73 protein-coding genes, 2 tRNA genes, 2 rRNA genes and 1 other RNA gene are annotated in these 95,548 nt (G+C 64.7%); 29 read left to right on the top strand and 49 right to left on the bottom strand.

All coding sequences use genetic code 11. The features are described 5' to 3' along the window. Positions 1 to 203 precede the first annotated feature (203 nt). A complete protein-coding gene (locus AC6LJY_RS17405; protein WP_498136432.1) occupies positions 204 to 2,219 on the top strand; it encodes a type IV secretion protein Rhs in 2,016 nt (671 codons plus the stop codon). A gap of 39 nt (positions 2,220 to 2,258) precedes the next feature. Continuing rightward, on the top strand, positions 2,259 to 2,759 hold the full coding sequence (locus AC6LJY_RS17410; protein WP_104143428.1) for a hypothetical protein: 501 nt from the start codon (positions 2,259 to 2,261) through the stop codon (positions 2,757 to 2,759). A gap of 40 nt (positions 2,760 to 2,799) precedes the next feature. Here the strand turns inward: AC6LJY_RS17410 and AC6LJY_RS17415 are convergent, their stop codons facing one another. Genes AC6LJY_RS17415 through AC6LJY_RS17435 form a run of 5 tightly spaced genes read right to left on the bottom strand, consistent with a single transcriptional unit; the run spans position 2,800 to position 10,755 of the window. After that, positions 2,800 to 5,118: a T6SS phospholipase effector Tle1-like catalytic domain-containing protein gene (locus tag AC6LJY_RS17415; protein ID WP_498136433.1), complete on the bottom strand. Its 2,319-nt coding sequence runs from the start codon at positions 5,116 to 5,118 to the stop codon at positions 2,800 to 2,802. Next, entirely contained in the window at positions 5,111 to 5,890 is a 780-nt protein-coding gene (locus AC6LJY_RS17420; protein ID WP_498136434.1) for a DUF3304 domain-containing protein, read from the bottom strand. Before AC6LJY_RS17420 ends, AC6LJY_RS17415 begins: the two co-directional genes overlap by 8 nt. Next, positions 5,883 to 6,875, bottom strand: a complete 993-nt coding sequence (locus AC6LJY_RS17425; RefSeq protein WP_485799198.1) for a DUF4123 domain-containing protein — start codon at positions 6,873 to 6,875, stop codon at positions 5,883 to 5,885. The genes AC6LJY_RS17420 and AC6LJY_RS17425 overlap by 8 nt, the downstream gene beginning before the upstream one ends. A gap of 5 nt (positions 6,876 to 6,880) precedes the next feature. Then, positions 6,881 to 9,814 (bottom strand): type VI secretion system Vgr family protein, encoded by a 2,934-nt coding sequence (locus AC6LJY_RS17430; RefSeq protein WP_498136435.1) that lies wholly within the window; start codon positions 9,812 to 9,814, stop codon positions 6,881 to 6,883. 59 nt (positions 9,815 to 9,873) lie between these two features. Beyond that, a complete protein-coding gene (locus AC6LJY_RS17435; RefSeq protein ID WP_498136436.1) occupies positions 9,874 to 10,755 on the bottom strand; it encodes a hypothetical protein in 882 nt (293 codons plus the stop codon). 226 nt (positions 10,756 to 10,981) lie between these two features. Here AC6LJY_RS17435 and AC6LJY_RS17440 point away from each other — a divergent pair, with 226 nt between their 5' ends. From AC6LJY_RS17440 to AC6LJY_RS17460, 5 genes are all read left to right on the top strand, one after another. Then, complete coding sequence (locus tag AC6LJY_RS17440) at positions 10,982 to 11,833, top strand: M15 family metallopeptidase (RefSeq protein ID WP_370512753.1); 852 nt, start codon at positions 10,982 to 10,984, stop codon at positions 11,831 to 11,833. A gap of 69 nt (positions 11,834 to 11,902) precedes the next feature. Then, entirely contained in the window at positions 11,903 to 13,327 is a 1,425-nt protein-coding gene (locus AC6LJY_RS17445) for a hypothetical protein (protein ID WP_498136437.1), read from the top strand. Between the two features lie 65 nt (positions 13,328 to 13,392). Next, positions 13,393 to 17,184: a type VI secretion system membrane subunit TssM gene (gene tssM / locus AC6LJY_RS17450; protein WP_498136438.1), complete on the top strand. Its 3,792-nt coding sequence runs from the start codon at positions 13,393 to 13,395 to the stop codon at positions 17,182 to 17,184. Continuing rightward, positions 17,181 to 18,164 carry a type VI secretion system-associated protein TagF gene (tagF, locus tag AC6LJY_RS17455; protein ID WP_104143416.1) on the top strand — a complete coding sequence of 328 codons (984 nt, stop codon included), beginning with the start codon at positions 17,181 to 17,183 and terminating at the stop codon, positions 18,162 to 18,164. Before tssM ends, tagF begins: the two co-directional genes overlap by 4 nt. A gap of 3 nt (positions 18,165 to 18,167) precedes the next feature. Next, on the top strand, positions 18,168 to 18,962 hold the full coding sequence (locus AC6LJY_RS17460) for an OmpA family protein (protein WP_046804221.1): 795 nt from the start codon (positions 18,168 to 18,170) through the stop codon (positions 18,960 to 18,962). 118 nt (positions 18,963 to 19,080) lie between these two features. Here the strand turns inward: AC6LJY_RS17460 and tssA are convergent, their stop codons facing one another. Then, positions 19,081 to 20,208 (bottom strand): type VI secretion system protein TssA, encoded by a 1,128-nt coding sequence (gene tssA / locus AC6LJY_RS17465; protein WP_498136439.1) that lies wholly within the window; start codon positions 20,206 to 20,208, stop codon positions 19,081 to 19,083. Positions 20,209 to 20,393: 185 nt separating this feature from the next. On the opposite strand from tssA, the gene AC6LJY_RS17470 reads away from it, so the two are divergent. Then, the gene (locus AC6LJY_RS17470) at positions 20,394 to 20,648 is read left to right on the top strand and encodes a hypothetical protein (protein WP_498136440.1); all 255 of its coding nucleotides are present in this window, start codon (positions 20,394 to 20,396) and stop codon (positions 20,646 to 20,648) included. A 16-nt stretch (positions 20,649 to 20,664) separates the two neighbouring features. Further along, positions 20,665 to 20,934 carry a PAAR domain-containing protein gene (locus AC6LJY_RS17475; RefSeq protein WP_046804224.1) on the top strand — a complete coding sequence of 90 codons (270 nt, stop codon included), beginning with the start codon at positions 20,665 to 20,667 and terminating at the stop codon, positions 20,932 to 20,934. A gap of 148 nt (positions 20,935 to 21,082) precedes the next feature. On the opposite strand, the gene AC6LJY_RS17480 is transcribed toward AC6LJY_RS17475, so the two are convergent. Together AC6LJY_RS17480 and AC6LJY_RS17485 are read right to left on the bottom strand one after the other, a co-directional pair. Further along, positions 21,083 to 21,158 (bottom strand) — tRNA-Lys (locus tag AC6LJY_RS17480). Between the two features lie 162 nt (positions 21,159 to 21,320). Further along, positions 21,321 to 22,067: an SDR family NAD(P)-dependent oxidoreductase gene (locus AC6LJY_RS17485; protein ID WP_498136441.1), complete on the bottom strand. Its 747-nt coding sequence runs from the start codon at positions 22,065 to 22,067 to the stop codon at positions 21,321 to 21,323. A 114-nt stretch (positions 22,068 to 22,181) separates the two neighbouring features. Between AC6LJY_RS17485 and AC6LJY_RS17490 the strand changes: the two genes are divergently transcribed. After that, entirely contained in the window at positions 22,182 to 22,826 is a 645-nt protein-coding gene (locus AC6LJY_RS17490; RefSeq protein WP_046804226.1) for a TetR/AcrR family transcriptional regulator, read from the top strand. A gap of 11 nt (positions 22,827 to 22,837) precedes the next feature. Continuing rightward, the gene (locus tag AC6LJY_RS17495; protein ID WP_219991708.1) at positions 22,838 to 24,433 is read left to right on the top strand and encodes a sensor domain-containing diguanylate cyclase; all 1,596 of its coding nucleotides are present in this window, start codon (positions 22,838 to 22,840) and stop codon (positions 24,431 to 24,433) included. A 77-nt stretch (positions 24,434 to 24,510) separates the two neighbouring features. Here AC6LJY_RS17495 and AC6LJY_RS17500 read toward each other — a convergent pair whose 3' ends face one another. Next, positions 24,511 to 26,586: an AsmA family protein gene (locus AC6LJY_RS17500; protein WP_498136442.1), complete on the bottom strand. Its 2,076-nt coding sequence runs from the start codon at positions 26,584 to 26,586 to the stop codon at positions 24,511 to 24,513. Positions 26,587 to 26,941: 355 nt separating this feature from the next. On the opposite strand from AC6LJY_RS17500, the gene AC6LJY_RS17505 reads away from it, so the two are divergent. Next, positions 26,942 to 28,867, top strand: coding sequence for an LTA synthase family protein (locus tag AC6LJY_RS17505; protein ID WP_120153853.1), 1,926 nt, complete (start codon positions 26,942 to 26,944; stop codon positions 28,865 to 28,867). A 19-nt stretch (positions 28,868 to 28,886) separates the two neighbouring features. On the opposite strand, the gene AC6LJY_RS17510 is transcribed toward AC6LJY_RS17505, so the two are convergent. After that, the gene (locus tag AC6LJY_RS17510) at positions 28,887 to 29,492 is read right to left on the bottom strand and encodes a DNA-3-methyladenine glycosylase I (RefSeq protein WP_046804229.1); all 606 of its coding nucleotides are present in this window, start codon (positions 29,490 to 29,492) and stop codon (positions 28,887 to 28,889) included. A gap of 223 nt (positions 29,493 to 29,715) precedes the next feature. Here AC6LJY_RS17510 and AC6LJY_RS17515 point away from each other — a divergent pair, with 223 nt between their 5' ends. After that, positions 29,716 to 30,177 (top strand): YkgJ family cysteine cluster protein, encoded by a 462-nt coding sequence (locus AC6LJY_RS17515; RefSeq protein ID WP_314365517.1) that lies wholly within the window; start codon positions 29,716 to 29,718, stop codon positions 30,175 to 30,177. A gap of 19 nt (positions 30,178 to 30,196) precedes the next feature. Here AC6LJY_RS17515 and AC6LJY_RS17520 read toward each other — a convergent pair whose 3' ends face one another. Continuing rightward, complete coding sequence (locus tag AC6LJY_RS17520) at positions 30,197 to 30,982, bottom strand: helix-turn-helix domain-containing protein (protein WP_082134428.1); 786 nt, start codon at positions 30,980 to 30,982, stop codon at positions 30,197 to 30,199. A gap of 106 nt (positions 30,983 to 31,088) precedes the next feature. Between AC6LJY_RS17520 and AC6LJY_RS17525 the strand changes: the two genes are divergently transcribed. The 7 genes from AC6LJY_RS17525 to AC6LJY_RS17555 all read left to right on the top strand — a co-directional run bounded on the left by AC6LJY_RS17525 (position 31,089) and on the right by AC6LJY_RS17555 (position 42,103). After that, positions 31,089 to 31,526, top strand: coding sequence for a Fur family transcriptional regulator (locus AC6LJY_RS17525; RefSeq protein ID WP_104143402.1), 438 nt, complete (start codon positions 31,089 to 31,091; stop codon positions 31,524 to 31,526). Beyond that, the gene (locus AC6LJY_RS17530; protein WP_498136443.1) at positions 31,523 to 31,942 is read left to right on the top strand and encodes a hypothetical protein; all 420 of its coding nucleotides are present in this window, start codon (positions 31,523 to 31,525) and stop codon (positions 31,940 to 31,942) included. The genes AC6LJY_RS17525 and AC6LJY_RS17530 overlap by 4 nt, the downstream gene beginning before the upstream one ends. A 283-nt stretch (positions 31,943 to 32,225) precedes the next feature. Then, the gene (locus AC6LJY_RS17535) at positions 32,226 to 33,137 is read left to right on the top strand and encodes a LysR family transcriptional regulator (RefSeq protein ID WP_120153849.1); all 912 of its coding nucleotides are present in this window, start codon (positions 32,226 to 32,228) and stop codon (positions 33,135 to 33,137) included. 159 nt (positions 33,138 to 33,296) lie between these two features. Then, positions 33,297 to 34,907, top strand: coding sequence for a methyl-accepting chemotaxis protein (locus AC6LJY_RS17540; protein WP_498136444.1), 1,611 nt, complete (start codon positions 33,297 to 33,299; stop codon positions 34,905 to 34,907). A 184-nt stretch (positions 34,908 to 35,091) separates the two neighbouring features. Then, a complete protein-coding gene (locus AC6LJY_RS17545) occupies positions 35,092 to 35,379 on the top strand; it encodes a ClpX C4-type zinc finger protein (RefSeq protein ID WP_046804235.1) in 288 nt (95 codons plus the stop codon). 295 nt (positions 35,380 to 35,674) lie between these two features. Beyond that, positions 35,675 to 38,704 (top strand): autotransporter family protein, encoded by a 3,030-nt coding sequence (locus tag AC6LJY_RS17550; RefSeq protein ID WP_498136445.1) that lies wholly within the window; start codon positions 35,675 to 35,677, stop codon positions 38,702 to 38,704. A 303-nt stretch (positions 38,705 to 39,007) separates the two neighbouring features. Further along, positions 39,008 to 42,103, top strand: coding sequence for an autotransporter outer membrane beta-barrel domain-containing protein (locus tag AC6LJY_RS17555; RefSeq protein WP_498136446.1), 3,096 nt, complete (start codon positions 39,008 to 39,010; stop codon positions 42,101 to 42,103). Between the two features lie 348 nt (positions 42,104 to 42,451). On the opposite strand, the gene AC6LJY_RS17560 is transcribed toward AC6LJY_RS17555, so the two are convergent. The 6 genes from AC6LJY_RS17560 to mnmC form a co-directional block, all read right to left on the bottom strand. Further along, a tRNA-Lys gene (locus AC6LJY_RS17560) sits at positions 42,452 to 42,527 on the bottom strand. 135 nt (positions 42,528 to 42,662) lie between these two features. Next, positions 42,663 to 43,460 carry a MetQ/NlpA family ABC transporter substrate-binding protein gene (locus AC6LJY_RS17565; RefSeq protein ID WP_046804290.1) on the bottom strand — a complete coding sequence of 266 codons (798 nt, stop codon included), beginning with the start codon at positions 43,458 to 43,460 and terminating at the stop codon, positions 42,663 to 42,665. Positions 43,461 to 43,524: 64 nt separating this feature from the next. Then, the gene (locus AC6LJY_RS17570; RefSeq protein ID WP_006226291.1) at positions 43,525 to 44,178 is read right to left on the bottom strand and encodes a methionine ABC transporter permease; all 654 of its coding nucleotides are present in this window, start codon (positions 44,176 to 44,178) and stop codon (positions 43,525 to 43,527) included. Then, complete coding sequence (locus tag AC6LJY_RS17575) at positions 44,135 to 45,223, bottom strand: methionine ABC transporter ATP-binding protein (RefSeq protein WP_046804292.1); 1,089 nt, start codon at positions 45,221 to 45,223, stop codon at positions 44,135 to 44,137. Before AC6LJY_RS17575 ends, AC6LJY_RS17570 begins: the two co-directional genes overlap by 44 nt. A gap of 229 nt (positions 45,224 to 45,452) precedes the next feature. Then, entirely contained in the window at positions 45,453 to 47,678 is a 2,226-nt protein-coding gene (locus AC6LJY_RS17580) for a glycoside hydrolase family 31 protein (protein ID WP_046804293.1), read from the bottom strand. 269 nt (positions 47,679 to 47,947) lie between these two features. Beyond that, positions 47,948 to 49,822, bottom strand: coding sequence for a bifunctional tRNA (5-methylaminomethyl-2-thiouridine)(34)-methyltransferase MnmC2/FAD-dependent 5-carboxymethylaminomethyl-2-thiouridine(34) oxidoreductase MnmC1 (gene mnmC / locus AC6LJY_RS17585; RefSeq protein ID WP_498136447.1), 1,875 nt, complete (start codon positions 49,820 to 49,822; stop codon positions 47,948 to 47,950). 146 nt (positions 49,823 to 49,968) lie between these two features. Here mnmC and AC6LJY_RS17590 point away from each other — a divergent pair, with 146 nt between their 5' ends. Then, on the top strand, positions 49,969 to 50,853 hold the full coding sequence (locus AC6LJY_RS17590; RefSeq protein ID WP_319305562.1) for an inositol monophosphatase family protein: 885 nt from the start codon (positions 49,969 to 49,971) through the stop codon (positions 50,851 to 50,853). Here the strand turns inward: AC6LJY_RS17590 and AC6LJY_RS17595 are convergent. Further along, a complete protein-coding gene (locus AC6LJY_RS17595; RefSeq protein WP_498136448.1) occupies positions 50,850 to 52,589 on the bottom strand; it encodes an AMP-binding protein in 1,740 nt (579 codons plus the stop codon). The two genes, AC6LJY_RS17590 and AC6LJY_RS17595, sit on opposite strands and share 4 nt — an antisense overlap. Positions 52,590 to 52,666: 77 nt before the next feature. On the opposite strand from AC6LJY_RS17595, the gene AC6LJY_RS17600 reads away from it, so the two are divergent. After that, positions 52,667 to 53,863: a M20 aminoacylase family protein gene (locus AC6LJY_RS17600; protein ID WP_104143391.1), complete on the top strand. Its 1,197-nt coding sequence runs from the start codon at positions 52,667 to 52,669 to the stop codon at positions 53,861 to 53,863. A 3-nt stretch (positions 53,864 to 53,866) separates the two neighbouring features. Here AC6LJY_RS17600 and AC6LJY_RS17605 read toward each other — a convergent pair whose 3' ends face one another. Beyond that, complete coding sequence (locus AC6LJY_RS17605; RefSeq protein WP_046804298.1) at positions 53,867 to 54,760, bottom strand: LysR family transcriptional regulator; 894 nt, start codon at positions 54,758 to 54,760, stop codon at positions 53,867 to 53,869. Positions 54,761 to 54,880: 120 nt separating this feature from the next. Here AC6LJY_RS17605 and AC6LJY_RS17610 point away from each other — a divergent pair, with 120 nt between their 5' ends. The 4 genes from AC6LJY_RS17610 to pagP all read left to right on the top strand — a co-directional run bounded on the left by AC6LJY_RS17610 (position 54,881) and on the right by pagP (position 58,688). Next, positions 54,881 to 55,975, top strand: coding sequence for a YeiH family protein (locus tag AC6LJY_RS17610; RefSeq protein ID WP_219991700.1), 1,095 nt, complete (start codon positions 54,881 to 54,883; stop codon positions 55,973 to 55,975). Positions 55,976 to 56,080: 105 nt separating this feature from the next. Further along, positions 56,081 to 56,491 (top strand): acyl-CoA thioesterase, encoded by a 411-nt coding sequence (locus AC6LJY_RS17615; RefSeq protein ID WP_046804300.1) that lies wholly within the window; start codon positions 56,081 to 56,083, stop codon positions 56,489 to 56,491. A 10-nt stretch (positions 56,492 to 56,501) separates the two neighbouring features. Continuing rightward, entirely contained in the window at positions 56,502 to 57,974 is a 1,473-nt protein-coding gene (gene mgtE, locus AC6LJY_RS17620; RefSeq protein WP_046804301.1) for a magnesium transporter, read from the top strand. Positions 57,975 to 58,133: 159 nt separating this feature from the next. Next, positions 58,134 to 58,688: a lipid IV(A) palmitoyltransferase PagP gene (gene pagP / locus AC6LJY_RS17625; RefSeq protein WP_046804302.1), complete on the top strand. Its 555-nt coding sequence runs from the start codon at positions 58,134 to 58,136 to the stop codon at positions 58,686 to 58,688. 16 nt (positions 58,689 to 58,704) lie between these two features. On the opposite strand, the gene AC6LJY_RS17630 is transcribed toward pagP, so the two are convergent. The 9 genes from AC6LJY_RS17630 to AC6LJY_RS17670 form a co-directional block, all read right to left on the bottom strand. Continuing rightward, positions 58,705 to 59,316, bottom strand: coding sequence for a gamma-glutamylcyclotransferase (locus tag AC6LJY_RS17630; protein WP_046804303.1), 612 nt, complete (start codon positions 59,314 to 59,316; stop codon positions 58,705 to 58,707). Between the two features lie 162 nt (positions 59,317 to 59,478). Beyond that, positions 59,479 to 59,937, bottom strand: a complete 459-nt coding sequence (locus AC6LJY_RS17635; RefSeq protein ID WP_046804345.1) for an Lrp/AsnC family transcriptional regulator — start codon at positions 59,935 to 59,937, stop codon at positions 59,479 to 59,481. Between the two features lie 78 nt (positions 59,938 to 60,015). Further along, on the bottom strand, positions 60,016 to 60,798 hold the full coding sequence (locus AC6LJY_RS17640; protein WP_046804304.1) for an SDR family oxidoreductase: 783 nt from the start codon (positions 60,796 to 60,798) through the stop codon (positions 60,016 to 60,018). 140 nt (positions 60,799 to 60,938) lie between these two features. Continuing rightward, on the bottom strand, positions 60,939 to 62,633 hold the full coding sequence (locus AC6LJY_RS17645; RefSeq protein WP_332612998.1) for a thiamine pyrophosphate-binding protein: 1,695 nt from the start codon (positions 62,631 to 62,633) through the stop codon (positions 60,939 to 60,941). Positions 62,634 to 62,692: 59 nt separating this feature from the next. Further along, on the bottom strand, positions 62,693 to 63,679 hold the full coding sequence (locus AC6LJY_RS17650) for a tripartite tricarboxylate transporter substrate binding protein (RefSeq protein ID WP_104143384.1): 987 nt from the start codon (positions 63,677 to 63,679) through the stop codon (positions 62,693 to 62,695). After that, complete coding sequence (locus AC6LJY_RS17655; RefSeq protein ID WP_498136449.1) at positions 63,679 to 64,431, bottom strand: GntR family transcriptional regulator; 753 nt, start codon at positions 64,429 to 64,431, stop codon at positions 63,679 to 63,681. Before AC6LJY_RS17655 ends, AC6LJY_RS17650 begins: the two co-directional genes overlap by 1 nt. Before the next feature lie 239 nt (positions 64,432 to 64,670). Next, complete coding sequence (locus AC6LJY_RS17660) at positions 64,671 to 65,390, bottom strand: VOC family protein (RefSeq protein WP_046804308.1); 720 nt, start codon at positions 65,388 to 65,390, stop codon at positions 64,671 to 64,673. A gap of 15 nt (positions 65,391 to 65,405) precedes the next feature. Continuing rightward, the gene (gene secA / locus AC6LJY_RS17665; RefSeq protein WP_046804309.1) at positions 65,406 to 68,141 is read right to left on the bottom strand and encodes a preprotein translocase subunit SecA; all 2,736 of its coding nucleotides are present in this window, start codon (positions 68,139 to 68,141) and stop codon (positions 65,406 to 65,408) included. Positions 68,142 to 68,316: 175 nt separating this feature from the next. Further along, positions 68,317 to 69,303: a M23 family metallopeptidase gene (locus tag AC6LJY_RS17670; RefSeq protein ID WP_046804346.1), complete on the bottom strand. Its 987-nt coding sequence runs from the start codon at positions 69,301 to 69,303 to the stop codon at positions 68,317 to 68,319. 127 nt (positions 69,304 to 69,430) lie between these two features. On the opposite strand from AC6LJY_RS17670, the gene AC6LJY_RS17675 reads away from it, so the two are divergent. Continuing rightward, positions 69,431 to 69,838: a DciA family protein gene (locus AC6LJY_RS17675; RefSeq protein ID WP_006217476.1), complete on the top strand. Its 408-nt coding sequence runs from the start codon at positions 69,431 to 69,433 to the stop codon at positions 69,836 to 69,838. Between the two features lie 204 nt (positions 69,839 to 70,042). Here the strand turns inward: AC6LJY_RS17675 and lpxC are convergent, their stop codons facing one another. The 16 genes from lpxC to rnpB form a co-directional block, all read right to left on the bottom strand. After that, positions 70,043 to 70,966: a UDP-3-O-acyl-N-acetylglucosamine deacetylase gene (gene lpxC, locus AC6LJY_RS17680; RefSeq protein WP_046804311.1), complete on the bottom strand. Its 924-nt coding sequence runs from the start codon at positions 70,964 to 70,966 to the stop codon at positions 70,043 to 70,045. Between the two features lie 241 nt (positions 70,967 to 71,207). Further along, positions 71,208 to 72,392, bottom strand: coding sequence for a cell division protein FtsZ (gene ftsZ, locus AC6LJY_RS17685; RefSeq protein ID WP_046804312.1), 1,185 nt, complete (start codon positions 72,390 to 72,392; stop codon positions 71,208 to 71,210). 192 nt (positions 72,393 to 72,584) lie between these two features. Then, the gene (gene ftsA / locus AC6LJY_RS17690; protein WP_006217473.1) at positions 72,585 to 73,811 is read right to left on the bottom strand and encodes a cell division protein FtsA; all 1,227 of its coding nucleotides are present in this window, start codon (positions 73,809 to 73,811) and stop codon (positions 72,585 to 72,587) included. Between the two features lie 4 nt (positions 73,812 to 73,815). Beyond that, entirely contained in the window at positions 73,816 to 74,640 is an 825-nt protein-coding gene (locus tag AC6LJY_RS17695) for a cell division protein FtsQ/DivIB (protein ID WP_046804314.1), read from the bottom strand. 12 nt (positions 74,641 to 74,652) lie between these two features. Next, positions 74,653 to 75,603 carry a D-alanine--D-alanine ligase gene (locus AC6LJY_RS17700; RefSeq protein WP_498136450.1) on the bottom strand — a complete coding sequence of 317 codons (951 nt, stop codon included), beginning with the start codon at positions 75,601 to 75,603 and terminating at the stop codon, positions 74,653 to 74,655. Continuing rightward, on the bottom strand, positions 75,600 to 77,006 hold the full coding sequence (gene murC / locus AC6LJY_RS17705; RefSeq protein WP_046804316.1) for a UDP-N-acetylmuramate--L-alanine ligase: 1,407 nt from the start codon (positions 77,004 to 77,006) through the stop codon (positions 75,600 to 75,602). The genes AC6LJY_RS17700 and murC overlap by 4 nt, the downstream gene beginning before the upstream one ends. Beyond that, complete coding sequence (gene murG / locus AC6LJY_RS17710; RefSeq protein ID WP_046804317.1) at positions 77,003 to 78,079, bottom strand: undecaprenyldiphospho-muramoylpentapeptide beta-N-acetylglucosaminyltransferase; 1,077 nt, start codon at positions 78,077 to 78,079, stop codon at positions 77,003 to 77,005. The genes murC and murG overlap by 4 nt, the downstream gene beginning before the upstream one ends. Then, positions 78,076 to 79,269: a putative lipid II flippase FtsW gene (gene ftsW, locus AC6LJY_RS17715; RefSeq protein ID WP_046804318.1), complete on the bottom strand. Its 1,194-nt coding sequence runs from the start codon at positions 79,267 to 79,269 to the stop codon at positions 78,076 to 78,078. Before ftsW ends, murG begins: the two co-directional genes overlap by 4 nt. Continuing rightward, complete coding sequence (murD, locus tag AC6LJY_RS17720; protein ID WP_498136451.1) at positions 79,266 to 80,798, bottom strand: UDP-N-acetylmuramoyl-L-alanine--D-glutamate ligase; 1,533 nt, start codon at positions 80,796 to 80,798, stop codon at positions 79,266 to 79,268. The genes ftsW and murD overlap by 4 nt, the downstream gene beginning before the upstream one ends. Further along, positions 80,795 to 81,964: a phospho-N-acetylmuramoyl-pentapeptide-transferase gene (gene mraY / locus AC6LJY_RS17725; RefSeq protein ID WP_046804320.1), complete on the bottom strand. Its 1,170-nt coding sequence runs from the start codon at positions 81,962 to 81,964 to the stop codon at positions 80,795 to 80,797. Before mraY ends, murD begins: the two co-directional genes overlap by 4 nt. Further along, positions 81,954 to 84,812, bottom strand: a complete 2,859-nt coding sequence (gene murF, locus AC6LJY_RS17730) for a bifunctional UDP-N-acetylmuramoyl-L-alanyl-D-glutamate--2,6-diaminopimelate ligase MurE/UDP-N-acetylmuramoyl-tripeptide--D-alanyl-D-alanine ligase MurF (RefSeq protein WP_498136452.1) — start codon at positions 84,810 to 84,812, stop codon at positions 81,954 to 81,956. Before murF ends, mraY begins: the two co-directional genes overlap by 11 nt. After that, entirely contained in the window at positions 84,809 to 86,539 is a 1,731-nt protein-coding gene (locus tag AC6LJY_RS17735) for a peptidoglycan D,D-transpeptidase FtsI family protein (protein ID WP_314365082.1), read from the bottom strand. The genes murF and AC6LJY_RS17735 overlap by 4 nt, the downstream gene beginning before the upstream one ends. Beyond that, positions 86,536 to 86,826, bottom strand: coding sequence for a cell division protein FtsL (gene ftsL / locus AC6LJY_RS17740; protein ID WP_046804323.1), 291 nt, complete (start codon positions 86,824 to 86,826; stop codon positions 86,536 to 86,538). Before ftsL ends, AC6LJY_RS17735 begins: the two co-directional genes overlap by 4 nt. Then, positions 86,826 to 87,923 (bottom strand): 16S rRNA (cytosine(1402)-N(4))-methyltransferase RsmH, encoded by a 1,098-nt coding sequence (gene rsmH, locus AC6LJY_RS17745; RefSeq protein WP_120153818.1) that lies wholly within the window; start codon positions 87,921 to 87,923, stop codon positions 86,826 to 86,828. The genes ftsL and rsmH overlap by 1 nt, the downstream gene beginning before the upstream one ends. Before the next feature lie 8 nt (positions 87,924 to 87,931). After that, positions 87,932 to 88,360, bottom strand: coding sequence for a division/cell wall cluster transcriptional repressor MraZ (gene mraZ / locus AC6LJY_RS17750; protein ID WP_006226256.1), 429 nt, complete (start codon positions 88,358 to 88,360; stop codon positions 87,932 to 87,934). A gap of 353 nt (positions 88,361 to 88,713) precedes the next feature. After that, positions 88,714 to 89,119: RNase P RNA component class A (gene rnpB, locus AC6LJY_RS17755), an RNA gene on the bottom strand. Positions 89,120 to 89,251: 132 nt separating this feature from the next. Between rnpB and AC6LJY_RS17760 the strand changes: the two genes are divergently transcribed. Continuing rightward, positions 89,252 to 91,078, top strand: a complete 1,827-nt coding sequence (locus AC6LJY_RS17760) for an ATP-binding cassette domain-containing protein (protein ID WP_498136453.1) — start codon at positions 89,252 to 89,254, stop codon at positions 91,076 to 91,078. Between the two features lie 166 nt (positions 91,079 to 91,244). On the opposite strand, the gene pyrC is transcribed toward AC6LJY_RS17760, so the two are convergent. Continuing rightward, positions 91,245 to 92,309, bottom strand: a complete 1,065-nt coding sequence (gene pyrC, locus AC6LJY_RS17765; protein ID WP_104143376.1) for a dihydroorotase — start codon at positions 92,307 to 92,309, stop codon at positions 91,245 to 91,247. A 12-nt stretch (positions 92,310 to 92,321) separates the two neighbouring features. Next, complete coding sequence (locus AC6LJY_RS17770; RefSeq protein WP_104143374.1) at positions 92,322 to 93,515, bottom strand: M20 aminoacylase family protein; 1,194 nt, start codon at positions 93,513 to 93,515, stop codon at positions 92,322 to 92,324. 147 nt (positions 93,516 to 93,662) lie between these two features. Between AC6LJY_RS17770 and AC6LJY_RS17775 the strand changes: the two genes are divergently transcribed. Continuing rightward, a complete protein-coding gene (locus tag AC6LJY_RS17775; RefSeq protein WP_006217453.1) occupies positions 93,663 to 93,941 on the top strand; it encodes an SWIB/MDM2 domain-containing protein in 279 nt (92 codons plus the stop codon). 374 nt (positions 93,942 to 94,315) lie between these two features. On the opposite strand, the gene AC6LJY_RS17780 is transcribed toward AC6LJY_RS17775, so the two are convergent. The 3 genes from AC6LJY_RS17780 to rrf (AC6LJY_RS17790) all read right to left on the bottom strand — a co-directional run bounded on the left by AC6LJY_RS17780 (position 94,316) and on the right by rrf (AC6LJY_RS17790) (position 95,322). Then, positions 94,316 to 94,735 carry a DUF4870 family protein gene (locus AC6LJY_RS17780; protein ID WP_046804327.1) on the bottom strand — a complete coding sequence of 140 codons (420 nt, stop codon included), beginning with the start codon at positions 94,733 to 94,735 and terminating at the stop codon, positions 94,316 to 94,318. Between the two features lie 175 nt (positions 94,736 to 94,910). Beyond that, positions 94,911 to 95,023 (bottom strand): 5S ribosomal RNA (gene rrf / locus AC6LJY_RS17785). Positions 95,024 to 95,209: 186 nt separating this feature from the next. Beyond that, positions 95,210 to 95,322, bottom strand: a 5S ribosomal RNA gene (gene rrf / locus AC6LJY_RS17790). Positions 95,323 to 95,548: the final 226 nt, after the last annotated feature.

The following is a 95,548-nucleotide window of genomic DNA, read 5'->3' on the forward strand; positions in this document are numbered from 1 at the left end:
GGGGGAATGTAAGAAAAGGACAGCCCCCCCCCCCCCCCCCCACCGGCCGCCCCCCCCCCCCCCCCCCGCCCCCCCCCCCGGCCCGCCCCCCCTGGGAAAACCCCCCCGCCGCAACGCCCCCCGCCCCAGCCAGCACGGCGGCCACCGCTGCGCCAGCCACGCCGGATGCAAACCTGGGTAGCGCCACCGCGCGCGCGGCGGGCATGTCCGACAGCACGCCGGCCACCCGCGCCACCGATCTGTCTGCCACAGCCGGCGCGGGTGCGGGCGCGTCCGCCGCTGCTTCCAGCGCCGGCAGTTCCGGCGCTGTGGGCATCGGCGCCGTTGCGGCCGGCGGCGGGCTGGCGACCTTTGCGCAACAGGCCAGCGCCGCGTCCACCGCGCTGTCCAGCGCATCCACCTTCGCGGCGGGCGGCGTCAGCGCCAACGTGGGCGCGGCCATTGTGCCGGTCATGACGCAGGCGCTGAACGCTGGCGGCGACCGCATGGCGGCCTTGAGTTCCGCCGTTGACACGCTGTTTACGTTGCCCGACGTCAAGCAAGCCAACATCCCGTCGGTGGCAGGCGCCATCCTCAGCATGCCGGGCCTGTCATCGTCGTCGGTGCCCAGCGTGATCGGCGCCATCCTGCAATCGCCCACCTTGGCCACCGAGACGCTGCCCAAGGTGGCCGAGGTGCTGATGAAGATACCCGGCGTGGCCGAGTCCCCGCTGCCGCAGATCGCGCGCGACGTGCTGGACTCGGTCGGCCTGGGACCCGTGGCGCGCACCCAGGGCACCAACCTGCCTGGCGGCACGCCGCCCGCCGGCGGCTCCGGCCGCGCGGTGCCCGGCGTGTCCACCTACCGCGCCCGCCAGGACGGCGCGCGCCTGCAATACGTGAACCTGGAACAGGTGGCCGAACGCTGGAACGACGGCAGCGCGCTGACCACCACCGAACGGCAATCGAACCGCCCGCGCATCCACGTGGAATTCAATCGCCCCGGCCAGCACCGCTTCACCATCACCGTGAAGGCCGACCCCGCCAACATTCCGTACTCCGCGCGCGAACGTGGCCGCCGCGCCAGCTATCAGGAACCGCACAGCAACCCGCGCAGCTATGTCACCAACGCCGACGGCACCCGCATCGTCGACGACATCACGCTGCCGGCTGCCGGCCTGAACCTGTACCTGTTCGAAGTGCGCGACGAACGCGGGCAATTGATCAAAACCGAACGCGTTGAAACCGTGCGCCGCCTGTACATCCAGGAGGTCATGTGCATGAGCGCGCATCCGGCCGGCCACCTGGCCGACGTCACGCCCGTCACCGCGGAATTCGCGCTGCATGGCATCGACATGATCCAGCTTCCGCGCCTGCAATTCCGGGGCCGCTCGGCGGTTGACGCCGCCGACACCGTCGAGTCGCAGCAAGCCATCATGAATGCCGTGCGCGCGGTCTATGCCCCTTCCCCTGGCAAGCAGCGCGAACCCTATACGCTGGTCGTTTGCCACGTTGACCGACTGGCCGCGCCGGGCGTCAGCGGCGACATGCGGCTGCCGGTGCCCGCCGGCCCCGGTGGACGCGTCATGACGGTACCCATCGTCAACGACGACCGCAGCCGCTCCAGCCTCTGGTACGAATTCGATGCCAGCGACGACTGGCTGGTGCACGCGCGCTACATCCACACGGACGCCTCCGGCGCCGAACGGTCGATTCCGATTCCGCGCCACCTGATCACCCCCATCCGCGAAAGCAATGGGTCGGTCTGGTCGGTGTCCGTGGACCTGACCCGCATATCGCCCACGCCGCTGACCGGCATGCTGAACATCCAGTTCAACACCGTGGCAGCCAGCTACGCCGGCCTTGCCATCACGGGCACCAACCTGCTGTTCGTCTCGACGCTGGACCCCTACGAACCCAACTCGCAGGCCTACCTGACCGAAACCCTGGCCCACGAAATGGGCCACTTGCTGGGCATGGTGCCCAGCGGCCCCGACTGGCCCGGCCTGCGCAACCAGGACGAGTCCGCCGACGATTCAAAGCTGGACCCGCCGCCGCACTTCTACTACAACGCGGGGGGGCACTGCTATTACGGCCTGCCCGACCAGAATGGCGAGTACAACGAGGAAATCGGGCAGTGCGTGATGTACGGCATCACCTGCGCGAACATTCATTTCTGCCCCAGTTGCAGCAAGGCCGTGCGCAAGGTCGACTGCTCCGAAGGCTGGACGGCATTCTGACGCCGGCCTTTTCCAGATAACCGACATGCCCGAACCGACATGCCCATCATGACGACCGATTGGATTGAACCCGCCACCTTTGCCTCGGTGCCCTCGCACTCGCAAAAAGAACACGCCTGCATGCCGCCGCTGCAAGGCTACGACGCGCAGATGCGCATCGCCGCGCCCACCCGCGTGACGATCCGCGACGGCAGCACGCTGACCATTCCCATCTGCGCGCGCGGCATCCTGCCCGTGGTAGACGAGCCGCAGCTACCGCGTTTCGTAGCGGTGGACACGCGCACCGGCAAGGTCTATCGCGGCATCGCGTTCAACTACGTGCGGCCCAAGCTGCCCAATGTGTCGGTGGACCCCAGCGAAGGCGCGGCTCCGCCCAAGATTCCGCTGCCGCCCGGCATGACCGTGGAAACCCGCTTCACCACGGATATGGCGGGCGTCCTGCATCTGCCCGCCACGCCCGCGACCTACGAGGTGTATATCGAGGCAGAGAACGTGAAGTCGAATACGGTGACGATAGCGGTCGAAGCGGGCAAGACGTAAGCGGCATCGAAGGCGCCACGCACGTCCTTCATTCGTCGCGTCACGGCCGCGCCGGTGTCATCTGTTGAATGTTCTGCTCTGCCCGGGCAGCCTGGGCCTCGACCTTTTCCGCGTTGCGCATGTCCTTGGCGCGCTGCGCCATTTCGGCCTTGGCGTCGGTCTTGGCGAATACATCCTTGTCGCGGACGCGGAAGTACATCGTGGTGCTGGCCAACAGGTGATCGGGCCAACTGCTCAACATGGCGTCGTGCACCAGCCAGTCGAACAAGGTCATGACCTTCGGGGGCAACTGCGTTTTGCCGTCGCGCGCCTCGCGCCAGGCGGTCAGCAGGCGTTGCTGAACCGCGCGCTCGGCCTTGATGTCGGCCAGGGGGTCGGCTGCCTTTTCCGGCGTGCCGCCGCCGCGCTTGATCAGTTCATTGCGCATGTTCTCGCGGTCGCGCATGTCCTTGTCCATCAACTCCATCGTGCGCAACACCTGCGGGCTATTACGCTCCAGGTCCGCGCGGCGCTGCGCGGTATCGGCATCCTGCTGTTCCGCGTGCTCCAGGCTCTTGTATTCCTCTTCCAGGCGTTCCCACAGCGGCTTGAAACGTTGCGGAGGCAATTCGCCACGGCTTGCCGAGGCGCGTGCCCAACGCTCATTCTTAAGCGCCTCCAGCTCGCGCAGGCGGGCCGTATTCTCGGGCTTGTTGCGTTCCTCGGCGGGCAATGCCGACACGCGCCGCAGTTCTTGGTTGTATTCCTGTTCCGGCGTGAAGTAGTCCCGGTCCTTGATCCACGCCTCGGCCGGGTCCGACAGTTCGGCGCGGAACGTCGGGTCTTGGTAACGCACGGCCAGCCAGCGCAGGAATGCCTCCATATGCGGCATGAAGTCGATGCCCGGCTCGTACTTGACGACCTCGCGATACGCTTTGACCAGATCCAGAATCTGGTTCTTCGTACTGCCATCCACAATCGGTTCGGACAGCGAAAACTGCAAATAGGTATCGGGCTTCAGGTCGGCCAGCCTTTCCATGCTGTGAAAGGCCGCGCCGTGCGACAGGGCCTGGTTCATCATGTCGCGCAGCGCCACGCGCGACAGCTCGACCCGCGCATTCAGCGACCCGGGCGGACTGACGCCCGTCACGTCGCCGCTGGACCCGGGATACAGATACTGCAGGCCGCGCGTCTTTTCCAGGCTGTCCATGCGCTGATTGCGGCGCAGCTCATGCGCGGCCGCGAAATGCACGCACGTCTGCACGGCGGCCGGCACCGTCAACGTCCTGTCCTTGTGCGTCTGCTTGATAAGGTCAGTGACGGGCAAAAAGCCCAGGAACGTGTTTTCGTCCATGATGGACGCGACCGAATCCAGCAAGCCCATGAAACGGATCTGGATATCGGCATCTGACTTGTTCTTCGTTCGGTCGCCAATCACCGCCAGGTCGGCATCGTGACGGCGGCGGTACTTCTTGACCAGGTCATTGACGAACTGGCGCGCGACCACACCGCCCCGGTCCGCGCCGAACACGGTGATTTCAATGCGGCGCACATTCTGCCCTTCGCTCACGGCGTCATAGGCCGCCTTGAACTGGCGCAATGCCGAGTCCACGCGCACGTCTACGCCCGTGCCCATCAGGTAGGCCACCGTTTCCTGATCGCGGATGATCGGCACCGTTTCCATCATGGTTGACTTGGCGGCTTCCTTGCCGGCCGTCCACGCGACCTTCAGGGGATTTTTCTTGAAGCCGGCCCAGAAGCCTCGAATGGTGGCGCGCGCACGGTTCACCACGCGCTCGGGGTCCCACGCATTCCAGATCCGGACCGCCTTTTCGGGCAACGTCCGCACGTCTTTCACGACGTCCTTATATGCCTTGACCATCGGCTGATACGAGGACTCACGCAGCGACTTCTTCACCGCCGCCGTCAGGCGCCCGGTGAGCTTATGGTTCGGAATCTCGTCCGTGCGCAAGACATTGCCGACGTTGGCCGATATCGCCTTTTGCGCGTTGCTCGCCGCTTTCATGCCCGCCTTCGCGGCGGCATAAATCATGTCGTCGTTTTCCGCATCGGCATTCAGATCCGTGCCCAGGCCCGAGTAATAAAACCGAAACCAGTGGTGCTTTTCAGGGCGGCCGGGATCGCTCTGGACATAGTGCGCTTCCCACAAGCGGCAGATGTTCGAATAGTACGTGGGGTGCTTCGCATCTTCGTCGCGGCTACGGCCGAAGCCGTCAAAAAAGAACCCCATCCGCAGGACCGCACCGCATTCATTGCAGTCGTCCTTGGGGTACGCCGCCTCGTTCTGGGCCATTGCCTTCAGCACCGATGCCGGCGTACGGTTCTCCGGCGGCAAGTCACTGGATTGCGCGTCAGACATGCTTATCTCCCGGCGGGGTGCCCATGGCTTTGATCTGCTCCAGCTTTGCCGGCGGCAACGCCGCGACGTCCCGGGCGAAATCGCCCGGCGCGCGCCCCGGCTTGTCCAGGATCGCCTTCACCTGTGGATCCGAATCGAAGTTCGACGCCACCGTGAAGTACAGCAGCATGTACTGGCGCAGGTCTTGCTTGTCTTCGATACGGTATTTTTTCCATGCCGGCTGCAACGCCTTCGCGGTCGCGCGCAGCAGTTCGGCGTCACTGCGGTAAGCGGCAAGCGATGCGCGATGCTCGCGCCATAGCCAGTCCACGGTATCGACAATGGGAATCCGCGTCTGGCCCAGGAGCTTGCGGCTTAGCGCCAGCTCCATGTGTTCGTCGGGATAGATGTGCAGCTCCAGATACAGCGGACCCTCGCCCGCCGGGATCTCGGCGGCCGGAAATTTGATGGCGCCCTGCCGATCGAAATAGAGCGAGTCGGCCTTGCCATCGTGCAAATGCTTGCGCAGCAGCTCGGCGTCGACGCCGCGCCAGTCCACGGTGAAATCGGTGCCCTTGAGCGTGAAGCAGCAGGTAACCGAGCCCTCGCCGCCGCCCGGGCTGACCTGCATCGTCGACGCCACGCCTTCGCCCTTGTCCTTGACGCTGATGCTGCGGATATTCCACGGCGTGTAGTTATAGGCGATGAAACTGACGCCTTGGTAGACCGGCTCGCTATTGCAACCCGCCAGCATGCCCAGCCACAACAGCGCGGCGATCAATCCCTTACGCATTCATCTCTCCTGAAGGCCCATCCTGACCAGCCCAATGCAAGGCCTGCACCTCGTCCCACACCGCGTCCGGCACGCCCGCCAGCGCCTTTGCCAGCGCGCCGTCGTCACCGGGCTGATACTCCTGCAAGCCCGCACGAATCAGCGGATGCTCATCAAAGCGCGGGGATATCGATACGCCCCACGCCACATAGTCGAACATGTCCTTGTCGCCCGCCACGCCGTGTGCGCGCGCGCGTTCCAACTGCACTTGCACTTGCGGCACCAGCGCGTCCTGATCCGGGTCGCCCGGCAGCAGACCGGGATACAAGCGGCGTAGTTGCACCGCGAGTTTGTCGGGGTAGTCCAGGTCGAACAGCATCTGGTGCTGCTCGGGCGTAAAGCGTTGGATGCCGTCGGGCGCGTCTGTGGGCAGCCTGCCGGTGCCCGACAGCTCGGCCTGCGAGCCATCGCGCAACGCGTAGCGCAAGGTGATCAGCGGCGAGGCGAAGCGGGTGCGTTGTTCGGCGGTCCAGACTTGCAGGGCGCGCGCCAGGATGCGCGTGTCGTACCAGTGCAGGAAGAACTCGGTATCGTCGGGCAAGGCGTAGTCGCAAAACCGTCCGAAATGCGCGATCAGCTTTTCCAGGGGCACAGCGGAGGCGAAGCTCATCATTGCGTAGCGGCCGCCGCTGCGTTCGTGCAGGGCGTTCAACACGCGCACGAGCGGCGTACTGAAATCAGGCCGGCGTGGCCCGCGCAGCACGCCTTGCGATGCGCCGTCCACTTCGATCAGCAGTGGCGCCACGTCGCCATAAATATCCAGCCCGGTTTGCGCCCAGATCGAGCCAAAACTCAGGTCTTCGGTGGCACTGATGCGTGCCAGCAGATCGGGGTGGCCCCGAAAATCCACGATCACATACGCGCGCGCGGCTTCGCCATACGGCCCGCGGTGGTGCGGCAATTGCGCAAAGGTGGAAAGCAGCGCCTGCTGCCAGGAATAAGCCATCGCCGTCACGCCTTTTCGGTAATGGATTGCACGCTGTCCTGGGCGTCCAGCACGCAGCTTTTGCATACCGTGAACTGCGGAAAGGGATACGGCATCTGCGTGGGGCCGGCGAACTGTTTGTTGCCGGTCTTGACGTCGATACGGCCGGGCGCGGTGACGGTGATGTTGCCGCCTTCGATGACGATGCTGGCACCCGCCGCGTTGGCAATGCGGATGCGCTTGGGCGATGCATATTCGATGCCGGCGTTGGCGCTGACCATGCGCAGGTCCTGCTGCGCCTGCACGGTCAGCACGTCATGCTGCGACATCACGTCGACTTCGCCCGTGCCCGCGATCAGATCCAGGCCGGATTCGGCGCCGCCCTTCTGCACGCCGGCCACGATGCCCAGCGCCTGGCCGGTATGCACGCGCAGCGAGCCGATGACGGCCAGGTTGTGGTCCAGCCCCGATGACCAGTGCACCAGTTCGCCGGCCGATATCTGCACGTTGCGTCCGGCCGCTTGCGTCAGCCCCGCGCGGCCCGCCATCAGCACCAGCGGGTCGGTCAGGTGCGGGACCTTGCCGTCGACCACTTCCGTGTGCTTGGCAGAGGCATCGCCCGCCGCGCCGCTGATCGCCTGGCCGTCCACCGTGCCGGAGACGGCACGCGTCATCGCGGCCAGGGGCGCGCGTTCGCCGTCCAGTCGGCTGGCGCCTGCTGACGTGGTGCCGCGTGCCGAAGCCAGGCGCACGCCCTGATGCGCGCCGATCACGCCGTCAAACGACTGCGCCATGATGTCGGCCTGCCCGGCCAGCGCCAGGGGCGCCGCCGCGTCGCCCGCGGGTTCGCCGCCGCCGGCCGTGTAGGTGGTCAGCAACACGCCCGCGCCGCCCCGCAGCGCACCAAACGCATCGGTGCGCAATTCCGCGCCCACGCCGCGCACGTTGCCGCGATAGTTGCCAGCCTGGTGGATCAGATGGCCCAGGTTCAGTTCGCTAGCCGACTGCGTGGACTTGATCTGCATGCGCAGCTGGCCGTCGCTGTCGTCGAAGACGATCTGGTTGTAGCCGTCGCCGCCAAATTCCTTGCTCTTGAAGCCGCTTAACGCGGCCGCGTTGCGATGCTGTTCGTCGCCTGCCGCCGCGCCGTGCCAGGCGGGTGCGTTGCCGCTGGCCAGGTTGGCCTGCGCGCTGGGCTTGCCGTCGAGGGCGGCCGCGTACACCTCGGTGTTCATGGGTTCGCCGGCCTTGCCGCCTGGTGTAGCCGGTATGCCGCCTTCGCCGCGCCCGTTGTAAAGCGCACCGACGACCAGTGGCTGGTCGATGTCTTCATCCAGGAAGCGCACCAGCACTTCCTGCCCGATACGCGGCACGAAGCTCATGCCCATGCCCGCGCCCGCCTGGCGCTGCGCCACGCGTGCCCAACGGCTTTTCGCCAGGCCCTGGCCGTCGGCCTGCCAGTGAAAGCGCACGCGCACGTCGCCCCGCGCGTTGCGGTGAATTTCGTCTTCGCCGCTGGCCTCGGTGGCCCCTTCGGCGTTAGTGACAATCGCCGTGTGCACGCCCACGGCCGACGGCGCGCCGGCCAATCGGGCACCGCGCGCGGCGGCCGGCAAGGCGCGCCAGGGGCGGTCGCAACGCACGGCGCAAAAGCGGTTGGCGTAGCCCACTTCATGCGCCCGCGCCAGCACGGCGGGGTCAGGCCGGCCGACGCCGATCAATGCGTCGTCTGGGGGGTAGGCGGAATCGTCGCCGGCCGGGTCGTCGTGATTGGCACGCTGAATGTCTGCGTCGCTATTCAACGCGGCGTCTTCGTCGTCGTCAAAGCACAGGAAGTCGTCCAGCGCACCCATCTGGCCGGACAAGTTGGCGTCGGCCTGGCCCGGCAGGTTGTTGACGCCGACGTGTTCAATACGGTCCAACGCGAACACGGGTTCGAAGCCGGCCTCGCCCTTGGGTCCTAACGGCGACATGTCTTGCAGCGTGAAGCGTGTGCCCGACCGGAACGTGCGCACGTTGCCACGCCCGATGAACGTTTCGGCGCGGGCCTGCGCGGCCTGCATCAACAGCGTGGCCTGAAACTGCGCGTGCGCCTGGGTCAACAGGCCGCCGTGGCCCAGGGGTTCAAACCATTCCAGCCCGGCGGTTTCGTCGTCGGACCCGCTGGCTGGGCCGGCCAGCGCCTGGCCCGTGATGGCGTGCTTGCCGCTGTCGTGCCAGCCTAGAACGGTGACGCGTTCCACCGCGCGCCGCTGCCTGCGCGCCAGGGCCTGCACGCCGTCGCGCGTCTCGGTGGCATGCGCGCGTTGAAAGCGCACGCCGCCGCCCGAGGACTCTTCGTCTTCGGGCAACGTGCGGCTGTCGGCAAAGATCAGCACGGCATGGCGCGAAGGCGCCGCCTTGTCCTCGACGGTGGTCCAGCCCAGGCCGGATTCCGCCAGCAGGCGCGACAGAAACGCGTAGTCGGTTTCGCGATACTGCGTGGTGTAAGGCCGCGTGGGCAGGTCGGCAAGGTGGCGCTCGACGTCGTCGGCAAGCTTGTAGGTGTAGCCCTCGTAGCTGTCCAGCACATGCCGCACGATTTCCAGCACGGGCTGGTTTTCATAGATGCGGCTGGCGCGCCGCTGCGTGGCCAGCCATAGCCAGGGCGCCAGCGTGATGCGATAGCGCGCCTTGCCCGCGTTGCCACCCAGCATCTCGGCGGCACGCACGACGCCGCTGCGGCCAATCTCGCTGCCGTCGGCGCGCGTGGCCCACAGCGTGGCGGGCCGCGACACCATGTCGTTAAGATCCAGCGAAGCGTCGTCGGCCAGCGCGACGATGCGCGCTTCGCTCAAGTCCGACAGGCCTTCACGCGCCACCCAGCCTTCCACTTGCAGGGACGCGATCGCGCCCTCGCCATCCAGGCGATACAGCCGGGATGGGGCGCTGGCACCGCCGTTGCTTGCGTTCACAGCCATGGAGCAAAAACCTCGCGGGGGGACAGGGGCGATAAAAGCCGGAGTGGGGCGTTGCGCATTCAGGGTTCGACGTTGGCTTGCGGCGTGGGGCATTCAGCGGCCGTGCCCCATTGGCCGGCGCACACGCGCAGGCGGCATTGTTCGCCTTCAAAGAAACTGAGTTTGCGGCATTCCTTCAAGCGTTCGGACAACGGCGAGCCCGGCATCTCGCGCATGAAAATGCCATCGGATTTATAGACGCGCGTGCCGGGCGGAGACGCGGGCGGCAGGCCGTAATTCATCAGTGCGGACAACAGCGCCGCGTCGGTGTCGGAGGGCTGTGCAGCCTTGCGCGGCGTGGCGGCGGGCTTAACGGCGCGCGGCGCATTGCCATGCGGGACCACGGCTTCGCGCGCGCGTTGTTCCGCCGCCTGGCGCGTGGGACCGGGCGCGGCAGGGGCGGCGGTGGCCGGCGGCGTCATCGCCAGCACCGACAGCGGGTTGGTCGGTTCGCGCGATGGTTCCGGTTCACCACGACCCACATCCGCATCGCGCGCGGGCGGCGATTCATCGATGATGGCGGCTACCGCGGGCGGCTTGTCGGACGCCTCTTGCGTCGCGTTGGCCTGCGGCGCGGGCGTGGCGGCGGGCGGGGCGCCCGATGCCGCAGGCGACGCGGGCCGATTCGCCTGCGAAGCATCCGCGGTCAATCCCGCGGCACCCGGCGCCTGGGCCTGCATCGCGCCCGTGGGGTCCTCGTGGATGAACCACGTGATGCCACCCGCCAACAACGCCAGCAACAACGCCAGCGCCAGCCAGCGCCGCGCGCGCGGGTCGCGCCGCGCGGCCAGGTGTTTGACCTCGGCTTCAGGCGCGCGCCCTTCCAGCGCCGCCAGTATTCGTGTGGACTCGGCCTCGCCTCGCGCGGCTGTGGAACCGCGGAGCAGACTCGGCGCGGTCATCGTAGGGCGAGCTTCTTTTTCGTCTTCTGCCATGCGGGTTCCCGTGTCAGCAGGAGGCGTGTGCAGCCCCCCTGTAACCAAGCCCGTCGAGAATACCCGAACACCTCATTTGGAACATCGATTCTTGTTACGATTTCTAAGGGTCCGACGCGGTTTGCAACGCCGGATCGCTTGCCTCCCACGCGAATAGAACAAAAGATGACGCCTTCCGCATGAGGGACCGATCTTGTTACTGCTACTGCCCCTGTATTTTTTGCTGGCGGTGGGCGTTTCCGCTCTCCTGTTTTTCCCTGCACTGCGCCAAGGCGCGGTGCGGGGTTTGCGCGCGTGCGCACAGGGCGTGGCGCGCGGCGCAACGCGCGGCGCAAGCCAGGCGGGCGGTGCGGTGGGTGGCACGGCCGGGGCCTTGCACAGCGGCGTGAAAACGTCGGCGGGATGGGTTGCGCGGCATCGCTGGCAAGTGGCAATCGGCCTTGCAATTGTGTTGCTGCCGTCACTTTTTGCTTTCGTCATGCGACACAATCACACATTCATTTACAGCCCTCAGATGACGGGCCCGGACCGCCGGATTCAGGCCTTGCTGGAAGGCGAAAGGCTGGCCCCCCCGGCCCCCTTGCCGCCCGACGCGTTCACCACGCGCGAGGTGGAATTGGTGCGGCCGAAGCTGGGTGGCGCAAGCCGCAATTGGGACCTGCTGGATGCGGATTTCCGCCAGCGTCTGCTGTTGGCTTATCGCATCATGCGCGAGCAGCACGGCTACGAAATGGCGCTGATCGAGGGCTATCGCAGCCCGCAGCGCCAGGAAGAATTGGCGGGCATGGGCACGCACGTGACCAACGCGGGCGCGTTCCAGAGCTATCACCAATATGGCCTGGCCGCCGACAGCGCGTTCTATCGCGACGGCAAGATCGTCATTTCGGAAAAAGACCCGTGGGCCATGCGTGGCTACGAGCTGTTCGGCCAGACCGCCGAGCTGGTCGGCCTGACCTGGGGCGGCCGCTGGAAGATGATGGACTTCGGTCACGTAGAGCTGCGTCGGCCCGGCGCCATGCAGCGCGCGGGAGACACGGCGAAATGAACGCGACGCATTGCAACGCGCGCGCCGGCGCCCCGATAACAACAACTTCATTCCTCTGACCGGGCGCACATGGCACGTTTGCTGAAAAAAGGCTTGCTGGTTCTGGCGCTGTTCGCGGTGGTGTGGCTGGCCGTCATCATCTGGTGGCAAGAGTCGCGCACGCTGCCGACCGGCGTGGACATCGGGCTGTATTTGTTTGCGCTGCCGCTGGCGCTGTTGGGCGCGCTGTGGCTGGGCGCGCGCATCGTGCGCGCGGCGCGTGCGCCCAAGCCGCAACCGGTGGCGTCAACGCCCGCTGCCGAGGCGGCGCCGGCGGCTCGGGCCGAACTGCGCGTCGTTGCGGTCGCCGCGCGCGCGGGGGCCGGGCCGGACGCAGCATCGATTGCCGAGGCGTTGATTGAACAACAGCGCCCCGAGCTGGATCCTGAACTAAAGACCTTGCAGGGCTTTCCCGTTTTCGCGGCGCGCGTGCCGCAGCTGGACGACGTTGAGCTGTACGCCGCCGCACGCGAGCGCGGCGCGCCCGCCGACGCGTTGGCCACGGCGGGTCTGCGCGCAACGGCCTTGCTGGTCGATGTCGCGGCCACATTGACCGACCAAGCGCATCGCCGCGTCACCGAACTGGATGTGCCGGCGCGCGACGAAGACTGGCCGTTGCTGCGCTTTGACCTCCTGCTGCCCGCAAGCTGGTCGCAGCCCGCGCGTGATCGGGCGCGTGCCGAAGTGCTGGCGGCAGCGGGCGTCTGGCCCGATAGCCGCGTCAGCGTCACGGAACACATCGCGCATGACGTGATGGCCACCGAGACACTGCTGCGTGAATTGGCGTCGCTGCCCGTCGACACCAAGGCCGCGCCAACGTGGCGCATCGTGCTGGCCGGTGACGGCTACATCGATCAGGATCAGGTAGCGCAATGGGACGCGGACGCCACGCTGCTGACGCACGCCAATCCGCACGGCCGCGTGCCGGGCGAGGCCGCTGCCGGCTTGCTATTGAATCTGGTGGATACCCAGGCGGGTGTGGCCCACGCAGGGCCGACCGCATCGAACGCGGCTGCGACGGCCCCCTCCGTTGCATCCACCGACCTGCGCGTCGCCCTGTCACCCATGGTCCAACGCCAGAAGCCCGCGGATGCACGGGGCGCGTTGCCTGAGCCCGCGCTGGCCGAACTGGCGCGCGACCTGTTGCAGCGCGCGGCCGTTGCGCCAGACACCGTCGTGCAGGTGGTCAGCGACGCCGATCATCGCGGCAGCCGTCCGTTGGAAGCCCTGGGCGTGACGTCGCAATTGTTTGAACACCTGGATGCCAGCAAGGACTGCCACGCGGTGGGCGTGGCCTGTGGCCACACCGGCGTGGCCGCCTCGTTGCTGACCTTGGCCATCGCCGGTGAAGCCTGTATGCAGGCCGAACACCCGGTGCTGACCCTTACCCTGCAAGACCCCGCATTGCGCTGCGCGTCCCTGGTCTATCGACCGGCCGCCGGCACTACCGCCTGACTCGGAAAATAACAGCGAAAACCATGCGTAGCCCCTCAGGATTCCTATCTTCTCTTTCCAGTTCCATGAGCGATATTCGCTACTGGGGCGCGCGCGTGTTCGCCAACCCGCGCACCTTCATGGTGATCGGGTTGATCGCGCTGATCGTCTTCCTGTTCCTGTTCGCCGACACCATGCAGATCGGGCTGATATGGGCCGGCACCGCGCTGGGCGTACTGCTGTTGCTTTGGCTGTGCGTGCAGCTGTGGCGGCGCCGCCGCACGCGGCGCGCCAACCAGCAGCTGGGCGACATGCTGGAGCAACAGGTGCAAACGGGCGCCGTGTCCAGCCCCGCCGCCAACCGCAACGACATCGACGCCTTGCGCCAACGGCTGACGCAGGCGGTGCGCACGATCAAGACGTCAAAGATCGGCCAGACGTCGGGTAACGAAGCCCTGTACGAACTGCCCTGGTACATCGTCATCGGCAACCCGGCGGCCGGCAAGAGCAGCGCGGTCATCAACTCGGGCCTGCAATTTCCGTTTGCGGACAAGAACGGCGCGGCCGTGCGCGGCGTGGGCGGCACGCGCAACTGCGATTGGTTCTTCACCACGGAAGGCATCCTGCTGGACACGGCGGGCCGCTATTCGGTGCACGAGGAAGACCGCAACGAATGGATGAGTTTTCTGGACCTGCTCAAGCGCCATCGCCCGAAGGCGCCGATCAACGGCATCATCGTGGCGGCCAGCATCAGCGAGCTGACCGATTCCGGCCCGGAATTTGCCATCAACCTGGCCAAGAACCTGCGCCAGCGCGTGCAGGAACTGACCGACCGGCTGGAAGTGTTTGCGCCGGTGTATGTGATTTTCACGAAGGCGGATCTGATCGCCGGCTTCTCGGAGTTTTTTGCGGATGCCGACCCGCGTGAGCGCGATCGCGTGTGGGGCGCCACGCTGCCGTATGGCGCGGACGAAAGCCGCGACGTGCTGACGCAATTCGACGAGCGTTTTGACGAGCTGTATGAAGGCCTGAAGGAGATGGGCACAGCGCAGATTTCGCTGCGACGCAGCGGCGCCCTGCCCCCGGGCCTGCTGACTTTTCCGCCGGAATTCGCGGCGATCAAACCCGCGCTGCGCACGTTTCTGTCGACCTTGTTCGAGACCAATCCGTTCCAGTACAAGCCGGTGTTTCGCGGCTTTTACTTCACCAGCGCCTTGCAGGAAGGCGCCTCGCGCAGCACCTCGACAGAGAAGCTGGCCGAGCGCTTCAGCCTGCGCCCATCCACGCGCGGCGCGGCGCCCAACACGGCATCGCACAACGGCCTGTTCCTGCGCGACCTGTTTTCCAACGTGATCTTTGCCGACAAGAAGCTGGTGCGCCAACACGCCAGCCCGAACAAAGTCCGCATGCGTTACCTGACCTTCTTCGGCCTGGTGCTGGCGCTGGGCCTGGTGCTGGGCGGCTGGAGTTGGTCGTACCTGGGCAACCGCCAGCTGGCCACCAACGTGCAGGCGGATCTGGACAAGGTGGTGCGCCTGCAAAGCGAACGCACCGATCTGCAAAGCCGTCTGGAAGCGATGGAGATCCTGCAAGACCGCATCGAACAGCTGGACCGCTATTCGTCCAGCCGCCCCCTGTCGTTGGGCCTGGGGCTGTACCAGGGCGATGTGCTGCGCGAACGCCTGCTGGCCGAGTACTACAACGGCCTGCGCCAGTTCATGCTGGTGCCGGTGAAGGCCAGCCTGGAAGAGTATCTGGGCCGCGTGGATACGTCGAAGGCCGCGGCATCCGGCGCGACGGCCACGCCGGTATCCACCCAGGCGTCTGCCCAGGCACCGGGACAGCCGGCGCGCGCCAATGCCGGCGACACCTTGTTCCAGGACGCCTCGCCCACCAACGTGGACGACGCGTACAACGCGCTCAAGACGTACCTGATGATGGCCAACCGCGAGCACGTGGACCCGACCCACCTGTCGGATCAGATCACGCGCTTTTGGCGCGGCTGGCTGGAAACCAATCGCGGCGCCATGCCGCGCGACCAGTTGATCCGCAGCGCGGAGCGGCTGATTTCGTTTTACGTGGCGCGCGCCGCCGATGCCGATTGGCCGCAGATCGAGACCAATCTGGCGTTGGTGGAACGCACGCGCGGCAATCTGCGCAGCGTGATGCAGGGCATGCCGGCGCGCGAACGCGCCTATTCCACGCTGAAGGCGCGTGCCGCCACGCGCTTCCCGGCAATGACCGTGGCGCGCATCATGGGCGAAGCCGACGCCGCCGTGGTGGCGGGCAGCTACGCCGTGCCCGGCACCTTCACCCGCGAAGCCTGGGAGCAATACATCGAGCCCGCCATCGGCGAGGCCGCGCGGCGCGAAGTGCAGACCAGCGACTGGGTGCTGGGCGTGAACGCGCGCGACGATCTCACGCTGGAAGGCAGCCCGGAACAAATCCAGAAAAGCCTGGCCACGATGTACAAGACCGAGTACGCGCAGGAATGGCAGAAGATGCTGCGCGGGGTCACGATCAAGCCGTTCAACAGCTTTGAGCAAGCAGTGCACGGCATGAACCGCCTGGGCGATCCGCAGAATTCGCCGCTGGTCAAACTGGTCAACACCACCTACGAGCAAACGTCGTGGGACAACCCGTCGCTGATCAACACGGGCATTTCGCAGGCGCAGACGGGTGTGGTGGCGTGGTTCAAGCGCGTGATCCTGCGCCAGGGCCAGCCCAAGCCCGCGCAGGCGCAGACGGCGGCCAACGGCGAACAGATTCCAATGGGGCCGGTGGGCCGCGAGTTCTCGGACGTAGCCCGATTGGTGGTCACGCGCGACAACCAGTCGCTGATGGGCAACTACATGACGGCGCTGTCGAAGATCCGCACGCGCTTTAACCTGATCAACAACCAGGGCGACCCGGGTCCCGGCGCCTTGCTGCTGATGCGCCAGACGCTGGAAGGCAAGGACTCGGAGCTTGCCGATGCGCTGAAGCTGGTTGATGAGCAGATGCTGGCCGGCCTGACGCCCGCGCAACGCGAGACGCTGCGCCCGCTGCTGGTGCGCCCGCTGATCCAGGGCTATGCCGTGGCCATGCAACCGGCCCAGACCGAGCTGAACAAGGTGTGGAACGCGCAGGTCTATCAGCCCTTCAGCCAGGGCCTGGCCGACAAGTATCCGTTCTCGACCAAGGCAGGCATCGAGGCCAGCGGCGAAGAAATCGGCCAGGTGTTCGGCCCGCAAGGCAGCATCGCCAAGTACGTGAACGACACGCTGGGGCCGCTGACCGTGCGGCGCGGCGACATCCTGACGGCGCGCACCTGGGGCGACATGGGCATAGATTTGCAGCCCTCGTTCACTGCCAACTTTGCACAGTGGGTGGCCCCGCTGGCGGGCGGGGCGGCAGGCTCGGGCGCGGCGTCGCAGCCGCAGACGCTGTTCCAGATCCAACCCAAGCCGGCGGGCGGCGTCACGGAATACACCATCGAGATCGACGGCCAGCAACTGCGCTATCGCAATACGCCGCCGCAGTGGGTCAACTTCGTGTGGCCCAATGCGCAGGGCGCACCGGGCGCGCGCATCACGGCCACCGCGTTTGACGGCACCGTGGTCGAGGTCATCAACGAGCCCGGCCGCTTCGGCCTGGAACGCCTGATCTCCGGATCGCAGCGCAAGCCCAACCCCGACGGCAGCTTCGACATGAGCTGGACCAAGTCGAACATCACCGTGCCGGTCAAGCTGCGCATCATCAGCAACGCGCAAGCCGCCAGCGCGGGCGGCACCGAACCCGGCAGCCAAGGGCTGCGCAACCTGCGCCTTCCCGCCTCGGTGGTGGGCGCGTCCTCTCAACCCCCCGTCGCCCCGACGCCTGCCGGAGCGCAGCAATGAGCCATCCGCAGTCCCCCATGTTCCGTACGGCCTACTTCGGCAAAATCCCGTCTCGCGGTGATTTCGTGAAGAACACCTCGCACCCCCAGCTGATGTCGACGCTGGATGCGTGGGTGGCGAACACCATGGAGATCCTGGCGCAAGACCCGCACTGGAAGACGCTGTACGACGAGGCGCAGCCCGTGCCCTTCGCGGTCTTGGGCTCGCGCGGCAAGCTGGCCATCGCCGGCCACCTGCAACCCAGCCGCGACCAGTCAGGGCGGCGCTTTCCGTTCATCAGCGCGACGTCGGTAGAGGTAGCGCGTCCGCTGGATTTCATCGCGCGCAGCCCGCTGGCGTTCAGCCGCATGTGGAATCGCATGGGCGCGGCCGCCGCCCAGCTGATGCAGGACGGCGACCCCGCCCCCGCGCTGCAAACGCTGAACGACCTGGAAGGCGAGATCCGCACGGCGGCCGACGACGGCTTCGATGCGTTCATCGACCTGCAAACAATCGAACGCGTAGAGGCCATGCTGCGCAACAACGGCCACGCGGCCAGCATGCACGACATCGTGCTGGCGCTGGGCATCCTGCTTGCACCCGTGATGTCCAGCGGCTCGTCGCAACTGGACACGGGGCTGGCGTTGCCGCTGCCGGACGACCCGCTCTACATCAACCTGGTGGCCACGTATTGGATGACGCTGATCGCGCCCTTCCTGACGCGCGCCGACTTTGAAATCGCCATGTTCATCGGCAGGGTGGCGGGCAAGCATCGGCTGGTGGTGGGCTTTCGGGGCGCATCGCCGCAGACGCTGGCCAGCCTGTTGTCCACACCGCAGACCTTGTCGCAGCACTACATCGTGCTGGAGGGCGCGCCGTGGGTGCGCGACCATGTCAGCGCCAGCCACGGGCTGGCCAAGCTGTCGAGCTATCTGGATCAACCGCGGCTTTCCTTGCGCCAGGCGCTGGAAACGTTCCGCGAAGTTTTCATCGGAGCCTAGCGCATGCGCACGCTTATTCTTGCCCTGGCCGCCACGCTGTCGTGCGCGGCCCATGCCCAGGATGCCGCAACGGTGGTGCCGGCCAACGTCATCCCCCAACCCGGCCAGGTGGTGGCCAGCGGCGCGGTGCCCGACGAGGCCACCAAGGCCGACGTGCTGGCGCGTTTGCAGAAGGTCTATGGCGTGGGCAACGTGATTGATCGCATCGACGTGGGCGGCGTGGTCGCGCCGGCGAACTGGTCGCAACACGTCAGCAAGCTGCTGGACACCCCGCTCAAGCAGATCAACCGGGGTCAGCTGGAGATCGACGGCACGCAGATCCGCTTGCGCGGCGAGGTGGACAACGAAGCGTCGCGGCAACAGATCGCCAGCACCTTCGCCACGTCGCTGAACCCCACGTACAAGATCGTCAACGGCCTGCGCGTATCGGCTGGCAAGGACGAACAGGATGTGCTGGACAACCTGCTGAGCAACCGCGTCGTGGAATTCGAAACGGGCAGCACGCGGCTGACAGCACGCGGCCGCGAGTTGCTGGACCGCGTGGCGGACGCGGTGCCCAAGCTGCGCGCCGACAAGATCCAGATCATCGGCCACACCGACAGTTCAGGCAGCCGCAGCACCAACCTGGCGCTGAGCCAGGCGCGCGCGGATGCGGTGCGGGATTATCTGGTGGACAAGGGCTTGCCGGTGTCGCGCTTCGAGGCGATGGGCGCGGGCCCGGATCAACCGGTCGCGACCAACGCCACGGCCGAGGGGCGGGCCAAGAACCGACGCATCGAATTCCGCGCGGCGCGATAAGGCTGGCGGTTGGCCCGACGCCTGTTGCCCGACGCCTGTTGCCCGACGTCTGTTGCCTGAAGTCTGTTGCCCGACGTCTGTTGCCTGACATCGGCGGCCAGACCTCGGCCGCCACACATCAGCCGTTCTCGCCGGCCTTCTTGATGCCCAGCAGTTCTTCCAGGCCCGACAGGGTCTCGTCGTTCTTGACCACCGTGCGCAGCCACAGGTGCAGCGACATCTCGCCCCAGCTGGCCGCTTTGTCGGCCAGATAGGCTACCGGGCTGTGCGGCTCGGTGCGGCGGAAGAAATCAGCCACCTCGCGCAGCTGCGCCAACGCCTGCTCGCGCGTCTGGATCGGACCACGCACGGCGGGCGTTGAGGGGATGCCGACCGGCGCACCGGCGGCAGGGAAGGAATCGTCGGCGGGCAAGGTCGGCTCCACACGGGTGGGAACGGCGGGCGCCACGGGAGGCTGTGGCAAGGTCGGCGCCATATCGGCGCGCACCAGCAAACCAGCGTCGCGCGCAAAGCGGTGGACCAGTTCGGTCACGTTGCGCAGCGCCTCGCGCACCCTCGAAAAGGCCGGGCTTTCGTCGCCCAGGCGCTCGTCCAGCGTGCGTTCCAGCTGCGCCAACGCCTGCGCGCAACCTTCCAGCTGGCCGTCCAATTCAGAATAGAACGACGGCGGCGTATCCCGCCGCGCCGCATCAAAGCGGTCTAGCGTGAGCTTGCCCCGGGTCAGCTCGTTGGCGTTGTCCGGCGTGCGCTTGACGGCGTTAGCCAACTGGCTGGCGGCCTCCCAGAGCACCGCGCCATAACGCGCGCCGTCCGCCTGCGTCAGCGGAATCTCACCAATCAGTTGCTGCGACCGCGACAGCAGCCACGCCAGGTTGCCCACGCGTTGCTGCACGTCGCCATCCTCGGGCACGGGGTGCAGGCCATCCCAATAGTTCTGACACAGGCCGTCGATCAACAGATAACCGTCGCGCAAGCCCGCAAAGCCGCGCGTCTTGGCCCACGCTTCCGCCAGCCACGACGCAATGCGTATGTCCTTGCTACGGTTGCGCAGCGCCTCGGAACAGATGCGCGCCACTTCCGTCCAGTCGGCCTCTTTCAGATCAATGATCCAGTCGCCTTGGTCCAGCTGCGGATCGTCGTGCCGACGCGCTTCGCGTATGGCGTCGAATTCGGGCGAGAACACCAGGTCCACGCCGCAGGGCGCATCGCCGGGTATCGGAAGCAACAAGGCGTTGATGTCGGTCATAGTTCTGGAAGGCGGTAGCGGGGCTGGCGGCGTCAGAGCCAAAGGCAAAGACAACGCCGCCAGCGGCGGGAATGGCGGAAATGATCCCACATTCGCTTACGCATAACGTTCAAAGATGACACGTCCTATTACAAGGCGCATCACGATGCATCGTTATGATTTCGGCTCCTACCCAAGGAGCGTCCATGACGACGAAATCCATCCGCATGTTGCCCGACGGGCACTTCATTGCCGGCACCCCGCGCCGAGCGCCCGACGGCACCTATGTCGGCGGCGAAGGCCCCATCACCCGCGCCCCCGACGGCATGTACGTGGCAGGCACCCCGCAACGCGCGCCGGACGGCAGCTACAAAGGCGGCGGCGGCCCCGTGCGCATGGCGCCCGACGGCACGTTCGTGGTCGGCCCTGCCCGGCGCGCGCCGGACGGCACGTATCTGTAAACAGATATCTCGCGCCATGTCCCAACGCCCCGTCATCCGCAAAGGCGACAAGACGTCGCACGGCGGCGTCGTCGTGACCGGCGATGAAACCGTCATCATCTTCGGCCAACCCATGGCCCGCGTCGGCGACCGCGTCACCTGCCCCAAATGCGGTGACACGCACACCATCGTCGAAGGCGTGCACAACGTCAGCTCCGACCGCATGACCGCGCTGGAAGGCATGCGCACGTCCTGCGGCGCGACGCTGATCGCGAGCCAGAGTTTTTATCAGTTGGAGTTCGGGTGAGGCGTGCAATGCAATGACGGGCCGGGGGTAGGTATCCCTGTCCCGTCGGAATCGCGCAAAGCAAAAGGCCGGAAAGCAAAAAGCCCACCGCATGCGGTGGGCTTTTTTTGCCTGGTGCACCAAGTTTCCCGGGTACGACCAAAAATTCTGGTGGGCTGTGAGTGGCTCGAACACTCGACCTACGGATTAAGAGTCCGCTGCTCTACCAACTGAGCTAACAGCCCTGCAATGCACGCATTTCGATTCGTTTTCAACCGCGCGGCTATCTGTTGATGGCCTTGCTGCTGACTGCGTTTCGCTATGTGTGTAGTGCGAAGAAGCAAGATTATATGTAGGTTTTTTTGTTTGTGCAAGTCGGGTGCGAAAAAACTTTCACACCCGCTGCGTCAGGCTGCGTAGCCGCCGTCCACCGACAGGCTGGCGCCCGTGATGTAGCGCCCTTCCGGCCCCGCCAGGAAGGCCACCATGCCCGCGATGTCGCGCGGTTCGCCATAGTGGGGCAGCGACAGCACGGCGACGAGGTCGGCCGCGTGGTCGCCGTTCGCCGGGTTCATGTCGGTGTCGATCGGGCCGGGGTGCACGACGTTGACGGTGATGCCGCGTGCGCCCAGGTCGCGGGCCAGGCCTTGGCTGAGCCCGATCAGCGCGGTCTTGCTGGCCGCGTACAGCGCCACGCCGGGGCGGCCGGCGCGTTGGGACAGGCAACTGCCGATGTTGATGATGCGGCCGCCGTCCGGCATGGATGCCTGCGCGGTGCGGATGGCCACGAACGGAGCGCGCACGTTGATGTTCATCGTGCGTTCGTATTCCTCAAGGCTGGTGTCGCCGATGACGCCGGTGACGAAAATGCCCGCGTTGTTGACCAGCACGTCCACCGGTCCAAGCAGCTTGATCGCTTCTTCCACGGCCTGCCTGACGGCCAGCGCATCTTCCGCATCGGCCTGGATGGCGCGCACCCGGCGTGCGCCGGTGGTCAATTCCGTTGCCAGTGCCTTGGCTGCGTCAGCCGAGGAAGGGCTGACGTAGGTGAACGCGACGTGCGCGCCCTCGGCGGCCAGCCGGCGCACGATGGCCGCGCCGATGCCACGACTGCCGCCTGTCACGAATGCGACCTTTCCGTTCAAGTTGCCCATGTTTCATCCTTATTTGTAGTGATCGATACAAATATCATCGCAGCGAAATATTTGCGACGTCAACAAATTTTTTATCGATCAACACAAAATAGGCGTCGCAGGTAAAATCCCGCCATGGCAGAACGTGGGCGCCCCCGGAGCTTTGACCGGGCCCAGGCCTTGCAAAAGGCAATGGAAGTTTTCTGGTCGAAGGGATATGAAGCAGCATCGCTGTCCGAACTCACGGAAGCGATGGGCATTAACTCGCCCAGCCTTTATGGCGCGTTCGGCTCCAAGGAAGACCTGTTTCGTGAAGCCGTCGAGCTATACCGTGAGACCGCCGGCGGGGGATCGCGGCGCGCATTGCAAGACGGCGCAACTGCGCGTGAAGGCGTTCAAGCCATGCTGATGGCCGCAGCCGAACGCTTCACCGCGCCGGGCACGCCGCCCGGCTGCATGATCGTATTGGGCGCGCCGTCCGGCAGCGTCAACCACGCCAGCGTTGGCGAATTCCTGTGCGATAGCCGGCGAGAGATGCAGGCCCGGATTCAGGCCCGCCTTGCCGCCGGCGTTGCCGACGGCGAACTGCCTGCCGGCACCGACGTGAAAGCGCTGGCGGCGTTCTACACGACCGTGTTGCACGGCATGTCGATCCAGGCGCGCGACGGCGCCAGCCGCAAGACTTTGCAATCGGTGGCGCGGCAAGCCATGTGCGCCTGGGACGCCCTGACGGGCAGCCGGCCGCCTTCAGGCGTGCCTCCGGGCCACGCCCGTTCCTGACGGCCGCGACCATGTTCCGCATCGACCTTCGGCGCCTTATCCTTTGGATCTGCCTGCTGTCGGTCGTTTTGGTGCTGGCCGGCGGATTGCACGCCAGCTACCTGGTGCAGCGCGACCTGCTGCTGCACAACGCGCTTGAGGTCAACCGCGTCTACGCGTCCAAGCTTGCCGTCACCACCGACCTGTTCCTGGCGGACGTGCGGCGTTATCTGGCGTATAGCGCCGACGTGTTGACCGACATGGAAGCGCGCCCCGGCTTGATGGTCGAAGAAACGCGGCGCCAACAAGCGCAGATGGGGCAGTTCAATTCCACCGTCGTGGTCTCGCCGACGGGCAAGGTCATTGCGGCATCGTCGGCGTATCCGCAACTGCTGGGCCAGCAACTGACCAGCGAGCCGTCGCGCAATGCCATCCGCACGCAGCAGCCGAATATCAGCGAACCCTATCAGGCCAGCAACAACCGCTGGCTGATTCTGTATTCGCATCCGATTTTCTCGCGTGATTACCGTTACCTGGGGTACATCGCCGGCACGCTGTATCTGCACGAGGACAACGCGCTGGATCGCCTGCTGGACAAGCATTTCTATCGCGACGATTCGTTCGTGTACGTGATGGATCGCAACGGCACGCTGATCTATCACCCGGATCGCAGCCTGCTGGGCCACAAGGCGCCGGACATCGACGCGTTGGCGGCGGCGCGGCGGGGTGAAACGGGTGAAATGCGGTTTACCGATCAGCAAGGCCGCGACATGCTTGCGGGTTACGCCCCCGTGCCCAGCACCGGCTGGAGCATCGTCGCGCAGCGGCCGGTGGCGGGCACCCTGCAACCCTTGAGCGACCTGCTCATGGCCACCGCCCGCAATACCCTGCCCTTGCTGCTGTTGTCCATCATCACGATCTGGGTGCTGTCCGGCTGGATTGCGCGGCCGCTGGGCGAACTGGCGGGCATCGCCAAGCGCATGGAGGACCCGGATTCCGCCGACCGCATCCGCGACGTGCGGTCGTGGTATTTCGAGGCGGCGCAGCTCAAGCGCGCGCTCATCATCGGCTTGGCGTCGATCCATCACAAGATTCGCGACCTGCGCCGTGAAAGCACCACCGACACGTTGACGGGGCTGCTGAACCGGCGCGGTCTGGACGAGGCCATGGCACTCTTGCAAGCGGGCGAATCGCCCGTGGCGCTGCTGGCCATCGACATCGACCACTTCAAGACCATCAATGACCGCTATGGGCACACGGCGGGCGACCGGGCCTTGCAGGCGTTGGCGGCCGTCATGGGCGAAGGCTCGCGGGTGGGCGACACCCTGGCGCGCGCGGGTGGCGAAGAATTCGTGGTGCTGATGCCGGGCGCCTCGCTGCATTCCGCGGCGGCTGCCGCCGAACGGCTGCGGCAGCAGATCGCCTCGCGGCAGCCGCCGGATTCCATCGGGTCGCCGCTGACGGTGTCGGTGGGCGTGGCGCGCTATCCCGAACACGGCGCCACGCTGGAAGCGGTCTACCGGCGGGCGGACAAGGCGCTTTATTACGCGAAGAACAACGGCCGCAACGCCGTGTGCGTGGCGGATGACGCCGAACCGGAAGGCGCCCGGCGCGTGTCGCCGAAGTAGCGATGCCGCAGGTGGCGGCACGGCGGCGGCGCGGCGGCACGGCGGCCCTTTAGTCGAGGGCCGCCATCCTGACCGACCTACTTCCCCTTCTGCGCCGGCGCGGTCGGCGGCTTGCGCATCTGTTCCAGCAACGGCCCGCACGCGTTTTCGTCATTGGTGCTGGGCGCGATCAAGGCCAGCAGGCCGGCGGCCGGGGTCAGCAACACGCCCAGCGCCACCATGCCCGCGCCGCGCGCGGCCAGCGGGCCCACGTGCACGCCCACATCGGGGTCGCCGAACGTACCGCGCACGTACAAGGGCGAACGCAGCGAAAAGATGCGGAAGCCCTTGCTGTCGGGCGTGACGTCCATATCGATTTTTTCGTTCTTGAAATCGGCCGTGCCGGTGATGCTGATCAGCGCGTTTTCAGTGTCGAAAACAAAGACGCGCGGCGTCATCACGCCGTTCTTCATGGCCAGGTCGGCGGCGCCGCAATTGATCTTTACCTCGTCGTCGCCAAACAGCTTGGACACCACGTAGTTGCCCACATTCAGGCCGGCGATCTCCATCAGGCTGCGGCTGATGACGCCATCGTTGACCAGCATTTTGATGTCGCCGGTGGACGTGCCCAGCAGCGCCGCCACGGAATTGCCGGTGCCGCTGACGGCAAGATCTCCGTTCAGTTCGCCCAGCGTCTTCTGCATGGCTTCGGTGGCGGGGAACAGCTGCTTGAGCCGCAGGCGGCGCGCATGCAGGTCCACGCGCCCGGCCATGGCCTCGTGGGCACCATCCAGATTGATGGTGCCGTTGATGTTGCCCCCCGCGATGCCGAACTTGAAGGGGTCCAGCGTCAGCTTGCCGTCCTGCAAGACCACGTGCACCGACAGGTCTGACAAGGGCAGCTTGCTGTCGTGGATGATGCGGCCGGCGTCCAGCGACACGTCGGCATCCATGTCGCGCCAGCGGTCGGTGCGAAACGCCTGCGTGGGCAGCACCTTGCCGCCCTTGGGCTTGGCTGGCGCGTCCTTCGTCTTGTCGGCGGGTGCGGCGGCGGTGCCGTCTGCCGGCACCCCGATCAACGGCCCCAGGTCGACCATGCGCAATTGCTTGGACGACAACTTGCCCGTCAGCTTGGGCCGCGGCGCCCCCAGGGCAAAGGTGATGTCGCCATGCAAGTCGCTATTGCCGACCTTGCCGTTGAAGTCCTTGTAGTCAAACACGGCGCCGCCCGGGTTTTGCAGCTTGGCCACCAAATGCCCATCCGTGGAATACGGCGGCGTATCCGGCAAGGTCACGCCCGTCAGCGGGTACAACTGCGCCATCGATGCGCCGGCCAGCTTCAGGCGCAAGTCCAGCGCGCCCAGGTTGGCGGGGTCGGTCACGGTGCCGGTGATCGACGCCTTGGTGCCGCCCACGGCGACATCCGCCTGGACCGGAAAGGGTTGCTTGGGATCTTGCAGGGCCAACATGCCGCCGACCTTGCCTTCGCCTTTGGTGTCCAGACCTTTGTATTTGCCGTCAACCTTCCAGCCGAAGACATAGTCGCGCGGCGCCGGGGCCTGGCCGTCCCGCGGCGCGACGGCGGCGCCCGCCACGTCGGCGAACGGCACCGGCTTGCCCAGCGGATCGACCAGCACCGTCAGGTCGGCTTTAAGCGTCTCGTCGACGAAACCAACGCGGCCCTTGTCGAAACCGATCTCGTTGATGTCCAGCACCCACGGCGACGGCTCGCCGGATTCAGGCAGCGTGAACACCCAGTTGGCGCGGCCATCGGCCAGCCGTTGCAGATCGGCGGCGGGCTCGGTCAGCTGGATTCTGCGAATGACGACGCGCTGGCGCAGCAACGGCAAGGGCGCCAGGCTGAACTCGCCGCGCTTGAGCGTGGCGAAGTACGGGGCCTTGGCCCAGGGCGCATTGCCGATAGAAATATCGTTGGCGACCACATGCGGCCACGGCACCCAGGCCCGCCAACCGCCCTCGTCCCGTTCACGCTGCCACTTGACGCTGAGATCGCCATTGATGGCGAACGGCCTGCCGATGGCGGCGCTGGCGCGTTCATTGATCATGGGCTTGGCGCGGTTCCAGTCAAAGGTGGCGATCACCACCGCCAATACCAGCACGAGCAGGGCCAGTGCCCCTACAATCCCGATCGCTATTTTTCTTGTTCGCGTCATGGCGTTCATCCTTGGCGTTATGGCCGGCCCGTCACCGCCGACCCCATTTACCAACAAGGGTATCGCGGCCCGGGGCAAGGGTTAAGCTTGCCGGCCCCATAATGTGTGCGGATCTTTCCAAGCGGCGGCGCTGCATACCGGCCGACATGGCGGTCGTCGCCTTGCCTGACGCAGCATGCGGCGTGCCCGGTAAAGGTGAAGCACAATAAGGGCCGTTACAAAGCGAAATAGCCGAAGCGGTGACCGGCGTGGTCGGGCGCGCGGATTCGCTGAATTTTCTACGCGGTCCCTGATCCAATGCCCGCAAGATTGGTTTCGGCCCACCGGGCCGGATGCAGAACAACCTGGAGGCCCAATGCGGCATTCAACCCTGATTTTCGTAGTGGCGGCATTTGCGCTGCTGACGTTGAGCCGCTTGGCGCTGGCCGCCTGGCAGTGGCAGCGCGTGCGCAATGCCGGTGGCCTGGTCCCCTTGTTGCTGGGCGGCTTGCGCATCGACGCGCATCAGATCGCCGTGCTGGCCGCGCTGCCGGCGGTGCTGTCGCCTTTCTTTGGCCACTTTCCGATTGCCGCCTCGCTTGCCGGATATTGGTACCTGGTGGCCTTCATGCTGCTGGCCTTTCTGGAAGTGGCCTCGCCGCCCTTCATCCTGGAATACGACTCCCGGCCCAACCGCCTGTTCGTTGAATACCTGAAGCACCCGCGCGAAGTCTCGGGCATGCTGTGGCGCGGCTACAAGCTGGTACTGGTGGGCGCCTTTGCCGCCCTGGCGCTGATCGGCTGGGGCGCGTACGCCCTGTTCGGACACGCCCAGGCCGACGCGGCACTGACCTGGTGGCAGATGCCGATTGCCAGCGTGGTGATCCTGGCGGTAGTCATCCTGGCCATACGCGGCACGCTGGGCCATCGCCCGATCAACCCGTCTTCGGTGGCCTATTGCTCCGACGGCATGCTGAACACGCTGGCGCTCAATTCGCTCTACAACGTGTTCTACGCCGTCTACAGCATGAAGAACGAAAAGTCGGCCTCGGCGGTGTACGGCGGCATGGACGATGACCAGATGCACGACCTGGTGCTGGCGCAAGCCGGCCTGCCCAATCCGCCCGCCAACCCCGACTACCCCAGCCTGCATCGCCAACCCGCCACGCGCAAGACGGCGCGGCCGCTGAACCTGGTGATCATTCTTGAAGAGAGCCTGGGCGCGCAGTACAGCGCGGGCTTGGGCGGCGCCAACCTGACGCCGGAACTGGATGCGCTGGCGCGCGAAGCCTGGGCGTTTACGCGCGCCTATGCCACCGGCACGCGCTCGGTGCGCGGGCTGGAAGCCGTGGTGACGGGCTTTTTGCCCACGCCTGCCCAGGCCGTCTTGAAGCTGCCCCGCTCGCAGCGCGGTTTTTTCTCGCTGGCTGACCTGCTGGGCCGCCATGGCTACCATTCGCGCTTCATCTACGGCGGCGAATCGCACTTTGACAATATGAAGGGCTTCTTCCTGGGCAACGGCTTCAAGCAGATCGTTGACCGCGCCGACTTCGTCGACCCCGCGTTCGTGGGCACCTGGGGCGCGTCTGACGAAGACATGTTCAATCAGCTTGACCGCCTGCTGCGCGAAGACGGCGACAAGCCCACCTTCACGCTGGCGTTCAGCGTATCGAACCACACCCCTTGGGAATACCCCGCCGGCCGGATCCAGACGGAAGGCAACCCCGCCACCGTGGAGAACACGGTGCGCTATGCGGATTGGGCACTGGGCCGCTTCTTTGAACGCGCCAAGGCGTCGCCGTACTGGGAGAACACCGTGTTCCTGGTGGCGGCCGACCACGATTCGCGCGTGTTCGGCGCCAGCCTGGTGCCGGTGCGCCACTTCCATATTCCCGCCGTGATCCTGGGCGCCGGCGTCGAGGCACGCCGCGACGACCGCCTGATCAGCCAGATCGACCTGCCGCCCACCTTGCTGTCGCTGATCGGCGTGGACACCGAACACCCGATGATCGGCCACGACCTGACGCGCAGCACACCGGGCCGCGCCATCATGCAGTACGACAACACGTACGGGTATCTGAAGGAAAACGACTTGCTGGTGCTGGCGCCCAACAAAACGCCGGTGCAGTACCGCTACACCGCGCCCGAAGACTACGCGCCCGTTGCCCTGAACCCCGAGCTGGCCACCGAAGCGCTGGCCCACGCGCTATGGCCCAGCTGGGCGTATCGCGAAGGCCGTTACAGCCTGCCCGGGCTGACGCCCGAAACGGCGGCCACGCCGGTGGACGCCGCCAAGCGCTGATCTACGCGCCACGCGCTGATCAGCGCGGGCGCAGGAACCCCTTGCGCGCCTTGTCGCTGGGCGCATGGCAATGGCAGTCGGGGGTGTGGTCGTTGACCATGCCCACCGATTGCATGAAGGCGTAGACAGTGGTGGGCCCGACGAACTTCCAGCCCAGCTTTTTCAATGCCTTGGACAGCGCGATGGATTGCTCTGACGTTGACGCGCCCAGCGTCGATGGCGACCCGTCGGGCGCTTCAAAGCGCCAGAAGAACGCGGCCAGGGACCCTTCCCGATCGATCATTTCCAACGCGCGCGCCGCGTTGTTGATCACGGCTTCAATCTTGCCCCGATGGCGCACGATGCCGGCATCGGCCAACAGCGCCTGGATGTCTTTCTCGCCAAACTTCGCGACGCGGGCGGGGTCGAACTCGGCGAAGGCGCGACGAAACGCCGCGCGCTTGTTCAGGATGGTGCGCCAGCTGAGGCCGGACTGAAATCCTTCAAGGCAAAGCTGTTCGAACAGCGCGCGATCATCCCCTTGCGGGCGCCCCCACTCGGTGTCGTGATAGGCCATGTATTCGGCGGATGTATCCACCCAGCCGCAACGGGCAAGGCCGTCGGGGAAGTCGTTTTTGGCGTTCAAGGCAAAGCTCCAGGCTGCGGTCAGGTATCGATGCTAACGCAGCAACGTCCCCGAAAAAAGTCGTAGCAGCCGCAGTCTGAATCCAGCTACTATTTGCGCGCTGATCCCGTGCCGGCCCTGTCCGCGCGCGCCCCGGATCCCAAACGGGCTTGCACCAACAGCAAGCCCGTTTTGCGTCCATCCCGGGGTCGGGCAGGCTTGCCAAACTTCTCCCCTCTCTCTCATGTCGCTGCTAGAGACCGCTGTTCTGACGTTCGTGTCGCCCGCCCTCCTGGCCGGTGACAAGGCCGATGCCAACCCTTGCCTGGACTGCGGCGCCTGTTGCTCGCACTTTCGGGTGTCATTCTATTGCGGCGAGCTGGCGGGCGAAAACGGTGGCCACGTGCCGGTGGAATTGGTCACGCAGATGAGCCCGCTGCGCGCCTGCATGAAGGGCACCGAAATGGGAGGCGGCCGCTGCATTTCACTGCGTGGCGAACTGGGCAAGCCCGGCATCCACTGCGCCATCTACGAAGACCGCCCCACGCCCTGCCGGGAATTCGATATCTGGATGCCCGATGGGTCGCCGAACCCGGACTGCCAGCGCCTGCGCGCAGGCCTGGGGCTGGCGCCCGTTGCGCCCCGCCCCGATGCGGAAAACGACCCGCAAGGCCCGATGCACCCGGATCAACCGGCCGCGGCGTAGCCAAGCGCCCGTCGCACGGTCAATGCGGTTGCAGCCCCGCCAGATAACGCGTGGGCGTCATGCCGAAAGCCGCCCGGAAACTGCCGATGAAGGCGCTGGTGCTTTCGTAGCCCACCGACAAGGCCGCCTGCGTTACCGAGCCGCCCCGGCACAGCATTTCAAGTGCGCGCAGCAAGCGCGCCTGCTGCCGCCACTGCCCCAGCGTGACGCCGGTCTCTTGCCGGAATCTGCGCATCAAGGTGCGTGACGACATGTTCAGCCGCTGCGCCCATTCATCGATGCCTGCCATGTCGTCAGGCGTATCCAGCAGCGTGTTGGCCAGGTCTTGCAGACGCGGGTCAACGGGCATCGGCAGCAGTTGCGGCGTATGCGCGCGCGAGTCCAGTTCGTGCAACAGCACGTCAAACAGCTGAGCCTGGTAGGCGCCGGAAATTTCGCCCGGCTGGCTGCCGCTGAACCGGTCAACCAGGGCTTCGATAAGTTTGGATGACGGCCATGACCGGCAGTGCGCCGGCAACCGGTGGCAGACGTCGGGCCGCACGTAGAGGAACGTGCCGCGGGCATCGCCGAACCAGCGGGCGCCGTGCGGCGTGCCGGGGGGAATCCAGCCCAGGCTGCCCGGCATCACCGTCCAGACCTGCGAGCCGGCCTGAACCACCACCAGGCCTTCATGCACCAGCGTCAGCATGCCTTCGTCATGCACGTGCAAGGGCACGGCGATGCCCTTGGACTCGCGCCGCCCTTGCACGCTGAACGATGTCAGCAGCGTATCGGGGCGCGCGTTGGCGATGGCCATGTGAAGCATGGTTGGCAACTTTGAGCTACAGGTTGACGGGTTCCCGTTAGCGGGCGAAGTTGAAAATGTACATCATTCTCATCAGTCGGGCATCAGCCCCCCGAAGGAGAAAACGATGGACACTACGCGGCTGCGCGACGCCGGCATTAAAGCCACCTTCCCGCGTCTGAAGATTCTTGATCTGTTTTATCAGCACGCCGATCAACACATGAGCGCGGCCGACATCTACCGCAATCTGATCTCGGACCGCAGCAGCATCGGCCTGGCCACGGTGTATCGCGTGATCACGCAACTTGAAGACGCCGGCCTGCTCAAACGCACTCAGCTCGACGCGCACACCACCGTGTTCGAGCTCAACGACAAAGGGCACCACGACCATCTGGTCTGCAAGCACTGCGGACAGATCCTGGAATCCAGCGATCCCGCCATGGCGCAACTGGTGCGCAAGATCGCCAAGCGCAGCGGTTTCCTGCTGGACTCCTACAGCCTGGTGCTCTACGGCAGTTGCGGCTGCAAAGCCGCCGCGCCGCTCGCCCAAGGAGAATTCGAATGAACCGCGATCATTTTTTCTTTCATGATCTATCGCGCTTTCCCATCGTGACCGCCAAACACGGCGGCGCCCCCGACGGTTATTCGGCCGGCTGGATACGCGAGATGGAAATGCTGGTGGACAACCCGCAAAGCTTCGTCATGGTCATGCCAGACATGCGTATGGAAGCCGGCCACGACGACCGCAAGGCGATGATCGATTGGCAGACGCGCAATATGCAGCGCTTGAAAGCACGTTGCCGCGCCTTTATTGCGGTTGAACGGGAACCTGATGCGCTGAACCGCATCCGCCAACGCGGCGAGAAAATGGCGCGCGCGTTCGGCATGCCGTTCCTGGCGGTGGCCACCAGCGCCGAAGCCATGCAATGCGCGCGAGAACTGCTTGGCCACAGCGGCCCCAGTGGATTCGTCGTGGATTGAATTTGTGTGTGTCGCGGTAGTACCTGCGCGCCTTCGGGCGCGTTTTGCATTTCCGGCGCTGCACAAAAACGCCGAGGTTGCCGAAATTCGAATGCAATATTGATTATTTTGCGATTGTGGCAAAAGGCGTTGCTGGCATAAATTCCGTCTTTGGCACTTCCGCTGGTCCCTGCCCGCCAGGACTTGCGTGCGACGGCCGTTTCCGATGCCATCCGCCCCGCGCGCCATTTTTGCGGCTGCCAACCGCTTGGACTCGACATTGAGATTTACGGCATCCACGTCAATGAAGCGATTCCACTTCGATAGCACCGCGCTTCGTTATTTTCTTACCGTCGTCGACACCGGGTCCGTCAATGGCGCCGCCGCGCGGCTGAACGTTGTCAGCTCGGCGGTCAGCCGGCAAATCGCGGGGCTGGAACAGCGCCTGCAAAACCAGCTGTTTGAACGCCATCCCAAAGGCATGCGCGTGACCGAGGTGGGCCGCATCCTGGCGGACCATGCACGGCGCGTGGAAGCCGATGCCGCACGCACGTATGCCGAAATCGGCGGCCAGAATGGGCGATACACCCAAACCGTGAAGATCGCCGGCGCCCATGGCATTGCGGCGCGCGCGCTGCCGCCCAAATTCGCGGCGTTCCAGACGGAGCATCCGTCGGTGCGCTTTAACCTGACCGTGCTGGACGCCGGGCTGGTCACTGAAAGAGTGCGCTCGGCCCAGGCCGACATCGGCGTCACGTACAGCCACGCGGCCGAAAAGGACATTGCCGTCATCTGTGCGCGGCCGGCCGAGATCGTGGCCGTGATGCGCCCCGGCCATCCGCTGGCCGCCCATGGCTCGCTGCATTTGACGCAGCTGTCGGCCTATCCGCTGGCGCTGCCCGAAGGCGGCAGCGCGTTGCGCCGGCTGCTGGACATGGCCTCAAGCCTGTACAACACCACCCTGTCGCCCGCTTTCACCTCCAACCACCCCGATGCGGTCTACCACTATGTGCTGACGGGCAACGCGGTGACCTTGTGCGCCCGCTTGACCGCCGCCGCCCAGCTGACGGCCGGCACATTGGTTTGCCGGCCCGTTCAAGACGCGCTGCTGAACGGCGGCCAGATCCAGATCCAGACCCACGTATCGCGCCCGCTGCCCGACGCGGCCCAGCGGTTTTTGCGGTATCTGCGCAGCGACACCGAAGGGTTGTTCTAGGCACGGGCGCGCCGCCGCCAGCTGCGTTGCCGAAACGACAACGGGGCGCTGAGAAATGATCAATTGTTAAAGTTGTAATCTAAATTTACAGTCGACGCGGGTTTATCACTTGATCTTGGCGGCGGCTTTGCGCCGACCGCCCTTGCTGGAGTCTCGCGCATGTTTAAGAACCTGAAAATTCGGACCGGGCTGTTGTCCGTCCTTACGCTGTTCGTCCTGGCGCTGGCCGCCGCCACCGGCATGGGCTGGTCATTCGCCAAGGTGGCCGATGAAGCGGTCGACAACCTCAATCTGGTGTCTACCGAGCAGACCCGCCCGCTTTACGAGACGCAAGTCCTGCTATTGCGCACCCGCATCACGCTGGTGGCCGCCTATCTGGACGTGCAGGCCGGACGCACCGCCCAGGCGCAGGCCAGCGTCGAGCAGGCGGGCAAGTCCCTGGCCAGCGCGCGCAAACGCTATGCCGTATTCCAGACGGTGCCCAAGCTGACGGACGCCGCCCGCAAAATGACGGCGGACATGGACGGCGTATTCGACGCCTATGTCCGCAGCATCGACGCGCTGGGCGACGCGCTGCAAAAGCAATCCGCCGAAGGCTACGTCGCGGCGGTGGCCGAGGCCCGCGTTGCGGACGCGCGATTCGAAGAACGGCTTGGCGCCATCCTGTCCCACACCGAGCGGCGCGCCGTGGAGATCAACGACGCGTCGGACCGCCGCTATCTGCAAGCCGAAACCGCCGCCATCGTCATGTTGAGCCTGGCGTTGATTCTTGCCATCGGTTGCTGGCGCTTCATCAGCCGCCAGGTGCTGTCGCCGTTGAAAGAGGCCGCGGTGCACTTTGACCGCATCGCCTCGGGCGACCTGACGCAGCGCGTCCACACCGGGGCCGACAACGAGATCGGCGTGTTGTTCTCGGCCCTGAAGCGCATGCAGGAAAGCCTGACGCGCACCGTGGCTGAAGTGCGCCGCAGCGTGAACGAGATCAACACGGGCGCGGCCGAGATCGCGTCGGGCAATACCAATTTGTCTTCCCGCACGGAAGAGCAGGCTGCGTCGCTGGAAGAAACGGCCGCCAGCATGGAAGAGCTGGCCACGGCGGTCAAGCAGAACACCGAACACGCCCACCAGGCCAACGCGCTGGCGGCGGAAAGCCGCGGGGTGGCAATGCGCGGCGGCGAAGCGGTGCACCAGGTGGTGGAAACCATGTCGCGCATTTCGGATAGCTCGCGCCGCATCGCCGAGATCGTTTCGGTCATCGACGGCATCGCGTTCCAGACCAATATCCTGGCGCTGAACGCTGCCGTGGAAGCGGCCCGGGCCGGCGAGCAAGGCAAGGGCTTTGCGGTAGTGGCGGGCGAGGTGCGGTCGCTGGCGCAACGCAGCGCGCAAGCGGCGCGCGAGGTCAAGGACTTGATCGAACAGTCCACCACCAACGTGGACAGCGGCGCCGAACAGGTGCGCCAGGCGGGCGAGACCATGCAGGAAATCGTGTCGTCCGTGCAGCGCGTTACGCAGATCATGGCGGAAATCACGGAAGCGTCGACGGAGCAATCGCAAGGTATCGACCAGATCAACCGCGCGGTTACGCAAATGGACGACGTGACGCAGCAAAACGCCGCCTTGGTCGAGCAAGCCGCCGCTGCCGCGTCGTCGCTGGAAGACCAGGCCGAGCGTCTGGCCGCTACGGCCGCGTTTTTCAAGGTGCCGGCTGAAACCATTATCGACGTCACGCCGCAGGCGGTTGCGTTACGTCACGCCCACGCGCACTGAGGCGATGACCGCCGCCTCATGCAAATGGCCGATATTGCCCCGCCACCCCATCCATTTGTATGAGTATTTTTTCCCTAAGCCGTTTTCCGGTTTAAGACTTGCCGGCCTGTGGCCGTTGTTAAAGGCGTAGGCGCCGTTATCCACACCGCGCCTTGCCCCCCACCACAACGAGCCGCCCGCCAAAATGAATCGCGCCCTTGCCTGTATTTTTTGCCATTCAACGCTGGCCCAGGGCGCGCCGTTGCTGGAAAAAAACGGTGCAGCCATCTGCAAGCGCTGCGTCGACCAATTCTCGGAACGCTTTTCGGAACGCGCCTGGGTCATGGCGGCCACGCTGGAAGAACAGCTGGACGTGCTGCTGGAAGAAAGCCGGCGGGCATTGACGCAAAGCGAAGCGCTGTCCGAACGGGCACGCAGTTGCGGCCTGAGCCTGCACTTGCTGTCGGGCGCATCGGCGCGCACGCCATCCTGACGCAACGCGTATTCCAGGGACGCATGGCATTGGGATATATGGACGCTTATATCGGCCTTCCTTAGGGCTTTGAAGCTGTCAGCTATCCGTAAGATCGCCTGCGCACGTTGCAAAACACTGTTGGGCTGATTATTAAAAGCTGCACGCCTGACGCGTTTTTGTTTTTTGTCGACATTATCGAACGTGCCGGCCCGTCCGCTTTCCCTTCGTCTGTGAAATGGCCATCCCGCGTTTAGTACCCAGTATTAAGCGTGCGCCGTTTTGCCGTCGCCCATCTCATTACCGAAAAGCAAAAATGCCTTCCTACGAAATGAAAAAACGGGCGATTTGTCTTGCCCTGCAATCACTTGGCCTGAGCGGCGCGTGGTCGTTGAGCCTGCTGGCCGCGACGCCCGCGCTGGCCCAGAACATCACGTGGACCGGCACGCAGAACAGCGATTGGCAAGACGCGCAAAACTGGTCCACCGCGACGCTTCCTGGTGCCGCCGGTTATTTATTCATCAATAGCGTGGCGCCCAACGCACCGGTTATCAACAACAGCGCCGGACAGGCGGGCATATTGTTTCTGGGCGCAATCGGCGGCCCATCGTTGACGTTGATAAATGGCGGGACGTTAACCAGCGACAGTGCCATCGTGGGCAATTCGAATAATGGCTTTACGGCCGGCACGTCCGAGCTGGAATCTGGTTCGGCCACCATCAGCGGCACCGGTTCGCAATGGAACGCCACCTTTTTAACCCTCGGTTTATATGGCGCGGGCACGTTGAACATTACCGCGGGCGGCAAAGCCGTCACGGCCAACACCGTGTCGCTGGGCGCGCACGCCACGTCCCACGGCACGCTGAATATTTCGGGCGTGGGCAGCGCGTTGCAGGCGGGGCAGATTACCGTCAGCGACAGCGGCGCCAGCGTGTTGCGAATTTCGGATCACGGCACGGCGCAGGGTTCCTCCTTGCTGGTCGCCAATAGCGCCGGCTCGGTGGGTACCGTCGAAATCCTCGGCGCCGGGGCCTCATTACAGACCAGCGGCGGCATGACGATCGGCGCGCGCGGCACGGGCACCGTCACCATCACCGGCGGCGCGTCGGCCACATCGGCCACCCGAACCTATTTGGGCTCATATGCCGGCGGTGTCGGCAAACTGGCGGTGTCCGGCGTTGGCAGCCGGTTCTCGTCGGTGAACGATATGGTCGCCATCGGCATGGATGCAGGATCGAAAGGCGAACTGACGGCAACGGACGGCGCGCTGGTCGACACGTTCCAGATCGTGGCGGGATACAGCGCGGCAAGCGAGGGCACCGTCGTCGCCGACGGCCCGCAAACCAAAGTCAGAACGAACAGCGCATTCCTGGTGGGCTATTACGGCAATGGCACCGTCAGCCTGTCCAATGGCGCCATGCTGGAAACGGCTAACCGCGTCCGGATCGGTGACGCTACCGGCTCGACCGGCACCCTGAATATCGGCGCCGCCGCCGGCGATGCCGCCACGGCTCCCGGCGTGGTGCAGGCAGCGCTGGGCGTGCGCTTTGGCAATGGGACCGGCAAGCTGGTCTTCAACCACACCGGCACGGATTATGTCTTTGCCCCCGCAATCAATTCCTTGTCACCGGGAATGGGCACGATCGACGTGCTGGCGGGCACGACCATCTTCACGGGCGATTCCAGCGCCTTCAGCGGGCAGACCCATGTGCAAGGCGGCGCCCTGACGGTGAACGGCATCCTGGGCGGCACGTTGAACGTAGCAGGCGGCGCGTCATTGCGCGGGGTTGGCCAGGTTGGCACGACCACGCTGCAAAGCGGCGCCATCCTGTCGCCCGGCAAGCTTGGCGGCGCGCTGACCGTAGCGGGCGACCTGACATTCTCGCCAGGATCGGTCTACCAGGTGATGGCGGATTCGCAATCGTCGGCAAGCAGCCGCGTAGTGGTCAGCGGCACGGCGAATCTGGCGGGGTCCGCCGTCCATATCGGCCCGGATGGCGGGTTCCAGACGCAGCGCGAATACACCATTCTTAGCGCCGGCACGATCAACGGGCGGTTCGACTCCTTGTCGTCCAACTACGCTTTTCTGGACCCGGCGTTGCATTACGACGCCCAGAACGTCGTGATGCAGCTTGGCCGCAAGCAGGTGCCCGTGGACCCGGGTACGCCCGGCACCCCGGAAACGCCGACCCGCCCCATCGCCTTCGCCGACGCGGCGCAAAGCGGCAACCAACGCGCCGTGGCCAACGCGCTGGACAGCCTGCCCGCCGGCAACCCGCTGCACGACTACATCCTGACGCTGCCGCAAGGCGCCACCAGCGCCGCGTTCAACAGCCTGTCCGGCGAAGCGCACGCCAGCGTGACCTCCAGCCTGACCGGCTTTAACAACACGGTGCGCACCGTGCCGCTGGCCTATCTGCGCGCCAATATGGGCGCCGGCATGCGGCCGGGCGCCCCCACCGCGCAAGCCGGCGGCACGCCCTTAGCGTCCGCCTTGCCTTCGTCAAACGCGCAGCCCGCCTGGGCCGAAGTGATCGGCAACTGGCAAACCTTGAAAGGCAACAGCGATGCCGGCCAAGTCCGCCAGAAGACAGGCGGCGTCTTCGCCGGCGTGGACCATGCCCTGGGCGGCGGCTGGCGCCTGGGAGGCGCGCTGGGCTTTACCGACGCCGACATACGCGTTGACGACCGCTCGTCCAAAGCCGACGTCGCCGGGTACAGCGCGGCCGTGTTCGGCGGCAAAGTGTTTGAGATGGGGCCGGGCAAGTTGAATCTGATGCTGGGCACGTCGTACACCTGGCACGACATATCCACCGAACGTCACGCCAGCGTGGCAGGTGCTTCGCAAAAGCTGACGGCCGATTATGGCGCCAGCACGACGCAATTGTTCACGGAACTGGGCTACGCCCTGCCCGTTTCGGAACACGTCGGCATCGAGCCCTTTGCCGGCCTGGCATGGAGCGACACGCGCACCCGCGGCTTCTCGGAATCAGGCGGTTCAGCCGCGCTGCGCGGGGAAAGCGACAGCACCACGCAGACCAGCAGCACGCTGGGCTTGCGCGCACTGACGAACTTTACGGTGGGCCAAACCGAAGGCCGCCTCCAGGCGACGTTGGGGTGGCGACATGCTTTTGGCGATGTGCAGCCCCAATCCGTGATGTCTTTTGATGGCGGACAAGCCTTTACCGTGGCTGGCGCGCCCATCGCACGCAATGCCGCGCTGGCCGAGTTGGGCGTCGAAACCGCCGTCACCAAAAACGCGACGATTGGTTTGACCTACAGTGGCCAGTTCGGCGGTGGTAACCGTGAAAACGCGGGGTCACTGCATATGACATGGAGATACTGATCGCCGCGTTTTGTTTTGTCGTTCAATAATAATTAGTGTTTCAAACTTCGCATTTTATATAACAGGATGGTATCTGCCGGCCATTTATTAATACTGCGGTTGGTATCCGCCGCGCCTGCTATTTCAGAATGGATGGTATCTGTTTGCAGGCGTTTTGTTATATAAAAGAACTGGTATAAATTGCGTCCTTTTTTTCGTTAACCCATTCGGTCCACACATATTGGCCTGTTACGTAGAAATACGTTTAAAACAGTCCAGCAATGTTTGTGCCGTGGATTATTAATCGAGACAAAGGACGCAGTTTTGATATACGGCACGAAGAAGTGGCTGACGGCGACGCTGGCGCTGGGTACAACTTACTGCGGCGGCGTCATGGCCGCCGACTTGACGGTTTCGCCCGGTAATACGCAAGTGTTCGACGGGTCGGCCAATTACGCCGGGGGCGTGGACGTCAACGGCGGTACGCTGGTTATCGGTGGCAATGGCGGTGGCGCGGGCGTCACGCTGGGCGGCAACGTCAACGCATCATCGAATGGCACGGTGGCGGGCTTCGGCACCGTCAATGGTGACTTGAACGTCTCCGGCGCGCGGGTTGCTCCCGGCTACGAAGTCGGCACGCCAACGGGCGTTTCCAACGGCAACCTGGTCGTCAACGGCAACCTGTCGATGAACAACAGCGTGTTTGCCTTCGAGACCGGCTACGCGGGCCTGCCCATCACTCAACCCGGCACGGGCGACAACATCACGGTCCGTGGCGACGCCGCCATCAACAACACGACGCTGAACGTCACGGTGAATACCTTGGGCGTGAACGCGGGCTATTACCGCATCCTGTCGTACGGCGGCAGCTTGTCGGGCAACGGGCTGACGCTGGGCAGCGTCACCGGCGACTCGGCACCCGGGGCCACCATTCAGTCGTTGACGGGCGATAAGCAGATCAACCTTATCCTGGGCCCCAGCACGACCAATCTGTGGAACGGCAACGGCGCGGCATCCGCCACGCGCGCGGGTGGCGGCAACGGCACCTGGAGCGCCGCAAGCACAAACTGGAACAGCCCCGGCAACGCCACGGGCGCCCTGCCGGATGGCGGCTACGCGATTTTCACGGGCGCGGCCGGCACGGTTACCGTGGACGGCGGCGCGGGCCCTGTCCGCGTGTCCGGCATTCAGTTCGCCACCGACCGCTACCGCCTGCAAGGCGCGCCCATCACGCTGGTGGGCAACGGCGGCAACCCGCCGGCGATCGTCGTGGGCGATGGCACCTATGCCTCGGGCCAGTTCGTCGACATTATCGACAACCCCTTGCAGGGCACACAGGGCTTCGTCAAGACCGGCCCGGGCTCGGTCATCCTGACCGCCGACAGCAGCGGCCTGACCGGCCCCATCCTGATCGCGGACGGTGCGCTGGAAATCGACGGCAAGTTGAACGGCCCCGTGGATATCGGCCGCGAAGTCGTGCTGGCCGGGGTGGGCCAATTGGGCAGCACCACGCTTTACCCGACCGCCGTGGTGTCGCCGGGCAATGATGGATCGCCCATCGGCACGCTGACCATCAACGGCAACCTGAACTTTGGCCAGGACACGATCTATCGCGTGCACGCCGACCCGGCCAGCAGCGCCAGCGACCGCATCCACGTCACCGGCGTTGCCTACCTGGACGGCAGCGTCGCGCATGTGGGCCCGGACGGCAACTACGCGCCGCGCACAACGTACAACATCCTGACGGCGGATGGCGGCATCCAGGGCCGGTTCACGGGCGCGTCCAGCGGCTATGCGTTCCTGACGCCCACCCTGAGCTACGACGCCAAGAACGCCTTCATGACGCTGACGCGCAACGACGTGCCGATCGGCAGCGTGGGCAACACGGGCAACGAAAACAGCGTGGGCGGCGCACTGGACCAGGAAGCACCGGCCGCGGGCGGCAACGGATCCGCGTCGGCGGGTAATGGCTCGACGCCGGCAGGCGGCGGGTCGGCGTCCACCGGTAATGGTTCGGCGCCAGCAGGCGGTGGGTCGACATCCACGGGTAGTGGTTCGACGCCGGCAGGCAATGGTTCGGCGCCTGCGGGGAACGGTTCGACGTCCACCGGTAATGGCTCGGCGCCGGCAGGCAATGGATCAACGTCCACGGGTAATGGATCGGCGTCGGCAGGCACCGGCTCGACGTCCACCGGCAACGCGTCGACCGCAACCGGCGGCACTTCGGCCTCCACCTCCACCCCCTCCGCATCGACGACGCCCCCTGCCACCGGCAACGGCGCCACGCCGACTACCCCCGGTTCCACGGTCGTCGCCAGCGGCAGCACACCCGGCAAAGCCACGGCCGCCAGCCAGGTAACCAACGCGGTGCTGGCCATGACGCCGGGCCAAGCGCGAGCGGCCCTGGCGATGCTGTCGGGCGAAGCGTACGCCAGCACCACCAGCATCCTGCAAAGCCAGTCGGATGCCGTGCGCACCCTGCCCCTTTCGCACCTGCGCGCCAACCTTGACGCACCCGCGATGGCGGGCCGGCCCACGGCGCAACTGGGATCACCCTCGTCCAACGCGCTACCGCAAAGCGGTGCGTACCCCGTATGGGCGCAGGCGTTCGGCAACTGGAGCACGTTCAAGGGTGACGGCAACGCGTCCAGCGTCAACCAGTCGGCCGGCGGCGTCTTCTTCGGCGCCGATGGCGAGGTGGGCAATGGATGGCGGATGGGCGGCGCGCTGGGCTACATCGGCAGCCACAACTCGATGGCTGACGTATCGTCGCGCACGAACGTCGACAGCTACACGGCATCGTTGTTCGGCGGACGCAATTTCAGCGCAGGCCCGGGCGCCATCCGGTTCATGGCGGGTGCTGCGTACACGTGGCACGACATCGACGCCAAGCGCAACGTGGCGGCCGGCAGCCTGAATCAACGACTGGAATCGTCTTACCACGCGTCGTCGACGCAGCTGTTCACCGAACTGGGCTACAAGCTGCCGATGAGCGACACGACCAGCATCGAGCCCTACGCCGGCTTGGCGTGGAACCAGCTGCGCACGCGTGATTTCAAGGAGACGGGCGGCACGGCGGCATTGCACGGTTCGGGCAACACGGACGACGTGACCAGCACCACGCTGGGCCTGCGCGGTTCGTGGGATTTCGCATCCAACCGCGCGCCGGGTCGACTGACCGCAACGCTGGGCTGGCGCCATGCGATGGGCGATGTGAGCCCCAAGCAGGAATTGGCGTTTGAAGGCGGCAGCACGTTCTCGGTGACAGGCGTTCCCATCGCGCGTGACGCGGCAGTGGTGGGCTTGGGCGCTGAAATGGCCATCGCCCGGAACACCACGGCGGGCGTGGCCTACGACGCGCAGTTCGGCGGCGGCAACCGCCAGCAGTCGGGTGTGCTGAAGTTGGCGGTTCGGTTCTAAGAAGGAAAGTCCGGGAGCGGGCTCATCGAGCCCGTTCTTGGATGCCGCCTTGGACGCCGGCTTTGCGCGGCGGTCCTGGATGCCGGTCTTGGCCGGCGGTCCTGGATGCCCTTCTTGGGCGCCGTTATTGGTCACCCGTTATTGGTCACCCGTTATTGGTCACCCCATTCTTGGTCGCCCCGTTCTTGCCGTCCGTTCGTAAAGGCAGATCCAAGCAATCCCCCCGGGAGGTTCCGCGAAGCGCCTCCGACCCGCAGATGAAAAAAAACGCCGCAAAAAAAACGCCGCAAAAAAAAACGCCGCTAGTGATAGCGGCGTTTTTTTCATTGCGGGTCTTGCGGTGTTCTGTGGTGGGCTGAGCGAGACTCGAACTCGCGACCAACGGATTAAAAGTCCGCTGCTCTACCGACTGAGCTATCAGCCCGACCGAAGCCAGAAATTATGGCGGATTTCTTCGGACTTGTCAAAATAATGACGCCCCGTTCCGCTCAAGCCGTCCGTGCGTCCATAAAAAACGGCCGCTTGCGGCGGCCGTTTTCGAGCGGTGCGGCGTCCTGGATTACCAGGCGGCCACCACGGCGCCCTTGTACTTGGTCTCAATGAACTGCTTCACGGCCGGGCTGTGATAGATGCTGATCAGCTTGGCGAATTCGGCGCGGTCCTTGTCCTTCTCACGCACGACCAGCACGTTGGCGTAGGGCGAATCCGGCGATTCCTGGGCGATGGCGTCCTTGGTCGGGTTCAGGCCGGCTTCCAGCGCGAAGTTGGTGTTGATGGCCGACGCGTCGGTGTCGTCCAGCGAACGCGGCAATTGGGCGGCGTCCAGTTCGATGAAGCGCAGCTTCTTCTTGTTTTCCACGACGTCGATCGGGGTCGCCTTCAGGCCCGCTTCCGGACGCAGCTTGATCAAGCCATTGGCTTGCAGCAGCAACAGGGCACGACCACCGTTGGTCGGGTCGTTCGGCAGCGCAATGCGCGCGCCGTCTTTCAGTTCGGCCAGCGACTTGATCTTCTTGCTGTAGATGCCGATCGGGAAAATTACCGTCTTGGCGATGCTGACCAGCTTGTAGCCGCGGTCGGCGTTGGCGTTGTCCAGATAGGGCTGATGCTGGTAGCTGTTCACATCCAGGTCGCCCGCGGCCAGTGCCACGTTGGGCTGCACGTAGTCGGTGAATTCGATGATCTGGATGTTCAGCCCTTGCTTGGCGGCTTCGGCCTTGACCACATCAAAGATCTGCGCGTGCGGGCCGGCGGTGACGCCAACCTTCAACGGCTTGTCCTGTGCCAGCGCGGGCTGGGCGAATACGGCGGCGCCAAGCGCGAATGCAGCCAGCGACTTCAAAACCTTGATGCTCATGTTGCGATATCCCGAGTAACGGAAGTAGAAAGAAGATTGAAGCAAGAGTGAAGCGATGTCGCGTTCAGCGATGCGACATGCGGCGCACGAAACGGTCGCCCAGGCTTTGAATCGCCTGCACCAACACGATCAGCACGATCACGACCGCGGCCATGACGTCTGATTGAAAACGCTGGTAGCCGTAGCGAATGGCCAGGTCGCCCAGGCCACCGCCACCAATGGCGCCGGCCATTGCCGAATAGCCGATCAGGCTGACCACGGTGACGATGGTGGCGGCGATCAGGCCGGGCAAGGCCTCGGGCAGCAGCACCTTCAGGATGATCTGCATCGGCGATGCGCCCATGGCGCGCGCCGCCGTGATCAGGCCCGGGTCCACTTCGCGCATGGCGTTTTCAGCGATGCGGGCCATGAACGGAATCGCGGCCACCGACAGCGGCACGATCGCGGCCGTGGTGCCGATGGACGTCTGCGCCACCAGCCGCGTGAACGGAATGATGGCGACCATCAGGATCACAAAGGGCACCGAACGCGTGGCGTTGATGATGGCGCCCAACACGTGGTTCACCGGCTGGTTCTCCAGCATGTTGCCGCGCGCGGTGACGGTCAGCGTGACGCCCAGCGGAATGCCGATGACCACCGCTATCGCGCTGGCCACGCCCACCATCAACAAGGTGTCAAGCAGCGACGTAATAAGCAGGTCGATCAGTTGCGGACTCATGAGCTATTTCTTCAACGGTAATGTCACGGGCGGTCAACGCGGCAATCGCGTCCTTGACCGCGGCGGGCGTGCCTTGGGCCAGCACGAACATCGTGCCCACGGCCACACCCTGGATGTCTTCAACGCGGGCCTGCACCAGGCCCACGTCCAGCGAAAACTGCTTGGATAGATCGGTCAGGAACGAGCCCGACGAATCCGTGCCGGTCAGAGACAGGCGCAACAAGCGCACGGCCTGGCCGGGCTGCGCGGCGGCCAGCGCGGCGATGCGTTCTTTCACGGCGGCCAAGGTGGCGTCGGTCAGGTCGGACGCGGTAGCGGCCGACACCATGCCGCGCGTGACGTCATGGCGCGGCTGCGCGAACACTTCGCGCGTGCTGCCGATTTCCACCACTTCACCTTGCGACAGCACGGCCACCCGGTCGCACACTTCGCGCACTACTTCCATCTGGTGCGTGATCATCACGACCGTCACGCCCGTCTTGCGGTTGATGTCGCGCAGCAGCGCCAGGATGTTGTGCGTGGTTTCCGGGTCCAGCGCGGACGTGGCTTCATCGCTGAGCAGCACGTCGGGGTTATTGGCCAAGGCGCGCGCGATACCGACGCGCTGCTTCTGACCGCCGCTGATCTGGCTGGGATAACGGTCACGCAGATGCTCCAGGCCCACCAGCGCCAACAAGCGCTCGACGCGCGCCGGGATCTCGGCCTTGGCCACGCCGGCGATTTCCAGCGGCAGCGCAACGTTGCCGTACACCGTGCGGCGCGACAGCAGGTTAAAGCCCTGGAACACCATGCCGATACGACGGCGCTGGCCACGCAGCTGCGCCTCGTTCAGTCCGGTAAGTTGCTGCCCGCCGATGGCAATCGTGCCTTCGTTCGGGCGCTCAAGCAGGTTGATGCACTGGACCAGCGTGCTTTTACCGGCCCCGCTGGGGCCGATGATGCCGAAGACCTCGCCCTGCTCAATGTGCAGATTGATGCCTCGCAGCGCCTGGAATTGTCCATGCGGCGTGGCATAGGTCTTGGATAGGTTCTCGATGTGAATCATGGCAAGCGATTTTGTATCTTTTCTCTTCTGAAGAGAACGACCGTTTTTTTCATTTTTAATAACTATAAGTAATATGACGCGCCGTAGCGCGCCCGCGATTCATTGGCCCGCGTCACCGCAGGAAGGGTCGCGATACGGACACGGCAAAACGCGTAAAGGGCAGTCAGGAAGGAAAGCCTTCCTGACTGCCCCTTTTATGACGATGACCGGGGAGCCGGCCGCGCCGATATCAGCGTGCGCGCGAAATGCGGACTTCCGCCCCCCGGCGCTTGACCTCAAGGCCTTCGGACGGCGAAATACGCAGCCCTTCCAGCCCCTTGATGTAGCTGGAGCCCTGCATCTGCATCACGCGGATCTTGTTGCGCATGACAACCGGGTTGTGCACCGGCATGCCGAACATCCAGACTTCGTCCAGGATACGGGCCGAATTGAATTCGCCCGTATGCTGCGCGGCGGGCCCCAGACAGAGCATGTGCCCTTCACGGCCAAAAACCGGGAACTGGCCCAGCTCGCAGTCGATCGTCCAGGTGGTGCCGCCTTCGTAGCGATGGCCGGTGTTCAGATCCCACCAGGCTTCGCCCTTGGGCAGATACACGCGCACCTGCTTGCCCGGTTCGGTAACCGGCGCCACCAGCAGGGCCGGGCCCAGCAGATATTGCAGATCCCATTCGTGGGCGTGCGGGTCGTTCGGAAACGACAGCGCCATGGAACGCTGCACCGGCAAACCGGTGCGGGCGGAATCCTCGATGGCGCCCAGCACATAGGGAACCAGGCGATAACGCCATTGCATCCAGGTGCGGGCTTGCGCCAGGGTGTCTTCGTCGAAGTCCCAAGGCATCAGGCCTTCCACGCCCTGGAACGAGAAGTTGGCCGAGAACACACCCACGGTCAACCAGCGCAAATACAGTTCGGACGTCATGCCGGCGCGATCGCGCGAGGCCGAACCAATGCCATGGACCTGCACGGGCAGGCCGCTGGCGCCGATCGACAAGGCGGTGCGCAAGGTATGGCGCAGGCCATCCCAGGAGTTTTCCGCCTGCGGCCCCACCTGCCACGGCAGGCGCTGCGCGGCGGGGAACAGGTCAGAGCTGGGCACGACGCCTTCGGGCGGCACTTTCAGGCCGGCCACGGCATCGAACAACGCGCGGCGCACCAGCAGCGGGTACATCGTGCGCAACGCGGGGCCCGTTTCGCCGTTGCGTGCCGTCACGCCATCGGGGATGGCGATCTGGGCGTCGCAAGCGGGCGCGTCCAGGCCGTCGTCGATCAGCTGGCGATGACGCTCGACCCACAGGTTGTAGATGTCGCGATAGGTCAGGTCCAGCAAGCCGAAGGGCTGACCGGAGGTGGCGGCGATGCCGTCGAACACCTGCGCGGCGCCGTCTTCCTTGGCCAGCAGCCAGCCGCGATCTTCCAGTTCCTCGAACAACGGGCTGCTCTTGAGCACGCCGGGGAAACCGGAGGCCGCGACATGCACGTTGTGCTTATGGAAAAGCGCCAGCATCTGCTTGGCGTCAGGGAAGCGCTGGGCGTCCCATTCGAAAACCGCCTTGTCGGACTGGAAGCCCCACGCCACCGGCTGCGCCAATGTGACGGCGTCCACCGGGATCTGGTTTTCGCGCATGCGCGCCACCAGGGCCACCGTCTGCGTAGGCATTTCGCCGGCAGCCTGGGTCAGCCACGCGCCCATCGCCCACAGCACGGGCTGGCCGGCGCGGCCGGTCAGCGCGGTGTATTGGTTCAGGATTTCGGCGGGCTCGCCGGCGAACAGGAACACGTCCAGCACGGCATCGTCAACGGTCAGCACGTAGGCCGAATCCGCCGGCGCGACGCCCACGGCATGTTCCACGCGACGCATCGTGTTGACGTAAACGCCCCAGCCGCGCGGGCTCCATGCCAATGGCAAGGCGCGATGCTCGGGGTCGTCAGAGACAACAGATTCTTCGCGGCGGTTCAAGTCGCCCGGGGTTTCGCCCAGGCCAAAGACACGCTCGTCGGCCAGCAAGGTGAACCCCGCCGTCCAGACTGCGTCGTCTTCCTTGTCCAGCGCGTTATGCCCGAACGCGGGCGTATGCGCCGAGACTTCCGACTCGAATACCCGTTCGTCGTTGCGATACATCGCAACGCGCACGGGGTTGGACTGGATCTCCAGGGCGACGTCGCCCTGGGTGATGCGCCAGCCATCGCCGCCATCGCGCGGGGCAATGGTGGCTTCGCCCACGGCCTCTTGGCGCGCGAGCAGCATCTCGGCCACGGCGCGCGCACGCGCGCCGGGCTTGTCATCGTTCAGGTGGTTCGCCTCGCCGCAGCGCAGGCGAAAAACACCAGGCGCATGCGCCTCGACTACCAGGTGCAACCCATCGCCCGCGTCGAAATCAAAACGACTGGGGCGGGACGTCAGCAGCTCGATGTTGTCGAGCTGGGTAGTATGGGCAAAGTCGAACTTGGGCGGCACAGAGCATCCCCCGGCTTAAGCCAAAAACCATCAAAAGACGCTATTTTGACGGATTTGAGCTTTGAAATAAACTCGGTCCCTCTTCTGGATGGGTTTCTCATCCTTAAAAAGGGGTCGTAAAGCCCTCGGCCAACGCCTCCCGGCCTAGAGCCGCGCGCCGCCGAAACGCCAACATCAGGCCCATTACGGTCTATTTGGCGCCAAATCCTGGCAATTACCGCAATTCTACGCCACCTGGCTCCGGCCCCTGCCAGAGACCGAACTTTTTTTCACCTTGGTGAAATAAGTTGGGCCAGATCGGTTTCCAGCACATCCGGCTCGCCGCTCAGGCGTGCCGCGATCACATCGCCCATCAGCGCCGACCACGACAAGCCCCGCGACGCATAGCCCACGGCTATCCACAGCCCGGGCGCATGCCGCAATTCCCCCACGGCGGGCAGCCGCCCAGGCAACACGGCGCGCCAGCCCGCCCACCCCGGCAGCGACCCGGGCACCAAGGCCGCAAAACCCGGAAAGGGGCCGCCCAGCAGCCCCGCCGCCTTGGCCAAGGTGGTGCGCTGGCCCGGCTCGGTGACCAAGGCTTGGGCCGCGCCGTGTTCGTAAGTGCTGCCGACCACGCAACCTGCACCCACATCCGGCAGCAGATAACCTTCGCCCCCCACAATGCAGCGCGGACCACCGTCAAGCGCCGCAGCGGGCACCAGCGTGACTTCGCCCGCCAGCGCGTGCATCTGCGCCACGCGCGGCAGAGGGTCCAGCAACCCGCTTTGCTTCAATACCGCTTGCGCACCAAAGGCGTTGGCCAGGATGACGGTTTGCGCCTGCGCCAATTCTTTGCCCTGGGCGTCCAAGACACGCCAGCCCTGCCCCGACGCCTCGACACGGGCCCCGTTGCCGGGCACAACGCCGACGCCGGGCGTTTGCAGCAACGCATCGATAAGGCGGTTGGGCTGAACCAGCATGCCTTGTCCGAAGTACACGCCGCCCCGGGCCACCGGCAGGCCGGCCAAGGCGCTGGCTTCGTCACGGTCGACCACCCGCACCCAATCGGGCGGGAATGCCAAGGTTTGCAATGTGCCGGCCAGCGCGGCGGATTTGCCGGCGTCGCGTTCAACCTGGACCGTACCGCAAACCTGGGGCGCGGCATCGCCGCCCAGCCCTTGCCAGCGGGCCTGCGCGCGTTGGCTTCCGGCGCGGGACAGGCGTGCGCGTGCATTGTCGTCGCGTGCCACCACGGGCGTCAGGGCGGCGGCCACATGGCCCGCATGCGCGGGCTTGCCCAGCGCCCGGGCCGCATCCAGCACCGTTACACGCCAACCGCGCCCGGCCAGCGACTGCGCGATGCCGGCCCCCGCCAGCCCTGCGCCGATCACCACGGCATGCTTGGCGGCGACCGGCCCGGCGATGGCGGCGGCTACCTGGCCCGGCGCGCGGGCGATGCCCTCGGTCATATGCCATTTGCCGCCGTAGCCGGGCGTGCGCCGCACGTCAAAACCCGCGTCCTGCAGGGCCTGGCGCAGCTCGCCGGTGCATGCCCAGGTGGCTACGGTGGCGCCGGGCGCGGCCAGTTGTGCCAGATCCCGCAGCAAGGGCGCGGACCACATGCCCGGATTGCGCTCTGGCGCGAAGCCGTCCAGGAAGAAAGCGTCCACGCGCGCCGACAGGCGCGGTGCAATTGCTTCGGCATCGCCAAAGCCCAGCGTCAACGTCACCGCGCCGTTCTCGAATTCGAGCCGATGCAGCCCCGGCAGCAGCGCGGGCCATTGGTCCACCAGGCGCTGCGCCAACTCGGCCAGTGGCGTGGCGGCGTAGCGAGCCAACAAGGCGGCAAGGTCATCGCGGGTAAAGGGATGCCCCTCTATCGACACCACATGCAGCGCGGCAGGCCGCTGGGGATCTTGCCGCCAGGCGTGCCACAGCGCCAGAAAATTGAGTCCCAGGCCGAAACCGGTCTCGCAAACGGTAAATGCGTCGCGTCCACGCCAGCGCGCCGGCAGCCCGTTACCGCGCAGGAACACGTGTTCGGCCTGGCCCACCGATCCGGGGTGCGGGTGATAGACGTCGCCGTACACGGCGCTGTACAGCTTGCCGTCGGCGTCGAATTCGATCACTGCGGGGGTCAGGGGAACGTAAGGCGCGGACATGGGGTTTTTCGAAAGAATGGACAGAGTTGTGACAAACGCGAATTATCGACGGGCCGCCGCGCAGACGTTGGATGGACGCCACGCGGCGCCCGGCTTTCGCGCGGCTGCCGCAGATTTGACGCAATCATGGGCTTACACTGGTTTGCATGGACACCTATGATCAGCCCCGCTCACTGGCCCAGCCCATCGACCTGTGCGCCGCGATCGATGCGGCAGTTACCGCAGCGCATGGCGGCGCGGCCATCTTGCAATCCTACGCGCATCATCGCGCCGATCTCGTGATCGACCGCAAGGCGCGCAACGATCTCGTCTCGCAGGCGGACCGCGAAGCCGAGGCCGTCATTATTCAGGAACTGCGCGAGCGTACGCCCAAGTTCGGCATCGTGGCCGAAGAGACGGGCGGCAAGCCGCAAGGCAGCGCCACCTGGTACATCGACCCGCTTGATGGCACCACCAACTTCCTGCACGACATTCCCCACTACGCCGTTTCCATCGCGCTGATCGCGCACGCGGGCACGGCGGTATCAGCCACCGAAACGCTTGCCGAAGACACGCCCGTTATTGGCGTGGTGTACGACCCGAATCGCGAAGAACTGTTTACCGCCGTGTACGGCATCGGCGCCTGGTTGAACGGCCGCCGCATCAAGTGTTCGCGCACGCAGACCATCGAAGATTCCGTGCTGGCCACCGGCTTTCCGTTCCGCGACTTTTCCTTTGCCGACCAATACATGCCCATGCTGAACGACGCCATCAAGCGCGCGCGCGGCGTGCGGCGCATGGGCGCGGCCGCGCTGGACCTGGCATGGACGGCTTGCGGCCGCTACGACGGGTATTGGGAGATGGGGCTGGCGCCGTGGGACGTGGCCGCCGGCACGCTGATCCTGCGCGAAGCGGGCGGCACGTGTTCAGACATGCACAAGCTGGATCCCTGGCCTATCGGTGGACGCGTCGTGGCGGGCAACCCCGCCATCGAACGCGCCCTGCACGACATGATTGCGCCGCATCTGGACAACGGGCCGGCAACCGCCTAGCGAACGGTCGCGCCTGTGTTCGCGCCCGGGTTGGCGCCAGATGGCGACGCCGCGGGTGCGGATGAAGGCGCGTCGGGCCGCAATTCGCGGCGCAGGATCTTGCCCACGTTGCTCTTGGGCAATTCGTCGCGGAATTCCACGAAGCGCGGTCGCTTGTAGCCTGTGAGCTTTTCGCGGCACCAGTCCTGCACCTGCGCCTCGGTTAACGACGGGTCGCTCTTGACCACGAACACCTTCACCGATTCTCCGGAGTGTTCGTCCGGCACGCCGATGGCCGCGCATTCAAGCACGCCCGGCATCTGCGCCACCACGGCCTCGACCTCGTTCGGATAGACCTTGAATCCGGACACCGCGATCATGTCCTTTTTGCGGTCCACGATGCGCGTATAACCCTTATCGTCCATGATGCCGATGTCGCCCGTGCGAAAGAACCCGTCGGCCGTCATCGATTGCTGCGTTTCTTCGGGCTTTTGCCAATAGCCCAGCATCACCTGCGGCCCGCGTATGCCCACTTCGCCGCGTTCGCCCAGCGGCACTTCGTGACCCGCATCATCAAGAATGGCCACATCGGTGGACGGCAACGGCAGGCCGATCGAACCGGAATATGCCGTGGCGTTGGTGGGGTTCACCGTCGCCACCGGCGACGTTTCCGACAAGCCATAGCCTTCGATCAAAGGGCGGCCCGTGATCTTCAGCCAGCGTTCGGCCACCGGTTGCTGCACGGCCATGCCGCCGCCCAGCGTCAAGCGCAGGGCCGAAAAATCCAGCTTGGCAAAGTCGGCGTTGTGGGCCAGCGCATTGAACAAAGTGTTGACGCCCGGGAACAGATTGATCGGCACCTTGCGCCAGGCCGCAATCAGCGAAGGCTGGTCGCGCGGGTTGATGATCAGCACGTTGCGCATGCCCGCATGCAGGCCATACAAGCCGCAAACCGTCATCGCAAACACGTGATACAGCGGCAGCGCGCTGATGATGGTGAGCTGGGAATTTGCCAGATCGTGCACGACGGGCTGCGCGACCGCTTCGGTTTGAAGCACGTTGGCCGTCAGGTTGCGGTGCGACAGCATCGCGCCCTTGGGTACGCCTGTGGTGCCGCCCGTGTACTGCAACACCGCCACGTCATCCATCGTCAGCGCGGGCGGCGTGAATGGCAGGTTGGCACCGGCGGCCAAGACCTTGGGCAAGGACTGCGCGCCATCGATGTTCCAGGCGGGAACGATCTTCTTGATATGGCGGGCCACGAAGTTGACCAGCGGCGCCTTCAGCCCACCGAGCAGATCGCCCGGCCCCGTCACGACAATATGCTTGAGCCGACCGCGATTCTTCACGCCCTGCAAGGTGTGGGCAAAGTTTTCCAGGATGAGGATCACGGACGCGCCGCTGTCTTGCAACTGGCGTTCCAGTTCGTCGGCTGTGTACAGCGGGTTCACGTTCACCACGACCATGCCCGCGCGCAGCGTGCCCAGCATGCCGACCAGGTAGGCCGGCACGTTGGGCATCATCAGCGCCACGCGGGCGCCCTTTTCCAGGCCCAGGCTTTGCAACCATCCGGCGAAGGCGCGCGCATGCCGATCCAGCTGCGCATAGGTGATATCGCTGCCCATCGCCGTGCAGGCGATGCGCGTGGCGTACTGTTTGCAAGCGCGGTCGAGCAGGTCGGCCAGCGAGGAATAACCCTCGGTGGAGATCTCTGCCGGCACCCCCTGCGGGTAATGGGCAAGCCACGGACGCGTCATGGTGTTTGTCTCCATTAAATAGATTTTTGAATGATGATAACCTTGTTGCGTTCCCTTTTTTCGCCCGACCTTTCCCCATGAAACTGCTCGAACCCATCGTCGCCTGGCACCAGGATATTTCGAAGATCCGCCGCGACATCCACGCGCATCCCGAACTGGCTTTCGAAGAATTCCGCACCGCCGACGTGGTGGCGGCCAAGCTTGAAGAATGGGGCATCGAGGTCGACCGTGGCTTGGGCGGCACGGGCGTGGTCGGCATCATCCGCGGCAACCAGCCCGGCGATCGCGCAGTGGGCCTGCGCGCCGACATGGACGCGCTGCCCATGCAAGAAGTGAATAGCTTTGCGCACGCCAGCAAGAACGACGGCAAGATGCACGCCTGCGGGCATGACGGCCACACCGCGATGCTGCTGGCCGCCGCGCAATACCTGGCGCAACACCGCGATTACGCCGGCACCGTCTATGTGATTTTCCAGCCGGCCGAAGAAGGCGGTGGCGGCGCCAAGCGCATGATCGACGACGGCCTGTTCAAGCGCTTCCCCATGGAAGCCGTGTTCGGCATGCACAACTGGCCCGGCATGAAGCCCGGCCAATTCGGCTTGACGCCCGGCCCCATCATGGCGTCCAGCAACGAGTTTTCGATTGTCGTCAAAGGCAAGGGCACCCACGCCGGCATGCCCAACCTGGGCATCGACCCGGTCATGGCCGCTGTGCAGTTGGCGCAGTCGTTGCAGACCATCATCACGCGCAACCGCAATCCGCTGGACGCCGCGGTGCTCAGCATTACGCAGATCCATGCCGGCAGCGCCGACAACGTCGTGCCCAACCACGCTGAACTGCGCGGCACCGTGCGCACGTTCACGCTGGACGTGCTGGACCTGATCGAACGCCGTATGGAAGAGATCACGCGCCACACCTGCGCCGCCATGGATTGCGAGGTGGAGTTCACGTTCCAGCGCAACTACCCGCCCACCATCAACCACGCCGAAGAGGCCGCGTTCTGCGCCGAGGTGCTGCGCGACATCGTGGGCGAGGCCAACGTCAACGACCACGTGCAGCCCACGATGGGCGCGGAAGACTTTGCGTTCATGCTCCAGGAACTGCCGGGCTGCTACGTCTGGATCGGCAATGGCACGGGAGAACACCGCGACAGCGGCCACGGCCTGGGCCCCTGCATGCTGCATAACGGCAGCTACGACTTCAACGACGAACTGCTGCCGCTGGGCGGCACGTATTGGGTCCAGCTGGCCTTGAAGCGCTTGGCCAAAGCCTGACCGCTACCCGCCGTCCGCCGCCCCGACCGCCAGGCACATCGCCAGAAAGCGTTCAGCGGCGCGGGCGGCCGCATCCGCATGCGGCACCAGGATGCTCAGGGTGCGCGTCAACGGCCGGGGCAACAAGCGCAGCGCCGCCAGGGCGCCGTCTTCATGCCGCATCGACATGACGGACACAAAGCCCACGCCCAGCCCCGCCCGCACCGCCTGCTTCACCCCTTCCACCCCTGCCAATTCCAGACCCACCGACGGCGCCAGCCCGGCATCGGCGAAGGCGCGCTCGACCAGCCGACGCACGCCCGACCCGGGCTCGCGCATGACCAGGGCAGACGCCGCCAGATCACGCAAGGTCACCGCGCCCTTGGACGCCAGCGCGTGGTCGGCGCGCACGATCGCCACCACTTCGTCCTGGCGCCACGCATGTACGGCCGTGTCGGCGGGCAGCCCCGAGGGCACATCCCCTTCAATAAAAGCCAGGTCCAGCGCGGGCAAGCGCTCGACGATTTCGCGGGTGTTGCCATCTGACAGATGCAGGCTGACCGCCGGAAAGGCGGAACGGAAGTCGGCCACCAGCCGGGGCAGCAGATAGCTGGCGGGCGTGGTGCTGGCGCCCAGCCGCAACGCGCCCGTTTCCAGCCCGCGCCACGATTCGCGCACGGCCTGCGCCTGCCGGTACACCTGCCGCAGCTGCCGTGCCTGTTCGGCCAGACGCTCGCCGGCCTCGGTCAGCGCAATGCCATGGCCGCTGCGCCGGTACAGCGGTTCGCCAAACCAATCTTGTAGCGCACGCAACTGCCCGGATACGGCCGGCTGAGACAAATTCAGCACCTGCGCCGCGCGGCTGATGTTGCCGGTATCGGCCACGCAGGCGAATGTGAGGAGCTGGTCAGGGGTCATGGATTGCGGTGCTTATTATCAGAATTTCCGATATTACATATCCAAATTGAAGATTTTTCAAATAACGACCCGCGACTTAATATTTCGTCTAGTTATTTAGATATGCCGCAAAGGCCCGTCATGAGCACCTCTTCCAGCACCGCCGTTCCCCTGCCCGCCTCGGCGGCACCTGCCGCAACCGCCGCCCCCACAGCCACCGCCACACCCTGGCGCGACAAGCTCAATGGCGTGTTGTTCGTCGGCCTGATGGCGGCTGCCGTGATGCAACTGGCGGACTTGCCGGCCATTCGCCAGCTGGGCTTTTCGCCGCTGGTCGTGGGCATCGTCTGCGGCATGCTGTATGGCAATTTCCTGCGCGGCACCATGCCGGCGGACTGGGGCGTGGGCGTGAACTTCACGGCGCGCCGCCTGTTGCGCATCGCCGTGGCGTTCTACGGCTTGAACATCAGCATCCAGCAGATCGCCGCCGTGGGCCTGCCCGGCCTGGCCGTGTCGGTCGCGGTAGTGCTGGGCACGTTGGTAATCGGCACGGTCGTGGGGCAACGCCTGCTTGGCCTGGACCGCGACACCGCCATGCTGACCGCCGCCGGCAGCGCCATTTGCGGCGCGGCGGCGGTGCTGGCGTTCGAACCCACGCTGCGGGCGGCGCCCCACAAAAGCGCGGTCGCCGTGGCCACGGTCGTGCTTTTCGGCACGCTCTCCATGTTCCTGTACCCCATTCTTTATCACGCGGGCTGGCTCGGCCTGGACACGCAGGCGCTGGGCATCTATATCGGGGGCACCATCCACGAAGTGGCGCAAGTGGTGGGCGCGGCCAGCAATATCGACCCGGCCACCACCGAAGTCGCCACCATCGTCAAGATGACCCGCGTGGCGCTGCTGGTGCCGGTGCTGCTGGTGTTGGGCATGTACCTGCGCAGCGCGGCCAGCCAGTCGGGCGGCCAGGCCAAAGGCGGCAAGCTGCCCATTCCGTGGTTCGCCGTCGGCTTCCTGGTGCTGGCCATCATCAATTCGCTGAACATCATCCCCGCCGACGCCATCGCCGCCATCCGCCGCCTGGACATCTTTGCGCTGACCATGGCCATGACCGCCCTGGGCATCGAAACGCGCTTTGCCCAGATCAAGAAGGCGGGCCCCCGCGTGATGGCCCTGGGACTCATTCTGTATGCCTGGTTGTTGGTTGGCGGCTACGGCATCGTGAAGTTGGCGACCTGATTTTCAGGCCGTCGCGGCAAAGCGCCGTGACGGCCTGCGCCGCGCACGCCGCTGTCTCGTTTTTCCTGCATAATCGGCTGGTTCCCATGCATTGGAGTCGGCCGCATGACCTCCAGCCCGAAAACCCCGTTTACGACTTTGCCCGCCAATCGCGACGCGGTATTGCGCGTCATGCCGATGCCGGCCGACGCAAATATCCACGGGGACGTTTTTGGCGGATGGATCATGGCCCAGGTGGACATCGCCGGCTCGATTCCCGCCGCGCGCCGCGCCGCCGGCCGAGTCGCTACCGTGGCGGTCAACGCCTTCCAGTTCAAAGAGCCCGTCTTCGTGGGCGACCTGCTCAGCTTTTACGCGGCCATCGTCAAGACCGGCACCACTTCGGTCACCGTGTCCGTCGAGGTCTACGCGCAGCGCCAACGCCTGGACGCTGAAGTCGTCAAGGTCACCGAGGCCACGCTGACCTACGTCGCCACCGACGAAGCGCGGCGCAGCCGCCCCCTACCTTCTCTTTGAGCCGTAACGCATGACGCAGTCCGCCGCCGCGCAGAAACCGCCCGCGACGCCCCGCCGCCTCGACCCGGAAGACGCCCAGACCGCCCTGGCCGAAGTGCAGGAACGCCTGCGCCGCCAGCAGTTGGTGGCCGACCTGGTGCATCGCCAGGAAGAAGGCGATGCCAAGGCGCCGCTGGTCGAAGACCTGGTCCACCGCCAGCACGAAGCCGAACTCAAGACGCTGCTTGACGGCCTGCACCCGGCCGACATCGCCTTCATCCTGGAATCGCTGCCCAAGGACGAACGCCAGGCCATCTGGAAGCTGGTCAGCCCCGAGCACGACGCCGACGTGCTGCTGGAAGTCGAAGACTGGGTGCGCGAATCGCTGATCGAAGCGATGGACCGCCAGGACCTGGTTGCCGCCACCGGCAACATGGACGCCGACGAGTTGGCGGACCTGGCGCCCGACCTGCCGCCCGACGTGGTGGCCGAAGTGCAAAAGGGCCTGACCGAAGAAGAACGCGCGCAGCTGCTGGAAGCCATGGGCTATCCGGAAGACAGCGTGGGCGCGATCATGGACTTCGAAATGGTCCGTGTGCGCGAGGACGTCACGCTGGAAGTGGTGCTGCGCTACCTGCGCCGCCTGCACGAGCTGCCCGATCACACCGACCAGATCTTCGTCGTGGACCGCCAGGACAAGCTGCAAGGCATTCTGCCCTTGTCGCGCCTGTTGGTCAGCGAACCCGAGACCGAAGTGCGCGCCGTCATGAACTCGGACTTTCTGGCGCTGAACCCGCTGGATTCCGACGCCGACGCCGCCGGCGCGTTCGAACGCTACGACCTGGTGTCCGCGCCGGTGATGGACGACCAGGGCCGCCTGATCGGCCGCGTCACCATTGCGGACGTCGTGGACGTGATGCGTGAAGACTCGCAAGAACAAGCGCTGTCGCGTGCCGGTCTGCAAGAAGAAGACATCTTCGCGCCCGTCACCACCGCCCTGCGCAACCGCGCGCCCTGGCTGCTGTTCAACCTCTGTACCGCCGCCACGGCGTCTTTCGTGGCCTCACAATTCGAAGGCACGGTCAGCCAGATCGTGATCCTGGCGTTTTTGATGTCGATCGTTGCGGGTATCGGCGGCAACTCGGGCAACCAGACCATGACGCTGATCATCCGGGCGCTGGCCATGGGCCGGATCACCGGGCGCAACCTGTGGCAGCTGGTCAAGCGTGAGCTTTTCGTGACGTTGCTGGTCGGCCTGTGCGGCAGCCTGGTGGCGGCGCTGTTCGCCTGGGTCATCTCGCATTCGCTGTCGATCGCGCTGGTGATGATGGCGGCGATGATCTGCAACATGCTGGTCGGTGCATCGGTGGGCGTGCTGGTGCCGATGGTGCGCGCGCGGTTCGGCAAGGACCCTGCAATGGGGTCGTCGGTCCTGCTGACGTTCGCCACCGATTCATTGGGCTTCTTCATCTTTCTGGGCTTGGCCACGATCTTCTTGCTGTAGCTCGGCCACCACAGAAAATTCTTGTTTTTGCGCTGGTGTGCCGCCCCCTTCCTGGGGCGGTGGCTACGCACGCCGATGCATGACAGCCATCTGACAGGGATGCAGCGATGACTACATGTACAGTCATCGAATTGTCATCTTTACCCCTGTTTACCCGCAATGAACGCCAAATTTCGGGCAGCGATTCTCTGTCTGCTGCTCTCGACTTTCACCGCCGCCGCGCAGGCCTGTGAAGGCCTGCCCTCGTGGGCGCAATCCGCTTGCAATCGCCTGGATCAGATCTGGACCGAAGGCGGCCACGACCTCTACGTTTCCGGCTACGCCTGGCACAACCGCGCCACGTACAGCAAAGAAAAAATCGACAGCTTCAACGAGCTGGCATGGGGCGGCGGCTATGGCCGCAGCATCTATGACGAAGACGGCGACTGGCAGGGCCTGTACGCTATGGCGTTTCTGGATTCGCACAGCAAGGTCGAGCCCATCGCCGGCTATGGCTTCCTGAAAATTGGACAGGTCAGCGAGAACTTCCGGTTGGGCGCGGGCTATACCGTCTTCCTGACCGCGCGGCACGACATCATGGGCTACGTGCCGTTTCCGGGCATCCTGCCGCTGGTGGGCGCGGGCTACAAAGACGCGATGTTCTACGCGACCTATATCCCCGGCGCGTCCGGCGCGGGCAACGTGCTGTATATGTTCGGGCGCTGGCACTTCTAGGGCGCCACGCGCAAGCTTAAAACGCCTGGCCCAGCCTGCGCACCAGATCGCCCAGCCGCCAGTCGTCGATCCCGTGGGCGCGCAACGCGCGTTCGGTTTCCACCACGTAATCCAGGCAAGGCCCCGAGTGCCCCACGGCACTGCGCACGGACGCGATCAGGCGATCGTCGCAAAGATCGGCGGCATATTCGTCGCAGGCGCGATTCAGCAGGAATACCAGCCCGCGCACCGGCGCGGATTCGGTGTGGCAAGTCAGCCAGCGGGGCGTATAGGCGCCCGTCACCATCTCGCGGCGCCACAGCGCCTGGAACACGTCGGGCACATCGGCGGCGGCGATTTGATAGGCCACGCCCCGGCAGCAACCGCCCCGGTTCAAGCCGAACACCAGCCCCGGGTTGTCAGGAGAACCACGATGATCGCGCGACCACAGGCACAAGGACCGGTGATAGCCGCGCACGGTTGCCAGGCGGCGTTCGCGCCACGCAAAGCCGGGATGCCAGATCAGGGAACCGTAGGCGAACACCCACAAGTCGTCGACACCGTTCCAGCCGGCCAACAGGTCGTCCACCGATAGCGCTTGCCGCGTTTTTTCCAGACCGGCACAGCCGGCGGGTACTGCGAACGACATAGGGTCCTCTGATATCCCGATTCATTCCCCAGCAGGGAATGAGCGATATCCTACGCCGACGGCCGCGCAAAAGAATTGCGAGATAGGCGTTTTGCAACGCGCCGAAAGAAATTTGCATCCGCCCTAACTGCCCGCAATGAAAAAAATTTGCGCGGCGCGTTGCTACACCGCGTCCAGCGGTAATTCGGTGGTGCTTTTGATGATTTCCATCGAGAAGCTGGCGCTGACGTCCAGCAAGTCCACGGCGCCGATCAGCCGGCGGTAGAAGCGGTCATACGCCGCCATGTCCTCGACCACAACCTTGAGCAGGTAGTCGATGTCGCCCGCCATGCGGTGAAATTCAACGACATTGGGCAAGGCCATGACTGCGTTGATCAGGCTTTGCGTCCATTTTTCGTTGTGCTGGCTGGTCTTGATCGAGACAAAAACGGTCAGGTTCAACCCCAGCGCGCGCGGGTCCAGCAAGATGGCGTTGCGCGCAATGACCCCGTCGTCCTTGAGCTTCTGAATTCGCCGCCAGCATGGTGTGACCGACAGATTCACCTGTTCGGCGATTTCCGCGACCGAGCACGTGGCGTCCTTTTGCAGCAACCCCAATATCTTGATGTCGGTCTGGTCCATGGGCTTTTTCTCGAACGGCATGGGTGCCAATCTTGCCTGTTAGTCCCGCGCGCGTCCAGCGCGAGACCCCGCTTGCGCCTAGTACGTGCCGGGGTAGCCGCCGCCATCGATCAGCACGCTTTGTGCGGTCATATAGCCGGCCTGCGCCGAGCACAGATACGCGCACAGCGCGCCCACTTCCTCGGGCTGCCCGTAACGCCCTGCCGGGTTGCTGCGCGCGCGTTCGTCCCACAGTTGCTCGAACGTCTTGCCGCCAGCCTCGTCCAGCATGCCCTGGATGTGGCGAATCTGTGCATCCGTGGCGAAGGCGCCGGGCAGCAGGTTGTTGATGGTGACGTTGTGCCGCACGGTCTGGCGCGCCAGGCCACCCACGAAACCGATCAGCCCCGAACGCGCGCCGTTGGACAGGCCAAGTTCCGCATGCGGCGCCTTGACGCTGCGCGACACGATATTGACGATGCGGCCAAAACGGCGCTCGACCATGCCGTCCACCACGCGCCGGATCATGTCGATGGGGCCCAGCATCATGGCGTCCAGCGCCGCGATCCAATCGTCCCGGGACCAATCACGAAAATCGCCGGGCAGCGGGCCGTCGGCGTTATTGACGAGGATGTCCGGATGCGGGCACGCCGCCAGCGCCGCATCGCGGCCAGTTGCCTGGGTCAAGTCGGCCGACACCCAGCCCACGCCGATGCCGGTTTCCTTCGAGATCTCGGCGGCTGCCTGCTCAAGCGTCTGCGGGTTGCGTGCCGCGATTGTCACCGCCACGCCCTCGCGCGCCAGCTGCAAGGCGCACGCGCGCCCCATGCCGCGGCTGCCACCAAACACCAAAGCCGTCTTGCCACTGATCCCCAGATCCATGCCCGATTCCCCGTTGATGTGTTGCAGACCGCGCGGCGTCGCCGCGCCAAAGCGGATCAGTATAGGACCAGCGGCAGTGCGCGCAGGCAAAAAAAAGGGCCCCGAAGGGCCCTGGGTACCGCTGCGCGATCAGGCGCGAATCAGCCCATCCACTGGCTGACCGGCGCGGCCGCGTCCTGCAAGGGCTGCGCCACCACGTCGATCAGCGCCGGGCCGTCATGTTCCATGGCGGCCTTGATGGCGGCGTCCAGCTTGGCGGGATCTTCGACGCGCCATGCCTTCACGCCATAGGCTTCGGCAATGCGGGCATGGTCGGTGCGGTTGAAGTCCACGCTGTAGTAGCGCTCGTCGTAGCCGGCCTTCTGGCTGGCCTTGATCCAGCCGTAGACGGAATTGGAAAACACGATCATCAGCAACGGCGCCTTGTGGCGGACGATGGTTTCCAGTTCGCCAACGGTAAAGCCGAAGCTGCCGTCGCCCATGACCGATACGCATTTGGACTGCGGGCGGCCCACCCACGCACCCAGCGCGGCCGACATCGAGAAGCCCAACGCGCCATGTGCGCGGTTGGTAATGAAATGCCGGCCGGGGCGCGACACGTCGTAGTACGCCGAAAAGTACGGGCAAGGCGTGCCCGGGTCCGCGCACACCACGGCATCGTCGGGCAGCAGCCGGTTCAGCGATTGCACGACGCGCTCGGGACGAATCGGGGCCTCGAGGCTGTTGGCCAACGGCTCCAGCTGCGCGCGACGCGCGGCCTTGGCGCGGCCGGCCAGCACAGCGCCATCCACGGCGTCCGAATTGCGGTGCGCCAGACGCGCCTGTACTTCGGCGCCCAGGGCCTCCAACGCCAGCTTGGCGTCGCCCACCAGGCCCACTTCGGTCAGGTAGTTGGCGCCGATCACCATCGGATCGACGTCGATGTGCAGGATCGGCACGTCGCGGTTCGGGAAGCGCCAGTGTTCCGTGGACGTGGACCCGGCCCGGCAGCCCACGAACAGCACCACGTCGGCCGCGGCGACCACGTCGCGCGTGGCCATCACGCCGCCGTTGGAGCCGACCACGCCCGCGTTCAGGGGATGCGTGTCGGCCAGGCTGCCCTGCCCGCTCACGGTCACGCACACGGCGGCCTTCAGCGCTTCGGCCAATTCCTGCAACGCGCCGCTGGCGCCGGCGATGACCACACCGCCACCGCAGATGATGACGGGCGACCGCGCGCCCACCAGGCGCTGCGCGGCACGCGCCACGTCCGCAGGGTCCGGCGCCACGCGCATGGCGGGGAAGCGGCCGTGTTCGGGCTGCGCCCAGATGTCGGACGCGTCCACTTGCTGCTTCATCACGTCATACGGAAAGCACAGGTGCGCCGCGCCGGGCTTGCCGGTCGTCATGGCGCGGAACGCCGCGCGCACCATGCCGGGGATCTGGTCGGCGCGGTCGATCGTGCGGTTCCACTTTGTCAGCGGGCGGTACAGCGCTTCCTGGTCAAGTTCCGTCAACGGATACTTGCCACGCGAACCCACGGCGACGTCGGACGTAATGCCCAACACCGGAATCGACGATTCATTGGCTTCGACCAAACCGGGCAAGAGGTAGGTGGCGCCGCCACCGCTGGGGCCTTCACACACGCCGACCTTGCCGGTCACGCGCGCATAGGCGTCGGCCATGTAGCCCGCGCTACGTTCGTCGCGCGTCAGGATGTGCTGCATGCCGTGATCCAGGCGGTACAGCGCGTCGTAGAACGGCAGGCTGGTGTCGCCGCACAGGCCAAAAATATGTTTGACGCCGTTGTGTTGCAGCATCCGCACCATGGCTTCGGCGCCGGTCAAATTTTCCATGTCATCTCCACGAGTATCGCGGACGGGACCGGGCGGCGCGCCGCCCGGTTTACCGTCGCTCAGTTATCCAGATTGATGTTGCTGCTCTTGATGAAGGCGCTCCAGCGGTCGTATTCCGACTTCACGTAGGCGTCCAGTTCGGGGCCGTTCGACGCCACGATTTCGAAGCCCGCTTCCGTTACCTTCTTCTTGATGTCCGGGTCAGCCAGCACCGCCTTGAAGTCGGCCGTCAGCTTTTTCACGGTCGCGTCGGGCGTGCCCTTCGGGGCGAACATGCCGCTCCAGGAATACGCGACAAAGCCCGGAAAGCCCGATTCGATCACCGTCGGCACGTTGGGCAATTCAGGCAGGCGCTTTTCGCCGGCCACGGCCAGGGGCTTGATCTTGCCGCCCTGGATCTGCCCGCGCAGCGCCGCAAAGCTCAGCCACGTCATATTGGCCTGCCCGCCGACCACGGCCTGGATGGCCGGGCCGCCGCCGCCATACGGCACATGCAGCAGTTCAACCTTCGACAGGCGCTTGAGTTCTTCGGGCGCCAGATGGTTCAGCGAACCCACGCCGGTGGACGCGTAGTTGAATTTGTTGGGCGATTCCTTCGCCGCTGCGGCCAGGAACTCTTTCAGGTTATTGCCGGGCACATTGGGATTGGCGCCGATGACCAGCGGAAAACGCACGGTCTGCGAGATGGCAACAAAGTCCTTGAAGGTGTCGTAGGGCAGCTTGGGCTTCACGGCCGGGTTGATGCCGTGATTGTCGAAGCTGACCAGCAACGTATTGCCATCGGGTTCGGCGCGCGCCACGAAAGCGGTGGCGATCTGGCTGGCCGCGCCGGGGCGGTTTTCAACCACGACCGCGCGCCCACCCAGTTGCTGGGACAGACGCGGCTGCAAGATGCGCGCCAGGATATCGGTGCTGCCGCCCGGCGGGTACGGCACCACCAGGATCAACGGCCGTTCTTCGGCGGCGACGGGTGCGGCCACCATGGCGCCCCCGGCGGCAGCCAGCGTGCATAAGCCCGCCAGGATCCGCTTCATTGTGTGAGTCATTATTTTTCCCCTGCTGTTGTGGTGTTGGCCGGCACTACCGTGGCGGGTTCGGCCTGGTCCCGCATGTAAATCGTAGAAAAGCCTGTGCGTATCACGTCGGTGATCTGATCCAGGCGGCGTCCGATATGCGCGCCCATCAGCGCGGGCAGCGCATCCATGTCGCGCTGTTCCAGCGCCTGCACGATGCGCAGGTGTTCGGCCTGGGTGTGGCTGCGCCGGCCCTGCTGCATATCGATCCAGCGCACGAAGTGAATCCGGGCGTTGACGCTTTCCAGCGCCCGCACGAATTCTTCATTGCGCGACAGCCCCGCCAGATGCAGGTGAAACGCTTCGTCCAGTTCCAGCAAGCGGGTGGCGTCGCTGTCTTCCGGCACATCGCGCGACCGCTCGACAAATGCCCGCAACTGGGCCAGTTCTTCATCGCTGGCACGCTCGCACGCGGCGCGCACGATGCCCGCTTCCAGCACCGAGCGGTATTCGTACAGGCTGTGAATCTGCTTGGCGTCCAGCAAGCGGGCGATAAATCCGCGGTTGACCGAGCGGGTCAGGAAGCCTTCAACCATCAACTGGTTCAGCACCTCCCGCAGCGGCGTACGGCTGACGTTCAAACGGCGCGCCAGCTCAACTTCGTTGATGCGTTCGCCGGGCTTGAAATCAAAGCGCACCGCCATCGCCTTGACCGCGCCGTACAGCTCGGCCTGGCCCGCGGAGGTGCGGGCAGCGGGACGATGGACGGTGGGCGACTGCGTCATGGAGCGAAATCCGGCTGGCAAATAGAGGAGATCGGGCTGGGGAAATGCGGCGAGATGAAGTGCATACTAAAGTGCATACACTTTGCCTTGCAAGCAGGGTTTGCCCGCAAGAGACGGGCGCGGGCGCTGCGGGCCAAAAAGGGGACGCAACGCGACACGGCTGCGAAAAAAGCAGCCCTGGATCACAAGTGTGGAAGTCAGAAAACGGGCGCGGCGCGACCGACACGCCCGTTGGGAAGCTACAGGCCGGTGTCCAGCGTGTAGTGGGCGCCGTCGCGGTTTTCCAGCGTCAGCGTGGACAACACCGGCGTCACCGCTGCCGCGTCTTGCTGAACGTGAATGCGCAGATTGGCCAGCGGCACGTCCCAGCCGCCCGAAGCGGCTTCGGCGGACACGTCCGCCACCCGCGCCAGGCGCTCGGCCACCGCTTGCGCATCCGCCGCGCGCGCGTCGATGCGAATCAGGCTGCGCGCGCCATTAGGATGCGCCATCAATGCCGGCGACCACACGCATTCCGGCGTCAGGTGTCGGCAGAAATACATGCGGATGCCGGGCAAGGGCTGCTCGGCAAAACGCACGGTATGGAACTTGGCCTGCACTTCCTGGCCGTCCAGCATCGCCGGGCGGGTCAGTTCTTGTACAGGGTTCACGGCGAACCCGGCTGCCTTGAGCCGTTCGTAGGTGGCGTCGGCGTCATAGGTGCGAAACACCAGTGCTTCCAGCCCGAACGGCGAATCCGCGATTTCCTTGCGGGCGGGCGGCGCCCCCGGCGGCCATCCCAGCAATTCCACATACGTGCCTTCCAGCACGATCAGCCGATTGCAGGACCCCAGGTTATGCACCGCCTTGTCGCTCAGGTGAAAGCCCTGGCGTTCAAAGTGCGGCGCCAGCGCATCCAGCCGGTCGCGCACCATCACGACGGCGTGGTCGAATTCGGTGCGGCCGACAGAATGCAGCATGGCGTTATCCCCTGATCAGACCAGCTTGCCGTGGCACTGCTTGTACTTCTTGCCGCTGCCGCACGGGCACGGGTCGTTGCGGCCGACCTTGGGCAGCGCGTTGCGCACGGGCTGCGCGCTGTCGTCCGATTCCGTCTGGGCCAGTGCCTCGTCGTAGTCGGAATGGTGGTATTGCACGTTTTGCACGTGCGATTGCGCCGCTTCCGCTTCGGCTTGCTCGACCTGCTCGGACGACTGCACGCGCACCGTCATCAACACGCGCACGACGTCGTCGCGAATGCGATCCAGCATGCCCGAGAACAGTTCGAAGGCTTCGCGCTTGTATTCCTGCTTGGGGTTCTTCTGCGCGTAGCCGCGCAGATGGATGCCCTGGCGCAGGTAGTCCAGCGACGACAAGTGTTCGCGCCAGTGCGTGTCGATCGATTGCAGCATGATCGAACGTTCAAACTGCGACCACGACTCAACGCCCACCTGGTCAACCTTGGCCTGGTACGCATCGCGCGCCGCGGCCACCACGCGTTCGCGCAGGTCTTCGTCGGTCAGGTTGGATTCCTTCTCCAGCATTTCCGTCAGCGGAAGGTGCAAGTGCCAGTCGGCTTCCAGCGCCTTTTGCAGGCCGGGGACGTCCCACTGGTCTTCGACCGATTCCGGCGGCACGTACGTGTTGAACAGTTCGACCACGGCGGCATCGCGCAGGTTGTTCACCGTGGCGCTGACGCTGGCGGCTTCCAGCACGTCGTTACGCTGCGAATACAGCACCTTGCGCTGGTCGTTGGCAACGTCGTCGTATTCCAGCAATTGCTTGCGGATGTCGAAGTTGCGGCCTTCCACCTTGCGCTGCGCGGTTTCGATCGAACGCGTCACCATGCCCGCCTCGATGGGCTCGCCCTCGGGCAGCTTCAGGCGTTCCATGATGGCGCGCACGCGGTCGCCCGCGAAGATGCGCATCAGCGAGTCTTCCAGCGACAGGTAGAAACGGGACGAACCCGGGTCACCCTGGCGGCCGGCGCGGCCACGCAGCTGGTTGTCGATACGGCGCGATTCGTGGCGCTCGGTGCCGATGATGCGCAGGCCGCCAGCGGCCTTGACCTGCTCGTTCAGCGGCTTCCATTCAGCGCGGATCTTCTCGATGCGCGCATTCTTTTCGGCTTCCGACAGCGATTCGTCGGCGCGGATCAGGTCGACCTGCTTGTCCACACTGCCGCCCAGCACGATGTCGGTACCCCGACCGGCCATGTTGGTGGCGATGGTGATGTGACCCGGCTTGCCGGCTTCGGCGACGATCTCGGCTTCGCGGGCGTGCTGCTTGGCGTTCAGCACTTCGTGCGGCAGCTTGGCCTTTTTCAGCAGGCCCGACAGCAGCTCGGAGTTTTCAATGCTGGTCGTGCCCACCAGCACGGGCTGGCCGCGCTCGTGGCAGTCGCGGATGTCTTCGAGGATCGCGTTGTACTTTTCCGGATCGGTCTTGAAGACCTGATCGTTCTGGTCCTTGCGAATCATCGGCTTGTTGGTCGGGATGATGACCGTTTCAAGCCCGTAGATTTCCTGGAATTCGTACGCTTCCGTATCGGCCGTACCGGTCATGCCGGACAGCTTTTCGTACATGCGGAAGTAGTTCTGGAACGTGATGGATGCCAGCGTCTGGTTCTCGTGCTGGATCTTCACGCCTTCCTTGGCTTCAACCGCCTGGTGCAGGCCGTCGGACCAACGGCGGCCCACCATCAGGCGGCCCGTGAATTCGTCGACGATCACCACTTCGCCGTCCTGCACCACGTATTGCTGATCGCGGAAGAACAGGTTGTTGGCGCGCAAGGCCACCATCAGGTGGTGCATCAGGGCAATGTGGCGCGGGTCGTACAGCGATTCGCCTTCCGGCAGGATGCCCAGGCGGGCCAAAATGGCCTCGGCATTCTCGTGACCGGCTTCCGACAGGTAAACCTGCTGGCTTTTTTCGTCGACCCAGTAATCGCCTTCGGGTTCCGGCTCTTGCGGCTTGGGCTCGCTGGCCATGCGCTTGAGCAGCGGCGGCACCGCGTTCATGCGGATGTAGAGCTCGGTGTGATCCTCGGCCTGGCCCGAAATGATCAGCGGCGTACGGGCTTCGTCGATCAGGATCGAGTCCACTTCGTCGACGATGGCGTAGAACAGCACGCGCTGGCGGCGGTCCTCAACACGGTATTCCATGTTGTCGCGCAGGTAGTCGAAGCCGAATTCGTTATTGGTGCCGTAAGTGATGTCGGCGGCGTAGGCGGCCTTTTTCTCTTCGTTAGGCTGCTGCGGCACCACCACGCCCGTGGTCATGCCCAGGAAGTGGTACAGGCGCCCCATCCATTCCGCGTCACGGCGGGCAAGATAGTCGTTCACCGTCACCACGTGCACGCCCTTGCCGGCGCATGCATTCAGGTAAACGGGCAACGTCGCCATCAGCGTTTTGCCTTCCCCCGTGCGCATTTCGGCAATCTTGCCGCTGTGCAGCGCGATGCCGCCCAGCAACTGAGAGTCGAAATGGCGCATCCCGAACACGCGCTTGCCGGCTTCGCGCACGACGGCGAAAGCTTCGGGCAGCAGGTCGTCAAGCGACGTACCTTGGGCGTATCGGGATCGGAATTCGTCAGTTTTGGCCGCCAGCTCCGCATCGGAAAGCGCGGAAATCTTGGGCTCGAGCCCATTGATCTGGGTTACCAGCTTGCGATACTGCTTAAGCAGCCGGTCGTTGCGGCTACCTATGAGTTTTTTGAGCAGAGAAACCATGCGTATGTCGGCCGCACGAGCCACGCCGCGCCTGCAAAGGGCAAGGGCAGCGCCTCCCGTGACTTTGATTTATTGGTTGAGCGGGGGTCCGCTGGGAAACGAACCAGTTTAACGCACCTGGCGCGTAATAGCCTGGCCCTATGGCCAGAGTGCTGAAGATGACCGGTTTGACCGGTCAGCGCGCCGCAGGTTCAGTCGCGGCGGCCTGGGCCACGGCGGGCGGCGCGTTCTGCTGCGATCCCAGGAACAAACGGGGGTCCAGCGGTTGTCCGGCAAGGCGGACCTCAAAGTGCAGATGCGGGCCGGTCGAACGGCCGGAACTGCCCACGCGAGCCACTTGCTGGCCGCGTTCCACTAGTTGCCCCTGCTTGACCATCAGCGACGACGCATGCGCGTAGCGCGTGATCAGGCCGTCGCCATGGTCGATTTCGACCATATTGCCAAAGCCGGGCTGGAACTTGGCTTCCAGCACCACGCCGCCGGAAGCGGCCAGGATCGGGGTGCCCGAAGGCGCCGCGAAGTCCAGGCCTTCGTGCATGGCGGTGCGACCCGTCACCGGATTGCGGCGCCAGCCGTAGGAGGAACTCAGATAGGGATAATCGGTGATGGGCATCGCCGTGGGCATGCGGGCCTGGTCGGCCGACCGCTTGGTCAGCGCCGCGTCCAGCAGCTTCAGGTTGTCGGATTGCTGCGCCAGCCGCGCCTGGATTTCGTCCAGCTGGCGGCCCAGCGCTTCGGCGGACGCCGCGCTGGGCGGCGGGTGGTCGGTGAACAGGTCATCCATGACCTGGGTCGCTTCCGGCTGGGTCAGCGCTTCGGGCTGCGCCACGGCCAGTTGCTTGGCCAGTTCCGGGTCGGTGTACGCCACGCCCGCCACCTTGGCCACGCGCTGACCCAAGCCGTCGATGCTGACCAGCTTGGCTTGCAGGGCGCCTACCTTGGCGGCCAGCAAGTTCATGTTTCCACGCAGGAAATCGGTATCGCGACCCGGCTGTTGTGCCAGCGGCCAGCCCACGGTGTGTACCGCCGGCAGGATGGGAGTAAGGTAGCGCTGTAGCGCGGCGCCGAAGATGGCGGCTGTCATCAGAGCGGCCCCAAGCAGCAACGCCAGCCGCGCGCCACCCAGGGTGAAATGCCCGTCCCGCCCGTCGCGGGCGTGCATAATCACGATTTTCAAGATTGCTTCCTAATTCTCTAGAGCCGGGATGAATAGACCCACTTCATACCGTCAACGTTCCAGTTCCAGCCGGCGGAAAGAAAATACCGCTCTGGGATGGCTGGGTCATGACATGCGGGGCGCCGGAGTGTTGGCGACTGCCCGCAAGCACTTGCAAATTCAGTATGCGGTGGCGGCGGTTCTGCCCGCCCCGCTAGGTGCCGTCTGCCAGGTGGGCAAACTGGAAAACCAGTGCCTGCATCTTGTGGTGCCCAGTGCCGCGCACGCAGCCAAGATGCGTCAGTTGGCGCCGCGCGTGGCGCGTGCCCTGGCCGATCAAGGCTGGAACCTTAACGAAATTGCCGTCAAGGTACAAGCGGGGTTACCGAAGCCCGGCGCCCGTCAGCCACGCCCTCCCAAAGAGGCGCAACCCCTGGGCAATACCGCCTTGGGCGCGTTCGAGACGCTGCACGAAAAACTGCGCCCCGGCCCGTTGGCCGACGCGGTTGCCAAGCTCTTGAGGCATCACAAGAGTAGCTGAAGCTATCCGGCTTTGTCCGGCGCGCACGGCGCATGGAAACGAAGCGAAACCAAGTTCTTGTCGGACTACGACGATGGTTTGCAGCCGGATGGCGACTGTTGCATCAGGGGATGATGACCGGCCCCGCCCATTGGTCGGACAAGGCGGTAAACGGACGAAATCGGGGCATCGCGCCCCCGCCCGCATCCCGTCAGGAACCCGGCGTTACGCCAGCTTCCATTCGTGGCGGAAGGCTTGCGGCGCTTCAGCCTGCGATTCATAGGTGATCAGTTCCCAGGCATCTTGCTGCGCGAGCAGCGCACGGGCCAACTGATTGTTCAGGCCGTGGCCCGACTTGCACGCCACGTAGCGGGCCACCAGGGGCTTGCCCAACAGATACAGGTCGCCGATGGCGTCCAGGATCTTGTGCTTCACGAATTCATCGTCATAGCGCAGCCCGTCGCTGTTCAGCACCCGGTATTCGTCCATGACGATAGCGTTGTCCAGGCTGCCGCCACGGGCCAGGCCCATCGAGCGCAGCGCTTCCACTTCATTGACGAAACCGAACGTGCGCGCGCGGGCAATTTCACGCACGTACGAATGCGTGGCGAAATCGATCTCGGCGAAATTGGCGGTGGAATCAATGGCGGGGTGGCGGAAGTCGATCGAGAAGGCCAATGCGTAGCCTTCGTGCGGTTCCAGCCGCGCCCATTTTTCGTTGCGGCCTTCGCCTTCGCGCACTTCCACCGTCTTTTTGACGCGGATGAACTGCTTGGGCGCGTTCTGCTCGACGATGCCCGCCGAGCGCAACAGATAAACAAAGGTTGCCGCACTGCCGTCCATGATGGGGACTTCTTCGGCAGTGAGGTCGATATGCAGGTTGTCGATACCCAGGCCGGCCAAAGCCGACATCAGGTGCTCTACCGTGGATACGCGGACATTGCCCTGTTGCAGGACGGACGCCATGCGCGTGTCGCCCACGCCGGTGGCCTGAGCAGGCAGGTCCACGACTTCGGGCAAATCAACACGGTGGAAAACAATGCCCGTATTGGGCTGTGCCGGACGCAGGGTGAGCTCTACCCGCCGTCCGGAGTGGACGCCGACGCCTGTCGTGCGGACGAGATTCTGAATGCTGCGCTGTCGGAACATGATGCTTGGGTATTAGAGCCAGGAAGCCGGCACGAAGAGTACAGATTGCCGGCGTAACTGACGTATTGTAACGCTGTCCGATCCTTGGCGCCATCAAGCAACCCGGATCGACCGATACTTCCGTCCCTTTATAGAACCGTGCAAGGGAGACACGGACCGCTCCGCCTCCGGCTCGCCCGCGGGGACAAGCGAGCCGGAGATGAGGGAGTTGCGATTCAGAGCCTGTAGTCGGCTCTTTCGTTCAATCCGCCTGCTTGCGCAGGAATGCCGGGATGTCGAAATGATCCATGCCCGAGCTTTCCAACGCACGCACCTGGGCCGACGCCTGGCTGCGCGGGTTGCGCATGACAGACGGCATATCCAGATTGCGGTAATCGCCACCTTGACCAGCCGGCATCGTGCCCATGGGCATGTTGTCGGTACCGGTACGCAGCACTTCAGCCGTGCTTTGCACCAGTTGCGGACGCGCTTGCGCACGGCCCAGGCCGGTTGCAACAACGGTCACGCGCAGGTTTTCACCCATGGATTCGTCGTAGGCCGTACCGAAAATCACGGTCGCGTCGTCCGAAGCGTAGCTGCGGATCGTCTCCATGATTTCGCGCGTTTCGCGCATCTTCAGCGAGCGGCTGGCGGTGATGTTGACCAGCACGCCACGCGCGCCGTTCAAGTCCACGCCTTCCAACAACGGGCATGCAATGGCGTGCTCGGCGGCGACACGTGCGCGGTCCGCGCCCGATGCCGATGCCGTGCCCATCATGGCCTGGCCCTGCTCACCCATGATCGTCTTGACGTCTTCGAAGTCGACGTTGACGTTACCTTCGACGTTGATGATTTCGGCGATGCCCGCGCAAGCGTTGTGCAGGATATCGTCGGCCGAACGGAAGCAGTCTTCCTGCGTCGCGTCCTCGTCCATCAGTTCATAGAGGTTCTCGTTGAGGACCACGATGAGCGAATGCACGTGCTTGGCCAGTTCGGCAATGCCGTCCTCGGCCATCTTCAGGCGCTTGTTGCCTTCAAACGTGAAAGGCTTGGTGACCACGCCAACGGTCAGGATGCCCAGTTCCTTTGCTACTTCGGCCACGACCGGACCCGCGCCGGTGCCGGTGCCACCGCCCATGCCGGCGGTGATGAAGACCATGTGAGCGCCGTTCAGCGCAGCACGGATCTCCTCGCGCGCGGTTTCAGCCGACGCACGTCCTTGCTCGGGCTTGGCGCCCGCGCCCAGGCCGGTACGGCCCAAGCGAATCTGCACCGGGGCATTGGTTGCCGCCAGCGCTTGCGCATCGGTGTTGGCGCAGATGAAATCCACGCCGTGCACGCCGCTGCGAATCATGTGCGCGACGGCATTGCCGCCCGCACCGCCCACACCAACGACCTTGATTACGGTCCCTTTGGTGTTGTTCTCAAGCATCTCAAAGTTCATCATGATGACTCCCTCACAAGTCCGATTTTGCAAATCACAAAAATTCCCCAACAACCTATATTTTGTGAATCGCCTCAAAGCCGATGCCGACTGCTATGGTCCGCGACGGGTTTGAGACGCCTCCCCTTTCTGGTCCGCCCCGCGATACTGCCGCGACGCGTTCCAAGGAGCAGGCCCCAACCTGCCCCTTCCTCTTTAATTCATGAACCATTCCTTCATGCGCGCTAGCAGGCTTTTGAAATTGCCTGTCTGAGCGGCGACCTTGCGACCTCGCACACGCTGCATCCGTGCTTCCTGCAACAAACCCATGACCGTCGAGAAGCGCGGGTTGCGCATCACGTCGGCCAAGCTTCCTTCGTATTCGGGTACCGCCACACGCACCGGCTTGAGGAACACGTCCTCGGCCAGTTCGATCATGCCGGGCAGCTGCGCCGACCCACCGGTCAGGACAACGCCCGAAGCCAGCAGATCTTCGTAGCCGGAATCGCGCACCACCTGCTGCACCAGCGTGAACAGTTCTTCGACGCGCGGCTCGATCACGGCGCCCAATGCCTGGCGCTTGACCTGGCGCGGGCCGCGATCGCCCAGGCCGGGCACTTCGACGGATTCGTCCGGGCTGGCCAGCACCTGCTTGGCCACGCCGTAGCGCAGCTTGATCTCTTCGGCGTCCGGCGTCGGCGTGCGCAGCATGGCCGCGATGTCGTTGGTGATCTGGTCGCCGGCAATCGGCAACACCGCGGTGTGGCGAATGGCGCCGCCGGTGAAGATGGCGACATCGGTGGTGCCGCCGCCGATGTCCACCAGCACGACGCCCAGTTCTTTTTCGTCGGCCGTCAGCACGGCCAGGCTCGAGGCCAGCGGTTGCAGGATCAGGTCCTGCACTTCCAGGCCGCAGCGGCGCACGCACTTGACGATGTTCTGCGCGGCGCTGACCGCGCCCGTCACGATGTGCACGCGCACTTCCAGGCGCAGGCCGCTCATGCCGATGGGCTCGCGGATGTCTTCCTGGCCGTCAACGATGAACTCCTGGGTCAGCACATGCAGCACTTGCTGGTCGGTAGGGATGTTCACCGCCTTGGCGGTCTCGATGACGCGGGCAACGTCGGTGGCGGTGACTTCTTTGTCCTTCACAGCGACCATGCCGCTGGAATTGAAGCTGCGGATATGGCTGCCGGCAATGCCGGTGTAGACGTCGCGAATCTTGCAATCTGCCATCAGCTCGGCTTCTTCAAGCGCGCGCTGAATGGAATTCACAGTGGTCTCGATGTTGACGACCACGCCCTTGCGCATGCCGCGCGATTCGTGCTGGCCAAGGCCGAGCACTTCGAATCGCCCTTCGGGCAAAATTTCAGCCACCACAGCCACCACCTTGCTGGTGCCGATATCGAGGGCGACGATAAGGTCCTTGATGTCACGGGTCATGGCGTTAGCGTTTCTTGGGAGGTTTCGGTGTGGATTTGGATTTGGTTTCCGACGCGGGCAACGGAGCCAGCGCCAGGGCGAAACCATTCGGATAGCGCAGGTCGGCCTGCGTGATGGTGCGCCCTTCCAGGCGCCCCGACACGACGGGCCACGCCTGCACAAAGCGTTGAATACGAGCCGCGAACGGCAAGGCGCCGGGCAGGCCATGCGGGTCCGGCGCGTCGGCGCCCGGGTCGCGGCCCAGGTCCAGCAGCATGCCGTTGGACAGCACCACCCGCCAGGCATAGCGCGGGCTCAGCTCCAACTGTTTGACATGCATGTCCAGCGGCGCGAACCACCGCGCCAATTCGGCGTAGCGCTGCACCACCAGCGATTCCGTGCCCTCGGGGCCCGAGAACTGCGGCAGCACGGTTTCGTCGTCCACCTCGCCCGTGTTGGCCGTGAAAGCTTCGCCCCAGGTGTTGATCATCTGGTTTTCGTTCCACAGCGCCAAGGGCTGCTGCTCCTCGATCCGCACCCGCAGCACGTTGGGCCAGATGCGGCGCACGGTGGCATGGCGTACCCACGGCACCGACTCGAAGATCTCGCGCGCGTCGTCCAGGTCCACCGTGAAGAAGTTGCCCTTGAAGCGTCCCGCGATGGCCGAGCGCACCGCTTGCGGCGACACGTAGTGCAATTCGGTGTCCGGCATCGATTCCAGCTCGATGGCCGTCAGCGTGAAGAACGGGCGTTGCGCTACCCAGACCACGCCCGCGATCAGCATGGCGCAAACCGCCAGCACGGCTAGCGTGTTGGCGATCAGGTTGGTAGTGCGAGCGTCGTTCCACACGGATTATCCAGGTCAAGCGTTACGCGGGGCGCTGTGCACTTTGCACGAGGCCTCGGACAAAATCGCCACGCAGAGTTCGGCGTAGCTGATCCCCACGGCCTTCGCGGCCATCGGCACCAAAGAATGGCTGGTCATGCCAGGCGAGGTATTCATTTCAAGCAGCCACGGCCGGTTGTCACGGTCGAGGATGAAGTCGGCGCGGCCCCAGCCTTCGCAGCCCAGCGCCTGATAGGCCTTAACGGCAATTGCGGCGACTTCTTCAGCCACGCCGTCCGGCAGCGTTGCCGGGCAGAAGTACTGCGTGTCGTCCGAGAAATACTTGTGTTCGTAGTCGTAGTTGCCACCGGGTGCGGCGATCTCGATGACGGGCAGCGCGCGCGCGCCCTTGCCCGAACCCAGCACTGCCACCGTCAGCTCGCGGCCGGTGATGAATTGTTCGGCCAGCACCTCGCTGTCAAAACGCGCGGCGGCGGCATAAGCTTCTTTCATGTCGGAATAGCCCACGACCTTGGTGATGCCCACGGTCGACCCTTCATGCGGCGGCTTGATGATCAGCGGCAGGCTCAGACGGTCCGGCACCAGGCGAAGTTCCGTGTCGGCGTCCAACACTTCGAATTCGGGCGTGGGCAGGCCTTTTTGCAGCCACACGCGCTTGGTCATGGTCTTGTCCATGGCCAGGGCGGATGCCATCGGGCCGCTGCCCGTGTACGGAATGCCCAGCAACTCCAGCGCGCCCTGGATCGTGCCGTCTTCGCCGTAGCGGCCATGCAGCGCGATGAAGACACGGTCAAAACCTTCGGCGGCCAGCTCAGCCAGGCTGCGCTCGCCCGTGTCGAACAGGTGCGCGTCCACGCCGGCGCTGGCCAGCGCCTGCTGCACGCCCTTGCCGGACATCAGCGACACGTCGCGTTCAGCGGAGCGTCCGCCGTACAACACACCCACTTTGCCGAATTGCGCGCTCATGCCAATTCTCCTACTTGGGCGGGGACCTTGCTGATCGAACCCGCTCCCATCACGATCACGACGTCGCCGTTGCGCACGAAGTCGACCACAGCCTGCGGCAGTTCAGCCACGTCTTCGACGAACACTGGCTCGACCTTGCCCGCCACCCGCAACGCGCGCGACAGCGCACGGCCGTCGGCGGCCACCAGCGGCGGCTCGCCGGCGGCGTAGACCTCGGTCAGCAACACGGCGTCGGCCGTGCCCAGCACCCGTACAAAATCTTCAAAGCAATCCCGCGTACGCGTGTAGCGGTGCGGCTGAAAGGCCAGCACGATGCGGCGATCAGGCCAGGCGCCGCGCGCGGCGGCCAGCGTGGCGGCCATTTCCACGGGGTGATGGCCGTAGTCATCAATCACCGTGAAGGTGCCGCCGCCATGGCTGGCCGGCACCGGAAATTCGCCCGTCTGGGTGAAACGGCGGCCCACGCCCTTGAAGGCGGCCAGCGAATCGCGGATGGCGTCATCGGACACGCCCAGCTCGGTTGCGACGGCAATCGCGGCCAGCGCGTTGCGCACGTTATGCAGGCCGGGCAGGTTCAATTCCACTTGCAACGGCGGCAGCAGCGTGTCGCGATGCGTGCGCTGCACGTTAAAGCGCATGCGCGTGCCGGACGGCTGCACTTCATAAGCGCGCACCTGCGCGTCTTCGTTCAAGCCGTAGGTGGTGATCGGGCGCGACACGAAGGGCATGATCTCGCGCACATTGGCGTCATCCGAGCACAGCACGGCGCTGCCGTAGAACGGCAGGCGCTGCGTGAATTCGATGAACGCGCTTTTCAGGCGCGCCACATCGTGCCCATAGGTGTCCATGTGGTCGGCGTCGATGTTGGTCACGATGGCCATCACCGGCAGCAGATTCAGGAACGACGCGTCGGACTCATCCGCTTCGACAACGATGTAGTCGCCCTGCCCCAACCGCGCGTTGGCGCCAGCCGAATTCAAGCGGCCACCGATCACGAAGGTGGGGTCCAGGTCGCCGGCGGCAAGCACGCTGGCGACCAGGCTGGTGGTGGTGGTCTTGCCATGCGTGCCCGCCACGGCGATGCCGCGCTTCAGGCGCATCAGCTCGGCCAGCATGATGGCGCGCGGCACCACGGGGATACGCGCAGCGCGCGCAGCGATGACCTCGGGGTTGTCGCCCGCCACTGCGGTGGACGTGACGATGGCGGCCGCGCCAGTGACGTTGCTGGCCACATGGCCGATGGCGATCTTCACGCCCAGACCGGCCAGACGGCGCGTGACCGCCGATTCGTTCAGGTCGGAACCGCTGATCGTGTAGCCCAGGTTGAGCAGGACCTCGGCAATGCCGCTCATGCCCGAGCCGCCGATGCCCACGAAATGGATATGTTGAATTCTGTGTTTCATGATGAACGCCCCGCTGCTTGTTCGCAGACATCGGCGATATGGGCCGCGGCTTCCGGCTGCGCATGCGCGCGCGCACGGCCGGCGACGGCCTGGAGTTCTTGTCGGGAACGCTGGGCCAGCCAGTCCGCCAGCCACTCGGGCGTCAGGGCGGATTGTGGCTGTAGCCAAGCGGCCTCTGCATCGCTCAAAAAGCGCGCATTGGCGGTCTGGTGGTCATCGATGGCATGCGGCAGTGGCACGAACAGGGCGGCGACGCCCGCGGCAGCCACTTCGGACACCGTCATGGCACCCGCGCGGCAGATCAGCAGGTCGGCATCGCCCATGGCGCCCGCCATGTCTTCGATGAACGCGCGGCAGTCGGCCTGCACGCCCGCCTGGGCGTAGGCTTGTTGCAGCGCGGGTAAATGTTGTTCGCCGGCCTGATGGACAACGACCGGGCGGCGCTCTTGCGGCAAGCGCGCCAGCGCCTGCGGCACGGCAATGTTCAGCGCCTGCGCGCCCAGGCTTCCGCCCACCACAAGCAGGCGCAACGGACCGGAGCGGCTGGCGTAACGCACGGCCGGGTCGGGCAATGCGCACAGGTCGGCGCGCACCGGGTTGCCCATCGCCTCGCCCTTGGGCAGCACGCCCGGGAACCCGCTGAGCACGCGGCGCGACATCTTTGCCAGGCACTTGTTCGCGGTGCCGGCAACGGCATTCTGTTCGTGCACCACCAGCGGCGTGCCGCGCAGGGCCGCGATCACGCCCCCGGGGAACGCCACGTAGCCGCCCATGCCCAGCACCACGTCGGGACGCACGTCCGCCAGACGCGACCAGGCTTGCGCAAAGGCGCGCAGCAGCAGGAACGGCAGTTTCAGCAGCGCGGACGCGCCCTTGCCACGCACGCCTTGAAAGCGCAGCGGCACCAGTTCAATACCGCGCGGCGGCACGAGCTTGCCTTCCATCTTGTCGGGGTTGCCCAACCACATCACGCGCCAGCCACGGGCGCGCAGCACATCAGCCACGGCCAGGCCGGGCATGATGTGGCCGCCGGTGCCGCCGGCCATGATCAGGATGGTGCGCGCGGCGGTCATACCCGTCCCCCACGCATCATCACTCGATTTTCCACGTCGACCCGGATCAGCATGGCCAGTGCGCACAGATTCATCACCACGCCCGAACCGCCGTAGCTCATCAGCGGCAAGGTCAGGCCCTTGGTGGGCAGCAAGCCCAGGCACACGCCCATGTTGATGAAGGACTGCACGCCGAACCACATCGCCACGCCATGCGCCACCAGACCCGCGAACGTGCGTTCCATGGCGATGGCCTGGCGTCCGATATCGAAGCCGCGGTAGACGATGATGGCGAACAGCGTGATCACCAGCATGACGCCGGCAAAGCCCAGCTCTTCGCCCACTACCGCCATCAGGAAGTCGGTGTGCGCTTCGGGCAGGTAATGCAGTTTTTCAACACTGGCGCCCAGACCCACGCCCAGCCATTCGCCGCGGCCCAGGGCAATCAACGAGTGCGACAGCTGATAGGCGCTGCCGTAGGCGTTGTCTTCGTTCCAGGGGTCCAGGTACGCGAACAAACGCGCACGGCGCCACGGCGACAGCCAGATCAACATCAGGAAGGTGCTGACCAGCACGCCCAACAGGCTGCTGAAGTACTTGCCGTTGATGCCGCCCAAAAACAGGATGCCGATGGCAATGGCCACGATCACCATGAAGGCGCCCAGGTCGGGCTCAAGCAGCAGCAGCATACCCACGCCCGCCAGCGCAAACGCCATCGGCAGAAAGCCGCGCGCAAACGCTTGCATGTGTTCCTGCTTGCGCACCGTGTAGTCGGCGGCGTAAAGCAGGGCCGCCAGCTTCATCAATTCAGACGGCTGGAAATTCAGCGGACCCAGCGGGATCCAGCGGTGCGCGCCGTTGACTTCGCGGCCGATGCCGGGGATCAGCACCGCTACCAGCAGCACCATCGCCACCACGAACAGCGGCACCGCCATGCGCTGCCAGACCCGGATCGGGATGGCCAGCACGACCGCGCCCGCAACCAGACCCGCGCTGACGAACAGGCCATGGCGGATCACGAAGTAGTAGCGGCCATAGGACGCGTAGCGCGGGCCATCGGCCAGCGCGATCGACGCCGAATACACCATCAGCAAGCCCAGCAGCAACAAGGTCGACGCCGCGATGACCAGCGGCAGATCGAAGTTGCGCATCTTGGTACGGCCGGGCCGTACGGCATTGACGCTGGCGGTGAGATCGGCGATCAGGCTCATGCCACTTCTCCGCGATCGCGGGCCAGGTCTTCGACCTCTTCCATGAACACTTGCCCACGGTGCGGATAATTGCGGAACATGTCCAGGCTGGCGCAAGCGGGCGACAGCAACACGGCGTCGCCCGGCTGCGCCAATTCAGCCGCGCCGCGCACGGCGGCATGCAGCGAATCAACAGTGATGCAGTTGACACCGGTGGACGCCAGCACACGGCCGATCTCGAAGCCGTCCACGCCGATCAGCATGACGGCGCGCGCATGGCGGGACACCACGGGAATTAGCGGAGAAAAGTCCTGGCCCTTGCCTTGCCCGCCGGCGATCAGCACGACCGGCTGGCCCAGGCCTTCCAGCGCGGCCACCGTGGCACCGACGTTGGTGCCCTTGCTGTCGTTGATATAGTCCACACCGCCGATCTGACGCACGAACGCTGCGCGATGCGGTTCGCCCGCGTATTCGCGCAGGGTACGCAGCATGGCGCCCCAGCCCAGGTCCAGGCAGCGGGCCAGTTGCAACGCGGCCAGTGCGTTCAAGGCGTTGTGGATGCCCCGAATGCGCAACGCGTCCACCGGCATCAGGCGGCTTTTGCGGCCATTGGCACGCACGGGTTCGGGCGCGTCTTTCTTGCGGCGCGTGGGCGGTGCGGGTTCGTCGAAATCGCTAGGTTCGCAGGCAACGAGCCAAGCCACGCCCTGCCCGAGTTCAAGACCCATGTCGCCGACCAGCTCGGGCATGTCGCGGCCAAAGCTGCGCACGTTCAGCGCGTTCACGGTGGGCACCATGGCCACGGTAAGCGAGTCATCACGGTTGACGATGGCGATACGCGCCATCTTCAGGATGCGGGCCTTGGCAGCGGCGTAGGATTCCATGCCGCCATGCCAGTCCAGGTGATCTTGCGTTACGTTCAGCACGACGGCAGCGTCGGCCATCAACGAGCGCGTCGTTTCCAGTTGGAAGCTGGACAGCTCCAGCACCCACACCTGCGGCAGCGCATCGTTGTCCAGCGCGTCCATCAGCGCGGTCAGCGCGGCCGGGCTGATGTTTCCGGCGGCCACCACCGACAGGCCGCTGGCGTCGATCAAGTCGCGCGTCAAAGCGGTAACGGTGGTCTTGCCGTTGGTGCCGGTTACGGTCAACAGGCGCGGACGGTATTCGCGCGTTTCGGCCAGATCGGCCAACGCGCGGGCAAAGAGTTCGATTTCACCAACCACCTCGATGCCGCGGGCCTCGGCCTCGCGCAGCAGATCGGCGGCGGGTGCTTGCGTGGGCGCCAGGCCGGGGCTGAGGACGATTTGCGTCACGCCATCCAGCAGCGCGGGATCAAACGACGCCTCGCATCCCAGCTGGTACTGCACATCACTTTGCGCCAGCGCCTCTTGCAGCGCGGCAAGACCACCCGGTTCAGCGCGCGTGTCGGCCACACGCAAGCGGGCGCCCAGGCGGGCGCACCAGCGTGCGGCGGCGACACCCGTCTCGCCCAATCCGAGGATCAGGACAAGCGGCGCGTCAGCGCGGGAGGTTTCCATCGTATTCATCGCAATTTCAGGGTTGAGAGGCCAATCAACACCAGCATCATGCTGATGATCCAGAAACGCACGACCACCTGGGTTTCTTTCCAGCCGCCCACTTCAAAGTGATGATGCAGCGGGGCCATGCGGAATATGCGTCGACCTGTTCCATAACGTCGCTTGGTGTACTTGAACCACGTCACCTGGATCATCACCGACAGCGTTTCCACCACGAACACGCCGCCCATGATGAACAGCACGATTTCCTGGCGCACGATGACCGCGATGGTGCCCAGCGCGCCGCCCAGGGCAAGCGCGCCGACGTCGCCCATGAAGACCTGGGCCGGATACGCGTTGAACCATAAAAAGGCGAGTCCCGCGCCCCCTATCGCCGCGCACAGCACCATGAGTTCGGACGCACCGGGTATGTAGGGGAACAGCAAGTACTTGGAATAGTCCACGCGGCCGACCACGTAGGCGAAGATGCCCAGCGCGCTGCCCACCATCACGGTGGGCATGATGGCCAGGCCATCCAGGCCGTCAGTCAGGTTCACGGCATTGCTGGTGCCGACAATCACGGCCCAGGTCAGCGCCACGAACCCCAGCACGCCCAGCGGATAGCTGACGGACTTGAAGAACGGCACGATCAAGTCGGCACGCGTGGGCAGCGACATCGTGAAGCCGCTACCCACCCAGGCCTTGAACAAGGGCCACAGGTCGGTGTTGGCGGGCGCCGACACGGCAAACGCCAGGTACACCGCGGCCACCATGCCGATGGTGGCCTGCCAGAAGAATTTTTGCCGTGCGGGCATGCCTTCGGGATCGCGATAGACAACCTTGCGGTAGTCGTCCATCCAGCCGATCCAGCCGAAGCCGAACGTGACCAGCAGCACCACCCACACGAAGCGGTTGGTCCAGTCGGCCCACAGCAAGGTGCTGATGGCGATGGAAATCAGGATCAGCACGCCGCCCATCGTGGGGGTGCCGGTCTTGACCAGATGCGTTTCCGGGCCATAGGCGCGCACGGCCTGGCCGATCTTCATTTCGGTCAACTTGCGAATCACACGCGGACCGGCCACCAGGCCGATCAGCAACGCCGTCGCGCACGCCAGCACGGCGCGCAACGTGATGTATTCGAACACGCCCAGGGCGCGCACATCATCGGAAAGCAGACGGGCTAGCTCAAGCAGCATGCTGCTCTCCCTGCGCCTTGGCCGTCTGTTCGTCGTTCGTGGAAAAAGCCTTCACTACCCGCTCCATGCGCATAAAGCGCGATCCCTTTATCAATACGCTGGACGGGCGCAAGCCGCGCAAGGCGGCCACCACTTCGTCTACCGATGTGCACGCTTGCGCGCCGGGTCCGTATGCGGCCGCGGCCGCCCGGCTGGCATCGCCCAGCGTGATCAACGCGTCAAGCCCTTGCTCGCGCGCATAGTGGCCCGCCTCGGCGTGCAAGGCGGGGCCGTTGTCCCCGATTTCACCCATGTCGCCCAACACCAGGACACGCGTGCCGGCGATTCGCGCCAGCACGTCGATGGCCACGCGAACCGAATCGGGGTTGGCATTGTAGGTGTCATCGATCAGCAACGTTCCGTCGCTTAATTGTTTGTGCTGCATGCGGCCGGCCACCGGCGCAAAGCCCGCCAGCGCGCGCACGGCAACGTCCAGCGGCGCGCCTGCTGCGATGGCGCTGGCGATGGCGGCCAGCGCATTGCGCAGGTTGTGCAAGCCGGGCACGGGCAAGACCAGGTCCGCAACGCCCACCGGCGTCACAACGCGGCAACGCGTCGAGCCCACATCGGCAAGGATCTGCTCGGCGTAGACGTCCAGCCCGGGCTGCAAGCCGAAGCGCAACACGCGGCGCGGTTCGGCCAGCGCGTCCCAAATGGCGCAATAGGGTTCGTCGCCGGGATACACGGCAACGCCGTCATCCGGCAACGCAGCGATGGCAGCGCCGTTTTCGTGCGCCACCGCTTCCACGGTGTGCATGAATTCCTGGTGTTCGCGCTGTGCGTTGGTCACCAGCGCGACCGTGGGCGCGGCCATGTCGGCCAACTGTGCGATTTCGCCCGGGTGGTTCATGCCCAGTTCAAACACCGCGGCGCGATGTTCGGCGCGCAGGCGCAGCAGCGTCAGCGGCACGCCGATGTCGTTGTTCAAATTGCCGGCGGTGGCCAAACGGCCCGACTCGCCCTGCCATTCGGCCAACATCGCCGAGATCATTTCCTTGGTGGTCGTCTTGCCGTTGCTGCCGGTCACCGCCACCACGGGCAGCGTGAACTGCGCGCGCCACGCGGCACCGACGCGCATCAGCGCAATGCGGGTATCGCCCAGCACCAATTGCGGCAGCCGGGCGTCGGGCACCGCGTGCGCCACGACGGCAGCGCAGGCGCCGCGGCCTTCGGCCTGGTCCAGATAGTTATGCGCGTCGAAGTTCTCGCCGACCAGCGCCACGAACAACTCGCCCGAGCCGATGCGGCGGGTATCCGTGGACACGCCCTTGACCTGCGGCAGCAGCAGCGACAGGCGCGCCCACTCGCGGTCATCAAAGGGCAGTTTTTCGCCGCCGACGTCCTGGTACGTTTCATGGCCCTTGCCCGCCAGCAGCACGACATCGTCCGGCGAGGCGGACCAGATGGTCTGCATGATGGCGCGCGCGCGATCAACCTGGGCGTCGACGTGCGCCGCGTCCGGGATGCCGGCCAGGATCTGGTCGACGATGGCTTGCGGGGATTCGGTGCGCGGATTGTCGCTGGACACCACAACGCGGTCAGCCAGCTGCGCGGCGATACGGCCCATTTCCGGGCGCTTGCCCGGATCGCGCTCGCCGCCGCAACCAAACAGGCAGATCAAGCGGCCGGACCGGGCGACGGCCACGGGGCGCAGCGCGGTCAATGCGCGCGACAAGGCATCCGGCGTGTGCGCGTAGTCCACCACCACCAGCGCGCCCCGGCCAGCGGAAGACTGGGGCGACACCGCTATCGGCTCCACGGTCTGCAAGCGCCCGTCAACCGGGTCCGTCGCGGCCAATTCGCGCGCGATCTGTGCAAACGGCAGGCCCAGCTTGTACAGCACGCCGGCCACCAACAGCAGGTTCGACACGTTGTGCGCGCCCAGCAGGCGCGTCACGATCTGGGCCTCGCCGTGCGGGGACACCAACGTAAAGATCTGGCCCTGCGATGTGGCCTGCAAATCCCGCGCGCGCATCGCGGCGGGGATGTCGGGCGAATCGCTCAGGCTGTAGCCCATCGTGGCCATGCCTTGCGGCAGGCTTGCCAGCAGGCGGCGACCGGCTTCGTCGTCGGCATTGACGACGGCGGCGGTCAAGCCAGGCCATTGGAACAAACGCGCCTTGGCGGCTTCGTAGCGTTCCATCGTGCCGTGATAGTCAAGATGGTCGCGCGTCAGGTTGGTGAAGGCGGCCAGCGCCACGCGCACACCGTCCAGGCGGCCTTGCTCGATACCAATTGACGACGCTTCCATGGCCACGGCCTGGGCGCCGGCATCGCGCATCGCGGCCAGCGTGCGGTGCACGGTCAGGACGTCGGGCGTGGTCAGGTCGCCGCCCAGCGTGCGGCCGTCCGGCAGCACGGCGCCCAAGGTACCGATGGTGCCGCAAGGCTTGTCGTTGCGGCTGAGCGCGTGCGCAATCCATTGCACTGACGAGGTCTTGCCGTTGGTGCCGGTCACGGCCACCACGGCCAGCGCGGCCGACGGGCGGCCGTACCAGGTGTCGGCCAATTCGCCCAGCAAGGCGCGCAGCCCCGTCACCGGCAGCATCGGCGTGCCCGACGCGGCGTTCTGAAGCGCTTCGGTTGCGGGCGCTTCGAACAAGACGGCGCTGGCGCCAAGCGCCAATGCCTTATCTATATAGAGACGTCCGTCGCTGGTCAGGCCCGGGCAGGCAACGAACACGTCGCCCGGCTCGATATCGCGCGAGTCCAGTTTCAGATGCGCCGTCAACGAGACGCGCGCATGCAACCACGCCACGGTTTCAGCAACCGTGGCGACAGGGGTAGAGAGGAAGCCGTTGGCGCTCATCTGCCTGGCTCCTTGAGACCAGCAACAATCGTGGATTCGAAAGGCGCGTCGGGCCGCACCCCCATCAACCGGAGGCTTCCGCCCACGATGTGGGAGAACACCGGCGCGGCGATGGCGCCGCCGTAATAACCGCCAACCGTGGGCTCGTCGATGGACACGGCCACGACGATCTTCGGATCGGACACTGGCGCAAAACCCACGTACGAACTGCGATAGCGCTGCATGCTGTATTTGCCGTCGACGATCTTGCGAGCGGTGCCGCTCTTGCCGGCCACGCGATAGCCCTGCACCTGGGCTGCCTTGGTGCCTTCGGGGCCGGCGGCGGCTTCGAGCATCGCGCGCACCATGGCGGTGGTCTTGGGCGTGTAGATCTTGACGCTGGTCGGGTCGCTGTCGCGCTTGACCAGCGTCAGCGACACCATGTCGCCGTTACGGGCGAAGACGGTGTAAGCGCGCGCCACTTGCAGCAGCGACACGGACAGGCCGTAGCCGTAGGCCATGGTGGCCTTTTCGATCAGGCGCCAACGGTCCCAGGGACGCAAACGGCCAGGCGCTGCGCCGGGGAATCCCACTTGAGGGGCCTGGCCCAAGCCTAATTCGGTGAAGCGGTCCCACATTTCACGGGATTCCAGCTTCTCGGAAATCATGGTCATGCCGATGTTGCTGGACTTGCGCAACACCCCGGCAACGTCCAGCGTGCCGTTGCGGCTGACGTCGCTGATCGTGCTGCCTTGATAGGTGAAGCGGCCGTTGCCCGTTTCGAACAGGGTCGACGTCGTGATGCGGCCCAGGTCCAGCGCCAAGGCGGCCGTGAACGGCTTCATGATCGAACCGGGTTCGAACGTATCGGTAATGGCCTGGTTGCGCAGCTTGGAACCATGAAAGGTTTCACGCTTGTTCGGGTCAAACGTCGGCACGTTGGCCAACGCCAGGATTTCGCCGGTGTGCACGTCCACGACCACGGCGGTGGCGCCCTTGGCCTGGTGCTTTTCCATGGCGTCCTTCAGTTCCTTGAACACCAGGTACTGCAAGCGGGTATCGATCGACAGGCGCAGGTCGCGGCCATCAACGGGCAAAGTCACGGCCTGCACGTCTTCGATGACGCGGCCCAGCCGGTCCTTGATGACGCGGCGGCTGCCCGGGCGGCCCTGCAATTGCTGGTTGAACGTGAGCTCAACCCCTTCCTGGCCCTGATCTTCAACGCTGTTGAAGCCAACCACATGGGCCATGACGTCGCCGTCGGGATAGTAGCGGCGCGTTTCGGGCTGCTGATGGATGCCCGGCATGTTCAGCTGCTTGATCTTGTCGGCCACGTCCATCGAGACCTGACGCTTCAAGTAGACGAAGTTCTTGTCTTCGTCGACCAGGCGATGGCGCAGGTCGGCCACCGGCGTTTCCAGCAACTTGGCCAGCGCATCCATTTGCGCGGGCGTGCCTTGCTTGGCGTCTTCCGGGATTGCCCAGATGGCGCGCGCCGGCACGCTGGAGGCCAGCACCGCGCCGTTGCGGTCCATGATCTTGCCGCGCGTGGCGGCCAACGTCAGCGTGCGTTCGTAGCGGCGTTCGCCCTGCTGCTGAAGGAACTCCGTCGACAAACCCTGCAAGAACAAGGCGCGCCCGGCCAGCACCGTGAAACCGCCAAACAGCAGTATCAGCACCAGGCGCGCGCGCCACGTGGGCAGTTGCCCGCGCAATACAGGGTTATCGAAGAAGGGAACGCGTTTCATTGCGCGCCTCCGGTGGCAGCGCCGGACGCCTGATTTACATACAGCGTACGGTCCGGGACGATGGAGATCATCTTCAGGCCGTCGCGAGCAATGGCGTCCACCCGCGCATTGCGGGCAAGCTCGGCGCGCTCAAGCTGCAAGCGGCGCCAGTTGGTTTCCAGGTCGCGCGCCTGCGCCTGATCGCGTCCCAGCTCAACAAAAAGCTGGCGCGACTGATACCGGCTGGTGACCAGGGAAATGGCCGACAGCATCAGTAGCGCCGCAACGATCAGGTTGACACGACCCATCAGCGCCGCCCCCCTTTGCCACCGCGGCGAGGCGGCGGAGCCAGGTCGCTGCCAGGCAAGGAGCCGATCTTCACAAACGCAAAACCGCCCTCGGGGGGCAGCGGTGTTTCGGTGCGTTCGGCAACCCGCAAGACGGCAGAGCGGGCGCGGGCATTGCCGGAGACTTCGTCGTCTTCGGCCTGCACCCTTCCCAGGGAACGGAGGATAGGCTGGGGCATCTCGCTTTCGCGCAGCGGCAGGCGTGCATGCGCGGCGGCCGGCCGAGCCGCCGCCACGATGCACTGCTTGACCATGCGGTCTTCAAGCGAATGAAAGCTGATCACCGCCAACCTCCCTCCCGGGGCGAGCAGGTCTAGAGCTGCCGCGAGGGTGCGCGCGAGCTCTTCGAGTTCCCGATTGATGTAAATCCGTAAAGCTTGAAAGGTGCGTGTGGCCGGATGCTGCCCCTTTTCGCGCGTGCGGACGGCGCTGGCGACGCACTCGGCAAGCTCGAGCGTGGTGCACAGCGGCCTTGTTGCGCGGCGAGCAGCAATCGCCTTTGCAACCTGAAAAGCAAACCGTTCTTCGCCATAATCCGCTATGACCTCCCGCATCTCATCCACACTGGCTTGCGCCAGCCATTCCGCCACCGTGGGACCACGAGTGGTGTCCATCCGCATATCGAGCGGGCCGTCTCGCATGAACGAGAAGCCGCGCTCGGCGTCATCGATCTGAGGCGACGACACGCCCAGATCCAGCATCACGCCATCGACCTTGTCGATGCCGAGCTGCTGCAATTCTTCTGCCATGGTGGCAAAGCCGCCATGTACTACCGTGACCCGCGGGTCCGCAGCCGCCAACGCATTGGCTACCGCGATCGCCTCGGGGTCCTTGTCGAACACCACCAGCCGCGCGGACTTGCCCAAGCGCCCAAGCAGTTCGCGACTGTGCCCGCCGCGGCCGAAGGTGCCGTCGACAAACACGCCGCGTTCCGCCCGCGTAGCCGTATCCGGCTCGGTCTGGGAGTGCGACCGTGTCGCGCCTTTGCCGCCGAAGTCTGGCAGCAGTAGTGCGTCCACCGTCGGCTCCAGCAGAACGGGCCGATGTTCGAATTCCATAAAATTTTTCAGAACGAAAACTGGTTCAACACATCCGGCATACCCTTGGCCAAGTCTTCCGCCTCGCGGCTGGCCAGAGTAGCGGCGTCCCACAGCTCGAAGTGCGCGCCCAGACCGAGCAGCATCACATCGCGCGTCATACCGGAAGCGTTGCGCAGTTCAGGAGCGATCAGGACCCGGCCGGAGCCATCCAGTTCGACATCCTGAGCGTTGCCCAGCAACAGCCGCTGCAACGCACGAGCCGTCATGGGAAAAGCGGCGATCTGCTCGCGCTTCTTTTCCCATTCAGGCCGCGGGTACACCAGCAAGCAGCCGTCAGGGTGGCGGGTCAGGGTCAGCCGGCCATCGGCCTGCGACATGAGCGCGTCACGATGCCGGGTCGGAATCGAGATCCGCCCCTTCGCATCCAGCGTGAGTGCGCTGCTTCCCTGAAACACCACTTTTACCCCACTTAATTGCACAATTTCCTACTATTTCCCACTCTACGGTATGGCAATGGGGCGGTCAAGCGAGTGGTTGCAATTTTTTCAATCACAACAAGGACTTAGGCCAATATGTAAAACCGCAAAAAGAAAAACCTCCTGATTTATCAGGAGGTTGCGGCACACACTAAAAGTCCTTCGTCAAAAGTAGCGGCTAACGATGCCTTTGCATTGTTTTACGCCGCGCCCTTTGCACCGGTTGGCGAGGCTTCCCGCCGAACGCCCCATTTTGGCGCCGCGAAAAAATCGCCAGCGCATGCCGCGCGGCCAGGCATTGATGCCTGGCGCCGCGCGAGTGGGAATATTCGATGCAAGACGAGTCTATAGGCCGGATTCTGTACACCAGGTTGCCCTGGCGGACGATCATTCCTCTGCGCGGATCATTGCTGAGCCGCTCTAGCCATCTACCCGCATGCTTGGACGGAGCCGCCCTTCGCGACCCGAGGGCCGCACGCATGCCTATTTGATGTTGCTCCGGATAGAGGTTGCCGCGTTTCACCCTGAGACGCCGCCATTCGTTGCCGAACGACGCGATACGGAGATGGCCGTACCTGTGCGCGCAAAGCGCGCCCGCTTCCCAGTCTCGTCTCTGTGGCCCTATTCCTCAACCGCGCCCAAGGACGCGGCCGGACGGCCGTTAGCCGTTATCCTGCCCTGTGGAGTCCGGACCTTCCTCGATGGATTCGCATCCACCGCGATCGCCCGACCCGTCTTGCGGTTCGTATTCTATTACAGGTAGCGGCACTGTCCCCGACACGCCCCGGTCTTGGCCCATTCAACGGCTTGCCGAGGTTCCTGCGACAATACGCGTTGATTCGCTTAGAAGCCGCAGAAAAGACCGACTACATGGCCCTCGCTACCCTCATCACCCTGACCGACATTCAGCTGGCCTATGGCCACCACCCGTTGCTGGACCATGCCGACTTCGCCATTCAGGCCGGCGAGCGCATCGGCCTGATTGGCCGCAATGGCGCCGGCAAGTCGTCGCTGCTCAGGCTGCTGGACGGCCGCACGCTGCCCGACGACGGCGACATCGCCCGCAGCTCGGGGTTGCGCGTGGCCACCGTCGAACAGGAACCCGAGCTGGACGAAAACGCCACCGTATTTGACGTGGTCTGCAACGTGGAAGGCGACCATGAAGACTGGCAACGCCCTTCTCGCGTACGCGCCATGCTGGAAAAGCTGGGCTTGCCCGCGGACGTGCAGATCGCGGGCCTGTCGGGCGGCACGCGCAAGCGCGTCGCGCTTGCACGCGCCCTGGTTGAAGAACCCGACCTGCTGCTGCTGGACGAACCCACCAACCATCTGGACTTCGAAGGCATTGCCTGGCTGGAAGAGATGCTCCGCGGCTGGCGGGGTGCCGCCGTCATCATCACCCACGACCGGCGCTTTCTGGACGCCGTCACCACCCGCATCGTCGAACTGGACCGCGGCCGCCTGCTGAGCTTTCCCGGCAACTTCTCGCAGTGGCAGGAGCGCAAGGCCCAATGGCTGGAATCGGAACGCCTGGAACAGGCCCGCTTCGACAAGCTGCTTGCGCAGGAAGAAGTCTGGATCCGCAAGGGCGTCGAGGCCCGCCGTACCCGCAATGAAGGCCGCGTGCGCCGCCTGGAAAGCCTGCGGGTCCAGCGCGCTGAACGTCGTGAACGTATTGGCGACGTCTCGTTGGCATTGGCTGAAGGCCAACGTTCAGGCAAGCTGGTTGCCGAGCTTGAGCATGTCGGCAAGACCTTCGGTGACAAGGTGGTCGTCAACGACTACTCCGCCACCATCCTGCGCGGCGACCGCATCGGCATCATCGGGCCCAACGGCGCCGGCAAGACCACGCTGCTCAAGCTCATCCTGGGCGAGATGCAGCCCGACAGCGGCACGACGCGAATGGGTACCAATGTGGCCGTCGCGTATTTCGACCAGATGCGCGCGCAGCTGGATGAAAACGCGTCGCTGGTGGACATCATCAGCCCGGGCAGCGAATGGGTTGAAATCGGCGGCACCCGCAAACACGTGATGACTTATCTGGGCGACTTCCTGTTCTCGCCCGCCCGCGCCGGCTCGCCCGTGCGCAGCCTGTCCGGCGGCGAACGCGCCCGCTTGCTGTTGGCGCGCCTGTTCGCCCGCCCTGCCAACGTGCTGGTGCTGGACGAACCCACCAACGACCTGGACATCGAAACGCTTGAGCTCCTGGAAGAGCTGTTGCAGGAATATGCCGGCACCGTGCTGCTGGTCAGCCACGACCGGGCGTTTTTGAACAACGTTGTCACGCAGACCATCGCCTACGAAGGCGACGGACACTGGCGCGATTACGTCGGCGGATACGATGAATGGGTGGCGCAGCGGCCCGCGCCTGCCGCAGTGGAAACCGATGTGGAAGCCACCGCCAAGCCCGCTGACGAAAGCGCCGCGCGCGCCAAGGTGGCCCGTGCCAAGCCGGCCAAGGCCAGCAAGATCAATGCATGGGACTTGCGCGAGCTTGAAGGCCTTCCCGATGCCATCGCCGCGCTGGAGGCGCAGCAGGCGGAACTGGCCGGCAAGTTGGCGGACGGCAGCCTCTACCGCGACGCGCCGGCGGAAGTCGAGCGCATCAACGGCGAACTGGCCAAGCTGGAAGGCGAGCTTGAGGAAAAGTTCGCGCGTTGGGAATTGCTGGAAGCACGCCGCGACGGCACGCTGTAAAACGCAGGCACGACCTTTTTCGGCAGCTTGTATTTTGGTCATCTATATATAGGCACATCTATATCGGCCTATTGACCGCCCGCGACACAGGAAAAATCGGGGTGATCGGCAACATGCCGATCACCGATTCACGTTAGTGGCCGCGCCCGAGCGCGCCCCGTGCCGCTCAAGCGTGAGCGCGCCAAGCCAGCGCCTCGCCCGCCGCCAACGGCACCAGCGTCGTGTTGCCGAATGCCAGTTCTTCGGGCACCTGATACGTTTCGCGCACCAGCGTCAGCGTGCCGGTATTGCGCGGCAGACCATAAAAATCCGGACCATGGAAGCTTGCAAAGCCTTCCAGCTTGTCCAGCTTGCCCACGGCATCAAACGCGGTCGCATACAGCTCCATCGCGTGCAGCGCGGTGTAGCAACCCGCACAGCCGCAGGCGTGTTCCTTCAAGCCGCGGGCGTGCGGCGCGCTATCCGTGCCCAGGAAAAACCGGGGGCTGCCGCTGGTGGCGGCCTCGACCAGGGCAAGGCGGTGCGTTTCGCGCTTCAGGATTGGCAGGCAATACCAATGCGGGCGCACGCCACCTTGGAAGATCGCGTTGCGGTTGTAGAGCATGTGCTGAGGGGTGATCGTCGCGGCCGTCGGCCCTTCAGCATCACGCACATATTCGGCGCCTTCTTTCGTCGTGATGTGTTCGAACACGACCTTCAAGGCCGGGAATGCGCGGCGCAAGGGTTTCATGACGCGTTCGACAAAAATGGCTTCGCGGTCGAATACGTCAATAGCAGGATCCGTCACCTCGCCGTGCACGAGCAGCGGCATTCCGCATTTTTCCAATGCTTCCAGGGCCTGCGTGCACTTGCCCAACAAGTCAGTCACGCCGGCGTCCGAGTTGGTCGTCGCACCTGCGGGATAGAGCTTCACCGCGTAGACCTGACCGGATGCATGCGCGTTGCGGATCTCTTCGGCTGAGGTGTTGTCCGTCAGATAAAGCGTCATCAGCGGAGTGAACGCGTCGGCGTTGCCACCCGCCTTGCGCAACGCTTGAAGGATGCGATCCCGGTACGCCAGCGCCTGCTCGGTGGTGGTCACCGGCGGCTTCAGATTCGGCATGATGATGGCTCGCGCAAACTGGCGCGCGGTGTCGGCCACCACGGCTTCCAGCGCCGCGCCATCACGCAGATGCAGGTGCCAATCATCAGGGCGGGTGATAGTAAGCTGAGTCGTGCTTTGAGTAGACATGGAAGAGGCTTCTTAATCTGCCAGCGGCATGCCCCGTTCTGCCAGCGCGGCGAACATCGCGCTGCCCAGGGGAATGACCGCATCGTTGAAATCAAAATGAGAGTTGTGCAGCACGCAGCCCGACTCGGCGCCGCCTTGGCCCAGGCGGAAATATGCACCTGGCTTGCTCTGCAACATGAACGAGAAATCTTCGGAGCCCATCGACGGCACCAGATCGCGCACCACGTTTTCTTTGCCGATCATCTCGGTGGCGATGTCGGCCACCAGGTTCGCATGCTGCGGCGTGTTCAAGGTGGCGGGATAGATGCGTTCGTAGATCAGTTCAGCGGTCCCGCCGAACGCGCTGGCGATCGCGGTGACCAGCTCTCGCATGCGAGTCTCGACCATTTCCTGGACCGACTTGCGAAACGTACGCACAGTGCCCACCAACTTGGCTTCGCGCGGGATGACGCTCATGGCGCCGGGATGGCCCGCCTGCATCGACCCGATCGACACCACGGCGGAATCCAGCGGGTTCACGTTGCGCGACACGATCGTCTGGAGCGCCGTGATGATCTGGCCGGCGATGGTTACCGGATCAATGGTTTGATAAGGATGCGCGCCATGGCCGCCGCGCCCGGTGATCTGGATCTCAAAACGATCTGCCGCCGCCATCATCGGCCCAGGGTTGATGCCGATGGTACCTGGCCGCAAGCCGGGCCAGTTGTGCAGGGCATAGATGGCATCACACGGAAACGTGTCGAAAAGGCCATCCTCCAGCATCGCGCGCGCACCACCTCGGCCTTCCTCGGCGGGTTGGAAAATCAAGACCGCCGTACCGTCAAAATTGCGCGTCTGAGCCAAGTATTTGGCGGCACCGATCAGCACCGCCGTGTGCCCGTCATGACCGCATCCGTGCATCAAGCCAGGCTTGGTGGACTTATGGCCGAAGTCGTTGTCCTCGGTCATCGGCAAGGCGTCCATGTCCGCGCGCAGCCCGATCATGCGGCCGCTGTCGCAGCGCCGGCCACGTATCACGCCAACCACGCCCGTCTTGCCTATCCCCCGATGCACTTCGATGCCCAACGCTTCCAACGCGCCGGCGACGATCCCGGAGGTTCGCACCTCTTCGAAACCCAGTTCGGGGTGGGCATGCAAATCGCGTCGCAGCGCAGTCAACTCGTCATGAAAAAGTCGAATTGATTCCAAGGCAGATCGTGCGTACATAGGAGGTTACAGAATGGCGTGATAGAGGGGACGGTGCGTATATTTTAGTTGCTACAGAGGATAAATGCCTTTGTCTTTACCAGAGAGACACGTTATGCTCCGGCCGCAGGACAATTTTTCCAACAGCCAGAGAAGGAGCGCCGCATTATGGCCACAACCTCCAAACCCGCGACCGCGCGCAAGCCGAACGCTGCATTCATGAAGCCCCTGACCCCCAGCGCCGAGTTGGCCGCTGTCATCGGCTCGGAAGCCGTGCCGCGTACCGAGGTCACCAAGAAGATCTGGGAATACATCAAGAAGCACAACCTGCAAGATGCCAGCAACAAGCGCAACATCAACGCCGATGCCAAGCTGCGCCCGATCTTTGGCAAAGATCAGGTCACGATGTTCGAACTGACCAAACTGGTCAACGCACATCTGAAGTAAGCAGGCAAAGGGCGTACCTCGTACGTCCCTGCCTCCTGGATTGTCGCGACGCCCTGGCTTTTCGCCGGGCTAGCCAACCCTCTGTTCAGCTGCGCCATCTTCGGCGCACCATCCCAAATCCACGTTCTGTGGATGCGGCGAAGCTCAATCCCCATACCGCCCCAGCACTTTCGGATCGCCCCGTTTGCGCCCCGTTTGACGCGCCGTTGTGTCTGCTCGTGTGTGTGTCCAAGCCCTTGCGTCGGGACGCGCTTAACGCTTGTCTGCGCGCGACGCGTCTTTGCGAGGGCATCGCGATCACAGCCAATTCGTGGACGTAAAAAAGCCGGCATTTCTGCCGGCCTTCTAAGCGCCTACAAGACGCTTTTTCCCAATCACGCGTAGGGAGTCGGTGAGCTGCCTTCCAACAGCGCCAGCCAGCCTTTGATCAAGCGATACAGCACCCACACGACCGTCGCGATCAAGCTGATCCAGCCAATGAAGATGTACACCGCGATGGCGCTGATCGCCAGCCACAGCATCGCCCACCAGAACGTACGCAACATCCAATCGAAGTGGCCAGCGTAAACCGTGCCGGCGGCGTCAGAGCGTTTCAGGTACATCAGCACCACGGCCGCCAATGTCGCAATGCCCAGAATTCCACTTGTCAGAAATCCCAGGGCGAATAAACCGTATGCCACATGGGTCAGCGTGCGCAGGTCCAACGTTGTGCCGGGCACGGGGGTCTGGGGATCACTCACGATAACGCTCCAACGAATTGACTCGGACAATCTTACCGCACAATACCCACCCATCCACGGGCGTTGTTATTTCGGCACATTCAGCATTGGCGCGGCTTGCAGCGTGATTGATAGCGCCCTTGCGGCGTCAATTGGTCGTTCATTTGCGAGCTCATTTTGAGCCTGAGTTCGAACTATTATCGCCAAAGACAAAGCCCCACCGTGAACGGCGGGGCTTTGAGGGATAAGAGCTTGACGATGACCTACTTTCACAGACGTCCGTCCACTATCATCGGCGCGAAGGCGTTTCACTGTCCTGTTCGGGATGGGAAGGAGTGGTACCACCTTGCTATGGTCGTCAAGCGTAACTGCTTGAGTGGTTGCCTTGAGCGTCAACCTCTCGAATCTTTGTGTACTGCCTGGCACTGCATGAACATCTAATCACATTCGTGATGTGACGCCTAGTAGCTGTCATCACGCTTGACCGCGTTCTCACTTATACAAAAACAAAACCCCACAGGATTACCTGTGGGGTTTTGCGCAATAAAAGCCTGACGATGACCTACTTTCACAGACGTCCGTCCACTATCATCGGCGCGAAGGCGTTTCACTGTCCTGTTCGGGATGGGAAGGAGTGGTACCACCTTGCTATGGTCGTCAGGCGTAACTGGTTGAGCGGCTGCGGGTTAGCGCAACGGCTCCAATCTTGGAAGAAACACAACGTGTGGATGATCAGAGGCTCGCTCGATGATCATGCACAGGGGGGTCGTAATTGGTGTTGGCTGGCTGCTGACGGTGCAGCCAGATTTTGTATTGAACGACACTTGGAACGCTATATCACCAGGTCAATAACCATCAGTGTTATAGGATCAAGCCTCACGAGCAATT

It is taken from the genome of Achromobacter sp. RT286_PF (assembly GCF_059760425.1).

Bases quoted from the DNA above. Each gene is read 5' to 3' on its own strand.
- AC6LJY_RS17640 (WP_046804304.1), bottom strand. From the start codon at position 60,798: ATGGATCTGGGGATCAGTGGCAAGACGGCTTTGGTGTTTGGTGGCAGC.
- murF (WP_498136452.1), bottom strand. From the start codon at position 84,812: ATGAGCGCCAACGGCTTCCTCTCTACCCCTGTCGCCACGGTTGCTGAA.
- AC6LJY_RS17780 (WP_046804327.1), bottom strand. From the start codon at position 94,735: ATGGGTGGGTATTGTGCGGTAAGATTGTCCGAGTCAATTCGTTGGAGC.
- AC6LJY_RS17630 (WP_046804303.1), bottom strand. From the start codon at position 59,316: ATGTCGTTCGCAGTACCCGCCGGCTGTGCCGGTCTGGAAAAAACGCGG.
- murG (WP_046804317.1), bottom strand. From the start codon at position 78,079: ATGACCGCCGCGCGCACCATCCTGATCATGGCCGGCGGCACCGGCGGC.
- AC6LJY_RS17420 (WP_498136434.1), bottom strand. From the start codon at position 5,890: ATGCGTAAGGGATTGATCGCCGCGCTGTTGTGGCTGGGCATGCTGGCG.
- AC6LJY_RS17550 (WP_498136445.1), top strand. From the start codon at position 35,675: ATGCCTTCCTACGAAATGAAAAAACGGGCGATTTGTCTTGCCCTGCAA.
- AC6LJY_RS17575 (WP_046804292.1), bottom strand. From the start codon at position 45,223: ATGATTCACATCGAGAACCTATCCAAGACCTATGCCACGCCGCATGGA.
- AC6LJY_RS17535 (WP_120153849.1), top strand. From the start codon at position 32,226: ATGAAGCGATTCCACTTCGATAGCACCGCGCTTCGTTATTTTCTTACC.
- ftsL (WP_046804323.1), bottom strand. From the start codon at position 86,826: ATGGGTCGTGTCAACCTGATCGTTGCGGCGCTACTGATGCTGTCGGCC.
- mnmC (WP_498136447.1), bottom strand. From the start codon at position 49,822: ATGTCCGCGCCTTACGTTCCCCTGACCCCCGCAGTGATCGAATTCGAC.
- AC6LJY_RS17475 (WP_046804224.1), top strand. From the start codon at position 20,665: ATGTCCCAACGCCCCGTCATCCGCAAAGGCGACAAGACGTCGCACGGC.
- AC6LJY_RS17515 (WP_314365517.1), top strand. From the start codon at position 29,716: ATGTCGCTGCTAGAGACCGCTGTTCTGACGTTCGTGTCGCCCGCCCTC.
- AC6LJY_RS17445 (WP_498136437.1), top strand. From the start codon at position 11,903: ATGGCACGTTTGCTGAAAAAAGGCTTGCTGGTTCTGGCGCTGTTCGCG.
- murC (WP_046804316.1), bottom strand. From the start codon at position 77,006: ATGAAACACAGAATTCAACATATCCATTTCGTGGGCATCGGCGGCTCG.
- tagF (WP_104143416.1), top strand. From the start codon at position 17,181: ATGAGCCATCCGCAGTCCCCCATGTTCCGTACGGCCTACTTCGGCAAA.
- AC6LJY_RS17605 (WP_046804298.1), bottom strand. From the start codon at position 54,760: ATGACCCCTGACCAGCTCCTCACATTCGCCTGCGTGGCCGATACCGGC.
- AC6LJY_RS17520 (WP_082134428.1), bottom strand. From the start codon at position 30,982: ATGCTTCACATGGCCATCGCCAACGCGCGCCCCGATACGCTGCTGACA.
- AC6LJY_RS17615 (WP_046804300.1), top strand. From the start codon at position 56,081: ATGACCTCCAGCCCGAAAACCCCGTTTACGACTTTGCCCGCCAATCGC.
- AC6LJY_RS17660 (WP_046804308.1), bottom strand. From the start codon at position 65,390: ATGCTGCATTCTGTCGGCCGCACCGAATTCGACCACGCCGTCGTGATG.
- AC6LJY_RS17495 (WP_219991708.1), top strand. From the start codon at position 22,838: ATGTTCCGCATCGACCTTCGGCGCCTTATCCTTTGGATCTGCCTGCTG.
- AC6LJY_RS17610 (WP_219991700.1), top strand. From the start codon at position 54,881: ATGAGCACCTCTTCCAGCACCGCCGTTCCCCTGCCCGCCTCGGCGGCA.
- tssA (WP_498136439.1), bottom strand. From the start codon at position 20,208: ATGACCGACATCAACGCCTTGTTGCTTCCGATACCCGGCGATGCGCCC.
- AC6LJY_RS17545 (WP_046804235.1), top strand. From the start codon at position 35,092: ATGAATCGCGCCCTTGCCTGTATTTTTTGCCATTCAACGCTGGCCCAG.
- ftsZ (WP_046804312.1), bottom strand. From the start codon at position 72,392: ATGATGAACTTTGAGATGCTTGAGAACAACACCAAAGGGACCGTAATC.
- AC6LJY_RS17460 (WP_046804221.1), top strand. From the start codon at position 18,168: ATGCGCACGCTTATTCTTGCCCTGGCCGCCACGCTGTCGTGCGCGGCC.
- ftsW (WP_046804318.1), bottom strand. From the start codon at position 79,269: ATGAGCCTGATCGCCGATCTCACCGCCAGCGTCAATGCCGTACGGCCC.
- AC6LJY_RS17600 (WP_104143391.1), top strand. From the start codon at position 52,667: ATGAAACTGCTCGAACCCATCGTCGCCTGGCACCAGGATATTTCGAAG.
- AC6LJY_RS17760 (WP_498136453.1), top strand. From the start codon at position 89,252: ATGGCCCTCGCTACCCTCATCACCCTGACCGACATTCAGCTGGCCTAT.
- pyrC (WP_104143376.1), bottom strand. From the start codon at position 92,309: ATGTCTACTCAAAGCACGACTCAGCTTACTATCACCCGCCCTGATGAT.
- mgtE (WP_046804301.1), top strand. From the start codon at position 56,502: ATGACGCAGTCCGCCGCCGCGCAGAAACCGCCCGCGACGCCCCGCCGC.
- AC6LJY_RS17405 (WP_498136432.1), top strand. From the start codon at position 204: ATGTCCGACAGCACGCCGGCCACCCGCGCCACCGATCTGTCTGCCACA.
- mraY (WP_046804320.1), bottom strand. From the start codon at position 81,964: ATGCTGCTTGAGCTAGCCCGTCTGCTTTCCGATGATGTGCGCGCCCTG.
- AC6LJY_RS17570 (WP_006226291.1), bottom strand. From the start codon at position 44,178: ATGAGTCCGCAACTGATCGACCTGCTTATTACGTCGCTGCTTGACACC.
- AC6LJY_RS17505 (WP_120153853.1), top strand. From the start codon at position 26,942: ATGCGGCATTCAACCCTGATTTTCGTAGTGGCGGCATTTGCGCTGCTG.
- AC6LJY_RS17565 (WP_046804290.1), bottom strand. From the start codon at position 43,460: ATGAGCATCAAGGTTTTGAAGTCGCTGGCTGCATTCGCGCTTGGCGCC.
- AC6LJY_RS17490 (WP_046804226.1), top strand. From the start codon at position 22,182: ATGGCAGAACGTGGGCGCCCCCGGAGCTTTGACCGGGCCCAGGCCTTG.
- AC6LJY_RS17670 (WP_046804346.1), bottom strand. From the start codon at position 69,303: ATGCACGCCCGCGACGGGCGGGACGGGCATTTCACCCTGGGTGGCGCG.
- AC6LJY_RS17470 (WP_498136440.1), top strand. From the start codon at position 20,394: ATGACGACGAAATCCATCCGCATGTTGCCCGACGGGCACTTCATTGCC.
- AC6LJY_RS17500 (WP_498136442.1), bottom strand. From the start codon at position 26,586: ATGACGCGAACAAGAAAAATAGCGATCGGGATTGTAGGGGCACTGGCC.
- AC6LJY_RS17700 (WP_498136450.1), bottom strand. From the start codon at position 75,603: ATGAGCGCGCAATTCGGCAAAGTGGGTGTGTTGTACGGCGGACGCTCC.
- AC6LJY_RS17675 (WP_006217476.1), top strand. From the start codon at position 69,431: ATGCGGGGCGCCGGAGTGTTGGCGACTGCCCGCAAGCACTTGCAAATT.
- AC6LJY_RS17430 (WP_498136435.1), bottom strand. From the start codon at position 9,814: ATGGCTGTGAACGCAAGCAACGGCGGTGCCAGCGCCCCATCCCGGCTG.
- pagP (WP_046804302.1), top strand. From the start codon at position 58,134: ATGAACGCCAAATTTCGGGCAGCGATTCTCTGTCTGCTGCTCTCGACT.
- AC6LJY_RS17410 (WP_104143428.1), top strand. From the start codon at position 2,259: ATGCCCATCATGACGACCGATTGGATTGAACCCGCCACCTTTGCCTCG.
- AC6LJY_RS17530 (WP_498136443.1), top strand. From the start codon at position 31,523: ATGAACCGCGATCATTTTTTCTTTCATGATCTATCGCGCTTTCCCATC.
- AC6LJY_RS17435 (WP_498136436.1), bottom strand. From the start codon at position 10,755: ATGACCGCGCCGAGTCTGCTCCGCGGTTCCACAGCCGCGCGAGGCGAG.
- lpxC (WP_046804311.1), bottom strand. From the start codon at position 70,966: ATGTTCCGACAGCGCAGCATTCAGAATCTCGTCCGCACGACAGGCGTC.
- AC6LJY_RS17655 (WP_498136449.1), bottom strand. From the start codon at position 64,431: ATGACGCAGTCGCCCACCGTCCATCGTCCCGCTGCCCGCACCTCCGCG.
- AC6LJY_RS17735 (WP_314365082.1), bottom strand. From the start codon at position 86,539: ATGAAACGCGTTCCCTTCTTCGATAACCCTGTATTGCGCGGGCAACTG.
- AC6LJY_RS17590 (WP_319305562.1), top strand. From the start codon at position 49,969: ATGGACACCTATGATCAGCCCCGCTCACTGGCCCAGCCCATCGACCTG.
- tssM (WP_498136438.1), top strand. From the start codon at position 13,393: ATGAGCGATATTCGCTACTGGGGCGCGCGCGTGTTCGCCAACCCGCGC.
- AC6LJY_RS17770 (WP_104143374.1), bottom strand. From the start codon at position 93,515: ATGTACGCACGATCTGCCTTGGAATCAATTCGACTTTTTCATGACGAG.
- AC6LJY_RS17425 (WP_485799198.1), bottom strand. From the start codon at position 6,875: ATGGCTTATTCCTGGCAGCAGGCGCTGCTTTCCACCTTTGCGCAATTG.
- AC6LJY_RS17525 (WP_104143402.1), top strand. From the start codon at position 31,089: ATGGACACTACGCGGCTGCGCGACGCCGGCATTAAAGCCACCTTCCCG.
- AC6LJY_RS17650 (WP_104143384.1), bottom strand. From the start codon at position 63,679: ATGACTCACACAATGAAGCGGATCCTGGCGGGCTTATGCACGCTGGCT.
- AC6LJY_RS17485 (WP_498136441.1), bottom strand. From the start codon at position 22,067: ATGGGCAACTTGAACGGAAAGGTCGCATTCGTGACAGGCGGCAGTCGT.
- ftsA (WP_006217473.1), bottom strand. From the start codon at position 73,811: ATGACCCGTGACATCAAGGACCTTATCGTCGCCCTCGATATCGGCACC.
- AC6LJY_RS17540 (WP_498136444.1), top strand. From the start codon at position 33,297: ATGTTTAAGAACCTGAAAATTCGGACCGGGCTGTTGTCCGTCCTTACG.
- secA (WP_046804309.1), bottom strand. From the start codon at position 68,141: ATGGTTTCTCTGCTCAAAAAACTCATAGGTAGCCGCAACGACCGGCTG.
- AC6LJY_RS17775 (WP_006217453.1), top strand. From the start codon at position 93,663: ATGGCCACAACCTCCAAACCCGCGACCGCGCGCAAGCCGAACGCTGCA.
- AC6LJY_RS17595 (WP_498136448.1), bottom strand. From the start codon at position 52,589: ATGACGCGTCCGTGGCTTGCCCATTACCCGCAGGGGGTGCCGGCAGAG.
- murD (WP_498136451.1), bottom strand. From the start codon at position 80,798: ATGAATACGATGGAAACCTCCCGCGCTGACGCGCCGCTTGTCCTGATC.
- AC6LJY_RS17645 (WP_332612998.1), bottom strand. From the start codon at position 62,633: ATGGAAAATTTGACCGGCGCCGAAGCCATGGTGCGGATGCTGCAACAC.
- AC6LJY_RS17635 (WP_046804345.1), bottom strand. From the start codon at position 59,937: ATGGACCAGACCGACATCAAGATATTGGGGTTGCTGCAAAAGGACGCC.
- rsmH (WP_120153818.1), bottom strand. From the start codon at position 87,923: ATGGAATTCGAACATCGGCCCGTTCTGCTGGAGCCGACGGTGGACGCA.
- AC6LJY_RS17415 (WP_498136433.1), bottom strand. From the start codon at position 5,118: ATGTCTGACGCGCAATCCAGTGACTTGCCGCCGGAGAACCGTACGCCG.